The 111,490-nt window shown below is 60.6% G+C and carries 107 protein-coding genes, 19 tRNA genes and 5 pseudogenes (2 of these 131 running past the window's edge); 74 read left to right on the top strand and 57 right to left on the bottom strand.

Annotation, left to right across the window (positions count from 1 at the left end):
• The 3 genes and pseudogenes from JQ574_RS10940 to JQ574_RS10950 all read right to left on the bottom strand — a co-directional run.
• Positions 1–1,952 carry the 5' portion of an autotransporter domain-containing protein gene (locus tag JQ574_RS10940; RefSeq protein WP_249119249.1) on the bottom strand. 1,117 nt of this gene lie to the left of the window's left edge, so the window shows 1,952 of its 3,069 coding nt (coding positions 1–1,952); it begins with the start codon at positions 1,950–1,952; its stop codon lies beyond the left edge, outside the window.
• Between the two features lie 206 nt (positions 1,953–2,158).
• Positions 2,159–2,311, bottom strand: a pseudogene (locus JQ574_RS35880) (autotransporter outer membrane beta-barrel domain-containing protein); the annotation flags it as partial.
• 12 nt (positions 2,312–2,323) lie between these two features.
• Positions 2,324–2,497, bottom strand: a complete 174-nt coding sequence (locus JQ574_RS10950; protein ID WP_212293422.1) for a hypothetical protein — start codon at positions 2,495–2,497, stop codon at positions 2,324–2,326.
• A 701-nt stretch (positions 2,498–3,198) separates the two neighbouring features.
• On the opposite strand from JQ574_RS10950, the gene recJ reads away from it, so the two are divergent.
• Both recJ and JQ574_RS10960 read left to right on the top strand, forming a co-directional pair.
• Entirely contained in the window at positions 3,199–5,040 is a 1,842-nt protein-coding gene (recJ, locus tag JQ574_RS10955; RefSeq protein ID WP_212273747.1) for a single-stranded-DNA-specific exonuclease RecJ, read from the top strand.
• A 47-nt stretch (positions 5,041–5,087) separates the two neighbouring features.
• Positions 5,088–5,901, top strand: a pseudogene (locus JQ574_RS10960) (glucose 1-dehydrogenase).
• A gap of 128 nt (positions 5,902–6,029) precedes the next feature.
• Here the strand turns inward: JQ574_RS10960 and JQ574_RS10965 are convergent.
• On the bottom strand, positions 6,030–7,265 hold the full coding sequence (locus JQ574_RS10965; protein ID WP_212209411.1) for a lytic murein transglycosylase: 1,236 nt from the start codon (positions 7,263–7,265) through the stop codon (positions 6,030–6,032).
• 99 nt (positions 7,266–7,364) lie between these two features.
• On the bottom strand, positions 7,365–7,826 hold the full coding sequence (locus JQ574_RS10970) for a MarR family winged helix-turn-helix transcriptional regulator (protein ID WP_212209412.1): 462 nt from the start codon (positions 7,824–7,826) through the stop codon (positions 7,365–7,367).
• 221 nt (positions 7,827–8,047) lie between these two features.
• Here JQ574_RS10970 and JQ574_RS10975 point away from each other — a divergent pair, with 221 nt between their 5' ends.
• The gene (locus tag JQ574_RS10975; RefSeq protein ID WP_212209413.1) at positions 8,048–8,527 is read left to right on the top strand and encodes a carboxymuconolactone decarboxylase family protein; all 480 of its coding nucleotides are present in this window, start codon (positions 8,048–8,050) and stop codon (positions 8,525–8,527) included.
• On the opposite strand, the gene JQ574_RS10980 is transcribed toward JQ574_RS10975, so the two are convergent.
• The 4 genes from JQ574_RS10980 to JQ574_RS34990 form a co-directional block, all read right to left on the bottom strand.
• Entirely contained in the window at positions 8,524–10,101 is a 1,578-nt protein-coding gene (locus JQ574_RS10980; RefSeq protein WP_249119250.1) for a M23 family peptidase, read from the bottom strand. The two genes, JQ574_RS10975 and JQ574_RS10980, sit on opposite strands and share 4 nt — an antisense overlap.
• Positions 10,102–10,165: 64 nt before the next feature.
• Positions 10,166–10,732 (bottom strand): elongation factor P, encoded by a 567-nt coding sequence (efp, locus tag JQ574_RS10985; protein ID WP_192735762.1) that lies wholly within the window; start codon positions 10,730–10,732, stop codon positions 10,166–10,168.
• A 166-nt stretch (positions 10,733–10,898) separates the two neighbouring features.
• Positions 10,899–11,231, bottom strand: a complete 333-nt coding sequence (locus tag JQ574_RS34985) for a hypothetical protein (RefSeq protein ID WP_249119251.1) — start codon at positions 11,229–11,231, stop codon at positions 10,899–10,901.
• Positions 11,228–11,644: a hypothetical protein gene (locus tag JQ574_RS34990; RefSeq protein ID WP_249119252.1), complete on the bottom strand. Its 417-nt coding sequence runs from the start codon at positions 11,642–11,644 to the stop codon at positions 11,228–11,230. The genes JQ574_RS34985 and JQ574_RS34990 overlap by 4 nt, the downstream gene beginning before the upstream one ends.
• Positions 11,645–11,903: 259 nt before the next feature.
• Between JQ574_RS34990 and epmA the strand changes: the two genes are divergently transcribed.
• Genes epmA through JQ574_RS11010 form a run of 4 tightly spaced genes read left to right on the top strand, consistent with a single transcriptional unit; the run spans position 11,904 to position 14,525 of the window.
• Complete coding sequence (gene epmA / locus JQ574_RS10995) at positions 11,904–12,956, top strand: EF-P lysine aminoacylase EpmA (protein WP_212209415.1); 1,053 nt, start codon at positions 11,904–11,906, stop codon at positions 12,954–12,956.
• Positions 12,953–14,044 carry a lysine-2,3-aminomutase-like protein gene (locus tag JQ574_RS11000; RefSeq protein ID WP_212209416.1) on the top strand — a complete coding sequence of 364 codons (1,092 nt, stop codon included), beginning with the start codon at positions 12,953–12,955 and terminating at the stop codon, positions 14,042–14,044. Before epmA ends, JQ574_RS11000 begins: the two co-directional genes overlap by 4 nt.
• A gap of 7 nt (positions 14,045–14,051) precedes the next feature.
• Positions 14,052–14,258, top strand: coding sequence for a hypothetical protein (locus JQ574_RS11005; protein WP_212209535.1), 207 nt, complete (start codon positions 14,052–14,054; stop codon positions 14,256–14,258).
• A 27-nt stretch (positions 14,259–14,285) separates the two neighbouring features.
• Positions 14,286–14,525, top strand: coding sequence for a hypothetical protein (locus tag JQ574_RS11010; protein ID WP_212209417.1), 240 nt, complete (start codon positions 14,286–14,288; stop codon positions 14,523–14,525).
• Between the two features lie 104 nt (positions 14,526–14,629).
• Here the strand turns inward: JQ574_RS11010 and JQ574_RS11015 are convergent, their stop codons facing one another.
• The 3 genes from JQ574_RS11015 to JQ574_RS11025 form a co-directional block, all read right to left on the bottom strand.
• On the bottom strand, positions 14,630–15,715 hold the full coding sequence (locus JQ574_RS11015; RefSeq protein WP_212209418.1) for a 3-deoxy-7-phosphoheptulonate synthase: 1,086 nt from the start codon (positions 15,713–15,715) through the stop codon (positions 14,630–14,632).
• A gap of 248 nt (positions 15,716–15,963) precedes the next feature.
• A complete protein-coding gene (locus JQ574_RS11020; RefSeq protein WP_212209419.1) occupies positions 15,964–16,551 on the bottom strand; it encodes an HdeD family acid-resistance protein in 588 nt (195 codons plus the stop codon).
• 111 nt (positions 16,552–16,662) lie between these two features.
• Positions 16,663–17,700: a PrsW family glutamic-type intramembrane protease gene (locus JQ574_RS11025; protein ID WP_212209420.1), complete on the bottom strand. Its 1,038-nt coding sequence runs from the start codon at positions 17,698–17,700 to the stop codon at positions 16,663–16,665.
• Between the two features lie 279 nt (positions 17,701–17,979).
• Here JQ574_RS11025 and JQ574_RS11030 point away from each other — a divergent pair, with 279 nt between their 5' ends.
• Entirely contained in the window at positions 17,980–18,753 is a 774-nt protein-coding gene (locus tag JQ574_RS11030; protein WP_212209421.1) for an outer membrane protein, read from the top strand.
• A 176-nt stretch (positions 18,754–18,929) separates the two neighbouring features.
• Here JQ574_RS11030 and JQ574_RS11035 read toward each other — a convergent pair whose 3' ends face one another.
• Together JQ574_RS11035 and JQ574_RS11040 are read right to left on the bottom strand one after the other, a co-directional pair.
• Complete coding sequence (locus JQ574_RS11035; RefSeq protein ID WP_212383524.1) at positions 18,930–20,162, bottom strand: Zn-dependent hydrolase; 1,233 nt, start codon at positions 20,160–20,162, stop codon at positions 18,930–18,932.
• Positions 20,163–20,188: 26 nt separating this feature from the next.
• Positions 20,189–20,584 carry a nuclear transport factor 2 family protein gene (locus JQ574_RS11040; protein ID WP_212209423.1) on the bottom strand — a complete coding sequence of 132 codons (396 nt, stop codon included), beginning with the start codon at positions 20,582–20,584 and terminating at the stop codon, positions 20,189–20,191.
• 460 nt (positions 20,585–21,044) lie between these two features.
• Between JQ574_RS11040 and JQ574_RS11045 the strand changes: the two genes are divergently transcribed.
• The 15 genes from JQ574_RS11045 (at position 21,045) to JQ574_RS11115 (ending at position 23,837) form a co-directional block, all read left to right on the top strand.
• Positions 21,045–21,239 carry a hypothetical protein gene (locus JQ574_RS11045; RefSeq protein WP_212209424.1) on the top strand — a complete coding sequence of 65 codons (195 nt, stop codon included), beginning with the start codon at positions 21,045–21,047 and terminating at the stop codon, positions 21,237–21,239.
• A gap of 162 nt (positions 21,240–21,401) precedes the next feature.
• Positions 21,402–21,473: transfer RNA gene (locus JQ574_RS11050), tRNA-Thr, on the top strand.
• Between the two features lie 32 nt (positions 21,474–21,505).
• A tRNA-Leu gene (locus tag JQ574_RS11055) sits at positions 21,506–21,590 on the top strand.
• Between the two features lie 4 nt (positions 21,591–21,594).
• Positions 21,595–21,668: transfer RNA gene (locus tag JQ574_RS11060), tRNA-Val, on the top strand.
• 4 nt (positions 21,669–21,672) lie between these two features.
• Positions 21,673–21,745, top strand: a tRNA-Val gene (locus tag JQ574_RS11065).
• Positions 21,746–21,751: 6 nt separating this feature from the next.
• Positions 21,752–21,825: transfer RNA gene (locus tag JQ574_RS11070), tRNA-Ile, on the top strand.
• 200 nt (positions 21,826–22,025) lie between these two features.
• Positions 22,026–22,110, top strand: a tRNA-Lys gene (locus JQ574_RS11075).
• A gap of 36 nt (positions 22,111–22,146) precedes the next feature.
• Positions 22,147–22,229, top strand: a tRNA-Leu gene (locus JQ574_RS11080).
• A gap of 39 nt (positions 22,230–22,268) precedes the next feature.
• Positions 22,269–22,343: transfer RNA gene (locus JQ574_RS11085), tRNA-Asp, on the top strand.
• 55 nt (positions 22,344–22,398) lie between these two features.
• Positions 22,399–22,935: an HNH endonuclease gene (locus JQ574_RS11090; protein ID WP_212209425.1), complete on the top strand. Its 537-nt coding sequence runs from the start codon at positions 22,399–22,401 to the stop codon at positions 22,933–22,935.
• Positions 22,936–22,989: 54 nt separating this feature from the next.
• A tRNA-Tyr gene (locus JQ574_RS11095) sits at positions 22,990–23,074 on the top strand.
• Positions 23,075–23,371: 297 nt separating this feature from the next.
• Positions 23,372–23,447, top strand: a tRNA-Asn gene (locus tag JQ574_RS11100).
• Positions 23,448–23,475: 28 nt separating this feature from the next.
• Positions 23,476–23,554, top strand: a tRNA-Arg gene (locus tag JQ574_RS11105).
• A 7-nt stretch (positions 23,555–23,561) separates the two neighbouring features.
• Positions 23,562–23,640, top strand: a tRNA-Pro gene (locus tag JQ574_RS11110).
• A gap of 123 nt (positions 23,641–23,763) precedes the next feature.
• Positions 23,764–23,837: transfer RNA gene (locus JQ574_RS11115), tRNA-Gly, on the top strand.
• A 1-nt stretch (position 23,838) separates the two neighbouring features.
• Here the strand turns inward: JQ574_RS11115 and JQ574_RS11120 are convergent.
• Complete coding sequence (locus JQ574_RS11120; protein ID WP_212209426.1) at positions 23,839–24,150, bottom strand: hypothetical protein; 312 nt, start codon at positions 24,148–24,150, stop codon at positions 23,839–23,841.
• Positions 24,151–24,157: 7 nt separating this feature from the next.
• Here JQ574_RS11120 and JQ574_RS11125 point away from each other — a divergent pair.
• The 3 genes from JQ574_RS11125 to JQ574_RS11135 all read left to right on the top strand — a co-directional run bounded on the left by JQ574_RS11125 (position 24,158) and on the right by JQ574_RS11135 (position 24,558).
• Positions 24,158–24,234: transfer RNA gene (locus tag JQ574_RS11125), tRNA-Glu, on the top strand.
• 4 nt (positions 24,235–24,238) lie between these two features.
• Positions 24,239–24,317: transfer RNA gene (locus tag JQ574_RS11130), tRNA-Gln, on the top strand.
• Between the two features lie 165 nt (positions 24,318–24,482).
• Positions 24,483–24,558, top strand: a tRNA-Trp gene (locus JQ574_RS11135).
• Positions 24,559–24,663: 105 nt separating this feature from the next.
• Here the strand turns inward: JQ574_RS11135 and JQ574_RS11140 are convergent.
• Positions 24,664–24,738: transfer RNA gene (locus JQ574_RS11140), tRNA-Glu, on the bottom strand.
• Positions 24,739–24,987: 249 nt separating this feature from the next.
• Between JQ574_RS11140 and JQ574_RS11145 the strand changes: the two genes are divergently transcribed.
• Both JQ574_RS11145 and JQ574_RS11150 read left to right on the top strand, forming a co-directional pair.
• Entirely contained in the window at positions 24,988–25,245 is a 258-nt protein-coding gene (locus JQ574_RS11145; RefSeq protein ID WP_192735778.1) for a PilZ domain-containing protein, read from the top strand.
• 31 nt (positions 25,246–25,276) lie between these two features.
• Entirely contained in the window at positions 25,277–25,531 is a 255-nt protein-coding gene (locus tag JQ574_RS11150) for a porin (protein ID WP_212209427.1), read from the top strand.
• Between the two features lie 3 nt (positions 25,532–25,534).
• On the opposite strand, the gene JQ574_RS11155 is transcribed toward JQ574_RS11150, so the two are convergent.
• Positions 25,535–26,179 (bottom strand): glutathione S-transferase family protein, encoded by a 645-nt coding sequence (locus JQ574_RS11155; RefSeq protein WP_212209428.1) that lies wholly within the window; start codon positions 26,177–26,179, stop codon positions 25,535–25,537.
• A gap of 608 nt (positions 26,180–26,787) precedes the next feature.
• Positions 26,788–27,240 (bottom strand): VOC family protein, encoded by a 453-nt coding sequence (locus JQ574_RS11160; RefSeq protein WP_192735781.1) that lies wholly within the window; start codon positions 27,238–27,240, stop codon positions 26,788–26,790.
• Between the two features lie 146 nt (positions 27,241–27,386).
• On the opposite strand from JQ574_RS11160, the gene JQ574_RS11165 reads away from it, so the two are divergent.
• The 3 genes from JQ574_RS11165 to JQ574_RS11175 all read left to right on the top strand — a co-directional run bounded on the left by JQ574_RS11165 (position 27,387) and on the right by JQ574_RS11175 (position 28,807).
• A complete protein-coding gene (locus JQ574_RS11165) occupies positions 27,387–27,599 on the top strand; it encodes a hypothetical protein (protein ID WP_212209429.1) in 213 nt (70 codons plus the stop codon).
• A 534-nt stretch (positions 27,600–28,133) separates the two neighbouring features.
• Positions 28,134–28,454, top strand: a complete 321-nt coding sequence (locus JQ574_RS11170; protein WP_212209430.1) for an antibiotic biosynthesis monooxygenase — start codon at positions 28,134–28,136, stop codon at positions 28,452–28,454.
• Positions 28,455–28,669: 215 nt separating this feature from the next.
• The gene (locus tag JQ574_RS11175) at positions 28,670–28,807 is read left to right on the top strand and encodes a hypothetical protein (protein ID WP_212209431.1); all 138 of its coding nucleotides are present in this window, start codon (positions 28,670–28,672) and stop codon (positions 28,805–28,807) included.
• A 393-nt stretch (positions 28,808–29,200) separates the two neighbouring features.
• On the opposite strand, the gene JQ574_RS11180 is transcribed toward JQ574_RS11175, so the two are convergent.
• Entirely contained in the window at positions 29,201–29,398 is a 198-nt protein-coding gene (locus JQ574_RS11180) for a hypothetical protein (RefSeq protein WP_192735785.1), read from the bottom strand.
• Positions 29,399–29,536: 138 nt separating this feature from the next.
• Between JQ574_RS11180 and JQ574_RS11185 the strand changes: the two genes are divergently transcribed.
• The gene (locus tag JQ574_RS11185) at positions 29,537–29,833 is read left to right on the top strand and encodes a putative quinol monooxygenase (protein WP_212209432.1); all 297 of its coding nucleotides are present in this window, start codon (positions 29,537–29,539) and stop codon (positions 29,831–29,833) included.
• A 54-nt stretch (positions 29,834–29,887) separates the two neighbouring features.
• On the opposite strand, the gene JQ574_RS11190 is transcribed toward JQ574_RS11185, so the two are convergent.
• Positions 29,888–30,034: a hypothetical protein gene (locus JQ574_RS11190; protein ID WP_212209433.1), complete on the bottom strand. Its 147-nt coding sequence runs from the start codon at positions 30,032–30,034 to the stop codon at positions 29,888–29,890.
• A gap of 596 nt (positions 30,035–30,630) precedes the next feature.
• On the opposite strand from JQ574_RS11190, the gene JQ574_RS11195 reads away from it, so the two are divergent.
• Positions 30,631–30,816 carry a hypothetical protein gene (locus tag JQ574_RS11195; protein ID WP_212209536.1) on the top strand — a complete coding sequence of 62 codons (186 nt, stop codon included), beginning with the start codon at positions 30,631–30,633 and terminating at the stop codon, positions 30,814–30,816.
• A 417-nt stretch (positions 30,817–31,233) separates the two neighbouring features.
• Here JQ574_RS11195 and JQ574_RS11200 read toward each other — a convergent pair whose 3' ends face one another.
• Positions 31,234–31,401: a hypothetical protein gene (locus JQ574_RS11200; RefSeq protein ID WP_212209434.1), complete on the bottom strand. Its 168-nt coding sequence runs from the start codon at positions 31,399–31,401 to the stop codon at positions 31,234–31,236.
• Between the two features lie 193 nt (positions 31,402–31,594).
• Here JQ574_RS11200 and JQ574_RS11205 point away from each other — a divergent pair, with 193 nt between their 5' ends.
• The 5 genes from JQ574_RS11205 to JQ574_RS11225 all read left to right on the top strand — a co-directional run bounded on the left by JQ574_RS11205 (position 31,595) and on the right by JQ574_RS11225 (position 34,552).
• Positions 31,595–31,831, top strand: coding sequence for a hypothetical protein (locus JQ574_RS11205; protein ID WP_212209435.1), 237 nt, complete (start codon positions 31,595–31,597; stop codon positions 31,829–31,831).
• A 163-nt stretch (positions 31,832–31,994) separates the two neighbouring features.
• Positions 31,995–32,756: a Sir2 family NAD-dependent protein deacetylase gene (locus JQ574_RS11210; protein ID WP_212209436.1), complete on the top strand. Its 762-nt coding sequence runs from the start codon at positions 31,995–31,997 to the stop codon at positions 32,754–32,756.
• A 199-nt stretch (positions 32,757–32,955) separates the two neighbouring features.
• Entirely contained in the window at positions 32,956–33,621 is a 666-nt protein-coding gene (locus JQ574_RS11215; RefSeq protein WP_212209437.1) for a cold-shock protein, read from the top strand.
• A gap of 163 nt (positions 33,622–33,784) precedes the next feature.
• On the top strand, positions 33,785–34,279 hold the full coding sequence (locus JQ574_RS11220) for a DUF192 domain-containing protein (protein ID WP_212209438.1): 495 nt from the start codon (positions 33,785–33,787) through the stop codon (positions 34,277–34,279).
• A 196-nt stretch (positions 34,280–34,475) separates the two neighbouring features.
• Positions 34,476–34,552 (top strand) — tRNA-Pro (locus JQ574_RS11225).
• 62 nt (positions 34,553–34,614) lie between these two features.
• Here the strand turns inward: JQ574_RS11225 and JQ574_RS11230 are convergent.
• Genes JQ574_RS11230 through JQ574_RS11250 form a run of 5 tightly spaced genes read right to left on the bottom strand, consistent with a single transcriptional unit; the run spans position 34,615 to position 38,598 of the window.
• On the bottom strand, positions 34,615–35,388 hold the full coding sequence (locus JQ574_RS11230) for an ABC transporter permease (RefSeq protein WP_212209439.1): 774 nt from the start codon (positions 35,386–35,388) through the stop codon (positions 34,615–34,617).
• The gene (locus tag JQ574_RS11235; protein ID WP_212209440.1) at positions 35,385–36,161 is read right to left on the bottom strand and encodes an ABC transporter permease; all 777 of its coding nucleotides are present in this window, start codon (positions 36,159–36,161) and stop codon (positions 35,385–35,387) included. The genes JQ574_RS11230 and JQ574_RS11235 overlap by 4 nt, the downstream gene beginning before the upstream one ends.
• Positions 36,158–36,961 carry an ABC transporter ATP-binding protein gene (locus tag JQ574_RS11240; protein ID WP_212209441.1) on the bottom strand — a complete coding sequence of 268 codons (804 nt, stop codon included), beginning with the start codon at positions 36,959–36,961 and terminating at the stop codon, positions 36,158–36,160. The genes JQ574_RS11235 and JQ574_RS11240 overlap by 4 nt, the downstream gene beginning before the upstream one ends.
• A 4-nt stretch (positions 36,962–36,965) precedes the next feature.
• A complete protein-coding gene (locus tag JQ574_RS11245) occupies positions 36,966–37,664 on the bottom strand; it encodes a GntR family transcriptional regulator (protein ID WP_212209442.1) in 699 nt (232 codons plus the stop codon).
• Positions 37,665–37,674: 10 nt separating this feature from the next.
• Positions 37,675–38,598 (bottom strand): ABC transporter substrate-binding protein, encoded by a 924-nt coding sequence (locus JQ574_RS11250; RefSeq protein WP_212209443.1) that lies wholly within the window; start codon positions 38,596–38,598, stop codon positions 37,675–37,677.
• An 89-nt stretch (positions 38,599–38,687) separates the two neighbouring features.
• Between JQ574_RS11250 and JQ574_RS11255 the strand changes: the two genes are divergently transcribed.
• Together JQ574_RS11255 and JQ574_RS11260 are read left to right on the top strand one after the other, a co-directional pair.
• Positions 38,688–39,671 carry a fumarylacetoacetate hydrolase family protein gene (locus JQ574_RS11255; RefSeq protein WP_212209444.1) on the top strand — a complete coding sequence of 328 codons (984 nt, stop codon included), beginning with the start codon at positions 38,688–38,690 and terminating at the stop codon, positions 39,669–39,671.
• 57 nt (positions 39,672–39,728) lie between these two features.
• Positions 39,729–40,505, top strand: coding sequence for a cyclase family protein (locus tag JQ574_RS11260; protein WP_212383526.1), 777 nt, complete (start codon positions 39,729–39,731; stop codon positions 40,503–40,505).
• 307 nt (positions 40,506–40,812) lie between these two features.
• Here JQ574_RS11260 and JQ574_RS11265 read toward each other — a convergent pair whose 3' ends face one another.
• A complete protein-coding gene (locus JQ574_RS11265; protein WP_212209446.1) occupies positions 40,813–41,124 on the bottom strand; it encodes a hypothetical protein in 312 nt (103 codons plus the stop codon).
• Between the two features lie 393 nt (positions 41,125–41,517).
• Between JQ574_RS11265 and JQ574_RS11270 the strand changes: the two genes are divergently transcribed.
• Entirely contained in the window at positions 41,518–43,326 is a 1,809-nt protein-coding gene (locus tag JQ574_RS11270) for a carbamoyltransferase C-terminal domain-containing protein (protein ID WP_212209447.1), read from the top strand.
• A 46-nt stretch (positions 43,327–43,372) separates the two neighbouring features.
• On the opposite strand, the gene JQ574_RS11275 is transcribed toward JQ574_RS11270, so the two are convergent.
• Positions 43,373–44,521 (bottom strand): OpgC domain-containing protein, encoded by a 1,149-nt coding sequence (locus tag JQ574_RS11275; protein WP_212209448.1) that lies wholly within the window; start codon positions 44,519–44,521, stop codon positions 43,373–43,375.
• Between the two features lie 268 nt (positions 44,522–44,789).
• On the opposite strand from JQ574_RS11275, the gene JQ574_RS11280 reads away from it, so the two are divergent.
• Positions 44,790–45,095, top strand: coding sequence for an ETC complex I subunit (locus JQ574_RS11280; protein ID WP_212209449.1), 306 nt, complete (start codon positions 44,790–44,792; stop codon positions 45,093–45,095).
• A 32-nt stretch (positions 45,096–45,127) separates the two neighbouring features.
• Here the strand turns inward: JQ574_RS11280 and JQ574_RS11285 are convergent, their stop codons facing one another.
• Positions 45,128–45,622 carry an Lrp/AsnC family transcriptional regulator gene (locus JQ574_RS11285; RefSeq protein WP_212209450.1) on the bottom strand — a complete coding sequence of 165 codons (495 nt, stop codon included), beginning with the start codon at positions 45,620–45,622 and terminating at the stop codon, positions 45,128–45,130.
• Between the two features lie 33 nt (positions 45,623–45,655).
• The gene (locus JQ574_RS11290) at positions 45,656–46,303 is read right to left on the bottom strand and encodes a TetR/AcrR family transcriptional regulator (protein ID WP_212209451.1); all 648 of its coding nucleotides are present in this window, start codon (positions 46,301–46,303) and stop codon (positions 45,656–45,658) included.
• A gap of 330 nt (positions 46,304–46,633) precedes the next feature.
• On the opposite strand from JQ574_RS11290, the gene JQ574_RS11295 reads away from it, so the two are divergent.
• Genes JQ574_RS11295 through JQ574_RS11305 form a run of 3 tightly spaced genes read left to right on the top strand, consistent with a single transcriptional unit; the run spans position 46,634 to position 51,172 of the window.
• Positions 46,634–48,238, top strand: coding sequence for a carboxyl transferase domain-containing protein (locus tag JQ574_RS11295; protein ID WP_212209452.1), 1,605 nt, complete (start codon positions 46,634–46,636; stop codon positions 48,236–48,238).
• Between the two features lie 5 nt (positions 48,239–48,243).
• Complete coding sequence (locus JQ574_RS11300) at positions 48,244–50,250, top strand: acetyl/propionyl/methylcrotonyl-CoA carboxylase subunit alpha (protein WP_212209453.1); 2,007 nt, start codon at positions 48,244–48,246, stop codon at positions 50,248–50,250.
• A gap of 7 nt (positions 50,251–50,257) precedes the next feature.
• The gene (locus JQ574_RS11305; RefSeq protein WP_212209454.1) at positions 50,258–51,172 is read left to right on the top strand and encodes a hydroxymethylglutaryl-CoA lyase; all 915 of its coding nucleotides are present in this window, start codon (positions 50,258–50,260) and stop codon (positions 51,170–51,172) included.
• A 52-nt stretch (positions 51,173–51,224) separates the two neighbouring features.
• Here JQ574_RS11305 and dctP read toward each other — a convergent pair whose 3' ends face one another.
• The 5 genes from dctP to JQ574_RS11330 form a co-directional block, all read right to left on the bottom strand.
• Positions 51,225–52,247, bottom strand: coding sequence for a TRAP transporter substrate-binding protein DctP (gene dctP, locus JQ574_RS11310; RefSeq protein ID WP_212209455.1), 1,023 nt, complete (start codon positions 52,245–52,247; stop codon positions 51,225–51,227).
• 520 nt (positions 52,248–52,767) lie between these two features.
• Positions 52,768–53,124 (bottom strand): DUF6481 family protein, encoded by a 357-nt coding sequence (locus JQ574_RS11315; protein WP_212209456.1) that lies wholly within the window; start codon positions 53,122–53,124, stop codon positions 52,768–52,770.
• A gap of 370 nt (positions 53,125–53,494) precedes the next feature.
• Entirely contained in the window at positions 53,495–53,719 is a 225-nt protein-coding gene (locus tag JQ574_RS11320) for a hypothetical protein (protein WP_212209457.1), read from the bottom strand.
• 713 nt (positions 53,720–54,432) lie between these two features.
• Positions 54,433–55,380: a hypothetical protein gene (locus JQ574_RS11325; RefSeq protein WP_249119253.1), complete on the bottom strand. Its 948-nt coding sequence runs from the start codon at positions 55,378–55,380 to the stop codon at positions 54,433–54,435.
• 61 nt (positions 55,381–55,441) lie between these two features.
• Positions 55,442–56,155, bottom strand: coding sequence for a hypothetical protein (locus tag JQ574_RS11330; protein ID WP_212383528.1), 714 nt, complete (start codon positions 56,153–56,155; stop codon positions 55,442–55,444).
• Positions 56,156–57,917: 1,762 nt separating this feature from the next.
• Here JQ574_RS11330 and JQ574_RS11335 point away from each other — a divergent pair.
• Positions 57,918–58,520, top strand: coding sequence for a hypothetical protein (locus JQ574_RS11335; RefSeq protein WP_212383530.1), 603 nt, complete (start codon positions 57,918–57,920; stop codon positions 58,518–58,520).
• A 1,112-nt stretch (positions 58,521–59,632) separates the two neighbouring features.
• Positions 59,633–60,595 carry a site-specific integrase gene (locus JQ574_RS11340; RefSeq protein WP_249119254.1) on the top strand — a complete coding sequence of 321 codons (963 nt, stop codon included), beginning with the start codon at positions 59,633–59,635 and terminating at the stop codon, positions 60,593–60,595.
• 261 nt (positions 60,596–60,856) lie between these two features.
• Here the strand turns inward: JQ574_RS11340 and JQ574_RS11345 are convergent, their stop codons facing one another.
• Both JQ574_RS11345 and JQ574_RS11350 read right to left on the bottom strand, forming a co-directional pair.
• Positions 60,857–61,138, bottom strand: coding sequence for a DUF2934 domain-containing protein (locus JQ574_RS11345; protein WP_212209460.1), 282 nt, complete (start codon positions 61,136–61,138; stop codon positions 60,857–60,859).
• A 235-nt stretch (positions 61,139–61,373) separates the two neighbouring features.
• Positions 61,374–61,559: a hypothetical protein gene (locus JQ574_RS11350; RefSeq protein WP_212209461.1), complete on the bottom strand. Its 186-nt coding sequence runs from the start codon at positions 61,557–61,559 to the stop codon at positions 61,374–61,376.
• 411 nt (positions 61,560–61,970) lie between these two features.
• Here JQ574_RS11350 and JQ574_RS11355 point away from each other — a divergent pair, with 411 nt between their 5' ends.
• Positions 61,971–62,171 (top strand): hypothetical protein, encoded by a 201-nt coding sequence (locus tag JQ574_RS11355; protein ID WP_212209462.1) that lies wholly within the window; start codon positions 61,971–61,973, stop codon positions 62,169–62,171.
• Positions 62,172–62,873: 702 nt separating this feature from the next.
• On the opposite strand, the gene JQ574_RS35495 is transcribed toward JQ574_RS11355, so the two are convergent.
• A complete protein-coding gene (locus tag JQ574_RS35495; RefSeq protein WP_283813711.1) occupies positions 62,874–62,996 on the bottom strand; it encodes a hypothetical protein in 123 nt (40 codons plus the stop codon).
• Between the two features lie 1,060 nt (positions 62,997–64,056).
• Between JQ574_RS35495 and JQ574_RS35675 the strand changes: the two genes are divergently transcribed.
• The 3 genes from JQ574_RS35675 (at position 64,057) to JQ574_RS11370 (ending at position 67,505) form a co-directional block, all read left to right on the top strand.
• On the top strand, positions 64,057–64,290 hold the full coding sequence (locus JQ574_RS35675) for a hypothetical protein (protein WP_212209463.1): 234 nt from the start codon (positions 64,057–64,059) through the stop codon (positions 64,288–64,290).
• 1,494 nt (positions 64,291–65,784) lie between these two features.
• Complete coding sequence (locus JQ574_RS11365) at positions 65,785–65,988, top strand: cold-shock protein (RefSeq protein WP_212209465.1); 204 nt, start codon at positions 65,785–65,787, stop codon at positions 65,986–65,988.
• Positions 65,989–66,815: 827 nt separating this feature from the next.
• On the top strand, positions 66,816–67,505 hold the full coding sequence (locus JQ574_RS11370) for a Crp/Fnr family transcriptional regulator (protein WP_212209466.1): 690 nt from the start codon (positions 66,816–66,818) through the stop codon (positions 67,503–67,505).
• A gap of 57 nt (positions 67,506–67,562) precedes the next feature.
• Here JQ574_RS11370 and JQ574_RS11375 read toward each other — a convergent pair whose 3' ends face one another.
• On the bottom strand, positions 67,563–68,780 hold the full coding sequence (locus JQ574_RS11375; protein WP_212209467.1) for a sensor histidine kinase: 1,218 nt from the start codon (positions 68,778–68,780) through the stop codon (positions 67,563–67,565).
• 222 nt (positions 68,781–69,002) lie between these two features.
• Between JQ574_RS11375 and JQ574_RS11380 the strand changes: the two genes are divergently transcribed.
• From JQ574_RS11380 to JQ574_RS11390, 3 genes are all read left to right on the top strand, one after another.
• Positions 69,003–69,188 (top strand): hypothetical protein, encoded by a 186-nt coding sequence (locus JQ574_RS11380; protein WP_212209468.1) that lies wholly within the window; start codon positions 69,003–69,005, stop codon positions 69,186–69,188.
• A complete protein-coding gene (locus JQ574_RS11385) occupies positions 69,188–69,571 on the top strand; it encodes a response regulator (protein ID WP_212209469.1) in 384 nt (127 codons plus the stop codon). The genes JQ574_RS11380 and JQ574_RS11385 overlap by 1 nt, the downstream gene beginning before the upstream one ends.
• 152 nt (positions 69,572–69,723) lie before the next feature.
• Positions 69,724–70,497, top strand: coding sequence for a Crp/Fnr family transcriptional regulator (locus JQ574_RS11390; protein ID WP_212383540.1), 774 nt, complete (start codon positions 69,724–69,726; stop codon positions 70,495–70,497).
• A 435-nt stretch (positions 70,498–70,932) separates the two neighbouring features.
• On the opposite strand, the gene JQ574_RS11395 is transcribed toward JQ574_RS11390, so the two are convergent.
• From JQ574_RS11395 to JQ574_RS11405, 3 genes are all read right to left on the bottom strand, one after another.
• A complete protein-coding gene (locus tag JQ574_RS11395; RefSeq protein WP_212209470.1) occupies positions 70,933–71,838 on the bottom strand; it encodes a YihY/virulence factor BrkB family protein in 906 nt (301 codons plus the stop codon).
• 60 nt (positions 71,839–71,898) lie between these two features.
• On the bottom strand, positions 71,899–72,138 hold the full coding sequence (locus tag JQ574_RS11400) for a hypothetical protein (RefSeq protein ID WP_212383532.1): 240 nt from the start codon (positions 72,136–72,138) through the stop codon (positions 71,899–71,901).
• 92 nt (positions 72,139–72,230) lie between these two features.
• Positions 72,231–72,674 (bottom strand): hypothetical protein, encoded by a 444-nt coding sequence (locus JQ574_RS11405; RefSeq protein WP_212383534.1) that lies wholly within the window; start codon positions 72,672–72,674, stop codon positions 72,231–72,233.
• Between the two features lie 320 nt (positions 72,675–72,994).
• Here JQ574_RS11405 and JQ574_RS11410 point away from each other — a divergent pair, with 320 nt between their 5' ends.
• The 4 genes from JQ574_RS11410 (at position 72,995) to JQ574_RS11425 (ending at position 75,564) form a co-directional block, all read left to right on the top strand.
• On the top strand, positions 72,995–73,375 hold the full coding sequence (locus JQ574_RS11410; RefSeq protein WP_212209473.1) for a response regulator: 381 nt from the start codon (positions 72,995–72,997) through the stop codon (positions 73,373–73,375).
• 96 nt (positions 73,376–73,471) lie between these two features.
• A complete protein-coding gene (locus tag JQ574_RS11415) occupies positions 73,472–74,197 on the top strand; it encodes a PRC-barrel domain-containing protein (protein WP_212209474.1) in 726 nt (241 codons plus the stop codon).
• Between the two features lie 22 nt (positions 74,198–74,219).
• A complete protein-coding gene (locus JQ574_RS11420) occupies positions 74,220–75,236 on the top strand; it encodes a sensor histidine kinase (protein ID WP_212209475.1) in 1,017 nt (338 codons plus the stop codon).
• Between the two features lie 127 nt (positions 75,237–75,363).
• On the top strand, positions 75,364–75,564 hold the full coding sequence (locus JQ574_RS11425; protein ID WP_212209476.1) for a hypothetical protein: 201 nt from the start codon (positions 75,364–75,366) through the stop codon (positions 75,562–75,564).
• Positions 75,565–75,789: 225 nt separating this feature from the next.
• Here JQ574_RS11425 and JQ574_RS11430 read toward each other — a convergent pair whose 3' ends face one another.
• Positions 75,790–76,098, bottom strand: a complete 309-nt coding sequence (locus JQ574_RS11430) for a hypothetical protein (protein WP_212209477.1) — start codon at positions 76,096–76,098, stop codon at positions 75,790–75,792.
• Positions 76,099–77,834: 1,736 nt separating this feature from the next.
• Here JQ574_RS11430 and JQ574_RS11435 point away from each other — a divergent pair.
• Positions 77,835–78,191, top strand: a complete 357-nt coding sequence (locus JQ574_RS11435; protein WP_249119257.1) for a hypothetical protein — start codon at positions 77,835–77,837, stop codon at positions 78,189–78,191.
• Between the two features lie 7 nt (positions 78,192–78,198).
• The gene (locus JQ574_RS11440) at positions 78,199–78,483 is read left to right on the top strand and encodes a hypothetical protein (RefSeq protein ID WP_212209478.1); all 285 of its coding nucleotides are present in this window, start codon (positions 78,199–78,201) and stop codon (positions 78,481–78,483) included.
• Positions 78,484–78,518: 35 nt separating this feature from the next.
• Here the strand turns inward: JQ574_RS11440 and JQ574_RS11445 are convergent, their stop codons facing one another.
• From JQ574_RS11445 to JQ574_RS11460, 4 genes and pseudogenes are all read right to left on the bottom strand, one after another.
• On the bottom strand, positions 78,519–78,893 hold the full coding sequence (locus JQ574_RS11445) for a hypothetical protein (protein ID WP_212209479.1): 375 nt from the start codon (positions 78,891–78,893) through the stop codon (positions 78,519–78,521).
• A 1,549-nt stretch (positions 78,894–80,442) separates the two neighbouring features.
• A pseudogene (locus tag JQ574_RS11450) lies at positions 80,443–80,642 on the bottom strand (kinase/pyrophosphorylase); the annotation flags it as partial.
• Between the two features lie 59 nt (positions 80,643–80,701).
• Entirely contained in the window at positions 80,702–80,887 is a 186-nt protein-coding gene (locus JQ574_RS11455) for a hypothetical protein (RefSeq protein ID WP_212209480.1), read from the bottom strand.
• A 23-nt stretch (positions 80,888–80,910) separates the two neighbouring features.
• Positions 80,911–81,081, bottom strand: a complete 171-nt coding sequence (locus JQ574_RS11460; RefSeq protein ID WP_212209481.1) for a hypothetical protein — start codon at positions 81,079–81,081, stop codon at positions 80,911–80,913.
• Between the two features lie 383 nt (positions 81,082–81,464).
• Here JQ574_RS11460 and JQ574_RS35885 point away from each other — a divergent pair, with 383 nt between their 5' ends.
• A complete protein-coding gene (locus JQ574_RS35885; RefSeq protein WP_409363410.1) occupies positions 81,465–81,623 on the top strand; it encodes a DUF3606 domain-containing protein in 159 nt (52 codons plus the stop codon).
• A gap of 276 nt (positions 81,624–81,899) precedes the next feature.
• On the opposite strand, the gene JQ574_RS11470 is transcribed toward JQ574_RS35885, so the two are convergent.
• Positions 81,900–82,376: a Phasin protein gene (locus tag JQ574_RS11470; protein ID WP_212209483.1), complete on the bottom strand. Its 477-nt coding sequence runs from the start codon at positions 82,374–82,376 to the stop codon at positions 81,900–81,902.
• A 2,087-nt stretch (positions 82,377–84,463) separates the two neighbouring features.
• Here JQ574_RS11470 and JQ574_RS11475 point away from each other — a divergent pair.
• The 3 genes and pseudogenes from JQ574_RS11475 to JQ574_RS11485 form a co-directional block, all read left to right on the top strand.
• A complete protein-coding gene (locus tag JQ574_RS11475; RefSeq protein ID WP_212209484.1) occupies positions 84,464–84,688 on the top strand; it encodes a hypothetical protein in 225 nt (74 codons plus the stop codon).
• A 1,843-nt stretch (positions 84,689–86,531) separates the two neighbouring features.
• Entirely contained in the window at positions 86,532–86,774 is a 243-nt protein-coding gene (locus tag JQ574_RS11480; protein WP_212035540.1) for a hypothetical protein, read from the top strand.
• A gap of 1,293 nt (positions 86,775–88,067) precedes the next feature.
• Positions 88,068–88,503: pseudogene (locus JQ574_RS11485) on the top strand (hypothetical protein); the annotation flags it as partial.
• A gap of 195 nt (positions 88,504–88,698) precedes the next feature.
• Here JQ574_RS11485 and JQ574_RS35020 read toward each other — a convergent pair.
• The 7 genes and pseudogenes from JQ574_RS35020 to JQ574_RS11515 all read right to left on the bottom strand — a co-directional run.
• A pseudogene (locus JQ574_RS35020) lies at positions 88,699–88,853 on the bottom strand (Ku protein); the annotation flags it as partial.
• A 170-nt stretch (positions 88,854–89,023) separates the two neighbouring features.
• Complete coding sequence (locus JQ574_RS11490; RefSeq protein ID WP_212209486.1) at positions 89,024–89,275, bottom strand: hypothetical protein; 252 nt, start codon at positions 89,273–89,275, stop codon at positions 89,024–89,026.
• A gap of 96 nt (positions 89,276–89,371) precedes the next feature.
• On the bottom strand, positions 89,372–89,566 hold the full coding sequence (locus JQ574_RS11495; protein ID WP_212209487.1) for a hypothetical protein: 195 nt from the start codon (positions 89,564–89,566) through the stop codon (positions 89,372–89,374).
• A complete protein-coding gene (locus tag JQ574_RS11500; RefSeq protein ID WP_212209488.1) occupies positions 89,563–90,159 on the bottom strand; it encodes an RNA ligase family protein in 597 nt (198 codons plus the stop codon). The genes JQ574_RS11495 and JQ574_RS11500 overlap by 4 nt, the downstream gene beginning before the upstream one ends.
• A 959-nt stretch (positions 90,160–91,118) precedes the next feature.
• Positions 91,119–91,505, bottom strand: a complete 387-nt coding sequence (locus JQ574_RS11505; protein WP_212209489.1) for a response regulator — start codon at positions 91,503–91,505, stop codon at positions 91,119–91,121.
• Between the two features lie 1,208 nt (positions 91,506–92,713).
• Positions 92,714–92,908 carry a hypothetical protein gene (locus JQ574_RS11510; protein ID WP_212209491.1) on the bottom strand — a complete coding sequence of 65 codons (195 nt, stop codon included), beginning with the start codon at positions 92,906–92,908 and terminating at the stop codon, positions 92,714–92,716.
• Between the two features lie 952 nt (positions 92,909–93,860).
• Entirely contained in the window at positions 93,861–94,046 is a 186-nt protein-coding gene (locus JQ574_RS11515; protein WP_212209492.1) for a hypothetical protein, read from the bottom strand.
• A gap of 1,594 nt (positions 94,047–95,640) precedes the next feature.
• Here JQ574_RS11515 and JQ574_RS11520 point away from each other — a divergent pair.
• Entirely contained in the window at positions 95,641–95,814 is a 174-nt protein-coding gene (locus tag JQ574_RS11520; protein ID WP_212209493.1) for a hypothetical protein, read from the top strand.
• Positions 95,811–96,875: a tyrosine-type recombinase/integrase gene (locus JQ574_RS35500; protein ID WP_212209494.1), complete on the top strand. Its 1,065-nt coding sequence runs from the start codon at positions 95,811–95,813 to the stop codon at positions 96,873–96,875. The genes JQ574_RS11520 and JQ574_RS35500 overlap by 4 nt, the downstream gene beginning before the upstream one ends.
• Before the next feature lie 28 nt (positions 96,876–96,903).
• Here JQ574_RS35500 and JQ574_RS11530 read toward each other — a convergent pair.
• Positions 96,904–96,980: transfer RNA gene (locus tag JQ574_RS11530), tRNA-Arg, on the bottom strand.
• Positions 96,981–97,267: 287 nt separating this feature from the next.
• On the opposite strand from JQ574_RS11530, the gene JQ574_RS11535 reads away from it, so the two are divergent.
• From JQ574_RS11535 to JQ574_RS11560, 6 genes are all read left to right on the top strand, one after another.
• The gene (locus tag JQ574_RS11535; protein ID WP_212209495.1) at positions 97,268–102,475 is read left to right on the top strand and encodes an alpha-2-macroglobulin; all 5,208 of its coding nucleotides are present in this window, start codon (positions 97,268–97,270) and stop codon (positions 102,473–102,475) included.
• A gap of 92 nt (positions 102,476–102,567) precedes the next feature.
• Positions 102,568–104,592 (top strand): penicillin-binding protein 1C, encoded by a 2,025-nt coding sequence (gene pbpC, locus JQ574_RS11540; protein WP_409363411.1) that lies wholly within the window; start codon positions 102,568–102,570, stop codon positions 104,590–104,592.
• Positions 104,593–104,688: 96 nt separating this feature from the next.
• Positions 104,689–106,431: a glycosyltransferase family 39 protein gene (locus JQ574_RS11545; protein WP_212209497.1), complete on the top strand. Its 1,743-nt coding sequence runs from the start codon at positions 104,689–104,691 to the stop codon at positions 106,429–106,431.
• A 1-nt stretch (position 106,432) separates the two neighbouring features.
• Positions 106,433–107,278 (top strand): phosphatase PAP2 family protein, encoded by an 846-nt coding sequence (locus JQ574_RS11550; protein ID WP_212209498.1) that lies wholly within the window; start codon positions 106,433–106,435, stop codon positions 107,276–107,278.
• Positions 107,279–107,356: 78 nt separating this feature from the next.
• On the top strand, positions 107,357–108,112 hold the full coding sequence (locus JQ574_RS11555) for a glycosyltransferase family 2 protein (protein WP_212209499.1): 756 nt from the start codon (positions 107,357–107,359) through the stop codon (positions 108,110–108,112).
• On the top strand, positions 108,112–108,450 hold the full coding sequence (locus tag JQ574_RS11560; RefSeq protein ID WP_212209500.1) for a lipid-A-disaccharide synthase N-terminal domain-containing protein: 339 nt from the start codon (positions 108,112–108,114) through the stop codon (positions 108,448–108,450). The genes JQ574_RS11555 and JQ574_RS11560 overlap by 1 nt, the downstream gene beginning before the upstream one ends.
• Here JQ574_RS11560 and JQ574_RS11565 read toward each other — a convergent pair.
• Positions 108,447–110,138: a Na/Pi cotransporter family protein gene (locus tag JQ574_RS11565; protein ID WP_212273785.1), complete on the bottom strand. Its 1,692-nt coding sequence runs from the start codon at positions 110,136–110,138 to the stop codon at positions 108,447–108,449. The two genes, JQ574_RS11560 and JQ574_RS11565, sit on opposite strands and share 4 nt — an antisense overlap.
• A gap of 290 nt (positions 110,139–110,428) precedes the next feature.
• Here JQ574_RS11565 and JQ574_RS35680 point away from each other — a divergent pair, with 290 nt between their 5' ends.
• Together JQ574_RS35680 and JQ574_RS11575 are read left to right on the top strand one after the other, a co-directional pair.
• The gene (locus tag JQ574_RS35680; RefSeq protein WP_192735824.1) at positions 110,429–110,677 is read left to right on the top strand and encodes a PilZ domain-containing protein; all 249 of its coding nucleotides are present in this window, start codon (positions 110,429–110,431) and stop codon (positions 110,675–110,677) included.
• A 163-nt stretch (positions 110,678–110,840) separates the two neighbouring features.
• Positions 110,841–111,490, top strand: partial view of a tetratricopeptide repeat protein gene (locus JQ574_RS11575; RefSeq protein ID WP_212209502.1) — the 5' portion only. It continues 181 nt past the right edge of the window; only the first 650 of its 831 coding nucleotides appear in the window; it begins with the start codon at positions 110,841–110,843; its stop codon lies off the right edge, out of view.

Genomic DNA, 111,490 nt, shown 5'->3' on the forward strand with positions numbered 1-111,490 from the left:
CCACCTGTGGTGTTGAAGAAATTGACGATGGCGTTGCCGACGTTCTGCTGATTGACATTGAGCCCCGTGCCCGGCGGCGGCACGAAATTGAGCGCGAGGTTGAGATACGCATTGTTGGCGTCGTAACTCAGGCTCGAGTTGAATCCGCCGGGCAGATTGGTGTTGACCGGACCACTGAACGTACCGTTCACGCCGCCCGCCGCGTTGAGGATGGTGTACTGTTTGGCGACGTAAGTGCCCGCCGCAAAATTCGCGTTCACCGTCGCGCCGCCGAGCGTCGCCGCGCCGGTGACGTTGACGCGATCGGCGTTGGACGGCGAGACCTCGACCAGATAGCTCGATGCCGCCGTAAGCACGAGGCTGCCCTGCACGGTCAAAAGCCCGATCGAATTGCCCGGCGCGAGCGTGCCGCCATTGATCGTCGTGTTGCCGACGGTGCCGTTGCCGCCGAGCGTTGCGCCGGCGTTCACCGTGGTCATCGCCGACGACGAGATCGAACCGTTCACCGCAAGCAGGCCTGCGTTGACGGTCGTGTTGCCGGTGTAGGTGTTGTTGCCGGTAAGGTTGAGCGCGCCGGCCCCGTCCTTCTGCAGCGCGCCGCTACCTGAGACAACGCCGTCGAACTGGACCGCGTCCGAGCGGTTGAAGGCGAGCGTGCCGCTGTTCGCGACGTCGCCGAGGATCGAGCCGGTGGTGCCGCCGGCGCCGAGCTGCAGGGTGGCACCGGTCTGAATCGTCGTGCCGCCGGCATAGGTGTTGGTGCCGGAGAGGACGAGCAGACCCGTGCTGCCGCCGACGGTGTTCGGCGTTGCGACGGTGAGGCCTCCGGCGCCGGTGATCGCCCCGCTCGACTGGCCGCCGCCGGCCAGCAGCGAGGGACCGCTGATGATCACGGTGCCGGCCGACTGAAGATTGGCGACACGCGAGGTACCGAGAATTCCTGGAGACGCGAAATCGATCGTCGCACCGGCGGCGATGTTCGTGGCGGTTGCGTTACCCGCGAAGAAACCGAGCGTGCCGCTGGTACCGCGCAACGTGCCGCCCAGAACATCCACCGTGAAGGCTGGCGCGCCGCCGAATCCGGCGCCAACGTTCGACCAGACCACCGTGCCGGTGCCGCCTGCCTCGCCGAATTGGATCCCGGCCGCGCCGGCGTTCGCGGAAAAGAAGCCCGTGAGGGTCAAGGTCTGGCCATTGGCCGCACTGATGCGTGAAGCTCCGCCGCCGTTCACGGTTATCTGGTTTGTGAGCGAGCCGGTGACAGTCGACCGCAAGGCGCCGGCGTCGAAGCGCACATTGTTCGTCCCGAGCGCAGCGGCGTCCCCGATCTCGACCGTGCCGGACGTGATCGTGGTGCCGCCGGTGAAGGTGTTGGCATTATTCAGAATAACGGTGCCGGGACCCGCGATGGTCAATGCGCCGGCTCCAGCGACCAGGCCGTCGACTGTTAGATGCGCTGCGGAGCTCGCAGTGGTGATCACCGTATTGGAATTCAGTTGCAGCGTTGTGGTGGAAAAAAAGTCCACTGTGATATTGCTGGTCTGAACATTGATCGCCGCCGACCCTGCACTGACCTGCATGATCAACGTCCCGACTTGAAAGCCATAGCCGCTGTTGGCGATGGAACTATCGAGGTTCAGCGTACCGACCGTGAACGGACCGCCGTTCAGACCAACGCCGACGCTGGTGAAAGGACTGACCGCGTTGAACGTCGCAGTTGCGTCGATCGCATCGGGAACGCTGGCGGGCGTCCAGTTGGCCGCGACGCTCCAGTCTCCGGTGCCATTCCAGGTCTGTGCAGCGGCTCGGTCGGTGAGCGCCACATTGGTCAGCACGGCGGCTGCCGCGCTGAACGCCCCCATCGCAATTGGGCGAACGAGCCGTGCCAGCGATCCCGTTAGTGCGGTGTCCGACGTCGCGCGATGGCGCCTGTTGAGCAGTTGCTGCGCCATCGCAATTTCCTAGTAAATATAAGTATAGCGTACGATTCAGGCTCCGACCCTATCGATGCGGGGGATCGGCAGCAACGCGACGGCACCGGTCCGACCGCTTTAAACGGTTGTGCGCTAATTCGGCCACAGCGGCCAATTGAACGAGGAGATAAGCGGGATTTGCAGTGGGCGAACTGGCTTGTAGCGAGCGCCCTCGCCGTCCCGCCTCACCAGGCGTAACGCACCACACCCTTGCCGGCGTAGGAACGAGTGACATTCGAGAACTCGCCCTCGAATGTGCCCGCGATCGACCAGCCGTTGATCCACTTCATTTCGGCCGAACCGGTCACGAGTGCGGCGTCAGCGGCCTGCCGCGCCCCGGTTTGGTCAGATCAAAGCTGCGGGCGACCGTTGGCCATGCGCAGGACCGTGCTGATGGTGGTCAACACGGCCTTCGCAACGTCGAGCACGTTGACGCCGCCTTGCACGCGACCAAGCTCGTCGTCGTTAAGGGATCGGTTGTCGTTCTGCCGCACTCGGCTGTCATTCTGCATATCGATGTTCATTGGCATCCTCCTCATCGGTGCTCGGGCGAATCCCCTCGTTTGCCGCCTCACACTATTTGTTGGGGGGACAGGACTTCCGTGATCCGCCGCACGGACGCTGACTGCGACAAAACAACCCGACGGGCAAATCACTTCTGATTTACAGAAATCGTGTCAAGCCCCGAAATAAAAAATATTTCGCTTTCGCCGTCGGGCAAATCATCTCTACGAGTTTGCGTTATCCCGTCCCACTCAGAGGGCATCGGCCGTCGTCACGACGAGGGGCGGGTTGCGGTGGACGTGACAGTTGCGATGGACGGTCGCGGCTGAAGCGTACGGCGAAAGCGTGTGGTCCTGACGCCCGTAACGGCGTCAAGCCTTGTGGGAGCGAACGCTCTGCAAGGCGACGGTGGCAATAGAGGCCGTCTCACCGGGGAGAGCGCGTTATAAGCCGTAAAGCCATTGCGCAGGGAATGTCGGATGTTCTCCGCTGCCCTGTATGCTCATGTGCAGCATTCTTATGCACAATCGCACATGAGACCGCGGGTGCAGCGCGCATCCGGCATTCCCTGCGCCCTCTGACTTCGAGGGCGGAAAGAGTTCCTGCAAACCTCGGGCGATCAGCGTCGCGAGCTGTTGACGCACGTCGGCTTTGCTTTGACATTGATTTGGGAAGTGCGCAGAGATGGGGCTGACCCCAGGCCCGCCAGACCGAAAGCCCCATGACGCCTCCTGCTACCGCTTTGCCCGTTGAATTGCCGCCGGCGTTTCTCGGCGTGTCGCAATCGGCGACGGGAAAATTGTGGCGCGACCGGCTCGATGCGAGGGGGGCGGCGAGGGCGCTGGCAATCGTGCAGCGCTACCAGCTGCCGGAGATGCTGGCGAGGGTGATCGCCGGCCGCGATGTCGAAATCGACGCCGTCGCGGATTTCCTCGACCCCACCATCCGCAAATTGATGCCGGATCCCCACACCGTCACGCAGATGGAAACCGCGGCCAAGCGTATCGCGGACGCGGCCACGCGCGGCGAGAAGGTTGCGATCTTCGGCGATTATGACGTCGACGGCGCGACCTCCGCGGCACTGCTGACCTGGCATTTGCGCCATTGCGGGCTCGATCCCTTGATCCATATTCCCGACCGCATTTTTGAAGGCTACGGGCCCAATGTGGAGGCCGTGCGCGCGCTTTCGGGCAAGGGCGCGACATTGCTGGTGACGGTCGACTGCGGCACCACCAGCATCGAGCCACTGGCGGAAGCGCGAAAGCTCGGGATGTCCGTCGTCGTCATCGATCACCATCAGACCGGCGACGACTTGCCGGAGGTCGACGCGCTGGTGAACCCGAACCGTGCCGATGATCTCTCGGGCCTCGGTTATCTCGCCGCCGTCGGACTCGTGCTGGTGACGCTGGTTGCTGTTAACAGGGAACTGCGCGGCCGTGGCTTCTGGAACAGCGAACGGCCGGAACCAGATCTGCTGGGCATGCTGCATCACGTGGCGCTCGGCACCGTGGCCGATGTCGCGCCGCTGACCGGGCTCAACCGTGCGTTCGTCGCCAAGGGCCTGATCGCGATGCGCCGCCGCGACCATGTCGGGCATACCGCGCTGATGGACGTGTCGCGGCTCAACGGACCGCCCGAGGCCTGGCATCTCGGCTTCATGCTGGGGCCGCGCATCAATGCCGGCGGCCGCATCGGCCGGGCTGATTTGGGCGTGCGGCTGCTGCTGGAAGGCGATATCTCCGAGGCCGCGCGGATCGCCGCCGAACTGGATCGGCTGAACTCCGAGCGCCGCATCATCGAGCAAGCGGCGGAAGCGCAGGCCGAAGCCGAGGCGCTGGCTTCGCTCGGGCTCGAGGACAAGGGATCGGTCATCGTCACGGCCTCCGAAGGCTGGCATCCCGGCGTCGTCGGCCTCGTCGCCTCGCGGCTGAAGGAAAAATTCGCGCGGCCGGCGTTTGCAATCGCTCTGGAGCCGGGCGGCATCGGCACCGGTTCGGGCCGCTCGATTTCAGGCGTCGACCTCGGCAAGGCGGTGCGGCAGGCGGTGAAGGAAAAACTGCTGATGAAAGGCGGTGGCCACGCCATGGCCGCGGGCGTGACGCTGCGCAAGGAAAAGCTCGCGGAGTTTCGCGCCTATATGGAAAGCGCGCTCGCCGAAGACGTCGCCAGTTCCCGTCACGAAAACGAGCTGTTCATCGACGGCGCGGTCAGCGCCCGCAGCGTGACACCGGAATTCGCGAACACGCTGAACCGCGCCGGGCCGTTCGGCGCCGGCAATCCGGAGCCTGTCATCGCGCTGCCGGCGCATCAACTGGTCTATGCCGATGAAGTGGGGCAGGCGCATCTGCGCGTGCGCTTCAAGTCCGGCGACGGCGTTATCGTCAACGGCATCGCGTTCCGGTCCGTCGGGCAAAAGCTCGGCCACGCCCTGACGCAAAACCGCGGCCAGCCCTTGCATGTCGCAGGATCGCTCACGGTCGATCGCTATCAGGGCACCGAGCGCGTGCAATTGCGCGTGATCGATGTCGCGGTGCCGGACCAGGGACCGGCCGTGATCAGGTAAGTTCATCCACCAGACGACAAAACCAACAACCAAAAATGGGAGCAGACATGGCAGGACAGGTTCAGGGAAAAGTCGCGCTCGTGACCGGCGGCGCATCCGGCATTGGCGCGGCATGCGCCCCAATTGCTGGCGCGTGAAGGGGCGTCGGTAGTGGTCACCGATGTCGATGAACTGAAGGGGCCGGAGGTTGTCGCGGGTATCAAGAAAGCCGGCAACGAGGCTGTCTTCCTGCATCAGGACGTCACCAGCGAAGCGCGCTGGATCGACGTCGTGGCCGAGGTGATGAAGCGCTATGGCCGGCTCGACGTGCTGGTTTCCAACGCCGGCATCGGCATCGCGGTGCCGTCGATTACCGAGATGTCGCTGGAAGACTGGCGGCGGCAGACTGCGATCAATCTCGACGGCGTGTTCCTGTCGGTGAAGCACTGCCTGCCGGCGATGCGCAAGACCGGCGGCGGCTCCGTGATCATGATGTCGTCGCTCGCAGGCATTCGCGGCGCGGCCAGCCTGTCCGGTTATTGCGCGACCAAGGGCGGCGTCCGGCTGTTTGCGAAAGCGATCGCGATGGAATGCGCGACGTTCGGCGACGGCATTCGCGTCAACTCGGTACATCCCGGGATCATCGACACGCCGATCTGGGGCAAGATCCCGACCGAGGCGGCGGGGCGCGGCCAGAACGCGCCGATCGATCCCGAGGAGCGTGCGAAATTCGCAACGCCGCTGGCCCGCGCCGGCCATGCCATGGACATCGCGAAAGGCGTTTTGTATCTCGCCTCCGATGCGTCGAGCTACGTGACCGGGACGGAGCTCGTGATCGACGGTGGCATGAACGCAGGCGGGGTCGCGCGGCCGGGGGCGTGACAAAGTTCGTCATTGCGAGCGAAGCGAAGCAATCCATGCATCCACGTGGACAGAATGGATTGCTTCGTCGCATTGCTCCTTTGCTCAAACGCTTCGCGTTTGTCGCAGGCAATGACGGCGATAGGCCACTACCCGCCTTGCCGCAGCCGCGCCAGCACCTTGAGCCCGCCATAGCCGTCGGCGGGCAGCAGGCCCATCTTGGTCTGGTAATCCCGGACCGCCTTCATGGTGTCATTGCCGACGCGGCCATCGGTGCCGCCGGTGTCGAAGCCGGCTTTTGTCAGCCGCGTCTGCATCTCCTGCACCTCGGCCAGCGTCAGCGCGCGTTCGGAGCCCGGGAAGGGATGAATGAACGGCGGCGCGCCGAGAATGCGGTCGCCGAGATGGCAGATCGCGAGCGCATAATTCATCGACGGATTGTAGCTGCGCACCGCGTAGAAATTCGGCCCCAGCAGGAACGCGGGTCCGCCGGCGACCGGCACCCACAATTGCGCGGACGCATTCGGTTGCGGGAAAGGCTTGCCGTCGGCGCGGGTGACGCCGGCGCTGGCCCACGCCGCATAGGTGCGGTTGCCGCTGCCGGACGCGCCGCCGGCGCGGACCTCGTAACCCCAATGTTCGCCGCGGTGATACTTGCCGCGATTGACCAGATAGCGCGCGCTGGAGCCGAGGGCGTCGTCCGGCTTGCCGAACGGCGAGACGCGGCCGTCCTTGTCGTAGTCCATGCCGACATTGAGCCAGACTTCCGGCATCCACTGGGTATGTCCCATCGCGCCGGCCCACGATCCCCGCATTTCCTCCGGCGTGCCCCAGCCGCGGTTGACGATCTTCAGCGCGTTGATCAGTTCGGTTTCCCAATAGGCGCGGCGGCGCGGCTCGTTCCAGGCCAGCGCTGCGAGCGAGGGAAAGATCGGGCGCATATGGTTCTGCTGCACCAAGGGATCGCCATAGGCGGATTCAACGCCCCACAGCGCCAGCAATGTGCCGCGCTCGACGCCAAAGTCCTGCTCGATTCGCGTGAACAGCGCCTCGTTCTTCCGCAGCGCTTCCTTGCCCGCCGTGATGCGCCAGTCCGAGGCGCGGCGATTGACGTATTGCCAGATCTGCTCGTGGAATTCCGGCTGTTTCTGCATCTGCCGGAACACGGACATGTCGGGCTCGATGCGGTCCATCACGCGGCTCCAGGTCGCGTCCGATATGCCTTTTGCCAGCGCGCGAGCGCGAAAATTATCGCGCCACGCGTCGAAGCCGGGCGGCGCCGCGGCCAACGCGGCAAGCGGATTGGCGAGCACGGCTGCGGTGCCGATACCGGCTTGCAGCAGGGCGCGGCGGGTCGGCAATCTCAGAGAATCGAACGGTTCCATGGCGGTATTGTACGGGGCAGGGCGCGCTCACCAAAGCGCATTTGCGCGGCGCCGTCGTCGCAGCCGGAACGTGGAACTCCCGAAGGTAGAATAGTCGCCCTAGGCCTGCTGAAAGTCCGCAGCGATCCGTGCGAGCCAGCGCCGGACCGTCGCCTGCGCGGTGGCCGAAAGCCCGGCCGCCAGGCGACGTTCCACCGCCTGGACGTGACGGCGGCATTTGTCGAGCAGCACAGTGCCGCGCCGGGTCAGTGTCCATTGCAGCACCCGGCCGTGGATCGGGTGCGGGGTCTTCCGGATCGCGCCGTCGCGTTCCAGATTGCGGATGATGACGCCGACGGTTTGCGGGGTCAGCAGGGCAACCCGCGCCAGATCGGCGCCCGACAGGCCGGGATAGGCCCGCAGCATCGTCAGCGCCACGAATTGCGGTGTGGTGACGCCGAGTTCGCCGAGCGCCCGCTCCAGCGTCAGCCGGGTCGCGGCCTGGGCCTGCCGCAGCAAATAGGCGAGGTGGCCTTGCTCGCCGCGCTTGCCTTCGCCCGGCGGCGGCGGCGGGCGGATCATCGCGAGCACGGGATCGGCGGCGGATTTTTTCGGGCGCTGGTGAGAGTTTTTGCGAGAGGATTTCCGGCGCAAAGGATTTTTTGCCGCGACGGATTTTCTGGATTTTTTTGACACCGTTTTTTGTGGCCGACGCAGTTTGGATTTTACCGAAGGTCTGATCTTGCGCGCCATATAAGGGCTCTTATAATAAATCAGCACACTGATAACAGAAGGCAATGAACATGTCACATGCCCGCAAGGAATATAAAGATTTTATGGCGCTGGCGCCCGAGGCCTATGAGGTCGTGCTGGCGCTCAGCAAGGTCGCGGCCGCGGCGGGCATCGACAAGCAACTGCTCGAACTGATCAAGCTGCGCGCCTCGCAGATCAACGGCTGTGCGTTTTGCGTGCAATATCACATCCTGCAAAGCGAGAGCCTCGGCATCTCCGCCGACAAGCTCAACCTGGTCGTGGTGTGGCGCGAGACGCCGCAATTCTCGCCTCGCGAACGCGCGGCTTTGGCGTGGACGGAAGCGTTGACGTTGCTCAGCGGCGGCGTCAGCGACGAGGTCTATGCGCAGGCGAGCGCCGAATTCTCGGAAAAGGAACTGGCCTATCTCACCTCGGCGATTGCCTCGATCAACGTCTGGAACAGGTTCGGCGCCGCCTTCCGCTGGACCCCGCCGGCGCGGCAGAAGCCGGTCGGCGCTGCCGCGTCCTAGTTGTCGCCCTCGCTACCTTCCTGCGGGTCGGGCCGGATCACGTCTTGCGGCTGGGCGTGGGCGACAGCGGCGGGCGCGACAGGGTCGGTGCCGAGCTCGCGCCCTCGACCGCGCAACAGGCGCTCATAGGCCGAGATCAGCGTGGTGTAGGGATTGACCCAGATCCAGCCGTCCCGCGTGAACACCTGCACGTCGAAATGCAGATGCAGCGAGGTGCCGTTGGGAAAGTCGAGATAGTTCGAGGCGACGCCGATTTTTTCGCCCTCGGCGACCTGGCGGCCATTGAGGATGCCGTCCGCGTCCAGGCTGGACGGATTCATGTGCATGTAGCGGAAGCGGATATGTTCGTTGCGTGTGTTGACCTGCAGCGTTGCCGCCTGCTGCTTCAGCGAACGGATCAGGACGCCGTCGCGAACCGCGACGACCGCCTGCTGCTTCGGATCGCAACTGCCCGGGCTTTCGCTGTTCTGCGCCATGCACGCACCCGGACGGATGTCCTGCCCCTGATGGCCGAAACCGGCGGCGCATTGGCCGACCTCGAAACTGCGCGCCTCGCAGAAATTGTCCTGCCAGGGATATCCGCGTTCGTCGGGTTTGCGTTTGCCGAAGGCTTGCGAGCGGGCGAAGGCGGGCGCCTTTTCCAGCGGAAACCGGATCTGAGAATAGCTGGTGAGATCGGGACGGCCGCCGCGCTTGCGCGCGCCGCTGTTGGCGACGATGTCGCCGCTTGGGCGATAGGTGAAGTCGGGGGAGGGTACGATCGGCCGCTCGGCAATCTCGGACGAAATATCCCGGCGCGGCCGCGACGGCTGGCCGCCGGTGATGCGCAGCGCCTTGAGGAATCGTTCCGCGACCGGATAGGCCTCCCGGCAGGCCAGCCGCCGCGGGCGCGGCGTCGAGTCGAGGCACTGGATCGACACCACATAGGGCACGCCGAAGCGCGTGAAGGCGTAGCGCACATAGCCTTCGCGGATGAAGCGCCGCAGGTCCGGGAATTGCGCCGCCAGCGCCTTGACCGGCTCGCCCTTGCCGGCGAGCGGATCGGCGAGGTCGTAGGTCAGGATCGAGCCCGTGATCTGCACCTCGACGGGCTTGGCGTAAGTCCGCTGCGGCATGCCGTCGCCCGCGCCCGGCTCGAACGAAAACATCGCATCGTAGCCGGCGGCGCCGGCGTGGAACAGATCGGCGGGGCGGAAGTCGGCTTGATAGCGCGATACCGACAGGGTGTCGGGGACGCCGTTCTGGCGGGCATCGAGATAGCTTGCAGTGTCGAACGGCAGCAGCACCGGAACAGGACTGCGTCCGATCCCCGGGAAGACCGGCGAGGTGATCGCGTTCAGTTGCACCAGCGCCGGCATCGAGCGCGGGTCCCAGCGGGGCGCCCGCCGCTGGCTGGCAAAGGTGAAGGCGGACGCAACCGCAGGCTCGGTATTGATCTCGGAACGGAGCTGATCCAGCACCGCGCGCCATTCGACGCGGACGGCCGAGATCGAAGGGGTCCGGAACTCGTCGGCGAAAGCGCCGACGGCGCAGGCGGGAAGCAAACAGAAGGCTGCCAGCCAACGGGACAGCAAGCGGACAGCCTTCGTACCCAATGCATCGCCCCCTGGCGCATGCCCCGTTGTCTAACTCTGGCGCCTAGTCCTTGGCGCGCTCGACGTAGGAGCCGTCCTCGGTCATGACCACGATCCGCGTTCCCGTTCCGACGTGCGGCGGCACGTTGGTGCGTACGCCGTTGGACAGGATAGCAGGTTTGTAGGACGACGACGCGGTCTGGCCCTTGGTGACCGGCTCGGTTTCGACAACTTCCAGCGTCGCGCGCTGCGGCATCTGGATCGCCACCGGAACCATGTCGTGCAGCGAGAGCTTCACCGACATGTTCTCCTGCAGATAGGGCGCCGCCGAGCCGATGATTTCCTTGGACACCTGGACCTGGTCGTAGGTCTCACCGTTCATGAAATGAAAACCGTCGGCGTCTTCATAGAGGTAGTTGAAATTGTGATCCTCGATCGTCGCCTTCTCGACCTGGTCGGTGGTCTTGTAGCGTTCCGAAATCTTCACACCGTCGCCTATCCGGCGCATTTCGATCTGACTGACCGGAGTTCCCTTGCCGGGATGGATGTTTTCGGCGGTCAGAACCACATAAAGCTTGCCGTCTTGCTCGATGACGTTGCCCTTGCGAATTGAACTGGCGATGACTTTCAAAGCGGTTTTCCTGAATTTCTGGCCTCCGACCCGTCAGGACAATTGTGTCCCGCGGCCAATGAGGCGGTTTCGGGCTGCAACATACTGATTTGCCCTCCAGATACCAGCCTTTTGCGGCCCGTTCCGGCAGGTTGCCGTGGGTCCCGATCGCGGGCCTGCTTCCTGGTTATTTCCGCTTGGGGCGAGGGGACGTGAAGGCCTGGGCGTTGTGTGCGGCAAAGGCGGCGGGCACCGTAAACGTCCCGGTTTTCAGGTCATAGGCGCACCACCAGTCCTCGATATAGGGCCGCGGCTTGTCTTCGCCCTGGGCGTCGAAGGAAAGGCTGATCACGACGTAGCGGCTATCAGGCCAGTGCTGGCCGAGCCACGCGTAATTGTCGTCCAAGCCTTTGACCAGGGCGGCAAAGACGTGACTGAGCGAATCGCGCTCCTTGGGGTCGCGACGCAGTTTTTTGGATGCCGGCAAGCCCCAGAAATAGTCCCAGGCCATCTCGCTCAACGGCTTCGGCGTGGCGGAAGTGAATTCAAATCCGTTCCGCCGGTACAGGAACAGCGTCTGGAAACCGGCACCGGTTTTCTGCATGCGCACCAGCCACCGGCTGTTCGGAGTAAAGCGAAAGCCTGCGGGATAGCCTGCGGATCGATGCCTTCGCCGGCATTCAGCAGCGAGGGGTGTCGACGCCCCTCGTCGAAGGTCCAGAACTGGAACAGAAAACCTTCATCGCCCTTGTCCGCGGCATATTGCTCAACCCGAATTTGCCCGTCGGGTGCGGTGAAAATGTCATCCGCCTCCGTCTTCAGTTTGAACTCAGGCCTGGGGCCGGTCGCGCTGGCGGGCGCTGGCGTGGCGAGGACGAACAACAGCATACCTGCCAGCAGAAGCCCTGTTCGTCGTAACCAGCCGCCAAACATCGTACGTTCCGTTCCATTTTGCTGCCCATTGGACTCGCCAATGGCCGCGAGGTTCAGGGCGCAACTTGAAGTTCGCGGCGCCGATCGCGCGAATGGACAAGACGTGCGTCTTTCGACATGACAGACGGACCGGAAGTGGGGTATCCGCGGTGTTCCCGGCACGGCTGCTTTGCCGCAGAGAAAGTTAAATAATGTCAACGGTATACGGCGATATTCTGAACGTTTTCATCGGTTCGCGCGCCGCTCCGGCTGGTTGCTGATGTCCGGGATAGACCAGCCATCGCCATGGTGGTCGCCGGCGCGGCACGCCGACCGGAAGCCGTTCCTGATGGCGCGGGCCGCGATCACGAAGGGCTTGCGAGCCTGGTTCGACGAGCAGGGGTTCGCCGAGGCCGAGACGGGCATCCTGCAGGTCTCGCCGGGCAATGAGACACACCTGCATGCGCCCCGGACCGAACTGACCGGTGGAGACGGAACCCGCGCGCCGCGCTATTTGCGGACTTCACCGGAGTTCGCGGCCAAGAAACTGCTCGCGGCGGGCGAAGACAAGATATTCGAGTTTGCACGCGTGTTCCGTGACCGCGAGCGCGGCGATCTTCATTTGCCTGAATTCACCATGCTGGAATGGTACCGCGCCAACGCGGCCTATGACGCCATTATGGCCGACACGATTGTGGTCATCGCCCATGCAGCGCAGGCGACGGGCATCGGGCAATTCTCGTTTCGCGGCCGCATCTCCGATCCCTTCGCCGAGCCTGAATTGCTGACGGTCGCGACCGCGTTCGAGCGGTTCGCCGGGATCGACTTACTGGCGACGGTCGCGGATGGCGAAGGGGATCGCAGGGCGCTCGCCGAGGCTTCAAAATCGCGGGTGCGGGTTGCGGACGACGACACCTGGTCCGATATCTTCAGCAAGGTCCTGGTCGAGCATATCGAACCAAATCTCGGGCAGGGGTGTTTGACGGTATTATTTGAGTATCCAGTGCCGGAGGCAGCGCTGGCGCGCGTGAAAGCGTCCGATCCGCGTGTGGCCGAGCGGTTTGAGATCTACGCTTGCGGCGTCGAGCTCGCCAACGGGTTTGGCGAATTGACCGATGCCGCCGAACAGCGTCGTCGTTTCATGCAGGCGATGGACGAGAAGGCGCGGCGTTACGGTGAGCGCTATCCGCTCGACGAGGATTTTCTGCAGGCGGTCGCCGTGATGCCGCAAGCCAGCGGTGTCGCGCTCGGTTTTGACCGGCTGGTGATGCTGGCAAGCGGTGCGCTCAGGGTGGATCAGGTGGTATGGACACCACCGGCGGGAGAAGCATGAACAGGATCGATCCGAAATTGGCGGCGACGTTGCGACAACCGGCGGAACTCGTCGATTGCGATCTTGCGCCTGCGGCGGAACTGGCCGATCTCGAACGGGTTGCGGCGCGCTACGCGATTGCGGTGACGCCCGATATCGCTGCGCTGATCGACACCGACGATCCAAACGACCCGATCGCACGGCAGTTCATCCCAAGCACGCTGGAACTGGTGCAGGAGCCCGGCGAGCGCGCCGATCCGATCGGCGATGACGCCCATTCACCGGTCGCCGGCATCGTTCATCGCTATCCGGATCGCGTGCTGTTCAAGCTGGTTCATGTCTGCGCAGTGTATTGCCGCTTCTGTTTTCGCCGCGAGATGGTGGGACCCGGCAAGGCAACGGCGCTGTCGGACAACGCCTATCGCGACGCGCTCGACTATATCCGGATGCATCCCGAGATCTGGGAAGTCATCCTGACCGGCGGCGATCCCCTGATGCTGTCGCCGCGACGGATGGCCGAGATCATGGCCGACATCGCCGCCATCGATCACGTCAAGATCGTCCGCCTCCACACCCGCGTGCCGGTCGTGGCTCCCGCGCGCATCAGTGACGAGATGGTTGCGGCATTGAGGGTTGGCGGTGCCACCACCTGGGTCGCGGTTCACGCCAACCATCCGCGTGAGTTGACGGCGGAGGCCCGCGCCGCTTGCGCCCGGCTCGTCGATGCCGGCATTCCCCTGGTGAGCCAGTCGGTGCTGCTCCGCGGCGTCAATGACGATGCGGCGACGCTGGAAGCCCTGATGCGGACTTTCGTCGAATGCCGGATCAAGCCCTATTACCTGCACCATGGCGATCTCGCGCCGGGAACCTCGCATCTGCGCACCACGATCGAGCGCGGACAGGAACTGATGCGCGGCTTGCGCGGACGCGTTTCCGGGCTATGTCAGCCCGATTACGTGCTCGATATTCCCGGCGGCCACGGCAAGGCGCCGATCGGCCCGCATTATTTGTCGCATCCAAATTCCCGGGAGCGTGAACTATCCTCGGAAACGCGTTACCGTGTCGTCGATTATTGCGGTGACGTTCACCTCTATCCGCCGAAGCCGTGAACCGGCGATGACGGACGGGGATGAGAGAGGCCAGAAGCAGGCGGAAGACGAGAGCAGCCGCGCGATCGAAAACGCGGTAATGCTGGCTTTCTTCGCGGTGCTGGTGGCAGCCGGTATATGGTTGCTCAGCACGATGGCCGAAGTACGAAAGGCGCAGGATTGCGCGGCCCAGGGGCGTCGCAATTGTGGAACGATCGATGTTCCGGCGCGATAAATCAGAAATGAGAACGGGAGAACCGAAATGCGAAAAATAATCCTGTCAGTGGCGCTTCTGGTTCTGACCGGTAGTCCGGACGTATTCGCGCAAGGCTCAACGGTGCCGAAAAATTCAGACAAAGTGATCCAGGCGCCGATCGGTCATCGCCAGCCACGCGCCGCCGACGTTCCCGAACCAAAGAACATGAACGATCCGAACGATCCCCTGAGCAAGGAAAATGCTTTGCTGGATCGCAAGATCAAGAGCATCTGCCGCGGCTGCTAAGGCAGCGCCCTCGCCCATCACGGTACATCGACTTGACGGGCCAGAATCTGCTTCAACTGTTTTGAGCAGACTCTGGCCGTAACGTTTTGTTCGAGCGCAATGTCTTAGGCGGACCGTTCGTTGAATGGCCGGCGCGCCAAGCTTCGTCTTGCCTCGACGGCGTCGGCCAGCACGTTGAGCGCCTGCACGGTGGTTTCCCAGTCGATGCAGCCGTCCGTGATGCTCTGACCATAGGTGAGCGGCTTGCCCGGCACGACATCCTGGCGGCCCGCGACGAGATTGCTCTCCATCATCACGCCGGTGATGCGTGCTTCGCCAGCGGATATCTGCCTGGCGATATCGGCCGCGACCAGCGGCTGGTTCTCGGGCTTCTTGCTGCTGTTGGCGTGGCTGGTGTCGATCATGATCCGCGGTGTCACGCCGGAACGGGTGAGTTCGGCTGAAGCGGCATCGACGCTGTCAGCGTCATAGTTCGGCTTGCTGCCGCCGCGCAGGATGATGTGGCAGTCATCGTTGCCAGTCGTAGCGGCGATCGCCGAGCGTCCGCCCTTGGTGACCGCCATGAAATGGTGGGGATGCGACGCCGACTTCACGGCCTCGGCCGCGATGCGCACATTGCCGTCGGTTCCGTTCTTGAAGCCAACCGCGCAGGAAAGTCCGGACGCGAGCTCGCGATGGATCTGGCTTTCCGTGGTTCGCGCGCCGATCGCCGCCCACGCCACCAGGTCGGCGATGTATTGCGGCGTCGTCATGTCGAGGAATTCGGTGCCGGCCGGCAGACCAAGATTGTTCACCGCCGAAAGCACGTTGCGCGCGAGACGCAGGCCCCTGTTGATGTCGAAGCTGCCGTCGAGGCCGGGATCGTTGATCAATCCTTTCCAGCCGACCGTCGTGCGCGGCTTCTCGAAATAGACGCGCATCACGATCTCGAGGCGGTCGGCCAGCCGCTCGCGCAGGGCGACGAGGCGTTCGGCGTATTCCACGGCCGCAGCGGGATCGTGCACCGAGCAGGGGCCGACGACAACCAGAAGCCGGTCATCGGTTCCGTTCAGGATCGCGTGGATGGCGTTGCGCGCCGCCATCACGATGCGCGTGGCGGTCAAAGTGCGCGGTATCTCGCGCATGACCTCTTGCGGCGTCGTCAGCTCTTTCAGTTCGCTTATTCGAAGATCGTCGGTGGTGCTCAACACGGCTCTGGCTCCTGTTTTGAAGAACCTGCCGGCCAATAAAAAAGCCGCCAGGATTTGGCGGCTGTTCGGACTTTTTGCTGCAATTATTTAGATTGCGCGTGATCCTCCCACCGCCAGCGAGCTGTCGAAGCTAAAATACCAATAGTTGCTGGCGGCGATCATGATCATGGTCGGCTCTATAGCTCACGCATCGGGACTTGTCATCCCCTATTCGGCGGGGGAGTTGGCTCGCGCAGCGCCAGCCCGTGTCAGGCCTTGCGCGCGGCAAGCGCCATGCCGACCAGCGACGCGCCGCCGAGCACCAGGTTGATCCCGACCAGGAGACCGATCGCCCATTCCGCTGAACCCGGCAGGCCGGCAATGATCAGGAACGAGATCAGGAGGTCCATCACTCCGGAGACCAGCAGCCAGGACCAGCGCCCGGACAATTCGCGGCGGTGCTCCAGCGCGTACATGATGGTGGTGACGCCTTCGATCAGAAAGTAGGCGCCGAGGACGATGGTCAGCGTCAGCACGCCCTGCATCGGCCGCGCCAACAGCACGAGGCCGGCGAGCACGGCAAGTGCCGCCGAAAACAGCGACCACCAGAAGCCCGGCATCTGCCGCGCCCAGTAGGTGACGACCAGCCCGGCGATGCCGCTGATCAGGAACATCCAGCCCAAGAAGATTGCAACCGCCAGGCTTGCCAGCGGCGGCACGATCATCGCGGCCAGGCCGAGCACCGCCAGCAGAATGCCTTCGAACAGGAAGGCTTTCCAATGCGTCTTCACGGCAGCGTTCATCTCGGACTGCAATTTGGCGATGTCTTTGGGCAGCCTATCTTGGGGAAGGGTCATCACAGCTCTCCCGCTACGCGCGGGCTGATACTAGAGCGTTTTGCAGCGAACAGGAATGGTTGGCGCGAGGAATTGGACGGGAGGAGAACGCGTCCAATTTTAGCTGACGCGCTAACCAGCCTCGTTCGCCGACGAAAAGCCCTCCGACGTCGTGCGCATCCGGTTGCGGCCAAAAACGTAGACAGCCGTGGTTGCGACCAGCAGGGCGAGGCCGAGCAGGATCGATGTGAAACCGATCGGGATCAGCACCAGCGAGGCGTTGCGTTCCGGGTTGATGAACCAGTGGTGCAGCGAGGTCAGCAGGAACGACACGCCCGCAAAGCCGGCACCGCCGCCCACGACCAGCAGCGCCCACATCCGCCGCAGCTGGCTCAGCCGCTCGCGCGCAACTTCCGTGCGCGGCGCGTGATGGCGGCCGACGCGCCGCACCAGCCGCGCCGCAAATCCGATCGAGCTGAAGCCGATGATCAGGCTGGCTGTTCCCAGCATCATCCGCGTGGTGGAGCCGAGATCGGGATGCTTTTGCAGAATCAGCAGCGGAAAATCGAACGCCGCATGCAGCGCGACCGGCGCAAGCAGGGCCAGCGTCCAGCTCGAGATGCGGGCGAGATCGCGATTGTGCCGGTTGGCACCGAGTGCGGTGCCGGCACGTGCGATGGCGATATAGGCGCCGGCGATAATGCCGAGCGCACCGTGGAACGGCACGGTGAGGACGCTGCGCAATGCCGCCAGCGATCGCCACATGTCGGCGTGCTGCACCAGGTAAGCGAGATTTTCGTAGGCTGCGAATCCGAGGCCCGCGGCCGCGCCGTAGACGACGGTGTCCATCGGATCGGCAAAGGTGCGGCGCTTCCACGACACTCCGATGATCACGAGCACCTTGACGATCTCCTCGGGCGCGGCAACGCCGAACACCGAGCGGAGCCCCTGGGTCATCCAGGGATTTCCGGGGACCGCGAGAATCGCTGCGAACGGCGCCCGAGCGATTCCCAGTAGCGAAATGCTGGCCGCGCCCAGCACGAACGCGATCCACACCTGCGCCGGCGGGCCGGGGCGCTCGTCAGCGGCGATGACCAGCCACAGCAAAAGCAACGCGGGCGCGATCGCGGCGACGCCGATGACAGTCGGGAGGGATTGCAGCAGGAGCATTTGGGGGACTTTGTTCGGATGGATCGAAAATGGCCGTAAATTCAGCGCTTTGCAAGGAAAGCGAACGCGACTTGTTGTCGCCAAAAGGTGAGGGGTACGAACCGGCTAACCCGAGCGTTTGGAGGTGGATTTCCCAGCAATTCGGGAGCGGGCAAGGCCGTTGAGCAGGGGAGTTTCGAGCTTGACTCTTTCCTCCTGACTGTGACCGCCGCGCCACAGCATTAACTGCCTAATTCGTCTACAACCATTGGCAGCAATTGTCGCCCAAGGGGAATCAACATGAAGAAATTTGCACTGGGAATGCTTGCAGCTGTCGCGATGACCGGGTCGGCTGTCGCGGCTGACATGGCCCCTCGTTACACCAAGGCGCCGCCTCCGGCTCCGGTCGTGGTGTACAACTGGACCGGCTGCTACATCGGCGGCAACATCGGTGGCGGCTGGGCACGAACCTCGCAGCAGCGCACCGACGTCCTCGCTGTTCCACCATTCGCGGCCCCGGCCAATTTCGGTTCAAGCGATGGTAGTGACTTTGTCGTCGGCGCTCAGATCGGCTGCGACTACCAGTTTGCTGGCAATTGGGTGCTCGGCATCCAGGGCATGTACAACTACGCGCGCATCGACAGCTCGCATTTCCTGACGGACTTCCCGGCCTTCCGGTCGGATATCGAAAACAAGGACATTTTCACGGTCACGGGCCGGCTGGGTTATCTGTTCACGCCCCAGCTGCTCGGCTACGTCAAGGGCGGTGGCGCCTGGACCCGGTCTGACTATGTGATCTTCCAGCCGGGTGGCGTGCTGGTGTCCGAAAACGCGTTTGGCGTCAACCGCAGCGGCTGGACCGTCGGCGGCGGCCTCGAATGGATGTTCGCTCCGGGTTGGTCGGTGTTCGGCGAATACAACTACATGGACTTCGGTCACAAGGACGTCGCGTTTACGACGCCCGTCATCGGGGCATTCCCGGACCGTGTCCGCACGAAGCTGGAAGTCTCCACGGCTCTGGTTGGCGTGAACTACAAGTTCAACTGGGGTGGTCCGGTCGTCGCCCGGTACTGAGCTTTCAAGGAGAGCTGGTACCAGGTACTGAGTTCTTCCCGAGACTAATTAAAAGCCCCGGCATCGTCCGGGGCTTTTTTTGTTCGGGCAAACGCTCGGAGATGACCGTCGTGGAGTCGGCTTGGCGCGCAGCGAGGCTGATTTCGACCTGCGGGGCGCAATGGGAGCGTACCCGCTTAGCCCGCCAGCAGGCGCCGGCAGGCGTCGACAAACACTGCGGCGCCGGTGACGATGTCGGCGTCCGCCGTGTTCTCGGTCCAGTGATGGCTGATGCCGCCGATCGAGGGTACGAACAGCATGCCTGACGGCATGATGGTCGAGAGAATCTGGGCGTCGTGACCGGCGGCGCTGGGCATGCGGATCGACCTGCCACCGGCAAATGCCTTGCTCGCAGCTTCGATCGCTTGCTGAAACGAGGCGTCCATCATCGCGGGCGCGCCGGTGCGAATGCGCTCTACCGCAACCGTGCAGGGGCCGCGCGCGCTGACGTCGACGGCCATGCTTCGCAGCAAAGCCTCCAGGCGATCGATCACAGCGGGATCGTCGTCGCGAATCTGGAACAGCATTTCCGCAGATCCCGGGATGATGCTCGGCGCACCCGGATCGAGCGTGATCGAGCCGGTGGTCCAAACCGTGCGCGACCCGCAGGCTTTCGGAAACCGTTCGTCGATATCGACGCAGAATTTCGCCAGCGCGAGGCCAGCGTCCTTGCGCACGGCCATCCGCGTCGTGCCGGCGTGGTTTTGCTCGCCGGTGAAGGTGATCCGGTATTGCCAGATACCGACGATGGAGGTGACGACGCCGATATTGAGCGCACCGCCCTCGAGGGTCTGACCCTGTTCGATATGCGCCTCGAGATATCCGATGTGACGCCCGCGTTCGGCCGTGGCGCGCGGACGGCCGGCGAGGCCGACCCCGCGCAAGGCGTCGCGCATGCTGCGATCGCTGTTGCGGTCGCGCGCGGCGTCGACGTCAGCCTCGGTGAGCGCGCCGACATAGGAACGGCTGCCGAGGAAACTGCCGAAATGGCCTTCCTCATCGCACCAGGATGCGACCTCGACGGCGCCCTTGATGTTCGGGTCGGAATTGATGACGCGGGCGGCTTCAAGCGCATAGATGACGCCCAGCGGACCATCGAGCCAGCCCGCGTAATTCTGGCTTTCGAGATGCGAGCCCGCCAACAGCTTCGGCCCCGGTTTCGTGCTGGTGCCCAGCACGTTGCCGATGCCGTCGATCTCGGCGGCAAGGCCCGCCTCGGGAAGCCGCTGCACCAGCCATTCCAGCGAGCGCATATGCGGCTCCGAGAAGGTCGGCTTGTGGACACCGGTCTTGTAGGTGCCGATGCCACGCAGCGCATGAAGGTCTGCGAGGACGCGGGCGCCGTCGAAGGGCAGGGTCTTGTCGGGCATGGCTGGTGCCTCTCCTTGATTGGCCGTCAGGGGCCGGTCGGCTTGCGATAGACATCCTTGGTCGCGAGCCGTCCATCGCGAAACGTATAACACTCGACGCCGCGTTGTTCGCGCTGCTCGCCGGTGGCGCGCACGGTTTCGCTGACACGGAACGTCATGAAGGTCATATCACCGGCGTGATGATAGGCCACGTCATGGAAGCGTTGCGCCGAGAACAGGGCCTTTTGCTCGGCGAGATGTTCGGCAATGGCGGCGGCGCCGGCGAGGGATTTGGTCACCGCCAGACCGTCGTGAAAGGTCCAGAGAAAGTCAGGCGTCACTACGGAATAGAGCGCAACCATGTCGCCCTTGAACAGGGCGCGCGCGAAGCCTTTGAACAGCTCATCGCGTTCGGTGGAGGAGGGCGCCATGATTTTATTCACGCTCCAACAATCCCTGGCTGAGAATGTGTACCGGCTGACAAACTTTTTTCGATCGCGTGCGGCAGCAGAGCGAACCGGTGCGCACGAGTCAAATCTCTAATATGTTGAGGCGGTTGTAACGCACCTGACGCGACGGATTGGTCCCACACGCGAGACATCGTTCAGAAGAATGTTTGCGTCGATCTCTTGACGGATTTTAAATCTTCTGCGCATACCAACGCCCCTTCGCCGGAATCCGCCGGCGCTCTAAAGGACCGAAGCCATGTTGAGCCTGCGCTCACATATCGTCGCGAAAGCCGCCGCCGCGCTGCCGTTTATTCGGCCGTGCGATTGGTCGCGCATGTGCGTGGCGAAGCAAGGTCCGAGCTATCTGGCGCCCGAAAATCTCGGGACCACCAGGACGCCAAGAGCGTAAACCGGCAGCGGGAATCTACCCTCTGCCTCAAGGCAGAGAGCGAAGATGACCCGCGACAGCACCACAGGACTCGAGGACCGTGACCGCCAGAGGATTTTGTCCTCGCCGGTGGCGCATGCCTTCGTGCGCATAGTGACGCAGCGCCGGGGCATTTCCGAGGCCGAGGCCGAGCAAGTCTATCTCGATTACATCAACCGAGCGCAGCCGGCGGACAACTGCCGGGGTCGTGAGGACGCTTGATCATTTGAAGCGATTTCGAATTCAGGATGGCCGTCCCTGCAAGGACATAAGACGGCCCGCTGATCCGGTACTGGTCCCCTTTGGTGGGGCGGCAAACGGTGGTTTCAGGCAGCGAAACAATTTCCATTGGCCGGGATCGTCCGGCCGTTTGTAAGTTTTCAGGCTGGCGTAGCTCAGATGGAGAGCAGCGGTTTTGTAAACCGAAGCGCGGAGACTCGAGCCCTCCCGTCAGCATCAATTGTCGAGTGTGATCTTCAATACGTAAAGCGAGCGTGGCGAAACTGGTAGACGCACCGCACTCAGACTGCGACGGGCTTGCCCGTGGGGGTTCAATTCCCTCCGCTCGCACCATCACGCTCCCGTAGCCAAGCGGTAAGGCATCGGTTTTACGCACCGACATACGCTCGTTCGATCCGAGCGGGGGCACCAACATGCGCTTTTAGCTCAGTGGCAGAGTACCGCCGCGACATGGCTTGTCCGCGGTTCGATTCCGTGAAGGCGCACCAATTCACGCTCTTGTAGCACAATGGCAGTGCGACCGCTCGATAAGCGGTTGATGCAGGTTCGATTCCTGACTGGAGCACCACCAAGGGAGACCGACATGACCGTCGCTTTCACGACCTTGATGGAACGCAGCGATGCCATCAAGGCACTTGCGAAACCGGGCGCGACTCGCCGCCACAAGCCATCGAGGCGATGGATCCGGAGCGTTAAACCTGACTGGAGATGGAGCGGCCTTTTAAGCCGTGCGCAAGTGGTTCGAAACCACCCGGATCCTCCAATCAAGGACCAGTGCCCCAGCGGCCAAGGGAGCGGATTCTTAATCCGTCGACGCAAGTCACCGTCGGTTCGAGTCCGACCTGGTCCTCCATTTCGAAACAGACTCTGGCCGAGCTCAGATAACTTTGCGGCCGTGGTGGAACGGTAGACACCCGCGCTTGAGGGGCGCGCGCCATGTGCATCCGAGTTCGAGTCTCGGCGGCCGCACCATGTTGCAGACCTAGATTGCGCTCAATTTGCGCTCAAACTGCTCCTGGACCCAGCTGGTGAGGGGCTCGACTGTCGATCGAGTTGCGGCGAGTTCGATTCTCGTCAGGGGCGCCACTGCGAATTCACATTGAAAGAATTCCGCCATCAGCATCAACGCGAGGAGGTTTTCATGTTCCAGAATTGCTCCGCGCTCGTGCTCAACGCGGATTTCCAGCCGCTCAGCTATTTCCCACTCAGCCTGTTCGGCTGGGAAGACGCCATCAAGGCGGTCGTCAAGGGATCTCACGTCGTCGTCGCTGAATACGACGAGGTCGCCCGTAGCCCGTCGATCCAGATGAAGTTGCCATCGGTGATCGCGCTGCGCTGTTATGTGCGGCCGCCGAACCGGGTCGCCTTCACCCGGTTCAACGTGTTCCTTCGGGATCACTTCGTGTGCCAGTATTGCAGCGTTCCGCACCGCCCGAACGATCTTACCTTCGACCATGTCCTGCCGCGCGCCGCCGGAGGCATGACGTCCTGGGAGAACATCGCAACGGCATGCAGCCCCTGCAATATGCGGAAAGACACACGGCTGGAGAAGCCCCGCCGGAAGCCGTTCGAGCCCACGGTGCATCAGCTGATGGCGGCGCAGCGCCATTTCCCGCCGAACTTCCTGCACGAGACCTGGCGCGACTTCCTGTACTGGGATGTCGAACTCGAGAAGTAAGCCGCCGGCCACGGCCGGCGGTTTCGGTTCTGCGGCAGGCTTTCAAAACATTTCGGGTAACGCCAAGTCTGGTGACTGAGCGGGCCTGTAAAGCCTGCGCCTTTGCGCACGCGCGGTTCAATTCCGCGGTTACCCACCATCGTTCGGCAGATGCCCAACAGCCGTCCAAACCCGCGGACCTGGTATATTGGGAGTGCCATGCGCTGCCCGCGCATTGATAGCGGTTCGATCCCGCTGGTCCGCGCCATCTTGCGAAACTGCGCGCGTCGCGCAATTCGCCGTCCAGAAAGCTAATCCAGTGAAAGCATCGGCTTGAAACGCCGGGGAGGTCAGGGCGGCACTGACTCTGGACACCATCACGGGGGTGCACAAGGTGCATTTGATCCTTGCAAGATCGAAGCGGCCGGGGCGGTACCGGCACTCTCCACCATCTCATTCCCGTCGAGCCATCTCGGTGAGGGCACCCGGCTGTTAACCGGGGTAGCGCGGTTCGAAACCGTGGTCGGGAGCCAATGCCGCTTGTCAGCCGATTACCATCAACGACCTGTAGCTCAGTTGGATTCAGAGCGCCGTGCTACGAACGCGGAGGGCGGGGGTTCGAGTCCCTCCAGGTCGGCCAAAATTGACAGTCTGTAGGGGAGCCTGGTCGTCCCTACCTGCCTTGGAAGCAGGGGATCGCTGGTTCGAATCCAGCCAGACTGACCACAATCGATTCAAAGACAAAGCGGGACGCTCGCGCCTCGCCAGCCTTTGCCTCTTGGCTCGGTCGGTAGAGCGCCCGGTTCTGATTCGGGATATCAGCGGTTCAATCCGCGAGGGGCTGCCAATGCGGGCTTAGGTCATAGGCTGATCACCTGGTTTCCAGCCAGGCAAAGTCGGTTCGAGTCCGGCAGCCCGCGCCAATCACAAGTCAGCTACCTTCCTGGCTGCCGCGAGGCTGTCCTTGATACTATTCGAGTTGAGGATCCCATCTTCGAATGCGATTCGCGCTGCGGTGAGCCTTCGGTTCAGTTGCAGCTTGGGTCCGGCTCCAAATAGCCGGTCGATCTCCGAGTTTATCTCGAGCATTTGCGCGGCGGCTTCATGGGCGACACCAAGCTCATCAAGCCGTGCAGCGACCGACATTTCCCGTTGCGTTAGCGGCCGTTTCTTTGCCGATTTCGGTTTCCACTTTTTCGCGATCGCCCTTTTGGTCTTCTTCGCTTTCTTTATCACCGTAGCCGCTCCCTTCGTCTGGCGGTCCAGGATAACACCCTTTCACGGTGAAGATCACCGGTTCGAATCCGGTAGGGAGCGCCATTGCGGGCGCGTCGCCAAGTTGGCCTAAGGCGCCGGATTTTGATTTCCGGTGACCGCTGGTTCGAATCCAGCCCCGCTCACCAAATCCATCGCTCGGCCTCTCGGGAGGGTTTGCTGCTCATAACGGCGAACAGGACGGTTCGAAACCGTTACGAGCGACCACCTGCTTCCGACCTCGTCTATCAGCTAGGACGCTTGCTTGTGGAGCAGGAAAACACGCGGCGGCACCGTGGGTCGGGACCACTTCAGGGAGTGAAGCTCAAGTGGACGAGCGCTGGTCTCCAAAACCAGAGGTTCCAGGTTCGAGGCCTGGTTCTCCCGCCATTTTCTCCGCGGCAGTGAGGAATGATTGCCGTGCCCGGAAATGAATTAGTTTGCGCGCGGTGGGCGCCCACGGCTTCCTGTGATTTCAATGGCCGAAAAACGGGATGGCGCTCCCTAGCGGAATCGAACCGCTCTCTCCACCGTGAAAGGGTGGCGTCCTAACCGATAGACGAAGGGAGCAAAAACAACCGGAAAATCAGTGCTTTACAGCATGATGCGCCGTGTTGGTCGCCGATAATCGGGTTGGATCAGGCCGGCGACCGGCGAACGTATAGTGGCGTTTTGCCGGGCGGGCAAGCGGCCTGAAACCGCCTTTTTCCGGGCGCTTGCGGCCCGCGCCGGCAAGGGAGCACCGGCCAAAAAACCCGATGTTTTGCAACGGATTTTAAAGCCGCCTGGAGTAGGGCTGGTGGCAGGGGAACTTCTGACATGGCCTTGGGCACCAAAAAGCGCGAGTCGCGCAAATCGTTGCATCAATCCGGGTGGATCACGCTGGACGGCGGTTTTGCGGCACGGCCCTGCGTGGTGCAGGATATGTCCACGACGGGTGCCAAGGTTACGATCGACGATCCCAACACGCTGCCCGCCAAATTGAAGCTGGCGTTTTCGCGCGACGCCCGCACGGGCCGAAACTGCGAAGTGGTCTGGCGCCGCGGCAAGTCGGTCGGCATCAAGTTCGTCCGCTAGCGCCCCGCGGCGCGAGACGATAAAAGGCGGGATGCGAAACTTCCTTCTTGCGATCCCGGTTCTGGTACTGACTGGCGTGGCGGCGTTGGCCGCCGAACCATCGGGACATCAGAAGTCCGACAGGACGGCTCCTTCGGGCAAGCTGCTTCCGCTGAAGGGAGCGACATCAGGCAATCCATGCGCGGCATACGGGGCGGGATTCGTCAGGGTCGAGGGCACCGAGACCTGCGCGAAGATCGGCGGTGCCGTCAGTATCGAGGCCGGCACATCGGCCCGGTCGCGCTGAGCGTCACGTCATCGGCGGCGCGATGAACTGGATAAATCCGGGGCGCTCCGAGATCTGCGCGAACCAGCGCTCGAGGTTCGGAAGTTTCGGCTTGGTGACGCCCTCGACGCCGAACCAGCGCCGCGCGAAAGCGCCGAGCGCGATGTCGGCGATCGTGAACTGATCGCCTTCGATATAGCGGCGCGTTGCCACTTGTGCGTCGACGATCCGCCATTGCACGGCTTCCGCGTCGGCGTCCTTCTGGACCTGGACCATGTCGCGTTTTTCCGGCGCCGTGCGCACCAGCGCCCAGAACACCGGCCGGTCCACCGGTTGCAGGGTCGACAGCGTCCAGTCCAGCCAGCGGTCGACGGCCGCGCGTGCCTGCGGACTGTGCGGATAGATCGGCGAATTCTGGCCGTAGGCGAGACAGAGGTAGCGCATCACCGAATTGGATTCCCACAGCACGAAATCGCCGTCGATCAGCGTCGGCACGCGGCCATTGGGATTCATCGCAAGGTAGGGCGCTTCATTATTCTTGCCGAACTGCATGCCGGCATCGATGCGGTCATAGCCGAGATCGAGCTCGCGCAGGCACCACAGGACTTTCTGAACGTTGACCGAATTGGCCCGGCCCCAGATGGTGAGTTGTTGTTTGTTGTCAGCCACGTGTTTTGCTCCCGGCGGTTTTCTTGCGGTGATCTTCTTGCAACCGGTTCATAGCGGAAGATCAGCAAAAAAGCGCGGGCCGCCTTGGCTTGGACCAAACAAAACCTGGACCAAACAAAAACAGGCTCCGCCGCGGCGCGACGGAGCCTGTTTTTACGTACGCTTGCCGTCAGCGGCCGAAGAACAACCACAACAGAAGGATTATCGGTATCGGCACGCCCAACAGCCACAACAAAATTCCTCGTCCCATCCTCGTATCCTCCAAAATATCAATCAAGGAGAGAACGTGCGGCCGCGTGTCTTGTTCCTTCGCGCGGACCGAAACTGCGCACGCGATGCCGTGTTATGATGGTGGAATATCGGAGAGCGACAGTCCGATTCGAAACAGCGAATAGCCGTCTCGATCGACGGGTGCGCGTCAACGTCCATTCGTCTTCCGAGGTTTCTGAGGGAAACGGCACGTCCGCTTTCGTCACCAGCCGGTAGCTGGGATGGCGGACGTGCACGAAGAAGTTGTACCGTAACGTTTCAAGCGAAGTGGATTCCGGTTCGCGTCAAGAGAGCCAGAGCCCGTTTTGATTCATTAAAGAACCGAACAGGCTCAACGCCTACCAGTGGCCGGTGTTCGGCATCGAGGTCCACGGCTCGGCCGGCGGCTTCGGGTCACCCTTCTGCAAGAGCTCGATCGAATGCAGATCCGGCGAGCGGACGAACGCCATATTGCCGTCGCGCGGCGGGCGATTGATGGTGATGCCCATCTTCATCAGCCGGTCGCAGGTGGCGTAGATGTCGTCGACCTCATAGGCGAGGTGACCGAAATAGCGGTCTTCGCCGTATTTCTCTTCGTCCCAATTGTAGGTCAGTTCGACCAGCGGCGCGCCGCGGGTGGCCGGCGAGGCCTTGAGCAGGCCTTCGTCTTCGGCGGCGCACAGGAACACCAGCGTGAAGCGGCCCTTGTCGTTGTCGATCCGGCGCACTTCCTTCAGCCCCAGCGCATCAGAATAGAATTTCATCGCGGCATCGAGATTGCGGACGCGCAGCATGGTATGGAGAAAACGCATGTTTCTTGGCTCCCTTTGCGAGGCTTGGTTTTTGGTTCGGGGCTTGAATAGCAGCAAAATCCCCCACGGGGCAGGGGGCAAGATGCCATTCAGGCGCCACCCCGGGGCCCTTTACATAGCGGTGTGGCTGGGAAAGTGATGGCAGTATGAAATACCTGCTTGGCGCTCTTCTCATCTCCGGCACGGCTCATGCAGCCGACCAACTTCCCAACAGCATGCTCGGGAAGTGGGCCTCTGACGCTGCTGCGTGCGGACAGCAGTCCAGCGAACTCGGGATGACGGTCGAACCCCGGACAGTGCTGTTTTACGAGCATGGCTTTCAGATCAAGCGCATTACCCGGCTAAGGATGGCTCACTAAAGGGAACAGGGTATGGTTTTGCAGACGATGGTCGGTCCAACGGTTCAATCACGCTTAAGCTGATTGATCCCAACAAGCTTCAGACCAAGGGAGATATCTATCATCGGTGCGAAAAGCGAAATGGAGGCGCACGATGAGTGAAGCCGAAGTGAGCGGCCTTGCTGCGACCTTCCTCAACTATCACCGTTGCGGGAAAGATAAGCGCGCCGGGCGGGCCAAGCACGAGTCCCGGCGCGTCTGAACTGTGGGTAATTCGACCGTGGGCTGGACAGGCAAGCCCGTCCGCACATTATGCGTCGCGAGACGGAATCTCTGGAGGGCCTAGGGGGACAGTCTCGCTGAAGGCCACGCGGCGTAACGCCCGCGTGGCCTTTTGTTTTCCAATTATTTACGATTGCTCGTCCGCAAAATTGCGGACGCTGTTCGTTCTCCGAGAACAAAAGCGGAGCCGGCAGGCTAGCCATTGATCGCCTGGCGGGTGACGGCCGGAACGAACTTTTTCCCGCCGGGTTCTTTCCACAAAGGAGAGGAGCCATGACGGAGATCATCAAAGGCGTCAGCCCCATTACCCTTATCAACGTCCTCACCGTTGCCCCGGAAAAGGCCGACGAACTCGTCAAATTGCTCGACGAGGCGACTGACAAGGTCATGAAGCATCAGCCGGGATTCGTCTCTGCCAACATTCACCGCAGCCTTAGCGGCAAGCACGTCGCGAATTACGCTCAATGGCGATCGAACGAGGATTTCGAGGCCATGCAGCGCAATCCCGAGTGCAAAGAGCACATGATGGCGGCAGGCAAGCTCGCGGAAAAATTCGAGCCCGAACTCTATGCGGTGGCCAGCGTCCACGAATAGCAAGACGCGCGCGCGGGCTTACGGCTACACAAGCGAAAGCCCCGCTCGGGGGAAGCGGGGCTTTCTGATGGGGATGAGTGTCTGGGGGACTACTCATCCATAAGTCACCGCACCGCGCAATTGGTTCAAACCGATTTTCGCGCGCTGCTGATCCGGAGTACTTGCCAAATTGTTCTTGTTATGTTCTATTCAAGCCATTCCCTGGAGGTTGATTCATGGACATCGAGAAACAACGCGAAATCATCAGGCTCTGGAACCGCATGCGCCGGGTCGAAGGCCCGATCGCCGAGGAAATCCGCATTCAGATCCTCGAATATTTTGCACAGCAGGACCGTCCGAAACGCGCGGCCTGATGAGGTTTGCTCGCGCGCGTCGCCACGGCGACGGCGTTGAAACGCCAAAGCGTCGAGGGCAGACACACACACACACACACACACGCGCATTAGAGCGGCTGCGCCCTTTCTGCGCATGCCCTCAACTTAACGTGCGTCAGGTCGCAGTTACGCTTCTTCCCGGTGCCCGTCAGAGCCGCGGTTGAACACGCCGTAATGGCTCGACTTCTGGCCGTCGCCATTCGTCGGTGCGACCGTCAGTCCCAATCGCAACAGCTCGCACAGAGCGCAGGTCGGCAATCGCCGTCGCGCCGCATCAATCGCAGAAAATGAAATCGTCGGTCGCACGGGCCCTGTCCCTCGGCGGCAGGCAAGTCGCCGGCAGCGCGAGGGACCCGGCTCACTTCCGATGGGCTAGACCTTGACGTCGACCAATGGGGTTGGCTCGGCCTGGGCGTGTTGTTCGATCTGCGCTTGCTGGGCCTGCGCCTTGGCGTCGTAGACGGCCTTCAGATCTTCGTTAATCGTATTGGGCGGCGCCTTGGCGGTTTGGTCGACAAGGAGCTGGATTCTGGCCTGCGTCACTTCAACAGGTACGGGATAAACAAGCATGAGATTATCCTCCTGACCAAAAGCTGTCAGGCGCCCGTTTACACTTTGTAAAGAGATTGGGTTAACGGCGAATTGGGTTAATTGCCGAGCGGACCAAGGGACGGGTACGTCCAAGCGAGCAAGGGCAGGGAAGCCGAGATGATTTTGGTGACAGGAAGTATTCTGGCGCGTGAGGACAGCTTTGATGAGGTGCTGGCCGCCTGCCTTGATCATGGCGAGCGCTCGCGGACGGAGCCGGGCTGCATCTCGCATGACGTGCATGTCGACTGCCAAAATCCAATGCGCCTGTTTTTCTTCGAGCAATGGGCGGACGAGGCGGCTCTGCGCACCCACTTCGCCGTTGAAGGTTCGAAAGCGTTTGTCAGATCACTCAAGGGCCGGATCGCCGAAACCACCGGGACCAGGATCTATCGCGCAGAATCAATTCCGCGATAGCCGCGCTGCAAGCCATGACGCGCAACGCGCCACGCTATTGGTCGCCTGTGGGCCTTAGAGGATCTTTTCCAGCCGTTCGGCATAGAGCCGGAATTCCTCGGCCATCTCGATGAGCTTCTTCGAGGCCTCGGGATCCCTGACAGCGTGCGCCAAACGCTTGGCTCGGATCGACTGGTCGCGGTAGTGATCTGCCTGGGTCATGTCAGCACCTTTTCGGATAGGTGCAAATCGCCTCAAAAAGGTTCGATCACGACGATGCGAACAGCAATCGTGCCCGTGGCGCTCCGATCAGGCAAGCCTGGCGGGGGCGGCGAGGGGCCACGATGCGGTTTGCTGTCGGCGAGCGCTCGCGAAGTAACCCGATCTTAAGGGGCGGCCGATCCGGAAAACGCGCCCCCTGTTCGTTCTTTGAAGAACAAAAGGAGTCTTGCTTCGATATTTCGGATTCGCTGGCGCAGCGCTTCACGTGTCTCCCCAACTCCTGGGCAGATCCATTTGGCTGTGGCGATGCGTATTCCTCTTGAAGGGAAAGCTCGATGCGGTCCCTCCGCCGGGGGTGTGGACGGGTGCGCAGCAAGCATTGGGCGCAACGCCGGAAAACCCATTTTGCGCCCTGTGATTTACCTGTGGATTTGCTGCGGACAAGTGCGTGCGTACAGGATCGGGTGGGGTGCGCGCCAACCGGCGAGGTCAACGATCCCTTTCCGAACCGCCAATAACCCTATTCAGTTAGGTTAAGACCGGGATTGCGTTGTGCTTATCAGAGGTTGCGCTAGGGATGGCTGGAGGAAACAGCCATGGTCCCTTCGTTTCATAACGCCGACAAGCCGACGCACCGACGCGTGATGGTGGTCGGGCTGCTGTTTTGCCTGGCCTTCGTCGGCATCAGTTTTTCACTGCGGTCGCAACCGGAAACCGGACATGTGCTGGTCAAAGCTGACAGGCTGGTCCGGACGGCGGGCGAGCCGCACAAGGCGAACTAGCGGTCCGGCAATTTTTCGCCGCGCGGCTTGTGATATTTGGCGATGCCGATAAAGCCGGCAAACGCGATCACGTTCAGCAGAACTTCCAGCCATGGGGGCATCGTTGCACCTCTTTCGGGAACAAATTCCCGGGGCGGCAATCGGTTCCTTCGTGCCTGGATGGGCGTGGATATTTTGCGGGCAGGGCCCTCCGCGAAATGAAAAACCCCGCCAGCCTCCGAAGACGCTGACGGGGTCTTTCATGCTTTCACCTCTGGCAAGGTTGCTGCACTTGGCCTGAGAACGCGCATCCGCAGGGTTCGTTCCCGGCGCTCCGAAAATTTTTTGGAAGAAATGGCGGGCCGATTCCGCCTGGTGGCGCACTTACAAAAAAGCCCGGAGCATCACCCCAGGGCTTTTGCTGATCGGACTTTGGCGCTAGCGCCAGAACGATGGGCGGTTAAATCCGCTCCAGGCTTTGCCAAGCGTAGTGGCGTAATATTCCTCGCGCTCGCGTTCGAATTTTTCCTGGGTGGCCTTGAAGCTCGCGACCCGTGCTGCGATTTCTTCGCGCGCACGCGCGAGCCTGTCGTCCTGTTCGTTCATTGCCCATCCTTTTTGGAGTCGTGTTTTTGAGTCGTCCCGGTTGCCATTGACGGTTGCGATTGGGGCGTGAATTGGGAAGCCACGTTGCGAGATTGTGGTCGTCTGTTTGCGAAGCGAAGGCGGTGGATAAGGCCCGCGCGCCGCTTGTTGCGTGCGCACCTTCCCGGTAGCGACGAGCAAATCGGAGGTTCCCATGGCAAAGATCGATCTGGATTCACTGAGCATCGAAGAACTCGCAGCACTGCGCGAGCACGCCACCGACAAGCTGTTCGAGAAGGTCGCCGCACGCCGCGCCGAGCTCGATGCGGAACTGGAAAAACTCGCGCAATACGGCAAGCCTGCGAAGAAAACGGAGAGCGCGCCCGTCGCCAAGGTCAAGAAGACCGAAGAAGTGCGGGAACCCAAGGAACCCGTCGCCAAAGCCGCTTGATGATGCCTGCTTGATGGCGCGGCTGATGTTCGGTTGTGCGGGGGCTGACCGAACAGCCGATCCGATTGGCCGCGCTACCGTCGGCGCGGCCAATTTTGTTTGACGTGTTTTCCGTTGCGGGGCAGGCTTCCGCCTGGAAACGCTTTGAAAATCGGATGTTGACGTGATCGCACCAGACCTTCGCAGCGGCGTCGAACAGCTCGGCAACATGATCGCCGAGGCATCGTCCATCGTTCCCTTTACCGGCGCCGGCATCTCGACCGAATGCGGCATTCCCGATTTCCGCTCGCCTGGCGGATTGTGGACTCGCAATCGTCCGATTCCGTTCGACGAGTTCGTCGCCAGTTCCGAGGCCCGTGACGAGGCCTGGCGGCGGCGCTTTGCGATGGAGCCGACCTTTGCCGCGGCGAAGCCCGGCCGTGGACACCGGGCGCTGGCCTCGCTCTACAAGGCCGGCAAAATCCCCGCGATCATCACCCAGAACATCGACAATCTGCACCAGACGTCCGGTTTCAAGGCCGACGACGTGGTCGAACTGCACGGCAACACCACCTACGCCCGCTGCATCGGCTGCGGGCAGGCCTACGATCTGCCCTGGGTCAAGGCGCGCTTTGACGAGACCGGCAGCGCGCCCGATTGCACGGTTTGCGACGAACCGGTCAAGACCGCGACCATTTCGTTTGGACAGGCAATGCCGGAAGACGCGATGCGCCGCGCCACGGAACTGGCCCAGCATTGCGACCTGTTCCTCGCCATCGGATCCTCGCTAGTCGTTTGGCCGGCCGCAGGTTTTCCGCTGATGGCCAAGAACTGCGGCGCCAAGCTCGTCATCATCAATAACGAGCCGACGGAACAGGACGATGTCGCCGATCTCGTGATCCGGCACGACATCGGAGAGACGCTTGGACCGTTTGTAGGCAATTGAACTGCAATTGATTCGAGGCTTGCAAGCCTGTTCATAGTTCCCGCCTGAATTGTTTTTTTAGCTATGCGCCGCATGCGGGAGTGTTATCTTTTGATTCGAGAGATTCGCGCGGCGTTATCATGAGTGGTCATGGATGGGCGCGTGTTCCGGTCCGCTACGGCGATAGCGGACCGCATTTGAATGTGTGAGGTCCGGGGTCATGGGGTCGGACGGATTTGAGTCCAAGAAGCTCGGGGGGCCGCCGTCAGGCGGGACAGGGCAGAACAGGCTTGGACCAGGTGAATATTCTGCCGGCGCCGAGCGCGATCCGGGGATGGATGCTCTTTCTGGTCTCGGCGAAACTGCTGCGAACCTGGTCGAAATATCCGGCGTCATCAAATGGTTCGATGCCTCGAAAGGCTACGGCTTCATCGTTCCCGACAATGGCTGGCCCGACGTGCTGCTGCACGTCACGGTGCTGCGCCGCGATGGCTATCAGACCGCGTATGAAGGTGCGCGGCTTGTGGTCGAATGTGTGCAACGCGCCAAGGGCTATCAGGCCTTCCGCATCGTCTCGATGGACGAGTCCACTGCGATCCATCCGGCGCAGATGCTGCCGCCGCGAACCCATGTCAGCGTTACGCCGACCTCAGGTCTGGAGCGCGCACAGGTCAAATGGTTCAACCGGCTGCGCGGTTTCGGCTTCCTGACCTGCGGCGAAGGGACGCCCGACATCTTCGTGCATATGGAAACGCTGCGCCGCTTCGGCATGACCGAGCTGCGGCCTGGCCAGTACGTGCTGGTGCGGTTCGGGCCCGGCTCCAAGGGCATGATGGCCGCGGAGATCCACCCCGAGACCGGGCCGTCGGCACTGTCGTCGCACTAACTGCCCGTATCCGCTGTCCGGCCTGTCACCTGACGGAATCGTGAGCCGGTCGGTGGCTGCGCGTGCGCCGGCCTCTGGCCTTTGCCGCAATCATCGGGTTAGGATTTCCTGGCAATAGCCTAAATCCCCCTGGATCATCCTGGTGTCCGGCGTGAGTGTTGTGATGAATTTGGTTTCGATGGTTGCGCCCGTCTTGCGCGGGCGGCTGACGGCGTCGCTGCTCGCAGCGCTGGGCCTGCTCGTTAGCCTCGGCGCAAGCCCAGCCGCGCAGGCCGCCAGCATTCAGCCGCTCGAGATCGTCACCAAATCCGGCGTGCAGGTGTTCTCGGTCGAGATGGCGACGACCGAAGAGGAGAAGACCACGGGGCTGATGCACCGCAAGGAATTGCCCGACGGCAAAGGCATGCTGTTCGATTTCTCGCCCGAACAGCAGATATCGATGTGGATGAAGAACACCTACATCTCGCTCGACATGATCTTCATCCGCGCCGACGGCCGCATCCTGCGGATCGCGGAGAATACCGAGCCTATGTCGACCAAGATCATCTCGTCGGGCGGGCTCGCCAAGGGCGTGCTGGAGGTGATCGCCGGCACGGCGCAAAAATACGGCATCAGGCCCGGTGACCGGGTGGCCCATCCCCTGTTCAACGGCCGATAGGGCATAGGGCCGCCAGCGCGTTGCTGCGCCCGTTCGGCGCGCCATGGGCGGTCCGCTGCAGGGCCTGGACACAAAATATCAAAAACAACCCCATGCAAAGTTAGCACGGCCCCCGGCCAGAGCCGACGCCAGGCCGCCCAGCGCCTTGCTGGCGGGCCCCCAAGCGTGTATCGACGTGTCCATTCCCAGCACCAATCGGGGTATAGCGCAGCCTGGTAGCGCGGCAGTTTTGGGTACTGCAGGTCGTTGGTTCGAATCCAGCTGCCCCGACCAATAACCGTTTGAATTTACTGGTTATTTTTGATTGCAAGCGCCCGCGTTCCTTTAGACGGATATCAGCGCTGCGCGGCCTGCCACGCCAGCAGGCGGTGTTCGGCCATCGACATCGCCACCGACGTTACGTAGCCGGTCAGGCCGAGCAGGATGACGCCGGCGAACAGATCAGCCGAGCGGAAGGCTCTGGCCGAGAGCAGCACCCAATGGCCGAGACCGTCGAGGCCGGCGAGGATTTCGCAGACCACGGAGAGGATCAGCGCCACCGTCAGGCTAAGGCGCATGCCGGCCAGAATGTCGGGACTGGCCGACGGCAGCGCGACCTTGAATATCACAGCCAGTCTGGACATCTGCAGTGACCGCGCCACCTCGTAGAGCCGCGGCTCGACTGCGGCAAAACCATGAATGGTCGCCAGCATGATCGGCCAGATCGCGCCGAACGCGATCACGAACAGCGCCATGGCCTGGGTCAGCCCCAGCATCGCAATCGCGACCGGGATGATGGCCGATACCGGCAACGGCCGCAGAAACTCCAGCGACGGCGCCACATAGGTCCGCATTATCCGCGACGAGCCGATGATCGCGCCGATCGCGATGCCGGCGATCGATGCGGCGAGCCAGCCATAAGCCATGTGCTCGAGCGTACCTGCGAGCTTGTTCCCGAGATCGCCGTTGGAAAATCCACGCACCAGCGAGGTCCAGGCCCGGTCCGGGCCCGGCAGGAACACCGGCGAGACCAGTTTCAAATTGGCAATCAATTGCCACAGCGCAATGAAGGAGGCGGCGACCGCAAAGCTTGCGGCGCGCCATAGCCAGACAGTCGCGTTGCGGTTCATGCGCTGTCTCCGCTCAACGCGGCGCGGCCGAACAGGCGGTGCTGCGCCACCACCAGCAGGATATTCAGCGCGTAACCGATGGCGCCGATCCAGACCAGATAGGCCAGCATCAGGTCGGGCCGCAGCGCCTGCTGCGCCAGCATGATCCCGGCGCCCAGCCCCAGCGGATTGATCGCGATTTCGACTGTGACGGCGACGATCAGCGCGATACCGGCCGACAGCCGGAACGCCACGAAGATCCGCGGCAGCGCGGCGGGGATGATGATCTTCCAGACCCGCTGCGCAGCGGGTAGCCGCAGCGCCCGCGACACTTCCATCAGCCGCGGTTCGATACTGCGTACCGCCGCCCGGCTCAGGATCAGAATCGGCCAGACGCAGGCGAACGCCACGATCACGATTTCCATGCGATAGCCGAACCCGAGCGCAATCAGCGCGATCGGCAGCAAGGCGATCGACGGGATCGGCCTGACAGCCTCGACCGTCACCTCCATCAGGCGGTTGAGCGTGTCTGAAATCCCGAAGGCAATGCCGAGCGCCAGCCCGATGACGGTGCCGATCGCGAGGCCCGCAAAGGCCGAGAACAGCGTGTCACGCGTTGCTGTGAGGATGGAGAAGTCTGCAAAGGCGCCGGCGAGCGCCATGATGATTTCGCTTGGTGGCGCCAGGCTGTCGCTTTGCAGATGGGTCGCGCGCGCCCAGGCCTCGAAGGCAAGCAGTACCGCTAGCGGCAGCAGCAGCGCCTTGGCTTTTTCCTTGGCCCTATCCGTCGTCACTGTTCGGCCGCCTTGATGAAGTCGAACAGCTGCCGCCGCAGCCGCAGAAATTCCGGGTGTTCGCGGGTCGAAAGCTGATCGCGCGGCCGCGGCAGATTGACCGCAAGCTCAATGCCGATCCTTCCGGGATGCGGCAACAGGCCGATGACGCGGTCGCCGAGATAGATGGCTTCGTCCAGATCATGCGTCACGAAGATCACGGTTGCGCCGCTTGCAGCCACCAGTGCCAGCACCTCGTCCTGCAAGCCCTGCCGTGTCATCGCATCAAGCGCGCCGAATGGTTCGTCCATCAGCAGCGTCTTCGGCTCCTGCGCGAGGCAGCGCGCGATCTGCAGCCGCTGCTGCATGCCGCCGGACATTTCGGCGGGATATTTTCCGGCATGGCCGGGCAGGCCCACCGTGCGCAGCAATTCCTCGATGCGGGCAGGGCGCTCGGCGGCGGGCATCCCGCCCGCTTCGAGCGCCAGCGACACATTGCCGGCCGCGGTGCGCCACGGCAGCAGCGCCTTGCCGTAATCCTGGAAGACGATGGCGATCTCGCGCCGCGGATGCAGCATCAGCTGGCCGTCGAAATCCACCCTGCCGCTGGTCGGCTGGTAGAGCCCCGCCGCCAGCCGCAGCGCGGTGGTCTTGCCGCAACCGGACGCACCGACGACGCAGAGGAATTCGCCGGGCCGGACGCCAAGGCTCAAATTCTCGATGATGGTCTTGCCGCCGAGCTGGAGCGTAACGTCCGTGAACGCGATCTGCGGTCTCGGTTGGCCGGGAATGACTTCGAAGCGTTTTGCGGCGTTTGCCATGGCGTCAGCTCTCGCTTCCATTGGGGTAGACGATGTCGATCGTCGAACGCAGATGCGCCTCCAGCATCGCCTGCGCGCCGGCGATATCGCGGGAAAGAACGCGGTCGGCAAGCAATTGGTGGACGCGTACGAACTTCTTGCCGCTGTCGAGGGAGCGCATCATCACGCGGCGGTAGCGGTAGGCTTGGTCGTAGAGATCGGAATGCGCGGCCAGCAGCCGCCTGGAGCCGCAGCCGGTCAGAAGCGCGGTGTGGAAACCCTTGTGCAGCCGGTCGAAGTCCTCGGCGCCTTCGCGGAATTCATCGCCGGTCCGCTCGATGTGCCGGCGCATTTGGTGCAGCGTGCTGACAATGCCGGCCTCCCAGGCATCGTCGCCATGGGTGATCGCCAGCTTGATCGCCTCGATCTCGACCGCGGTCCGCATCACGGTGATATCGTGCAGGTCTTCGCGGCTGACGTCGGCAACACGAAAGCCGCGCTGTCCGGTTCCGACGATCAGCCCGCGCGACATCAGCCGCGACAAACCTTCGCGCAGCGGCGTCGCGCCGATCTCATAGCGCTGAACCAGATCGACGATCCCAAGCCGCGATCCCGGCGCGAGATGCCCGGCCAGTATGTCGTGCTCGACCAGCGTGGCTGCGCGCTCGCTTAAAGTTGCGGCCTCAGTCGCGGGTTGGCTCGAATTGCGCTCGGTAGTCGACATTGCAACAGCCTCACTTCAGAACCAGTTTGGCGGTATCGAGCCTGGATTGCAGCATTTTCTGCGACGACATTACCTCGATCCACCAGCTCAACTGCTCGGGCTTGAGCACCGGCTCGGATTGGTTCGGGGGCGTCGCCTTGACCAATTCGATCGGCTGCTTGGTGAATTTGGCAATCGACGCGGAGGCCTTTTCGCGATCGCCATTGACGATCAGCGCGGATTCAGCGATCGCATCGCGAAATTTCTTGATCGCGACGGCGTTCTTGTCGGCCCATTCGCGGGATGCCGCGTAGAAAATGATCGGCTCGGTGCGCGCGAGTTCGACCGCATAACGCGCGCCGACCGAGCCCAATCCTGCGTTGAGCATACGCGTCACGAACGGCTCGGCGGTCAGCACGGCATCGACGCCGCCTGATTTGATGATGTCGGACATGGTCGGGAAGGTGACCTCGACGAAATTGACGCGTCTGGGATCGACACCTTTGTCCACCAGCCACTTTACGAACAGCACATGCAGGAAGGCGTTGAGGCCGGGCGCGCCGACTTTCTTGCCGACGAAATCCTTTGGCTCCTTGATGGTGATGCCGTTGCGGACGAAGGCGGCGATGCTGTCCTGGTTCACCGGGCTCATCACGCTCGCGCCGGCAATGGCGACGAGGTCGAGGCCGCCGTCAACGGCCTGCAGGAACACGGTCGAGGTTGGTCCACCGATCTGAATCGAGTTGGAAAGGATCGCGGCGGGGATGTTCGAATTGATGCCGATCGGCGTCATCTCGACATCGAGCCCATGCTTTTTGAAGATGCTTTCGTCGATCGCCACCATGGCGGAGGCGCAATCCGACGTCGCCGTGCAGCCGACCTGAATCTTGGCCTGTGCGACGGCAGCTCCCGTCAGCGCCAGGCTGACCGCAAGGGTTGCTAGGATCGTTTTCATCACCATCTCCCCGGATTACATTTTTGGTGCTTGATTATCGATATTTTTTTCGATCATATATTTCATCCAAAAGCAAGAGGGCGGCAAAAATGAAACTCGCAACATTCAAATTCGGCGGTCAGGAAAAGGTCGGGATCGTGCATTCCGGCGACGGCAAACTGTTCGATCTGGCCGCGGCCGCCGGCCGGAACGGCGCCGCCAATCCGGCCTTCGTTTCCATGCTTGCCCTGATTGATGCCGGCGAAGGCGCGCTCGAACAGGCGTCGGCCGTGTTCGACAAGCACGGCAAGGACGAAACCCTGTCGGTATCCGCAGCAACGGCCGATATCCTCGCCCCGATCCCGGAGCCGCGGCAGATGCGGGACGGCATGTCGTTTCCGCTGCACATTCTCCAGGCCCCGCGCGGCCAGCTCAAGCTCGCCGCACGCGCCAGGAACGACATGGCGGAACTGGCGCGGATCGAGGCCGAGCCGCTCGGCGAATTGCCGGAGGTCTATCGCAAGCAGCCGATCTATTACATTACCAACCGCTTCAGCGTCCGCGGCACCAACACCACCGTAAAGTGGCCGCGCTACAGTCAGGTGATGGATTATGAATGCGAATTCGGCATCATCACCAAGAACAAGGGTGCCAACATTTCCGCCGCGAAAGCCAAGGATCACATCTTCGGTTTTACGATCTTCAACGATTTTTCTGCGCGCGACGCCCAGCGTATCGAAATGGAGGGGCGGCTCGGCCCCGCAAAAGGCAAGAGTTTCGATGGCGGCAATGTAATGGGACCGTGGATCATCACGCCCGACGAGCTCGGTGATCCCTACAAATTGAAGATGGAAGTGCGCGTCAACGGCAAGATGCGCTCGCAAGGGGTTTCCGATGGAATGCTGTTTTCATTCGAGGAGATTATCGCCCATGTCACCAGGGACGAGACGCTGATGCCCGGCGAATTCATCGGCTCCGGAACGGTCGGCAATGGCTGCGGACTGGAACTCGGCTGGTATCTCGAACACGGCGACAGCATCGAGCTTGAAGTCGAAAAGATCGGTATCCTGAAGAACCGGGTCGAACGGCAATAGGCCGCCGCGACCACGCCACCACAACAAGAACCAAAAACATTCAGCGAGGAAACGCCAATGGCGCGCAAGTTGATCGATATCTCCGTTCCCCTGCAAAACGATGTACCCGCCGATCCGCCGGGCGGTCATCCGACCATCCAGTACATCGACCACCAGCAGGGCCTGCCGCGCATGCTGCAGTTCTTTGACGGGCTGAAGGCCGTAGATCTGCCGGACGGGCAGGGCTGGGCGGTCGAGCAGGTGCAGCTCTCGACCCACAACGGCACGCACCTGGATGCGCCCTGGCACTTCCATCCCACCATGAACCGGGGTGAGCGATCCTGGACCATCGACGAGGTGCCGCTGGAATGGTGCCTACAGCCGGGGGTGAAGCTCGACTTCCGGCATTTTGCCGACGGCTATGTGGCGACCGCCAAGGACGTGGAGAACGAGCTCAAGCGTATCGGTCATACCCTGTCGCCGCTGGAAATCGTGGTGGTCAACACCAGCGCCGGCGTCAAATACGGCCGGCAGGATTACGTCACCTCGGGCTGCGGCATGGGCTATGAGGCGACCATGTATCTTCTGGAGCGCGGCGTGCGGCTGACCGGCATCGACGGCTGGAGCTGGGATGCGCCGTTCGTCTACACCGCAAAGAAATATGCCGAGACCAAGGACGCCAGCCTGATCTGGGAAGGCCACAAGGCCGGCCGTCACATCGGCTATTGCCACATCGAGAAGTTGCACAACCTCGAGCAACTGCCATCAACCGGGTTCACGGTGTCCTGCTTCCCGGTGAAGATCGAACGCGCTTCGGCGGGCTGGACCCGGGCCGTCGCTATTCTCGACGGATAGATCCGTCGCTAGCGAGAAACGCCGAGAGGAATTTCAGGATGGAATTGCGCCGAGCTTGTTGGCAGATGCTTCTGCGGGAGTGAGTCCGTTTCGTCGATCAGCCCGATGCCGCCGCGGCTTCATCCTGACGGCGCGCTGACACTGACAACAGCGATCGCGCGCCGCAACGCGACAGCGCGCATGTCGATTGAGCGCAGCCCGCTCAGTGGAAGTGTCAAATTAGCGGCAAAGAAAAAGGCGCGCCGGTTGTCCGGCACACCTGATTATTGTTTAGACCGTGCGTAAATTTTCGCCGATCAATCCGATATCAGTAATACCTGCAGACGCGAACGCCGTACGCATTCCACCAGCAGCGGGGTCCGCCGCGAACCACGGGAACACCGTAGAAGCCATAGCCCCGGCCCCGGCCATAATAACCACGGCCGCGACCCCAGCCGCCGCCGCGATAGAAACCACGACCGCCACCGCGACCCCACCCGCCGCCACGGCCTCGTCCACCGCGGGCTTCCGCCGGCGACGTCGTTGCACCTACCAGAATGGCAGACGTGCTGGCGACGTAGACGAACAACAAGGCGAGCGCTGCAAGACAACGCGTCAGGATATTGTAGCGTTTAGCCATTCTAGAATCTCCCGGTCACTTTCTAAACCACCTGGACTTCCGCATTATCAAACTTAGACGCTCGAAAATGCCTTTGGTTCAGATGAGCTAAGATAATATCTTTACTAAGGTTCTTTCGGCAATTCGGGACTTTATTAAGACGGAAAGATAAGGTCAAGTTACACTCCGGCTTGCGACGAATTCTCGCGTTGCGCCGTTCATCTTCGTTCATCTTCGTTCATCTTTCTGTCCGACGATTGTGCACTGCAGAATTACCGAAACGAAAATTCGGCAAGACAAACCAGCCGAACACCAGGCAAAAAAACAGGCAAGAAAAATCAGGCAAGCCCAAGCCAGCAACTTGACGTCGACACGATCTCGCGCACGACGGTCCCCCCGCCTTAAAGAGTATCCATGCCCAAACAGCACACCTACGTTCTCGGCCTGAACACCTACGACCATGACGTGAGCGCCTGCCTGCTACGCGACGGCGCCATCGCATTCGCGATCGCCAAGGAGCGGATCACGCGGGTCAAGCACGCGTCCGGCTTCTACAAGGAGGTGATCGATTATTGCCTCGAGGCAGAAGGCATCACGCTGGATGACATCGATCTGATCGTTCGCAATTGCTACATCATGCCGGTAGGGGAAATGGAAGAACGGCTGGTCTATTTTGACGCGCCGGGCTTCCTTCCCGAATTTGAACGGGACGACGCGGCCAAGCACCCGTTGTATTTGTCGCACTCGGAGAAGGTGGTAACGATCTCCCACCATCTGGCGCACGCCTACAGCGCGTTCGCGGTATCGCCGTTCGAGGAAGGCGTGGTGATGATCGTCGATGGCGTCGGCAGCTATCAGTCCGACGTCATGGAGTCCTATCCCTCGGGCGACACCGCAACGCCGCTCGCGCGCGAATCCGAGAGCTATTACAAGTTCAAGGGATCGACGATCGAATGCCTGAAGAAGGTTTTCATGGAGCCGGACCGCGGCTTCCTGAGCGATGAATTCTACAACATGCCGGGGATGGGCGCGCTCTACAGCCGGGCGTCGACCTACATTTTCGGCGACTGGAATAAATGCGGCGAGCTGATGGGGCTCGCACCCTATGGCCGCCACAACGCGGTCGCGAGCCTGATGGGGCTGAAAGACGGCACGCTGCAGGTGCCGCACTGGACCACCGATCTCAAGCAGCCCTACATCCAGGACGGCAGCAACTGGGAAAAGAGCCCGGCGATGCGGCACTGGGAGGATCTGGCCTGGCGGGTGCAGGACGACACCGAGAACGTGCTGCTCGCCCGCGCGCGCTGGCTGCGCGAAACCACCGGGGCCAAGAACCTGACGATGGCCGGTGGTGTCGCCCTGAACTGTGTGGCCAATGGCCGGCTCGCCCGTGAAGCCGGTTTCGACAATATCTGGATCCAGCCGGCGACCGGCGATGACGGCATTGCGATCGGCTGCGCCTATTACGGCTGGCTCGAGATCCTGAAGCAGCGCCGCAACTTTGTCATGGAGCATTCCTATATCGGCAAGCCCTATAGCGATGCGGATGTCGCGGCTGCGCTGCAGCGGTTTCTGGTGCGTATCCAGATCGACGCGAGACGCAGCGACAATGTTTGCCGCGATACCGCGAAGCTGCTCGCCGATCAGCGCGTGATCGGCTGGTTTCAGGGCGGCTCGGAGTTCGGACCGCGGGCGCTCGGCAACCGCAGCCTGCTCGGCGATCCCCGCAAGCCCGAGATGAAGGACATCCTGAACAGCCGCGTCAAGCACCGGCAGGCGTTCCGCCCGTTCGCGCCGATCGTATTGGCCGAGCGGATGAAGGATATTTTCGAGGGCGACGCGGATTCGCCGTTCATGCTGCTTGCGAAGCCGGTGCGCCCTGAGTGGCGCGACAAGATACCGGCGATCGTGCATGTCGACGGTACGGCGCGCGTCCAGACCGTGCGCGAAGCGACCAATCCGAAGCTGTACCAGTTGTTGAAGGAGTTCGATGCGTTGACCGGCGTTCCCGTGCTGATCAACACGTCATACAACATCAAGGGCGAGCCGATCGTCGAGACGCCGCGCGATGCCGTGGCCTGCTTCCTGACCACGGGGGTCGACCATCTGATCATGCACGACACGGTGGTATCGAAGACCGCCATGCACAAGATCGTCGGACCGCTGGTCGATACCTACGACGACGTGAGGAACCTGGTGTCAGCGACCGCCCGGTCGGCCTGAAGGTGGCCGTTCTGGAAGTTGAGGGACACCGATCAAGCCGCTTCGATCAAGCGGCCGCTTTCGGCGCCGGCTTGGGCAACGGCTTGTCCTGCCGTTTCGACCAGGAAATATAGTAGGCGACGATCGTCATGATCGCGATGCCGGTCACGCTGACGAAGATCTGCGCGAACAGCGAGCCGGAGCTCAGCGACAGCTGGAAGTGCCCGACGAACGACAGGAACACGCCGACGCAGAATACCGCGAGCGATTGCTGGCCGCAGACCACCAGCGGATCGAATATTCTCCATTCCAGCGCCGGCCAATCCTTCGGGATGAACCGGATCACCATGATCACGATCACCACGAAATGGATGAAGCGGTAGGGCGCCAAATTGGTCTTGTCGTTCGGATTGAACATCGAATAGAGCCAATGCGGGAACATGTTTCCGAAATCCGGAAACCTGCCGGCCATCGTCATGACCAGCGCCAACAGCAGATAGGCGATACAGAAATACAGCGTCAGCGGGTGATTGATCACCGCCGCCGACCGCCGGGCGCCGCCGAGCGCGCACCAGGAGCCGAACACGAACAGCACCTGCCAGGCGAACGGGTTGAAGTACCAGGTTCCGGTCGGGTAGGCCGCCAGGTTCCAGCCGGTTTGCCGCGACACCAGCCACAGCACGATTGCGGCGACCATGGTCCAGTTGGGCTGGCGCAGCATCATCCACAGCACCGGCGGGAACAGTCCCATCAGCACGATGTAGAGCGGCAGCACGTCGAGGTTCACCGGCTTGAACTTCAGGAACAGGCCCTGGCGCAACGTTTCGGTCGCGTTGTCGACCAGGCCGACGACGTTGAACTCGTTGACGAGCTCGGAATCGCCAAACCGCAGCGCGAGGTAGCTGATCGAGGCGATATAGATCACGAACAGGATGATGTGGGCGACGTAGAGCTGCCAGACGCGCTTGGTCAGCCGCGTGGCGCCGACGATGAAGCCGCGGTCGAGCATCATCCGGGCATAGACGAAGGAGGCGGTATATCCGGAAATGAAAACGAACAGGTCGGCCGCGTCGCTGAAGCCGTAGTTGCGGGTCGTGATCCAGTTCACCACGTTGTCCGGGATGTGATCCAGATAGATCGCCCAGTTCGCAACCCCGCGAAACAGGTCGAGCCGGAGGTCGCGTCCTTTTTCGGGCAGGGTGGCGTTGATTTTCATTGGAGCCGCTTCGATGTGATGCTGTCGGGACGATCGCGCCGCCGGACCAAGCCTTGAATCAGGCCTCGAACCATACGCGGGCCGCAGGGCGGACGAAGATTGTCACAGTGCAGCATAATGACTATACCGGTCCGGAATGGTACATCCGGGGTTATGGAATCACCGATCAAATCCCTGAAAGGTGTCTCTATACTATCCCGGCCGTCTGCGCCAAACGTCTCCAAGTCTCGTGTCTTTAAGTCGCACATCTCTGAAGGTTCGACCATCCATGACCGCACGCATTTTTAAGCCCGCCAAAAACGCGATGCAATCGGGCAGGGCCAAGACCCGGGAATGGCAGCTCGACTACGAGCCCGAGCAGCCCCGGGCGATCGAACCGTTGATGGGCTGGACCTCATCCGGCGACATGAAGCAGCAGCTCACGCTCCACTTCGACACCAAGGAAGACGCGGTGGCCTATTGCGAACGCAAGGGCATTCCCTACCAGGTGATCGAGCCCAAGGACTCCGCGCACCGCCAAGTCGCCTATGCCGACAATTTCGCGTTCCGGCGCGGCGAGCCCTGGACCCACTAAGTCCTGAACTAAGCGCTGAACCCATTGAAGCGCTAGGGATCGGTTCGGGGCGTCGGGTCCCCCGGGATCGGCAAAGGCGCATCCTTCGCGACGCCAAGGACCGGCAAGCTTCTGATAGTCCGGACCTCGGGCATGGCGGCGAACTGCCGAAGCTGCTGATGCATCCCCTCGACATCGGGCGCGACGCATTTGAGTAAAAAGTCCGCTTCTCCCGAGATGCGCCAGCTTTGCAGAACCAGCGGCAGGGCCGCGATCGAGGCTTCGAACGCTTCCAGCGTCGCCTTGGCCTGGCTCGCCAGCTGGATCGATACGAACGACACGACCTCGTAGCCGAGCACCTTCTCGTCGATCGTGGCGCGGATCGCCTTGATCACGCCGCGGCTGCGCAGGGATCGTACGCGCCGCAGGCAAGGCGGCAGGGACAGGCCGACACGACTGGCCAGTTCGTTGATCCGGATGCGTCCATCCTTCTGAAGCTCGGACAATATCCTCAGGTCGATGTCGTCGAGCTTGTGATTGGCTGTCATGGCTGCTCGTCCGCGCTCAGGAGTCCGCCGCTGCTAGACAGCTGCAACCCGCCGTGGCTTGCGGATGCTGCGGGCAGGGGCGCTCGCGGCCTGCGGCGACACGCCCGACAGCACCAGCTTCTCATGGGCGGCGATGATCGCGTCCCTGGTCAGGCGTCCGCCCGGCCGGTACCAGGTGCAGAGGCCGGTCAGGAGCGCCAGGATCGCAAACGTCGCCACCTTGACATCGACGACTTCGAAGACGCCTTCGGAAACGCCCTCCGAGAGGATACGCGCCAGCCGCGCCTCATAGGCGCTGCGCAGCGCCACGATCGCCTCATAGTTCTTCGGCTCCAGGCTGCGCAGTTCGGAATTGGCGATGAAGACCTCGCGCTTGCGGCTCATGTGGTAGGTGACGTGGAATGCGACGAAGGCGCGGAGCTTTTCCTCCGGACCTTGCTTACCTTCCAGCGCGAGATCGAGCTGACGAATGAGCTCGTTGACGTGGTCCTGCACCAGTTCGAACAGCAGTTCCTGCTTGGTGCTGATATGATTGTACAGCGATCCCACCTGGATCCCGACCTCGGCGGCGAGGTCGCGCAGGCTCATCGCCGAATAGCCCTGTTCGAAGATCAGGCGTAGCCCGGCCTTGCGGATCGCTTCCAGCGTCTTCGGGCCATAGGAGCCGATCGTACGTGCCATCTGGTCCTCGGGGTAGTAGATTGAGACGCTTATAAAGATACAAACGACCGTATGTTTATTGCATGAGATGTGAGGAATTTCAACGGCATAACATGCCATTTTGGCAAAACTCAAAAATCATGACCATCCTCTTGCAGCTCTATTAAAAAAACGTATGATCGTTTTTAATTCGGAGGAGGCGTGATCGTGCAAGCGGGCCCGCAATCCCGGCTGCCGGGACACTTCGCCGCAAAGATGGTACAGCCTGTCGCGCCGTTTCGCGAGAGGTCTTGTCCCGTCAGTCCTAGAGGCCACGCACCAACCGCCCGTCACCCAAAGAAACGATAGGCCATGTCGCTTCATTCAACGATCGATCCCACATCCGCCGATTTTGCCCGCAACGCCGAAGTGATGCGCGGCCTCGTCGCCGACCTCAGAGAAAAACTCAAGGTGGTTGCCGGCGGCGGCGGTAAAACCTCACGCGCACGGCATACCTCGCGCGGCAAAATGCTGGCGCGCCAGCGCGTCGACCTGCTGATCGATCCCGGCACCGCATTCCTCGAATTGTCGCCGCTGGCTGCCCACGGTCTCTATGGCGGCGACGTCCATTCCGCCAGCGTCATTACCGGGGTAGGGCGCATCTCGGGCCGCGAATGCGTCATCGTCGCCAACGACGCCACCATCAAGGGCGGCACCTACTATCCGATGACCGTGAAGAAGCATCTGCGCGCGCAGGACATCGCGCGGCAGAACAATCTGCCTTGCGTCTACATGGTCGATTCCGGCGGCGCGTTCCTGCCGCTGCAGGACGAGATCTTTCCCGACGAGCGGCATTTCGGCCGCATCTTCTACAACCAGGCGCAGATGTCGGCAGCTGGCATTCCGCAGATCGCCATTGTGATGGGCTCCTGCACGGCGGGCGGCGCCTATGTGCCCGCGATGTCGGACGAGAGCATCATCGTGCGCAACCAGGGCACGATCTTTCTAGGCGGACCGCCGCTGGTGAAGGCCGCGACCGGCGAGGTGGTCACGGCCGAAGAACTCGGCGGCGCCGACGTGCACTCGCGGCAGTCCGGCGTCACCGACCATTACGCGCAGAACGACGCCCATGCGATCGGGATCGCGCGGCGCATCGTGGCTACGCTGAAGCCGCCGACGCGCGCCGCGCTCAACATGCGCGAGCCGCGCGAGCCGCTGTTCCCGGCGGAAGAAATATACGGCGTGGTTTCCGCCGACGGCCGCAAGCCGTTCGACGTTCATGACATCATCGCGCGGATCGTCGACGGTTCCGAATTCGACGAGTTCAAGAAGCTTTACGGTACGACCTTGATCTGCGGCTTTGCCCATATCTGGGGCTATCCGGTCGGCATCATCGCCAATAACGGCATCCTGTTCAGCGAGAGCTCGCTGAAGGGCGCGCACTTCATCGAATTGTGCTGCCAGCGCAATATCCCGCTGGTGTTCCTGCAGAACATCACCGGCTTCATGGTCGGCAAGAAATACGAGGCCGGCGGCATCGCGCGCGACGGCGCCAAGCTGGTGACGGCGGTGGCGACCGCCGGGGTGCCGAAATTCACCGTCGTGATCGGCGGCTCCTATGGCGCCGGCAATTACGGCATGTCGGGCCGCGCCTACAGCCCGCGCTTCCTCTGGATGTGGCCGAACGCCCGCATCTCGGTGATGGGCGGCGAACAGGCGTCGATGGTTCTGGCCCAGGTGCGGCGCGACGGTATCGAGGCCAAGGGCGACACCTGGTCGGCCGAAGAGGACGAGAAGTTTCGTGCGCCTATTCGTGCCCAGTATGAGAGCCAGGGCAGTCCCTATTATGCCACCGCGCGGCTATGGGATGATGGGGTGATTGATCCCGCCGATACGCGGCTGGTGCTCGGCCTTGGATTGTCCGCGGCTGGCAACGCGCCGATCGAACCGACGAAGTTCGGCCTGTTCAGGATGTGATGCAGATGGACCGCTCGAAACTATACCGGCGTTTCCGCACGCTCTTGATCGCCAACCGCGGCGAGATCGCCTGCCGCGTGATCCGCTCCGCCCGCGCCATGGGCCTGCGCACCGTGGCCGTTTATTCCGAGGCCGACCGCGACGCCATGCATGTCGCCATGGCCGACGAGGCCGTGCTGCTCGGGCCGGCGCGGGCCCGCGACAGCTACCTCAACGTCGAGCGCGTCATTGAAGCGGCGCGCCAGACGGGCGCCGAAGCGGTGCATCCCGGCTACGGGTTTCTGTCGGAGAATGCCGAGTTCGCGCAAGCCTGCCTCGACGCCGGCCTGGTGTTCGTCGGTCCGACCGCCGCGATGATGACGGCGATGGGCTCCAAATCCGGCTCCAAGGCGCTGATGGAAAAGGCCGGCGTGCCGCTGGTGCCAGGCTATCACGGCGAGGCCCAGGACGAGGCTGTTCTGGCGCAGGCCGCCGACAAGATCGGCTTCCCGGTACTGGTCAAGGCCTCCGCCGGTGGCGGCGGGCGCGGTATGCGCGTGGTCAATTCGGCCGGTGAACTGGCGGCTGCCATCGTCAGTGCCAAGCGCGAAGCAAAGGCCGCGTTCGGCGACGATCGCATGCTGATCGAGAAATTCGTCCAGAATCCGCGCCACATCGAGGTGCAGATCATCGGCGACAGCCACGGCAACCTGCTCTCGCTCTGGGAGCGCGAATGCACGCTGCAGCGGCGGCATCAGAAGGTGATCGAGGAAGCGCCGTCGCCGACGCTCGACGCCGCCCAGCGCGAGGCGGTCTGCGCCGCCGCGCGCAAGGCGGCCGCGGCGGTCAATTATGTCGGCGCTGGCACCATCGAATTCGTCTCCGACGGCAAGGAGGTGTTCTTCATCGAGATGAACACCCGCCTGCAGGTCGAGCATCCCGTGACCGAACTGATCACCGGCGTCGATCTCGTGGAATGGCAGTTGCGGGTGGCGTTCGGCGAGAAGCTGCCGCTGGCGCAAAATGAGATCAAACTGAACGGCCATGCCATCGAGGCGCGGGTCTACGCGGAAAATCCGCAGAAGAATTTTATGCCCTCGGTCGGCCGGATCAAGACATGGCGCACGCCTGACGCCGTTGACGGCCTGCGCATCGATGCCGGCTATCGCAGCGGCGATGCGGTGTCGCCCTATTACGACGCCATGCTCGCCAAGGTGATCGCGTGGGCGCCGACCCGACAGGCCGCGATTGAGAGACTGAACCGCGGGCTGGAAGAGACCGACGTCCGCGGCATCGTGACCAACATCCCGTTCCTGTCAGCGCTGGTGACGCATCCGCAAGTTCGGGCGAACACCATCGACACCGGTTTTATTGAACGCGAATTGAAAGGCCTGACCGACCCGAAATACGCTTGCGGCGATCTGGAACTCTGTGCGGCGGTCGCCGCTATCGTAGTCGAGGAGCGCAAGGTCGCAGCCAAGGAGGCCCATTCGCCGTGGCAGGCCTTTGGCTGGCAGCCGGTCGGCCAGCGGCAGCGCGTGTTCGCGCTTCGCCAGGGACAGGGCGCCGAGCAGAAGGTCACGCTGGACTATGGCAACGGGGCGTCGAGGCTGTCGATCGGCGAGCGTCAGTTCGTTTTCACGACGTCGCCTGCCGATGATGGTGGTTTTGATCTGACGCTCGACGGGATGAAATCCCATGTCGTCGCGGTGATCGAGGGTCACGAACTCTATCTGCGCACCCGCAACGGCCGTTTCGACCTGCATTGGGTCGATCCGTTCGGCGGCGAGACCGAGGAGCATGTCGGCGAGGACAAGATCGTGGCGCCGTTGCCGGGCACCGTGGTGGCGCTGCTGGCCGAGGAGGGGGCGACGCTGGAGAAGGGGGCTGCGATCCTGACGCTGGAAGTCATGAAGATGGAGCAGACCCTGCGCGCGCCGTTTGCCGGCGTGTTGAAGAAGATCAAATGCAAGGTCGGCGATATCGTTGGCGAAGGCGTAGAACTTGCCGAAGTCGAACCTGCAGCCTCGTGAGGCCGAAATGAGCGACGCTGTCCGTATCATTGAAGTAGGGCCGCGCGACGGGCTGCAGAACGAGAAGACCCCGATCAGTGTGGCTGATCGGATTGCCTTCATCGAGGCGTTGATCGGTGCAGGATTGCACACCGTCGAGGTCGGTGCCTTCGTGTCACCGAAAGCGATCCCGCAGATGGTTGGCTCGGACCAGGTGTTGCGTGGCGTCAGCCATATCGCAGGCAGCGAGTTCCACGTGCTGGTGCCGAACGAAAAGGGATACGAAGCCTCGCAAGCGGCCGGCGCCAAGGTCATTGCCGTGTTCGCCTCCGCCTCGGAAGGATTTTCCCGCGCCAACATCAATTGCTCGATCGCGGAGTCGATTGAGCGCTTCAAGCCGGTGGTCGCCCGCGCTAAGGCAGACGGCGTCAAGGTGCGTGGTTATATCTCCTGCGTGCTCGGCTGTCCCTTCGACGGCGAGATCAAGCCGCAGGCCGTGGTGGACGTCGCCAAAACGCTGTGGGACCTCGGCTGCTACGAGGTCTCGCTCGGCGACACCATCGGCGTCGGTACGCCGCTGAAGGCACGGCAACTGCTGCGAGCGGTAGCCGGCAGCGTGCCGATGGAAAAACTCGCAATGCATTTCCACGACACGTACGGGCAGGCATTGGCCAACCTCTATGCGGGGATGGAGGAAGGCGCGCGCGTGATCGACTCCGCCGCCGGCGGCCTCGGTGGCTGCCCCTACGCGCCGGGCGCCACCGGCAATGTCGCGACCGAAGATGTGGTCTATATGCTCGAGGGCTTGGGGATCAAAACCGGCGTGGACATGACAAAGCTGCTAGCTGCGACGAACGAGGTCAGCCGCTTGATTGGCAGGCCGCCGGTCAGCCGCGTCGCTTCGGCGTTGAACGCGAAGAGGCGCATGGCGAGTAGCGAATAGCAAATGGAAGTCCCGCTATTCGCCATTCGCTACTCGCCCGCTTCACCGGGCATCAGGCGGCGACGTCGGTTGCGAGCTTCAGCAGATTGGCCGACGTCGCCGTCGCGGCACTGTAGTCTTTCCACGCAGTATCGCGCGCGATGTCGCGCCACTTGGCGACGGTTGCCGCATCGAGCGCGCTGACTTTGGCGCCGGCCTTCTCATAAACCTTCGCGACTTCGATATCGTCGTCCTGCGCACCCTTCTTGCCGAAGGCTTCGAGGTCAGCGCCGACCGCGCGAATGATGTCCTGCTGGTTCTTGGGCAGCTTGTCGAAGCTCGCCTTCGACATCAACAACGGCTCCAGCATGAACCAGTAGGAGGCGCCCGCGCCCGAGGTCAGCGATTTTGCGACCTCCTCCAGACGGAACGAGATCAGGCTGGTGGAGGAGGTAATTCCGGCATCGCAGGCGCCGCTCTGCATCGCCGCATAGAGTTCGTTTGATGGTACCGAGAGCACCGCTGCGCCCGCGGTCAGCAGCACCATGTCCATCTCGCGCGAACCGCCCCGAACCTTGAGGCCCTTGGCGTCTTCCGGATCGACGATCGGCCTGGACCGGCTGGCGACGCCGCCGGCCTGCCAGACCCAGCTCAGCAGGATGATGCCCTTGTCGGCCAGGAAATCGGTCAGCGCCTTGCCGACGGGGTGCGTTTTCCAGCGCAAGCCCTGATCGTAGGTCGAAACCAGTCCGGGCATCAGGCCGATATTGGTTTCCGGCAACTCGCCGCCGGCATAGGGAAGGGGATAGAGGCTTAGATCGAGTTCGCCTTTGCGCATCGCCGAGAATTGCGCGTTGGTCTTGATCAGCGAGGAGTTCGGATAGACCTCGGCCGCAATCTCGCCGCCGCTGCGCTTGGCCACTTCCTGCGCGAACGTACGGCACAGGCGGTCGCGGAAATCACCCTTGTCGATGGTGCCGCCCGGAAACTGATGCGAAATCTTCAGCCTCGTTGCGGCGTGTGCGGTGCCCGTGCCGAAGCGAAGAATGGCAGGCGCGGCGAGCGCGGATCCGAGAACATGGCGGCGTGTGAGCATGGTTCTCCCCTGAATTGCATTCTTGATCGGCGTGTCCAAGCCGGCGTTGAGCACCGTTTAGCCGGCGGCCGTGCGTAGAGTTTCTGTTCTGGTCGTTCGAGGCAGCCTGTCGCTCAAGGCAGCAGTGGCTGATTCCAGAGCCAGACTTCAAGGTCTGCCGCAGCGCACACGCAGGACGGGGAGGGGTTTTGTGGTCTCGTCGACCATGCGTTCGCCTCCGTTTCTCGGGACGCGTGCGCTGGCCTGCTTCAATTATCCGCTATGGCGGCAACGGCGCTCTCCTGCCGCCGTCCAGGACTATAAGCGCAAGGACGACCCACGAAGAACGACTCGCTATTCAACACGCCAGGAGTGTCACGAAGAAGGACAGGACATGATGAAGACGGATGCCATCAAAGGACGGCGGGTTGGCGAAAGACGGTATGAACAATAGCCAAGCCGTCGTTTGCTTTTGCAATCGGGCTCGCCTGCGCGGAGTCTTGCGATTTCCGGCGCGGTTACCCGCGCCCGAACGAGCGCGTTACTTCTTCTTGCCTTTGCCGCTCTTGCGGGCCGCGTAGCGCGCATCGCGCTTGGCCTTTGCTTCGGCCTCGAGGGCTGCCTGTCTGGCGGCCTCTTCTTCCTTTTCGCGGGCAAGCTGGGCGGCAGCCGCGGCCGCAGCCTCTTCCTCGCGCGCCTTGGCTTCGGCCTTGGCGGCTTCGCGGGCTTCCTTGGCCTTGGCGCGGGCGGCCGCCTGCGCTTCGCGCTCGGCCTGACGCTGCTTCACCTCCGGATCGTCAGGGCCGGGCTGGGCCTTGAACTTGTTCAGGATGTTCTGTCTCGCTTGCTGGGCGGCCTTCTGGCGGTCGGCGAAGCTGGGTTCCTTGAATCCACTCATAAAAAGGGGCCTTGTCGTTTTCTTGATTGGTTGTGAAACGCAGGGAATGGCGGTTTGCGCTTCAGTAGGTGAACCGGCGACAAAATGCCAGCACCGAAGGGGGCAAACAGGGAGATTTCCGTGAACGACCCGGTTGGTCGACCGCTGCCGGTGAGCGCGCTAAAGCGTTTTCCAGCGAAGTGGACACCGGTTCGCGTCAAGAAAACGCGTCAAGACAAGAATCTAGAGCCCCGTTCCGATTCCATCGGAACGGAAAGGCTCTAGCGGCGGCCGTGGCCGGATCGCCAATGGCGTTGGCCTCGACACAAGCGACGGCTGAAACCCGGTTCCGAGCCGAGCCAGGCAGTGGCTGTTCCAATCAGTCGCTGTTCTAATCAGTCCTGGATTGGTCGCGGCGGCCGCCCGGACCGAGAATTTTCGCAACCGTCACGGCCGTCATCGCCACGCGATCGGAAGTCCGCTGGGCTTCCAGCCTGTCGCGGGCTCCCTCCTTGATCATGAGATCGATGAGTTCGAGCCGTTTGGCATCGTCGGTCGCTTCAGCCAGGAGTTTTCGATAGCGATCGTAGTCGTAGCCCACTTCCTGCTTGCTCATGGCACGCTCCGCACACGCGCTTTCCCCAAACCAACACTGTTGATCAACCTCTGCACGCGCGCAACGAATTTGCGGGACTTATACCCCTGCCGCGCATCTTGGCGTGCGAGTGTTGCAGAATTGATCCGGCAGATAGCGCACAGGTTGTGGCGCGGTCGGATGTCGGGAGAGGGAACCCGATACGATCGGTAGCGCCGCCCCGCTTGGGCCGGAACGTGCCGGCGCAATCGGTCGCACCTGAAAGCCGAAACACTGTGAATTCGCTCACATAAGGACGGCCGGCGCGAGCCTATGTTGCGGCAGGTCCTGAAAGGAACGACGGCCATGATCCCGAATTGGTGCACCCCTAAAAATGTCGTTCTCGCCGCAGCGATCGTTTTGTTCGCCTGCGTCGCGGGCGGTGTTGCGACCGGACTGGCGTATCCGGAGCCGGTGTCCAGCGCCGCGCTCGGGCCAGATTGGCAGTGCAGCCGGATGGCGTTTGTCTGGACCACTTGCAGGAGACTGACGCACGCCAAATCTGCATCGATTCGTGTAGCGAGGGAACCGGTCTGCACGCGAATCCGGACCTAGGCGCGAGAAGGTCCGGCAACGTTGCGTTGGGTCGTCGCTGGAGCGTTTTCCAGCGAAGACGCTACCGGTTCGTGTCAAGAAAACGCGTCAGATCAAAAATCCAGAGCCCCGTTCCGGTTTCAATCGGAACGGACAGGGCTCTAGACGATGGTCGTGAGCACGTACGAATGCCACGCACTCCAGTCGATTCCATCAAACGCGCGGACATACATGGTCTCGCCGCCGGTCGCAGCGCCACCACGGAGCCAGACATTGGAGAGGTCGGCTGGGCTGACATCGATCACCGTGCTGGCAGCCCAGTGGGAATTCGTGGGCGTCCAGAAGTAGCCGCTGTTAGCGCCGGAGCCTCCGTCCCAGAACTGATATTGGGTTGCCGGATGTCCGTCGGCATCGGAATAGGACACCAGGTTGCCGATCTGGCTCCACTCATTGACGTGCAGGGTCTGGTTGTTGATCGAAGCCACCGGTGCATGATTAGCCAGCGTCGTCAACGCGAACGAGTCCCAATTGCCCCACGCGGTTCCATCGAAAGCCCGTATGTACATGGTATCGGTACCGCCCGCCGTGCCGCCTCGCACCCAGATATTGGCGAGGTCGGATGGTGCGATATCAACGGCCGTACCGGCCGCCACGTGTGAATCGGTGGGTGTCCAGAAATAGGCGCTGGTTGCGGACAAGCCGCCGTCCCAGATCTGGTACTTCGTAATCGCGTCGCCATCGGCGTCGGACGACGTCGTCCAATTGACGAGTTTGGCCCATTGGGCCGCGTTCAGCGTATGGTCGTTGACCGTCGCGGTCGGCGCCGTATTCGTCGACGTCAGGGTGAAACTGTCCCAGTTGCCCCACGCGGTGCCGTCGAACGCGCGCACATACATGGTTTCGGAGCCAGTGGTCGCACCGGTGCGCAGCCAGAAATTGCCGAGATCGGCGGCCGAAACGTCGATCGTGGTGCCCGAGGCCCAATGCGCATTGGTGGAGGACCAGAAGTAACCGCTGTCTGTACCCCGCCGCCGTCCCAGAACTGGTACTTGGTAATTGTATCGCCTTCGGCATCGGACGCGCTGAGCCAGTTCTGCGGCTTGACCCACTGGTTGACGTGCAGCGACTGGTCATTGATGGTCGCGACGGGAACGGTATTTATCGTCGATGTCAGCACGAACGTATCCCAGCCCCCCATTCGGTGCCGTCAAATGCGCGGACCCACAGCGTCTCGGACCCCGTCGCGGTACCGCCCTGGACCCAGACATTGCCGAGATCGGCGGCGGAAACCTCGATGGTGGTGTTGGCGGTCCAATGCGAATTAGTGGGCGTCCAGAAATAGGCGCTGGTTGCGGCCGTGCCACTGTCCCAGAACTGGTACTTCGTGATCGTATCGTTATCCCCGTCGACCACGCTGATCCAACTGTCGATCTTGGCCCATTGACCGACATGCAGCGAATGATCGTTGACGGTGGCGACAGGCGTTGCGTTCGTCGACGTCAGGGTGAAGGTATCCCAAGCGCCCCATTCGAAGCCGTCGAACGCACGAACCCACAGCGTCTCGGAGCCTGTCGCCGAGCCGCCCTTTATCCAGACATTGGCGAGATCGGCGGCTGAAACTTCGATGGTGGTATTGGCGGCCCAATGAGAATTATTGGGTGTCCAGAAATAGGCGCTGGTTGCGGCCGTGCCACTGTCCCAGAACTGGTACTTCGTGATCGTATCGCTATCCCCGTCGACCACGCTGGTCCAATTGTCGATCTTGGCCCATTGACCAACATGCAGCGTATGATCGTTGACGGTCGCGACAGGCGTTGCGTTCGTCGAAGTCACCGTGAAAGTGTCCCAGGCGCCCCAGTCGGAGCCGTCGAAGCGCGTACCCACAACGTCTCGGAGCCGGTCGTCGAGCCGCTCCGGAACCAGACATTGGCAAGCTCGGCAGCTGAAACTTCGATCGTCGTGTTGGCGGCCCAATGCGTGTTGGTGGGAGTCCAGAAATAGGCGCTGGTCGCCGACGTGCCGCTGTCCCAGAACTGGTATTTGGTGGCGGCATCTCCGTTGGGGTCGGAGTAGCTCAGCAGGGTGGATACCTGTTTCCATGTATGTATTGAGGTGCACCGATTGGTCACTGATCGCGGCAATCGGGATTCCATTGGGCGTCGTCGTGAAGGTAAACGAAGCCCAACTGCTCCAGTCTATTCCGTCGAACGCGCGTACCCACATTGTCTCGCTGCCGCTGGCCGAACCGGAACGCAGCCAGACGTCGGAGAGTGCGACGCCGGAACGTCAATCGTGGTGCCGGCGGCCCAATGGGCATTTGTGGGAGTCCAGAAATAGCCGCTGGTCGCGGACGTACCGCTATCGAAGAGCTGGTAGCTTACCGCTGGGTTGCCGTCGGCATCGGAATAGCTGATCCAGGGCTGCAGCCGCTGCCAGTGGTTGGACAGCATGCTTCGATTGCCGATGGATACGACGGGAGCAGTCATGATGTGCGTCCTCGTGATGTGCCGGTCAAAAATACCGGGCTGTTTCCAAGGTACAGCGCGATCGATGTCGCCTTCAAAACAAGGCAGCCAGCTTCAGTCCTGCGTAATCGAAACAAACCGAGCATCTTAGAAAATCATCAAATCGAAACAGTAGGCCGACACGATCGTCTGATCTAATCAGCATCGCAATTCTGGCGCTATCTGTCTGTGATTCAGGTCACGGACGTTGAAAAAATTGACAAAGCAATTCGTTGAAGTGACGCGCTTGTTGCGCGTTCGCCGCCACCACGCGTTCTCCAGTATCGCTCAAAGACGCGCCACACTCAGCGGGGCGGATGCGGTCTTGCAAGCGCGGTCAACGGCAAGTACGATCGCTGTCACGGCGGCGCTGCGCGTCTTGGCTTCGCCTGTTTTCGTGGTGAGATCGTCGAGCGACACAGCCCATCGCCACGAATTTGGCTGATCGCCTTCGAAGATCGAATAATTCTTGCCGTGACACTCCATCAGAAAAATTCACAAACGCCTGATCGGGAGCGTCGAGTATCTAAAGGGTCTTGCTTGCAACGAAATGAGTCGCGAGTTTTTTACTTGCGCCGCGTATCATATTGAAATTATTGGCGATCCCAGCAGAACGGACACATCGACTAACCTCAAGTACTTAACTTGGCAAACTAAGCTATCGCGGCTGGCTGACACTATTGAGCTTTTACCAGCACTGGCAAATTTGCGGTCGCGCCAATCCAAAGTAGAGGGAAGTAGAGAAGGGCGCCCAGCGGTAGCTGATTGAGCGCGGGCTAAAGAACGGGTTGGTTTGACGACTGTCCCCGTTCTCGTCCGCGCACTGGGGCCTTCTCTGCTCGTGGACGTCATCAGCCGTCAGGTTACCGGACCAAAAATCCGGGTTGCACCGCCGGAACTTCAGGTGAAAGCCCTTCCGACGGCCCGACTGCCCGAGCATGGGCTGAGGGATAGCGAGGATCACGAACCCCGGTGTTGTTGCTGTGTTGCGCAACGGGGAGGCGGCTGGCCACCGATAAAGGGCAGTCCTCGGTAAACGGTGCTGAAATGTGCTCCCTCTATACCGCTCCTCTTTTCAGGACAGTTCCTGGGGAGGGGGAGGACGCGGAAGGCGGACTATTGTCCTAATTTAGGAGGAGTGAATGGGTAAAAGCCGTCAGCGGGTTTGCTTACAAGATGGATTGAAGCTCGATTTAAATAGGCTCGCAAAAAAAGGGTTCATTCGCCGGGACGCGAACATCGGCCTTCGGGGCATTACGTGGACGCATTCGTATTGGGGCGACGTTGCGACTGGTCTGATCACGGCGGACATGACAGCGCCGCATGCAGGTTGGTTTCGAATTCAGATCGGGAATCTTGACCAACGGATCACGCTCGTATCGGAGAAACGGCATTTCGGTGGCCGGCAATGGTACTTTATTTGCCCCATCAAAAATCGACGGGCTTCGGTGTTATGGAAGCCAAATGGTGCCCCTCGATTTTGCAGCCGCCAAACCTGGGGCAGGCAAGTTGCCTATCAGTCGCAGTTTAATGACGTCACAAATCGGGCGCACGCGGGCAAAGCCCGGATCAAGTCACGGCTAATCGCGGACCTAGATCCCGATGAGTGGGATTTCCCCCCGAAGCCGAAATGGATGCGTTGGGAAACCTACAAGCGCTACGAAGCGGTGTACGATCACTATGAGGAGATTTTGGACTATGGATGCATCGCTCTCGTTGCAAAGCTTGGGAAAAATCTCTTTTGAAAATCAATGGCTGCGGGCGAGTTAGACAACATATTTCGATTCAAAGAACGCTGCTTCTTTTTGCGTGCTGCGAGACAAGGCATTGGCACACGTCGAGCGGTCGCGAACGCCGGGATAGGGCGCTCTTTAGCAGCCCTTGCAGATACTTTTCACCTTCGCATCGACCTTGGCGTTCTCTTGGTTAATTACCGCGTCAGCGGGAGTCGTTGGGCCACCCGGTGTCACCGTACCATCGATGCGGCCAGTGCTTGTGCCGCCGGCTCTGTTACCTGCCGTCCCCGTTGTAACAGAGCCGCGAGGTGCAGAGTTTCCCCCGCTAGCATTTCCAAGCGAACCACTAGAGTTTGCGGTCCCTACCGTATTCGTTCCCGGTGCATTCGGTGCTGTAGCAGCATTCGCTGCCCCACTGGGGTCATTCAACGAATTGTTGAGACCCGCAGGATTGCCGGGGCCGTTCGGTGCGCCACTGATTGCCGAGCTGCCAGCTCCAGCGGAGCCTGCGCTAGGAGCTGCGGTTCCAGGGCTGGTCCCAACAGACCCTGCCGAAGCGCCGCCGGCAGACGCGCCGCCCCCCGCGGACCCGCCGCCCGAACTTCCACCACCGCCTCCGCCTCCGCCGCCTTGAGCAAATGAGGCAATGGGCGAAAGCACAAGAGCAGCTGTAATGAGCAATTTGACGGGGAGGCGTACCGACATAGCCAATCTCCTTCTCCGCCCGACAATCATTTGAGGGAGGGGTTGTTCCTATCCCCGTAAGGGCGCTCGGCCGCATCCTTTGAGATGGCTAGACGTCATCCCGTAGCGGGTTTTCGATTGCGGGCCGCTTTCCCTTTTTCTTCAACAAATCATTCAACGCCTCGATTGCCTGTGCATGAAGCGCTGTATCCGTCAGCAGAGAGCATCCGCAGCAGCGACCGCCAACCGTCCAGGTTCATCCGGACCGCAAATCCCTTGTAGGATCGGGATCGCGGGATTTCAGTCGGTCGGGTCGTCGGGTGCGTGCCATCCAAGATGGACTCACGCAGCCGCAGTCTCAACCTGACCACGAGCTTGTTTGCTATCACGCAATAATGTTAGCTTCCGATAATCCTTATTCCCGGAAGTGAAATGTCATGGTGATTAAGCTGCCGATCTCACCCCCAATGGTCACCCTGCCGGCCACGCTGAACGAGGACTTTGCCGCGGCCCTAGACCTTGCCAAGGCTGAGAAGGCCCCCAGCACGCGCAGGGCCTATGGGACGGACTTTCGGCTATTCAGAGCCTATTGCGACGGCAAGGGCGTCAGCGCGCTCCCGGCTTCGCCCGAGACCGTGGCGTCCTATTTGGCCGCAGAGGCCTTGACCGCAAAGCCATCAACCATAGGCCGGCGGATCGCGGCCATCAGGTACGCCCACAGACTAGCAGGGCTCGAGACCCCGACCGATGCGGAAGGGGTCAAAGCCACAGTGCGGGGTATCCGCCGGACGTTCGGTGGCGCAACGACCAAAAAAGCCCCGGCTGTCGCGGCGCGGATGAAAAGCATGGCGGCGCTGGCGCCTGCGAACCTGACCGGGTTGCGGGACCGCGCGTTGTTACTGGTCGGCTTTGCCGGCGCGTTTCGTCGATCCGAACTGGTCGCGCTAGACGTGGCAGACGTGTTGGAGACCGACGAGGGGCTGCGGATCAAAATCCGCCGCGGCAAGACGGACCAGGAGGGAGAGGGCCGATCGATTGCCGTCCCCCGGGGGGACGTCATGTGCCCTGTAAAGGCTTTGCGAGCCTGGCTGGTCGCAGCTCGGATTGAGGCTGGGCCAATCTTTCGGCCGATTGATAAGGCCGGGACGGTGCGGGCCTCGCGGCTTACATGCCGTTCGGTCGCTAATTGCGTGAAGGCTTATGCGGAGCGAGCTGGCTTCGATCCTCGAACTTATTCCGGACACTCACTCCGCGCCGGCTTTCTTACATCGGCTGCAGCAAACCGGGCGAACATCTTCAAGATGATGGATCAGTCGGGACACAAATCGGTCGAAACCATGCGCGGTTATGTCCGAGATGCTGAGTTGTTTCAGGATCACGCAGGCACCGGGCTACTTTAAAATTGCAAAAGCGAATTTACTTCGGAGTGGGTTATGAGTTTAGAACAAATTTCTGATGAAAGCGTAGTTCGATACTATGAGAGCATTCGCCAGCAAGCCGAGGCTGATCGAAAGCACAAGAGCCAATTCACGGCTAGCCCTAGCGTACGCGAGCGCGCGGAGAAATTACGCCAGGAGATGATCAAGCGACGGTTGCAGCATTCACCAATCATCTGGCCGTCTCAAGTTTGATCTATGGCGATTTAAGCCGCACTCGGAAACTCACCTTGGCGGTGGGGGATCTTTCAATTCTGATTCCGCCTGCAGCCAGAACTCCAGGTCCCGTCCACTCGGACGACCGTGCTGCACCCACAGCTCGTGGGCGCGCGCCCTGATTTCCTCTTTGGTCCGTCTCGCCGCCTGGCGCTGCCGTAGCTTCTGTCTGAGCTCTTCGACCCAAGCAGTAAGGCGCTGATAGGTCGTCTGGTCCGTGACGCGAGAGACTATGCGGGTCGCCTGCTCGATCTTGCGTTCCAGTTCGCGGGGATCCTCGTTCTGGTCCATGGCCAACCTCCGTCGATATTAAGACGGCCTTGGCCGGAGATTGTTCAATTTGGTCGCGCTCAAGTGCTTCCCTATTGACCACAGCGCCCAAAATCGAACCCAGGGGGCATCCTGATTTAATGGACACGTAGTTTAGACTCGCTCAAAAATCGTCTCACAGACTTGGAGCAGCTCTATGCAAGAGTACAGGGCCTACATTCTTGATCGGAAAGGCCACGTCCAGAGCCGCGTTGACCTAATTTGCACGGATGAAGGCACGGCCATGCAACACGCCAAGCAGTTGGTTGACGGGCACGACGTTGAGCTTTGGCAGGGTGACCGGAAGATTGCCGTGTTTCCCCATCTCAATAGTTAGCCAGAATTTTTCACTCGGCGGCTTAACAATCATTGTAAACGGCCCCGGCGCGGAGAACAACTGCACCGAGGCCGCCAACCCAGTGTGGGGGTTTTCTCCCGGTAGGGGGAAAGGGGCATACCGGGAGCGCAGAATCGATTCCTCCGGCGCCTGATGGTTCCTAACGCTCGAAGTTCCGCTTAGCGGATCACCGACAAAAAGATGAGCAGCCCAATGCCCCCGAGGCCGATGGCAACGGCGCTGATAAGATGTTTGGGCCGCGGCGTTACTTCGAATTTCATGCGCGCTCTCCACTAAGGGATGCACGACAACGGGTCGATGAACGCAATTGTTGCGTGACAAAACGATGAAGTTACGGTGCGAGGGTTCCCTCCGCTGTGGCCGAATGTCATCATTCCGTAATTTTAGGTGGCCGAACCTTTTCCCGGTTCTCGCACTTGGGGTAGAACAGGCGCCGGGCAATCAGTGGGGTGCGTAATGACGGGACACACTCAGTTGGCAATAACACCGCGTGACCGCTTTCTTGAGGCGGCGCAAAAGGAGCTTGCGGCTTTCGAGCAGCGCGAGCGCGAGTTTTCCAAGAAGGAACGGAAAGAACGGGCTGCTGCGATGCAGATGCCCGTCGAGAACATCAGACTAAGCAGTCAGGCGGGGGCGCCTGTAACAAAACGGTCATGAACCGGAAGTAACAGTTGAAGCTCATCCCCGTGGATGGACGTCAAAGGTTAAACTTAAAGCCGCCCTTCGGGCGGCATTTCTCTTGACGAAACACGCCGCCTGCGCACCATCGGCACACAGGCGGTCTTTCAGATGCCAGCTAGACACTTGCCGAGCATGGCAAACACCATGCTGATTTGAAGCAGGCACGGCCTGCGTACAGTCGGATCAGCGCATTGCTTCACCTCTGCCGGGCTGCTGCTTGGCTTCCCTGCCGGCCGCAATGATGACCAGGCGGACATGCTGGGGCTGCTGGGGCAACTGCTGCCTCCTTCAAACCAGGCCCTGTTTTCACCATGACGGAAGAGCACGCCGATCAAATTCACCTTGCTGCTGATGCGGTCCAGGCGGCAAATAATGAAACTCTCGCGGCGTTAGCGCCAGCCGTCCACCATCAGGACTGCTTCGCAGATTTCCCGGCTTCCATCATGGCTCTAGGGACAATCAACTAGAACGACGCTCCGGATATGCTTGGTCTGCCCTAAGTAGTGTTACCGCCGCGGTTACGCCGGAACGTGGGAGCATAATTTAGATCGTATCGGCAACCGATTTTCATGGCCGCGTAAGTCTCGTTGCGATCGATGAGATAGTTTCCTGGCGGTTCGGTCTTGAGAGGGACCTGATTGTCCACCGGGACTTGGCCGTGGTCTGCTCCGAGGTAGATCACGCGGTCTGTTGTCCGACGAACCAATAGACAACGATGGCGCTGACAATCAGGATGACAACGATCCCAAGATTGCGGACATCGATATTGAACTTTGCCGCAGTTAAAAACGATTCGGTCACGAAATTGGTTCGCTTAGGGGCGACGATTGACGTGCTTCATGCAAGCTGCGAATCCATCATATGCGCTTCGTAAATGTGACGCTCGGTTACCGCTACGTCGATCGTGGCGCCACAGAAACAGCGAGCCTGTCCACTGTTCGATTGGGTCGGCAGCGGGAGGCCGGCCTCGTGCATGGCGTACTTCCAAGCTGTCCAAGCGCGTTCCCGCCGATACTCGTTAAAATCATCTTCCGTGCATTTCGGCAGCTAGTCTTTCCAGGCGGCCTCGAAGCATGCCCGCGCCTGCTCGAAGGTTGCAGCGTAACCCGAGCGAGACCGCCCACGGTGCGATAGCGGAAAGAAGCCGCATTGGACTGCGATCGTGCCGACCTGCACGTCACCGTAGTAGACGTGCCAAGTGTCGGAGCGGTCGGGATGAGGGCGGCGGGTGAGGGCGGGCATGGCGCTATTGAAGCGCGGCTGGACCACCTAGCGCAAATTTTTTATCCCTTGGGAATCGGAACGACGAAGGGCTACAGCGCGTCGTGGGTGTGGAAAACGTCATTCATCACTCAGCCTTGCTTCCAGCCACGGAAACGGCGGCACGCGCCACAGTGCAAGGAACGCTCCCAGCAACTCTATGCCTACCGGGACCGCTAACGCCAGATTGAAGCTGCCCGACGGGACAAACCAGACTGCCGCGAGCGCGCCTGGAATTGCGGCTACACCCATACCCAAGATTGCGCGTTCAGGTCGCGTCATGATATTTTGGCCATGTCCTCAGCCAATGATCGTAGAAATCAGAAATGCTATCCCGCCGCAAAGGATGAGCAGGCCGCCAACGATCAAAAAAGCCCGATCGCTCATTTCCCCTTCGCCTTCAGCCGCTCTCCGGCACGATTGCAAAACCTCGCTCTATGGCGGCCTTGAAGACGTCCTTCAGCCCAGGCTCCGCCATGACCTCGTCGGCTGCGCTAAAGGGTATAATTACCCGCCAGCGCGACCGCGGCCTAGCGTCAGGAAGCGCGGTCTCCGACATGGCGTAGGCCAGACGGAGTTCTTGGCATCTGGCATGGTCTCGATGTATTTCGAAGTCGGTTCACTATTTCGCCCTCGATCGCGCAGTACGCGCCTGAGTGTCCAAGGCAATCTGCTTGGCGAGCTTGACTCCAAGTCGAAGAGCGGCGGCGCGAACGAAATTTGGTGGTCGACCGCTGCGCTTCACCACTTCATCGAAGGATTTTGCGGATGCGGCTATCTCCATGAAACGGCGCTGCTCTTTGAACGACCACGGCATTACAGAACCATCATTTAGTTTTTGCCTTCAATCCCAACTCTACAAGCCGGCGGATGGCTTCGGAGCGGGATTCCGCGCCGTGCTTACTGGCCCAAGCGTCGATCTCGACGGTCAAATCAGCGGGTAGTCGTACCGCGGAAACAGGATCTTGCCCAGTAGCAGGCCTGCCGCGTCTTTTTGCGTTTACGGAAATTGACTTCTTCATTATTTACGTTTACACAAAAAGCAGACCCGACGGAAGCGGTAACTTCCGTGCCGGCCCTAACCCAGACGGCCCCTGAAAACGGTGGGACGACAACAGGCGGCGATGGGTTGAAGCGCCTGATCCGACTGTACGCAGGCCGCGCCTGCTTCAAGATCAGCATCGCCTTTGCCATGCTCGGCAATTGTCTGGCTGGCATCTGATGGTGCTCCCACCTGTGCGCTCAGGCGCGCACCGATGAGGTACCCGCTGTTTTTTGACTCGAAACGCTAGCGACACTCGCATTATAGTTGCTTTTTTACGTAAGCACTTTTCATCCGCAATGCCGGCCCAAACTGACCGGCCGGTTATTCACAGCGAGCTAGCAAGGATGGCGAAAACCAAGATTTCGAGCACTGATCTCGCATGGTTATTTCACGAGGAATTGCAGACGTTCGACGACTTTCCTCTCCACGGGATTGCGATTGCGATCGTGCCAACTGCGAAGGGCACGTTGGCGAGCACTGACGCCTCGCAACGTCAAGGCACTCCGTCGGGAAGCCGCGTTGAAGCAATCGAAAAACGACTTCAAAAGACGTACGCATTGACCAGCTAAAGTTCTTTAACCACCGATCGATATGCTGGCAGGCAATCGTGGAACGGACCCCAAAGCCCCCGCGAGAGTAATGCGTAAGGAAACCCGCCGGGGGCAGCTACCGGCGGGTTTTTCTTGGAGCTAGGAACGATCTGGCGCCCCAGGAATCGATTCTGCGCTCCCGGAAAGCCCCTCCGGGAGAGAAAACCCTTCATTGGGTTGGCGGCCTTTGGTGCAGAGTGGCGTTCTCCGCGCCGGGGCCGTTTGTGCCGATGCTGCAACGCGGGTCTAGTTAAGGGGCTTCCGCAGCTTCTTAATAATCTCACGCTGGTCTTCGGCGTATTCCTCGGCAACTTGCCGAGCCTGCTCGGTGCGCGACTTAGGGGTGGATCTCGCCCGAGCTCGGACAATGCACAGACGGCCTTTAATTGCGGATGCCGAGCGTCTCATGGCCATACGATCTGCCGCTGTCTCGTAATTCAAGCAGCCGGCGATCATCTTCCTCCGTCCAAGGCTTGTTCCTACTTCCAGCCATCGCAAGGTTCAGGGCGTCAGGGCGTATGCGACGTGGGGTTAATTCAAGACGCAGGGCGCCGTTCCTAACGGATCGCGGCCTCAGAACTCACAACCGCGATGGCTTTTGGAATAGCCCCGACTCAACCCGGCGGGTTTTTCTTGCGCGCTTAGCTGCGCCCCATTTAGGATCGCGCCGGGGACGATACACCGGAGAACGAACGTGCCGATAGGTACTGTGAAATGGTTCAATCCGTCCAAGGGCTTTGGTTTCATCCAACCCGACAATGGCGGAAAGGACGTGTTCGTACATATTTCGGCGGTGGAGAAGGCTGGCTTAAGCAGCCTCAATGAAGGTGCGAAGGTGAGCTATGAGGTCGTGGCAAACCGCGGCAAGGAGTCGGCTGAAAACCTACGGGTAGGGTAGACCGAGGTCAGCCTGATAAGCTGCCCGGCGGCCTGCAAGCGGGCTTAGCAATGATATCTCCTCGCCCGCCGGAAACGGCGGGTTTTTTTTGGCAGAAGGAACGGCGCCACAGGAAATCGACTCCGCGCTTCCGGTGCCCTTCTGGGCAGGCGGGAGCATGATCGGCACTCAGTCACCGGCGCTACATCCCGCACCTGAGACCAGATGCTAGGCTGCTTGGGACTTCGCGAGGGACGCGACCCGGAAGCATCACGACGAAGCTGCCTATAACTTGGCAATCGACGTGCGCGATGAAGGTGGACCAATAATGCAGGTAAAATTTACATTTGCCCGGGAAATTGAGGCCCTAAATCCGTCTCCAGTTCGGTACTAGATGGATGAAGGCGAGCGCAACGCTGATATTGGGCGCGTCAATCCGTTAGCTTGGGCCAAGGTAATGAGAGCCTTTTTCGCATTTCCACCCAGCTTCCCGTCCGCTGCGCTGGCAAGACAGATGCAAATAGAAGAACTGATGAAGAACTCGTTCGGGCGCCTAGCGCGTGGCCGCCGTCGCCGCTAATTTCGGGTTAGCAAGGAACCCTCCACTGAGACTATTGTTCTCATCGCCGCGACTGTTGGCCGCTGCCGGTCGCAGGGTGGTCGTCTGTCTCACGCCCATTGGGTTTCTACCGGCTTTTCGCGCCGGCCCAGCGTGACCGCGGTTTCTCCTCTGTTCAATGATTGATATACCGGCAACGCAGGTGATTCAGATAGACGGAAGCCGATCCGTTTATCCTTCAGGAAACCTGGCGCGGCTTGGCTGTCCTCATAAACTGACGGAGCACGATATGGCAAGCAAGTCAGGCACAGACTCGTTTGACCCACAGGACTTTCTTGAAAAAGTCGGGGCGGGCAAAACGATATCGAAATTCCAAAAGGATCAGATTATCTTTTCCCAGGGCGATGCGGCAGATGCCGTGTTTTACATCCAAAAAGGCCGGGTCAAGGTCGTCGTCATGTCGGATCAGGGCAAGGAAGCCGTCGTGGGGATCCTGGAAGCCGGCCAGTTCTTTGGCGAGGGCTGTATTAACGGTCATCATTTGCGCATCGCAACAACGACCGCCATGGAGGAATGTCTGCTCACCGCAATAGGGAGGTCGACAATGATTGCGGCGCTGCACGACGAGCCGAAGTTTTCGGAGTTGTTCGTCGCCTACCTATTGAAGCGGAACAGCCGGGTCGAGGAAGACCTAATCGACCAATTGTTCAATTCGAGCGAAAAGCGCCTCGCCCGACTTCTATTGTTGCTGGCGAATTTCGGCAAGGAAGGCAATCCGACGCCGATCAGTCCGAATATCAGTCAAGAGACGTTGGCTGAAATGATTGGCACGACACGCTCGCGGGTGAGCTTTTTCATGAACAAATTCCGGAAGCTCGGCTTCATTAGCTACAACGGAAAAATCGAAGTCCATCGTTCGCTGTTGAATGCAGTTCTCTACGAAAAGCCAAGTTTGGCACGAGATGACACGCGGGTCTAATTGGCTGAGACCGGCCCATTGCCTCCCTTCGAGTTGACCGGAACACATCGTATCGGTTCAAGCCGAACTGGATTCGTGGAGGTGGGATAGGATGGGCAGATCGAGCAAGAAACGAGTCCCTGTTTGATTGTTTGAAAGCGTAAGATGGCCCTGAAGCTGCCTCACCATGCCGGTAACCACCTTGAAGCCCAGGCTTGCTCGCGGCTGATCGATATCGAACCCTTCTGGAAGGCCGGTGCCATGGTCGGAGACTTCGACGTGTAGGTGTCCGTTCATTTCCCGGGCCGAGACTTCAATGTCGCCGCTTCCCTCCGGGTAGGCGTATTTGACCGCGTTGGTGACCAGTTCGTTGATCAAAAGACCCAGGGGAACTGCGTGATCGGCCCCGAGTAACATTCGATCTGCGTGGCAGTGCAGGGTGTGCTTTCCGGTACTGCCTCGTAGCTTCTTGCAGAGCTCGGTCATGAAGTCCGCAAGTTCGACGTAGCCGATGTGTGAACTGCGCCAAAGATGATCGTGTACCTCGGCTATCGTGGACACCCGTAAACTCGCGTCTTGCAGCGCATTCTTCACATCCTCGGACTGGGCACTGCGCGCCTGGACACGGAGCAGGCCCACGACGGAGGTGAGGCTGTTCTTGACGCGGTGGCTCATCTCCCGAGTAAGCAATGCCTGGTGCTTGAGCGCTTCTTCAAGCCTGGCATCGGCCTGTTGACGCTCGATCGCGATCCCGAGCAGGCCGGCAAAGCCGGCTAGAAAATTGGCGTCGTCCCGATCGAACTGGCCGGGATCGGCACTGTCGACTTCGAGCACGCCGAAGAAGGCCTTACCTTCTCCGCCCCTTTCTATCAGCACGTTGATGGCGCGTCTGATGCCGTAAGCAGCCAATAGCCGTGGTGTGCGGAAGCGGGTATCGGCCTCCAGGTGGTTCGAAATGATGGGAACTCCGGTCCGGTAGGCGTATCCGGCCGGCGATCCAATGTCGGCGGCGACTGAGACGGCATCGATGGTGCCCGGCGCCCAGCCAACCCCCGCGCGCACCATCAGACGCTTTCCGGCCGGTTCATATTCCAGAACCTTGGCGAACGCAGCCTGCAATCCGGTGGCGCACAGTTCGGTGGCGCGCTGCAGAATTTCCCGCAAGTCGCGGGTCTGCATGGCGGTGCGCCCGAACTCCCCGAGTAGCGACTGTTGCCGCAGCCGATAGCCGAGTTCGTCCCGCCTTTCCGGAGAAGGAGTTTCAACCGGCTCCAGGACTGCTGCGAACTCATGCATAACAAATGCTCCGAACACGGTTGCGCCCGGCAATAGATCCCGAAACTTGCAATCTGTCCCGCTGAAGTATGTCCGCTTTTCTTGGGAGAGTCTGAGCAAAATAGCTCACCTGCCCAGTTCCACCCAATCCTGCCGATGATGAGGCTCTGTGGTCTGCACCACCGACAGCGACGGTGCCGGCGTGCGACTACTCACCTTGGATTTTAGAGGATTGATGCGGTCATGCCTAGTTCGAAGAACGATAGCAAACTTGAGCTCGAGCGCCTGCGCCTCGCTTCGGACCTTCGGCAGCTCGCCAAGGAAACACTTGACCCCGATTTGAGAGAACATTGCCTGCGGATGGCGGAGCTATGGTCTGGCGAGGCGGACAAGGATGATCCCGGGATCGACAAGGATTTAGGTCCCTGATGAGCACATTAGCCAGCAGATCATGGCCAGTCGTCCTTGTCGTGGAGGATGAACCCCTACTGCGGATGCTTGCCGTCGAGGTCGTCGAGGAAGCGGGATACACGGCGATCGAGGCCCGCGATGCAGATGAAGCGGTCGTCTTGCTGGAATCTCGTGCCGATATTGCTCTGCTTTTCACGGATATCGACATGCCCGGCAGTATGGACGGGCTGAAATTGGCTCATGCGGTGCGCAACCGTTGGCCCCCGATCAAGATCCTAATTGTGTCCGGCAAACAGCAACTTCAGACCTGCGATCTCCCGTCGAACAGTTGTTTTTTTGGAAAGCCTTACCGGACGGCGGCCTTGGTCGAGGAACTTCGATCGATGGTCGGTTCCAAATAGTCAAGCGCGGTAATCAACGCGGGTGATTGAGCGCTTTTGCTCAGACTCACCTGCAGAAAGAGTGCAAAATGACGGTCCGGATCCCACGCGCTCCCATCGCCGTCCCCAATTTCCGGATCACGCAGGAAGCGGAACCGGAACAACGGAAGGCTTTGCTTAAAGTGCAAACGGACCATGATCTGCGAAGCAATCGACTGCTGGGGGCGTTGGAGCCGGTCAGCCGCAAGCGAATAGATCCCCATCTCGAGCCGATCTCGTTCAAACTTGGCGATATGGTCTGCGACGCGGGAGGCCTGCTCAAGCATGCCTACTTTCCCCAGGGTTCGGTGCTGTCGCTGCTAACCGTGCTGGAAAATGGTGCAGCGCTCGAGACTGCGAATATCGGCCGCGAGGGTGCGTTCGGCCTGTTCGCCGCTATGTACAGCCGCGTCACCTTCAACCGGTGCATCGTGCAGCTCGAGGGCCATATGGTCCGCTGTCCTATCCAACTGTTGCAGTATGAATTCAAGAACAGCGAGCACGTGCGCGACCTGTTCGTGAGCTACTCGGAAACGCTGCTGTCTCAGGTCCAGCAAACGGTCGCATGCAACGCGATGCATGCGACAGAAGAGCGGATGTGCCGCTGGCTCCTAATGATGCACGACAGGGCCGAGGGAGAGGCTCTTCCTTACACCCACGAATTTCTGTCTCATATCCTCGGCGCCAACCGGAAATCCGTAACGCTTGCAGCGCAATCGATGCAGACCGCGGGCCTCATCAGCTATCGCCGCGGAGCGATTCAGGTCCTGGATCGTCACGGTTTGGAGAAGGCGTCGTGCGAGTGCTACGCGATCGTAAAAGAACGCTTCGACGCGTTCCTCACGCCCCCGTCCACCGCGGTCGCGGGCCACAACAAAAGCCGAAGCGCCCAGAGCGATAGGGATTAAGTTTTTGGACGGCGTTTCCGATCGGGGGAACACGTCCTCAACATGACGGGACACAAACGCGCCGATTCAACCAATCCTCCATGCAAGCCTGCTGTGGAGGTTTTTTTTACCGGCTGTCAGGGTGAGCGGCATCGTGAAGACAAACAGAGTTTCATCCTCTGTGGACGTCGCGTTGACCTGCCGCCGTGCGCATGCGCAATCTGCGAGGCAATGTGGAGCCCCAGAGCGAGACCCTGACGGCTGTCGCGCACGTCGCTCCGGGTGGGAAGATTTTATCTGCATTTCAAAAGTGGCGATGGCCTATTCTACGACGAGGAGGGCGCATCAAGCTGAACAAGCGACCGAACCATGTGCCTAATTCAACCAGGCGAAGGCTGCTCTTAAGACCGAGAGACTCCACCTCGCATCGCATTAAGCTCAAAGGTTAAGGCACCACTACGATTCTTTCAGCTTCGCCGGTCGGGAGGCCGCTTCAATTGGCTCGCGACTAATCCGCTCATATTCTGCGATCACCTGAGCGCCGATCAACAAGACCAATGCGCCAAGCTCAACACTCAATAGCACAGCGATCGACGTGGTGAGCGAGCCGTAAACAAGTTGAATCTGAGACATGGTTGCGTAGTACCAAGCCAGAATGTGCCTCATCACTTCCCAAAGGAGCGTGGCCGTCACTCCGCCAATCAGCGCATGACGCAGGGACAGTCGCCCCACAGGCATGACAAAATAGATCGCAGTTAGCAGTAAAATCTCACCGGTAACTCCGACGATATAGAGGAGAACAATGGAGAATTGGTTCAGGGAGTGTGGCTGACCTAGAATCACGATACTTCGAGTGCCGACGAACTGCAGCACCCCAGAAAGGACGGTGACGATGAGGAGCCCTACGCCCAAAAACAGGATGAACAAGTATGGCATTATGGCTGAGACCAGGAAATGTCGGCGTTTAATTTTAACTCGGTGAAAGAAAATCACCGACATTGCGTTCTCGAGAATAGTGAACGCCAGGGCACTGAAGAAAAGCATAGTGACGAACAGAATCCCGCCGACGACTTGTTTCTGAGCGAGGAACGTCCGCACTTCCTCCACTAAGGCTGCTGATTGCCCGGGAATTACAAACTCGAGATATTCACTTAGGGTCAAAAGAAGGCGGTCTTCCGGAACGATATGGGAGAGGGCCATTAGAATGAGGATAAGCAGCGGGACTAACGACAATAACGTGTAGTACGCCACCGCCCCAGCAAGCAAAACACCTTGGTTGGCACGAAACTGTGTGACCACGGCCAAAGCGAACGCGCCTGGTTGCTTGAAAACCTTCTTGGCGGCCCGGCCTGCAGTCCACATCGACCAAGTCCGCCTTGTTACAGAGCCACCGTAATGAAAGTTTCTATGTCGGGCTTGGGGCTAGTCCTCGAGAATTGATTTTGTGGCGTCAAATACCTGTTCAGCCGTGCCCTTGATTATACCATTCGCCCATGCCTGAAATACCGTTACGTAGGCGTTCTTGTAGGCCGCATCGTTCGCCGAAAAATAAACTTCGTCGGTAGCGGTATCTAAAATAAGCGCCCCTTTGTCGATGCAAATTTCCTCAATAAGAGCCAGACGCTCTTCTTGTTCCGCTAGGTGACGCTTTACAATGCTCATTTGAAACACCTGTTTGTTCTTAAGAGGACCTTTCGCACTGAAGAACTGACGAACCCATTCTCGGGCTATATCAGGCAGCGCCGTGCCTGGCTTCAGTCGTCAATTACCATCTCAACCAATTTGGCAATCTTGTCCCGTGTCAGATCCCCCGAATTCGAAATATGCGGTTCCACGTCTGGAGCGTAGACATAAGGCGTCCCTTTGGCTGTTCCGCTGTCTCCAACCCGGGTTACGATGATATTCCCGAATGCAGTTGTGATGCTGGTTGGTGCGCCGTTGCCAATGGTGAAGGACACCCCGACGGGCCGATGATCATTAAGCTCGATCTGGGCGGCAAACGAGAACTGGTCGCCCAAATGGTGCTTCAGCTCCGTTAGAAACGGCATAACCTCCCTCTCCATTGCACGTTTGCAATGTCCAGTATCCGCAGTTCTCTTTTCAATATTCTCCGCTGCAAGGCCTGTCTGCCGTTCTTTTTCGACTACGGCAGCGGCGATCTTGTCTCTAAATTTATGAGCCAGTTGCTCGGCGTTCATTTGTTAGTTCCAGTTCAGTTGGCGGCCGCAGCATGACTTTGCGCCATGACTGTGGCTTATCAACGTTCAACACTTTATGAGCAAGTCGCCGCAGCCTGTTCGTGCCGAAAAATGCTTCCGTCAGAAACGAATCCGCTTTTCCTCGACAAATCGTCATTCCACATGGAACGGGCTATCGTTTGAACTGTTGTCAATTGATCACCAGCGAAATAGTTAGTTCCAATGGTCAAAGCGTGCTCTGCCGCGCTGGCGAGATTTAGTTACTCAGCTTCAGCTACAGTTTGTCCGTTCGTCCCTCAGCGGCAACGTGGGGAGACGCAATGAATCACGAGCATCGATCTGCTGTCTTGGTCGTCGAGGACGAGTGGCTCCTGCGGTTGCTTGCAGTTGAACTTGTCGAGGATGCTGGATTTGTTGCTCTACAGGCCGCTAACGCTGACGAGGCCATCGTAATACTGGAACAACGAGTGGACATTGCGGTGATGTTTACGGATGTCGACATGCCCGGAACTATGGATGGTCTAAAACTCGCGCACGCCGTGCGGCGTCGGTGGCCTCCCATCAAGATCATAATCGTCTCTGGTAAAACACGTTTATCCGACGCGGAGTTGCCGTCCGATGCGCGATTTGTTTCGAAGCCGTATTCTGTGCCCGACATGATTAGCGAGATGCGGTCGCTTGTTGCTCCCCCCTCCGTCTAGAGGGTCGCTTAAGGTAGTCGTTCGAGTATCAATCGCCACCAGTTCGGCAATGTTCTGCTTCCACAGCTTGGTTCGGTTCGTACCGAGGAGAGTTCTTTGATCGTCAAACTAGCCTTCGCAGCGCTTTTAAGCGTCGCATTCATCGCAGAGTGCAGTGCTGACTGCCAAATTGCCGATGCGGGTCTTGAAGAGGCCGTGCTGCAAAATCCAAGACTTCGGGGGCCGGCAAACAGCCAATCGGTCCGCGATCTTCGGAGTCTCAGAGATGCTGCGTTTACCCTGCGCTCATACGGTCGTCACGATGATTGCGAACGCCTCCTGGCAAACATCCGCGAGCTAATCGCCGGTCCGCCCATGGGGTCTCTTGGAGATAACGATGAGGACGAAGCAGAGAAACAGACCAACGCTCGTCAACCTAAAGTCCAGCGCGGCGCTGCTCTTGGGACCCGCGGAAAAACGGATGCAAAGCCCTTGATGGACATTAGTGACCTGGCTCCAAGCCTGAGGTCGGATGAAATCGTAGGTGCTGAAGTCCGTAGTTCGGACGATAAAATCGTGGGCGAAGTCAGAAATATTGTATTCGGCGCCAAGGACAGTCGGGATTACGTGATCGTAGCTTCAGGTGGATTTTTCACAACGGGGAAGAAAAGCGTGGTCGTTCCACTTAAGCTGCTTAAGGTCTCGCAGGACCGGTCGAGCTTTTATCTGTTAGTGACAAAGGATGCGTTGAAGGCAATACCCTCTATGCCTGACCAGGACTACAACTGGCTTACGGACGAAAAGTGGAGGGCCCGCAACGACCAACTGTTCAAGCAGCAATGACTCTCAGAACATCGCAAACCAAATGGAAGGTTACTCCTTGCCCGTATCAACATTATTTCTGGAGGGATGGCCTGCAAAGAAGGTCTCGTTGGCGCTAGAAGCCGGCGGCGTTGCGCTCTGGACCTGGAATGTAGACACTGACCGCTTTACCATGGATGAGCGGGCTTTCGGCCTCTGGGCAGTGCCGACCAGTGAGACTGTGACATTCGACGAACTCTCCAGCAAAATACACCCGGCCGACCGGGATAGGGTTAGAGCAGGTTTCAACGCAACGCGAAGCATTCACGGTCCTTACGAAATCGATTTTCGTATCATGATTGATAAGGAGGTTCGCTGGATATCAGCCCGTGGGCAAGGAAGCGATGCCGGCATCGTCGGCCGCATAATGCTAGGCATCTTCCTGGATGTTACCGGCCGGAAGCAGGTCGAGGAAGCAAATGAGCTCCTCGCGGGCGAGATGAGTCATAGGGTGAAAAACCTGCTGGCGATTGCTGCGGGTCTAGCGGCTCTCACATCACGATCTACTGAGACTGCTTCGGACATGGCACGGGAGCTCACGCAGCGGCTGACAGCCCTAGGACGGGCTCACGATCTCGTTCGCCCACTGCCCGGCGAAGAAACCAAAGACGCCCTATTGGGAGATCTAATTTCGGTGTTGTTGGCGCCTTACGATGACATGGGAGCATTTAGCGGGCGAGTGCGGGTATCGGTTCCACGAATGGCGGTTAGCGAAGCGTCGGCAACTACGCTGGCCCTAGTGATTCATGAGCTGGCCACCAACTCTCTGAAATACGGTGCGCTATCGTCTGATGCTGGCACACTTGACGTATCTTGCGCTCCTCACCCAACGGAAGTGATACTCGTATGGACTGAAAGAGGGGGGCCACCGGTCAAAGCCCCCACCGGCCAGGGTGGGTTCGGCAGCAAACTGATAAATCGAGCGGTCGGCACACAGCTTGGTGGGACCATTACCCGAGAATGGCTCGATGAAGGTGTGGTAGTGGCGCTGACGGTGCAAAAAGACCGCTTGTCGCGCTAACCTTACTGGATCGCGATGGATGGCGTTGGACCTCGCGTTTGATGTTCGTGAGAACGAAAGCGCTCAAGCCAGCCCTTCGCAGTGAACCACGGGTCGCAATAGCAGGGGCAATCCTGAGGAGAGTGCCATGGACAAGCCAATACAAGGGTACGTTCGCACCACCGTTCCTTTGCGTATTTTGGATACGGCGGTACAGAAGTCGCCAAGTGATCCCTCGGAGGGCTTTCTGGAAATTTCAACGGACGATGGCGTACTCCGACTCTCCATAAGTAGCGACGCGGCCAGAGATCTGCAGATTGATTTGGACCAATTTATAGGCGAAAAATGAGGTCCGCGCCGGGCTTCTATGGAACGATTGTTACCTAGTTTGCTTGATTCCACACTACCGGATGCAACGTCCGATGAAAGTCGGCTCCAGTCGCTGCCCCGCCACTGGGGCCGTTTTCTCGTCGTGTATTTGACGCTCAAGACACCAACACGGCGCGCGCAATGCCGACCAGGGGTTACTATTCTTGGCGTCCCGTTTTAACTCTTGGCGTCCCGTTTTAACGCCTCACCCGTTTTGCCATTTCAATCTTAGCACTTCCCATTTTTTCTCTATCCACGCCAAGGCAGTAACGAGAGGCTTTTGCAAAAAGGGGATGTCCTGTGCAATCAACAGGAAACCGAGCGGCAGCATCCAGACACCCAACACAGGTAAGAAGCTAAAAATGCCACCGAGAATGAACAGTAAGGCCACCGCTAGCCGAGCCGCGAATGACGACGGTTTGCGCAACCAGCGAATGAACTGAGAGACCCTTGCCGGAACTCGCCGGTTGATCATCTCAAAATACCTGTTCAACTCCGCTTTGGTGGTTGGCATTTTCTGCGCCTTCGCTAGTAGCGTGCTCGGATTTGCTATCCGACGAAAGACCAACGCTGCTGGTGATGAAAGTTTCCTGTTGAGGCAACTTAGGAACGCTCTCCTTTAGCGCACGTTTTCGGCCTGAACATTTGAGCGGGGCCGAAATGGCGAACACGATATAACCCGCGGCTCGATTGCCGTCCGGATCCCTTGATCGGATGCTTCCTCGCTGACTGGGCCGCTACTAGCTCCATCACCGCTTGATGGCTGCTCAACTAATGAGAACGCCCCAATACGTGCAAATCTGCGCCTCGACTTTTCATCATTTTTGGCTCACTGCCTTGCGTCGGTGCGCTTGCTAAAGACCAAGTGAAACCCGGCGCCAAGTGCCAGCAGACGACCCTCGAAGCCGCCCCAGGCCGTTACTTTTGGGGGTTCGCTTGTCTCCGGTTCCATCTGCTAGGGTGGGGGATGGGAATAAGCCGGTTGGGCCGGGCTTCGGTGCCATGCGACTATACCCGTGGCGGCTTCCAGCCAATCGGTCATCCGAAATTGAAGGCCACTTCCGCGACGTCTTGGCGTGATGCGAATTGGACCGCAACCCTCCAACTGTCTACGATACGCAGGCTAGGGAGAGTTGCCACCCCAGCAATTGAAGCGCCGTTGCGAAAGACTGTTACCGTACAGACCGGACGGTTTTGCTGCTTGGACGGACTGCGCAAGGGGGACTACCGGAGTGACCAGCGCTTCTGGGGAGCAACTCTAGCGGGAATCGATTTCCGGACGGTATGGCCGCCGTTCTATGCGCGTGCCATCAGGCACCCCAAAAGAAACGGCCCCAGCACTGGGGAGAGCTGAGGCCGCCATTCCAACGGATGCCATCGAGCGCTGCCATCCGGTAGTTTGCAATGAATTCACCCCGGAAACATTCGTTCCAAATCAGTGGCCTGTTTTTTTGAATCTGCGAGTGGCTTTAAGTCTTCGGCGCGCGCGACCCGCTACGCTCTATCCCGTTGTTGATTTCGTTTATGCAGGCTTCGACGGCCTTCTCTCGGGTCGGGAAAAGGTCGCCGCTGATGACGGGACGCCCGTTGGCCGGAAGGATTATCCAGGCCCATCTGTGCGGCTCGATCTCGCGAACCTGGTATTCAACCGAACGGTACTGCATTCTAAGCATATAATCACAGCGGCCTACTTTGTTCCGGCGAGTGGCCTACTTCGGCCAGTACCGCCAAGGGCCACTGGCCTGTCTCGACCTCTAGTGCCTAATTTGAAACCGGAGTGGCCCGTTTTGGTTTTTGGGACATAATCAGGGTGATGTTTTATCAAGAGAAGATCGATCCTCCGGGGCCATTGCCGCCCGCCACGGGACCTCCCGATGTCCCCACCTTCACCGCACAATCGAATCCCTGAAACGCGAGAACGCTTGGCTTCGAGCGCGGCTAACCCGCTTGGCCCGAGCAAAGTAGGTTAGGGCCAGGGCCTGATGCCAGATCAACACGCGGAACGCTTTCGTCAAGAAGCCGAGGAATGTAGGCATCAAGCGGAGAAGGCCATCAGTCAGCGCGACAAAGAGGAATGGCTCCGGCTTGCCGCTGAGTGGATCAAGCTGGCGCAATCGGCGATGGACGAAAGTCGCTATAAAGGAGGAAGGCGACCCTCAGTGGCGTAGCCGCCAAGATCATCCAGGCGATGCATCGGCGGACAATTGAATCTCGTGACGCACGGTACCCAGAATCTGGCCAATCGCCAGCATGCGCTTCGTCAGGGAGACCGAACCGCAACGCCGGTTTGTGTTTCTGTGCAAGGCCGCGATCTATTCGGCCGGGACCACCTTTATGAGCTTCTTCATGCGCGAGCACCGCTATCTGTCCCGCGGCACTCGGCTGATGATTCACGAGCGCAAACTGGCGAAGCACCTGGTGATCGACGGCGCGCTTACAACCTGCCTCGCGACCGTGCAGGCCACGCTGAACGAAATCGAGTGCTCGAATCGCCAGTCAGAACGAGGGTTTCCAGAAATCTGGTGCTGGGCTCCAGTTTCGGCCTCGATGAAGTGCTCAAGCGCGCGCCGTAGAACTGGTACAGACATAAAGAATATTATCAGCTAGAGCCCGTATGACGTTCTCGAAATGTGGTCATGAGGACGTTTCTGCGCTGGGAATAAATATCAGGGACTGGGTCAAGCAGGTCGGAGCATATCACCGCTTCGACTTTTTCCCGGTCTTCTTGCTCTTAGAAGCTTTCTTCCCACTTTTTTTGGCGGTTTTTGCAGAGCGCTTTTTAGCCGCGGTTTTCTTTTTTTTCTTTGCCATGGCGTTCGTGATCTGGCGCCCCGTCATCGGTACGTTAGAGTCATTGCGTTTGGATTTCTTCGCCATGGTTTCTCTCTCGCCCGGATGATGTGGGGCGTTTCAATGTCTGAGAAGGGCTGAACATTAGCGCTTTGACGTACTTTTCCTCTTAGATGACTTTTTGGCGGATTTCTTAGACGCCTTCTTAGCTGACTTCTTCGGTGCGGACTTCTTCGCGGCCTTTTTCGAAGACTTTCTGGCCGACTTTTTTGCTGACTTCTTCGAAGTCTTCTTGGCCGTCTTCTTAGCCGCTGCAGCCTTGGCCACTTTCTTGGTGGCCTTCTTGACCGACTTCGGCACGCGCTTCGCGACCGCTTTAGTGGCCTTCTTGGCGACAGTCTTGACGGCGGCCTCAGCCAATGTCCCGGCGGCCCCGGCGACCAGGTCGGTCATTTGCTCCATGATGGGCTTCTTGGATTGGTCGGCCTCATTAGCTTGCTCGGGCTTTTCAGTGTCCATGGTGTCCTCCAGAATCAGTATCCTAGCTCAATTTTCCTTCAGGCGGCATTGATAGGGTGGGGTATCTCCCCAAGAAATCATTCAGAGGGACTGATCTTATGGAAATAGTGGCAGCCATCATCACGGGGGTGTTGAGCTTAGGTTATCCCGGCTAAACGCCAATTAGCCATTCGGCCCCTAAGTTGCCACGCAATCGCTTAATGCTAGAAGGGCACCTCACAAAAGAAGTCCCTTGTGGCCACGAAAGCTAAGAAGAAAGCCAAGAAGACGGCGGCACGTCGTGGATATACGAAAGACGATCCAAAACTGCTGAAGACGCATTCGAAGTCTAAGACTCCGTTGGAGCGTATCGCAAAGCTTATGAAGCGATCGGGTGCGACGTCGAACGGCGAGGGCAATGGGTCTGCCGCTGGGCCACCGTCGATAAATTGAAACCGGGCGGCCCGTCTGCATGGTGTCAGGTGAACCGCCCGGCCAGAGGACCGTCTGTGGCTAAACGAGACGGCTGGCCCGAGAATACACAAGCGCGGTTTGAGTTCCTATTTTTTTAAATGGGAGACCAGGCGCAGTAGCGAGGTTTGATTACAGTCGCGCCTAACCCACAGAATGCTTGTTTGCCGGAAGCCCCAGAATAGGAACGGTGAAGTATTTACAAAGTTTCTAACGCAGCAAGAGTGGTGAGGACCCATGTACGCTGCGCACTTTCCCATTACCGAAAACAACCCCGACCTGTGCCAAGCTATGACGATCGCCATGGGCTACGTGCACGCGACCGGGCTCGTTGATAAGTTCCTCAATCCTGAATTGTTGGTTGCCACGGCGATCTCAAATGCCTGGAAGGGTGGGATGAGGCACCCGATACGCCTCGCTAACGAAGGCATCGTTTGTGCGGAGCGAACGGCCCAGCTCGGAACCCTGCCATCTGTGTTTGCGAGACTCATATAAGGCCGGATCCGCACTCCGCACTCTGCCTTGGAGTGCTGCATAAGTCGTGCATTATTCTGCCGCGTGGCAGATGGAATTGCCCTCGCAACCGCTCTTTTCGTTGTTCGCTTTCGTGTGCGGATACAGAAGCGCAGCTATTCATTTGTCCTCATGTTATTGCAGCTGGAGCGCTCGAGCACTCTGCATCCCCCTAGGCCAAATTATTGAAACAGCCAAACGTAAATCGTCGTAATGAGCTTGCTAAGTAAGTAGAGCCAACCTGCCATTGCGAGTCCAACAGGAACAAAGAAGGCGACTCCGACGATCACTTGCTCCCACCTCTGGCCGCTGGGGTACCGGCACTTCGAAGGCCGTTTTTTCGCTGGAACTCATTGCGCTCTCCGCGTCGGGAAAAAGCGGCAACTCTTGCCCGGTTCATAAGTTGCAAGGCGACGTCGCGCTTTCGCCACACCCTTTGGTCCGCCGGTGACCAGCCCAGCGCGCCTAAATGCTGGCTTGAAACGAGCCCAACGACCAGTCTGTTAAATTCTTGCGTGCAATCACGCCGTGAAACACCATACGGACACCTCCCGCCATGAGAACGGATCAACCTGGGACCAATTAGCAGCATGATGCCCGGCGCCTCCTGGATTTCGTCGTGCACACGATCGAGCTTTCTTACTGCGCACCAGGGCATGGACATGTTCGACCGCGGTTACGTTGGCGTATTGCGAGGCCACCGCCGCGCACGGTGATCAGCGTCTCACCGGTCGAATCGGAGACCAGATGTCTTAAAAGGTGCCAACAGGCGACATGGGACCGCATCGACAAATGAAAGAGGCCGCCAACTGAGGCGGCCTCAATCCCGGTTTGCAGAACCGGCATTATCTCATGTGCAGGCTCATCGATGGCTTCGACGTTACCGGCTGGTGCACGGCGTCCATCAAACGGCCGCCTAAACCTTGCAAGTACTTTTCAGCGGCATCGATTGCCATGTTGAGCATACTACCACCGCTGACGACATCGAGTTCGCCGATGCTCAGCTCACGCGCTTCATGGATGTTGGTCATGTCTCGCTCCTGCATTCCGTCCCTTATTTATGAACGGGGTCAGTCGGGCGGTCGGTCGAACGGCGAAGATCGCCGGGCCCTCCAAAGAGGCCACGGAGCCAGCTGATAATGCCCCCAGCGCTGATCGCCTCGAGTTCGGCATCCGTCAACGCGTCGATTTCCGGGTACGAAATTTCGTCTTTTGAATTGATCATTGCAGTTCTCCTGCTTGCTCGGGAGGGCCATCCCTCAATCCGTGGCCGAAGGAGTACCCCGGCTGCGTTCTCCCGGCTGTGCTGCACATCACACAGGCGTCACACTTCTATATAGGCACTGCCATTTTCAACTAGGCCACTAGGGGGCGAAACAGGCCAGTACCCAGTTTTGGCAACGCGGCACTTGCCCGCTTTGTCGTGGTAGCCCACGAAGTGAACTCACCGGCCCTTAGCCGGGCCGCTTGAACATCGTTCCTGAAGAAGCGAGAGATTGCGTAAATTTCATATGGGGCGCCGCAACCTCAGTGTCGTGACTTCCGTTGTACTAACGAAAGCGCCATGACCTTCAAGGAAACCACGCAGTGCAGATTCGTAAGCCCCCTATGTTTCGCAACGCAATCGATTTACGGGACAAAGTCCAAGTAAAGGTTCTGCGAAGGCGTCTTAAGCTCTCTGCCCCGGAGTTGGGTGACATTATCCGCAAGACCGGTAACTCGCTTGCTGCGATCACCAACGAAGCAGCCGCCACCCGGCCTCGTTAGAACGCTTCTTGCATCATCCAGCCCTGCTAGGCATGATCCATGTTCAAACATCAGTGCCAGGTGGAGCTTGAATGATTTAGCGACCTGCAGCGCACCCGCTTCATCGGTTTCAATCGCAATTTTCTGCGCGAGCGTCACGTCGTCGGCGACCAGTGGCCCAATGGGCGCAAAACACTCCGTCTGTCGGATGCCCATACTGGTCAAGTTCATGGATATTTGTTTGTGTGCCATAACTTATGCGGTATCGCTTGCCGCTACGCGATGGCCTTTGGGACTTCATCGCTTAATACTTAGTTGAACCATTTCATTCGAGAACTTGCGGAACGTTGCGATCCGCTCTTTTGTGAGCTCTTCAATCACGCGGATTAACTGAAAGGGCGACCTAATTGACGCAAGCCTCGGTCCGAATTCAAGCGCAAATTGCATGTTGGCTTGTGCCATTTCTAACAGCTTTGCTTGATAAGCCTGCGCTATTGCCGTGGCTGAAGAAAAATCAAAACCTTTCTTTAGTTCCGTTTCGCTCATGATCTGTTTGACGGAGTCCTGCAGTGCCATCGCCGGACTCTCAAGAATGGCAGCCTTTTGTTCCGGGGCATGACCCTTGGGGGACAATCTAATTGGGTCGGCTGCAACGGAGCGCACGCGGCTGGGTTTAGAGCTTCTAATAACGGCCGAATTGGCCCGTTGGGCCTTCGCGGTGACTTTAGAACTGCGGGTGGGCTTTGACGCCGTTGGCGCTTTACGTTTGGTCATTTCAGCACTCCAAACATTATTATTGACCAAAACGGTCATAATTGAAGAGTCAACATGCTGAGCAGTTCAACGTTCCATCGAGTAACAGTGCGACGCGGACTAATGCCCACCACGTTGAGCTGTTTTGACCAGCCGTTCGGATATGCAGATTGTCCAGTGCATCGCGGCAGGTGATCCTTCCACGCTACTTCGAAGCTGGGGACTTAGGATCAGATGGCCCCATGCGTCTCCGGGTGAAGATGCATTAAAGCCAGTTGGCAGGTCGCCATCCTATCAGCCCTGTCAAATCTGCGATGCTTATCGCCGGTGCGTGCCTTCGAGAAGGCGGTCGCCGCGGCGGAGTAGGAAGCGCGGCAGTGCCGGACCGGGACACCGAGGCAGTGACGCGCGGGGGTTGGAAGCCGCCCGCGCCACCGCCACAACACCTTCTCTCATATGCGGGGAAAGTCCGGCCACTGCGTCATCGCGAGAACGGGGTGATAAAATCCCTGTGCAGGCAAGTTGGTCTATTGCCACCATCGAACAGCACGGTGACGCCCGTATTGCGATTGGAAATCTCGACAACGATCCCAGTCTTGCCGGCCAGCGAGCGGCATCGAGTGGCTCCGAGTTCACTCATCTTGAAGCAAGTGCCGACGACCAGTCTATTCAATTCTTGCACGTCACCCACATTTTTACTCCGTGAAAAAACACCACTTAGAAGGACATTTGAACTTCTGCCACGGCCCCAGGGTTCCATGGCTCGACAGGCCCTCACCCAAGCCCGTTGGCTCACACGGCGGGTCTGCCTTCGACCGCGGAGTTACCCCAAACTCGGAACAATCCAACCACGTTGCGTTAATTGTGATCGCCGTTGGCGCGTTTCGTTGCGGTGGTAATGAGCGCTGCCTACCGGCCCCCGCCGGCTTTTTCTGCGGCTCGCAAAAATGAAAGAGGCCGCCAACTGAGGCGGCCTTACTCGCGATTGGAGCCAGAGGATAACAGGAATTCGCTCATATCAAGTGCCGTTTCAATCTGGCGAAGCTTCTGGACTAATTCGTCGCGCTCGCTGCATGGCGCAAGCGTCTCCACATCTGACCGGACCCGTCGAGCCAAATCAATCAAGCGTTCTTCAAGTGTCGTGTTGGGGCTGACAAGGCGGCGCCGCACAGCCTCACTCCGGGGCTTTGAGGCCGCTGGATTGCCAGCCCGACTTATCTGACGTCGGATCTCGGGCGACGGTGCGCGTCATCGTGTGATTGCAATTGGCGCACTCAAAGGTACGGCTGTCATCGCTCTCTGAACTTGGACTGATCATGGTCAGCACCATTCGTTTAAAACATTGGGGGCAGCGGGGCCGCTCAATTGGGATCAGCGACGGTTCTGGACGGGTATGAGGTTGGGGCATGTGATGCATCCATTTTGATCAGGCGGGAGCTCAACACTCTCAGTCACCGATGAAAGCCGAAGGCGGAGCGGTGATCGGGATAATCTGGCATGTCCGGCAGCTGACGTTGTGGTCAAAATTGCTCACACCGCAAAAGTTAATGGAGGAGGAAATATGATCAGTACCGCTGGGTACTGGCCGAATGGCCGAGCTTTTCTGAAGTCGATCGAGGCGCCGGCCCCCGAGCCGGTGCCCACCTGCGACTTTTCCAGGACCCGTCATTTCAGTTCCGCCAGACCTTTCAAATGTGGTCCAGCTGGTCGACCATCAGGGCAAGCGCCGCGGGCGCGCCGCAGCCTAAAACTGCCCGGGTCGCGCAGGCCTTCGCGGGGATCGCGATTTTCTCTGCCGTCTCTTATAGGCTGCACTTATCCCGAATACTTTTGTTGAACCAATGCATCAGGCAATCGTTACCGGTGGCGACTAACCGGAGGAGAATTTATGCGCGCTTTTGTCCTAGCCAGCATTTTCCTAGCCTCATCGGGATTGTCCTCATTCGGCCAAGACGAACGAAAGCCTCTAGTTTCGCCTCCGCAAGGCGTGCCTGCTCAAGCCGCCCCCACGCCTGACCAGAGCCCCAAACCGGGAAGTCAACCAGCCGACCAGAGCCAATCCAAGGGCGAGGAGCGAAAGGTGGGTCGCGACTGGCGGATACGCCCGGATGAAGGCGACCGCATGGACCGCGATGACCGTGACGTGGGTCGCGATGTGCGACGCGGCGACCGCGACGGATATCGTGATCGCGACGAGGATCGGGGTCGTCGATACGGAGATCGAGATGACCGCGCCCATCGAGGTTGGGACCGCCCGGGCGGAGGCCGCGACTATCGAAGCTACGATGATGACCGAAGAAGCTACGACGATGATCGCCCTCGGCGGCGCGTGAAGATCTGCATCGAATACGACAACGGCGACGAGTACTGCCGTCGGCAAGGACACTGAGGCGGTTCGGGCGCACGCGTTCAAGATCCGAGAGGAGGCGGCTGCGCATGTGGAAGAGTGGCTCACCTCGCCTGGTCTCGAGCCCCCAAAGAAAAACGATATCCATGGACCAAACTAGTGAGAGAGACAGCCAGGACGGCCCTGCCGCAAAAAAGGGGCGGATAGCTGGAGCAATATGCCCAGGGCGCTACGCTGAGGCCTAAAGCGGGGGTAGGTCCCCAGGTCATCCGCGACTTCGAGTGTCAGAACTGTAGCATCTAATGTTCGAGACAACGGAAACGGCCAGCTAGCGGCCCGGACGGGGGCCCCTAATTCCCCTCTGCGGGAGTCACCCCCATTTCCTAAACCGGAGGTGGCGTCACATAACTGTGTCACAGCACTGGCTACGCTTGGGGGGCCGGGATTGCGCCCGACCACGGAAATACAGCGCCGTCCAAGCGACCATATTCCGCTTGGACGGCGTTGGCTTACGAGGTGTCTAATTGGCAGCAATGTCCTAATTAGGACAGCACGGGCAAAGCCACCGCCCGGAGGCCAAGCCTGCTGGCGAGCGTCCGCACGGGCGCAGGGCAGGATGAGAGCCTGTCATCCCTGGTCTATTGCCGCCCGGCGTCGCGTGAGTCGATTTCGAGGACCATCGAGCAAGGCTGAGGCGTCCAAGCTGAACGACGAGATGCCCGAGAAGGCGAACTTATGAGGCAGACGTGCCGGACAATTCGGGCGAGTTGCACGCCTGAAGGCGCGCAGCACCTCATCGACGATTTGAAGAAACAATTGGCCGAACGAAAGTAAAAGAACCGCTGGAATTCCAGCGGTTCTCTTGTGTCGGTTATCGAGTGGTCGTGGGGGCAGCCGGGGCCGCGGGTGACGGAGCAGTGGTCGGGGCCGTCGGCGCCGACGGGCGCGTGGTGCTCGATCCGATCGTAGTTCCGGGTGCTGAGTTGTCAGCCGTTCGGTTGTGGTTCCAAGGTGCCCACATAAACAGAACGGCGAGAATGGCGAGACCAGCATGAGGGCGATCATTCCGCGGCCTATTCCGGCCCGGCGGTTCTCGCCCCCGGTCAAATGTCGCGATTTAAATTATTGTCTGTCATTTCACTTCTCCACAACTGCCCACGCTCCCTACCGATGCGATACACAATGGTTCCTCAGGTTAGAATGAAGACTGGCAGCTCTTCCCTTACGTGAGGGGCGTATTCGCTGGCAATCCGTGCGCACATTCTGCCAGCGCGAATTTCACTACGTACCCGCGATGCCGACTGCAAATATTAACAAACTCATCTCCGCAAAGCTCGGCTTCCTTTTGATACGATGGGCAGATAGCGAACGGGTTCCGTGATAACCCCTGCGATCGTTTCATTGACGAGACGACGGCGGCATGAGGAGCAACCTTTAAAGCACCCGCCCGTTGCCCCGCATGACAGACACTACACAAGACAAGCGAGCATCGAGCTCTTCCCCGGAAGCCGGTCATAAGGCCGATACAGGCAAGCCGATAGAAACCACCGAGCAGCTGAGGATCGCAATCGACCAAGGCAACGGAAAGGTCGATGCGACTGACCCCGCTGCCGCTCCGCTTGGAACCGACGACGAAGCGGGCGGAACTCCTAACAGCTATGCACAGGTCCGCTTGGCCGCTGCGCACGAGATCCGGCCCCATAAGAAGCGACAACGGACTTCCGGTCTTGGGGCCGCATGGTGGGTCATCGGGGGAAGCGTATTCATGGCAGTGTCAATCGTCGCTTCCGCTCTTTGGATAATACCGTGATTGTGCAAAGGAGAAAGCAATGACTGATTACGTAGACAAGCGCGGCGGAGCCTACGACCCAGTTACCCCGGCCGGAAATCCGCAGCCGCAGCAGGTGAAAGACAAGCAGACACCAAGCCAGAAGGACCAATGGGGTGCGGACGTTCGGCCCGAACCCCTACCTGGTCCTGACCAAGGAAATTACCCGCTGCCTGAAGGCTTGCGGAAAGAGCGCATGGGTCCACTCAACAAAGATACGGGCCGGCGCCCGAAGCAGACTTAGTACGGAAGCTTCCAGAGCGCGCCGCACGATTTCTGCTTAGCTCTCGGGAGAACGTTGGGCCGTTATGCTGCTTGGGGCAAGGGGCTGACAGAGCTCATGAAATCCGAATTGCCACTTGTTCCCGATGCAAATCGCCCACATTGTGGTGACACCGGAGAGCAAATGACCCCCCGCGAGCGAAAAGACATGCCTTGGCTTATGGCGGCGTTTGCGGTGGTTATCCTGGTAATCGTCGGCGGGGTGTTTTTCCGCTGGCACTAAACAGTCGCTTTTTTGAATCTGCGGGTTGCCTATTCGGAGTGCCAAAGAACGGCCCCAGCGCAGGGGAGACTGAGGCCGTCGTTCCAGCACGCCCCTAGATATCGGGCGAGCTCGAATGGCCTAGTGTGAAAATTGCCGTTTTGCCTTTCATTAACTTTCCTAGTGGTCAAATTGACCAGTATGTCGGCCCACCGGACATGCCAGATTGTCCCGATCACCGCCCGCCCGTGGCTTTCATCGGTGATGAGAACGCCAGTTGCTAGGCGAGGCCTCAGTTCAACCATCGCGGCCGGGCTTCCTTTTCGAACGCTTCCGCCAGCGTCGTCCAGTCGGACGCAAGCTCTAGCCATGCGTCTGTGGCTAGCAAGGTCACAGACGCGGCAGCATTGGTACGGCACTGGTCCGCGGCCTTGCGGCAGTAAGCTGCATCGTCTTCGCGCATGTCCGTCAGCTTCTAAGTTGCGCTAATGGGACGGTCCGGAGATGGTTTGTCTCGAATTAGTTCCGGCGGGATCGCGCCAGCACCTACCAACGGGGCCGATCTAGCTAATAGCCGGTAACACGCGGCGATGTCAGCGAACCGCTTTTGCGTACACTCGTTCGATGATGTTGCCGCAAACGCCTCGAATTCGACTGCCTTCTCGAGGTACTGTTCAACGGAGCGCATAGCCTCACTCGGGCGCTTGCAGGCCGGGCGATGAAAGCCACTCATCAACGTGTGTCGCAGTCTCCGCTTGGCGTGCCTTGCGGAGAATCTGTTCCCGCTCCGGGCCGTGCGGCAATTTTTCCGCTCTGGCGCGTAGCCGCCGGGCTTCCTGTTCGAGACGTTCGGAGAGGGATAGCAATTGCTTGTATCGACGCCGCTGTACCATAGGGCGCTCCTTTCCATTGAGGAAGGCGGGAGCGCTACCAGGCGTTCTCATCACCGATAAAAGCCACTGACCGGGCGGTGATGAACCAGTCTGGCATGGCTGTAGCTGTCTCGCTGGTCAAAATAGCTCACATCACAAAACTTAACACGATATCGCCGCCGCACGGGAACTGGCAAAGATGATGCCGGATCGCGTTCGTTCGGTGATTTCGCTGGGAAGTCCCTTTGGCGCCAGTCCCAAATCCACAAATGCTTGGCGGGTTTATGAGTTCGCCAGCGGCCAATCGGTCGACGACGCGCAGGATGTTGCGGTTGCGCCACCAGTTCCTACGACGGCGATTTATAGCCGTACGGACGGAATTTGCGCGCGGCAGGGTTGTATAGAGAAAACCTCCGCTCAGTCAGAAAGCATTGAGGTGCAAGGAAGCCATTGCGGGCTGGCCGTGAATCCCGCCGCCGTCTATGCGGTTGCCGACAGATTGGCGCAGCCGGAGGGAGCGTGGAAACCCTTACAGTGGCTGGCGAAGCCTCATCTTCCCCGATCCCTCGGGGCGCTCAAATCGAGAAATGCATAAGGATCACCTGAGCGATTGGTAAATCCAGTGGGGGGCGAAGTCGCGGCCGCGCCAGTTCTTAAGGGCATCCTGGAAGCAGCCTTATGAATTGGCGACTATTGTTAGAAGCGTCGCCGTCGCGATTGGCATAACGTTCGTTACAGCGGTCGTCGCCTACCTTGCTCTGAGGTTTTTCGCGTCGCTAACTTTGGCCACGCGTGCTCGCGGCTGGTAAGAACGTAAGAACCACCCGGGCGATCGCGACACGGTCCATTGAGCGAATGGTCTCGCGGATCACCGCGAAAGCGTCATGCCCCACCTTGCCCTGGCAACGATGTAGTAGGGGCGCACCAGGTAAAGGTCATCGATCTCGCTGCGCGGCACGAACTCATTTGGCCTGCGTGAGCGCTGGCCGATTGAACGGAGGCCACGCGCTTAGTCCTCAGTCAAACTGCGTTCCGCTTTATCCGCGAATTTCTGCAGCGCGAGCGAGCGCAACCACACCTTCCCGCTATGGAACCAACCGTCTTTCGCGGGCTTGGTGCATTTTTAACCCGGAGGACTCACATGAAGAAGCTAGTGACGGTGCCGACAATCGCGCTTTTCGTCCTGGGATCGTCTTTGGCCTCGGCCCAGACCGGCGGGCCGATGATGATGGGAAAAGACACCAGCAAAACAGGTGCCACGCCGCCCAACGCAGGCGCCAGTGCGCCCATCACGGTTGATCCAAAAGCCAAAAAACCGGCTCCGCTGCCAGGCGCGGATACCAGCAAGGCAGGCGCTTCGCCGCCCAACGCGGGCGCCAGCGCACCCATCGCGGCCGCGCCCGTAGCCAAAGGCAAGAAGTAAGATGGGAGCAGTTTTTGTGCGTCTGGGAAGGCCCCGTTCCCAGGGGGCCTTCCTAGTTGGCTTTAAGGATGTGTCCGGATTCTGATCCTCATGGACGAATTCCCGGTTTCGCTGTGAACCGGATATTCGAACGCCACGCCTTCGGGATCATTGTCCCGGAACCATTCAACGGCGGCCAACTCGCTGGCAAACACCTTCAGGTGGTCGGGATCACCGACGGCTTTATCGGAGTTGACGTAAATCCACACTGTCGTCATCCGAACGTGTCCATCACGCGGCTGAACGCCGGATGCTTCCGGTTTTTGACCTTGATCCAGTCGCAGGTCCGGGGCCGGTAGCGCCGCTCGCGGTGCTTTGACACGAGGCCCTCGAGGCCCATGCGGCAGGCGGCTTCGAACAGCCCGGGCCCGATCTCGCCGGCCTCATGCGGGGCGACGAAGATGCCCTTCGGACGGCCTTTGAGCAGTTTGCCGAGCCGGGCCTTGCGTTCGAACAGCGGCATGTCGCGCAGGTCGTCGCCATCGAGTGCGACCAGGTCGAACGCGTAAAGCTGCGCTTTCTCATTGTGCCGATTGGAATGCAGGGCGTCGAAATCGGAGATCCCTTGCACATTGAGCACGCAAATCTCGCCGTCGATGATGAAGCGCGTCTGGCGCATCTTCAGCGCCGTCTCGACGATGAACGGGAAGCGCCATGTCCAGTCGAGGCCGCTCTTCGATAGCAGCTTGACGTTACGGCCGTCGCGAGCGACGCGCCCGCGGTAGCCGTCATATTTGACTTCGTGAATCCAGTCGAGGCCGGTGGGAACGGCCTTTGCCGATATCGGCTTGCAATACTCGAACTTGATCATGGCGCGCATTTATGCACGGGCGGACGAAATGCGAGTCCTCTATCGTACCATCGCCGCCGTGATCGACCTGTTCGTGCTGGCGCTCATCCCGTGAAGACGCGATCTTGGCCATCCGGTGCGTCCAATTCGAACTGACGAGTTGCGTAGTTCTCCGGAGTGGTTTTCGCTTTCACGCCGTTGCAACCTTTTCCCGGTCCATTGCGGGACGGGACGGGACGGGCGGCAGATGAACCATGACCGGGAAGCCAGCCGATACTTCGAAGTCGGTCTGTTTGTTGCGGCGCTCGTTGGACTTGGCATGATGGCATATTGGGCTTTGGTGTAAGACCGCGCGCCCTGTGATCCAAGCTAACTCCCCCCAGGAACGTACCGAGGCTCTTTTAACACTAGCTGCAGGCGCAAAAAAAGCGGCCCCAGCGTCTAAGGGACGGCGCGCTGAGGCCATGAAGTCGCACGATATTCTGAATCCCATTAGACGAGGATTGTAACCAGGAGCGGTTACCACTTATTCCCGATCCGAAGAAGATCAAAACGACCCCAGTGCGGGGTGCTCTGGGGTCGCCAACCCTTTTAGAGGGTTTTCTCCCGGCCTGAGGCTGCCGGGAGCTGGATTCGACTCCCATCCGCCATTGATTGTTCTTGGAGGTCCCGATCTGGTAGCGGAATGAAAAAGGGTAACGGCCCGGCAAGAGCGGGCATCCACCCTGTTGTAGGAACCGAGCAAAAAATCGGCGCGGACCTGCGAGGCCGGCGCCGACAGGCCAAGGTTTGGTGAGGGCCTGTGGGCTGGATTAAACGCCCATCGTTGGAGAGCTGCAATTGTTCGATTGAGGTACTTCGAACTAGTTCGCAAAGATCAACCAAGTTGCGGTAACTTGGCTTAAGCCGTTGGCAACCCGTTGCGGCCGATCGCATGGATGGCCCCAGTGAGAAGCCTAGCCTCGCTGGGGCCGCTCCCGTCAAACAAGTGCCTGGCCGCCGGTGTTGAGTAAGCTGGAAATGGCGGTCACCAGCTGAGCGGGTGCGAAAGGCTTAATCAGCAGGATGCTGTTGGGAACGCCTTGGACTGGCCATTGGTTCGCAGCAGCGCCCGTCATATAGATCACGGGGAAGTTGGGATCGATCTCGCGCGCCGCCCGTGCGACCGCCCAGCCATCGATTCTGCCGAGCAAATTGATGTCAGTCACCAACACGCGATACGGTAGTTGGCCGCCCTTTAGCAGGGTCACGGCTTCCTCGCCCGAGGCAGCTAGGGCTGGTTCGTAGCCGCCCTCACAAAGAGATTCGTCGATGATCGCTTGAACCTCGGGTTCATCTTCAATGACCAGGATCAGTACAGTTTCCACGCGAATTTCCCCCTCAGCCGCCGGGGTATCACGCGGCAAGGTCGGATTGGTTCCCTGCCGCTATGTATAAAAGTGAACATTGCATGTTGGCAAATTCGGATTCTCCGTCTGACGCGGCCAATACTGCGTTGAGTAGTTTTACGCAGTACAAAGTCCGGCAGATTTTGGACAATGCCACAGCAATTCACGGGCTGTGTTTGTTCTCAAGAGGTTAAACAGGCCGGTATCCGCGGAGCCCCTTGAACAAACGGGAAACGGCCGTATCTGCCGGAGAACTGCGGAAGCCTACGAACCTGGATCGGGTCGGCGAGGTGCATCAAGCCGACAATTACGGCCAAGGCCGCCAAGCCAAAGAGTGTTGCGACAACCGAGCATCCGCGTAGCGTCTTGGATGAAGCGTTTCTTGCGCCTGTGAGCCGACAAAGCCGCGAGCAAAGAACAGCCCGCACTACTGCGGGCTGTTAGGAATGTCACCAGCCGTGGTGATGGTGGTGACGATGGCCGCCGAAACCAAAGCCTAGGCTTATGGACGGGCCGCCATAACCATACGCGCCGTACGGCCGAGCGTAGTAGGCTGGCGGAGCGTAGTATGCCCGCCGAGGATAATACGCATAGCTCCTGTAGTGGTGGCGATGGCCATAGTGGCGATGGCGACGGTGCGCACTAAAGTCGGTTGACTGGCTTGTTCCGACTATTGCACCTTCCGTCTTCTTCGCTGAGTTGTCAGCGTTTGCTACGTTGCCCCCGAGCAGCGCGGCAGCACCGACGGCAAGTACGATAGCTAGCTTTTTCATTTCTCACTCGCCGTAAAAGACGTGCCAGCAATCAGAGCGTTCGGGGTGAGGGCGTCGGGTGAGGGCGGACATAGCACCATTGAAACGCTGCTCCACACCTGACGCAAATTATCAATCTGTTGGGGATCGGAGCGGCGCGCGTTTTCGTGGCTGTGGAGGTAAACGCTCTAGGGCTTATCTCGGCCGGCGCGGTTGTTTGAAATACACTCCCACCTCACCAGTTGGATGCGGAACGTGTTTCCTTTCGATCTCGCCCGCTGCGGCCATCTTTTTCAAAGTGTGTTTGACGCTAACGGGTGACCACATGCCCAGCTGCTGCCAGAGCACCCGGCCCGAGACCGCGTTCGCTTCGCCCTCAGGCACCAACTTGATGAGTTTAGCAGATATGGACATGGTTGGCTTCAGTCCCTCAACCTAGCGCGGCCTGTTGTTAATTTCCTCGATGGCGACCTGCAGAAAGCGTGCGATGTGTTCCGGTGTGGCGCCCATCGAATAAAACTTCTCAACTGTCTCGACCATGATTGGGATCATTTTAGCCGTCAGGTCCATGCGGGCTGTTTTTTCCTGCTGCGCTATTAGCTTGTCTCCAAGGTTCACGATGTCAGCCAATGAAACCTCCTGACGCTTCGCCTTCAATCCCATCGCTAAGCGGAGTTTTCCGCCCGGTTACTGCGAGATCGGGGTGATAAAATCCCTGTGCAGGGCAGTTGGTCTGCTGGCTCCACCGAACAACACGGTAACGCCCGTGTTGCTGTGGCTCACCTCGACAACGATCCCTGTCTGCCCTGCTAGATCCGGGCATCGAGCGACTCCGAGTTCACTCATCTTAAAACGAGTGCCGACAACCAATCTCTTGGTTTCGTGATTCATTTTAAAATTCTTTCGAAGCGAAAAACGTCTTGGCTAAAAATGCAGTGCTTTACCTGATAAAATGACCAGGCCGGGGTCGTCTGTCCGAGAGTGAAACTTACCTGCAGAGGAGCGAAGCGACAACTACAATCTGTAATCAGAGCGCCGCCCGAGAGGCTTGGTAAACGGATCAGGGTTGGGCTGCGCGCTCCAGCCCCAATTCTACAAGCCGGCGGATGGCGCTGGCGGGAATCTGGCGCGGAGGTACTCCAAAGTAACTCCGAACGATCAACCCGACTTACGGTAATTTGGCTGGCCGTTGGTCGCTTTTCGCGTTGCCCGCGGTTGGAATGAACGGCCCCAGCGCGGCCTCCCGCCCTTGCTGGGGGCCGCTTCTGAAAGGAGCGTGATGACTGACGGGCAACGTTTCAAACCAATCGACCCGCTAGACAAAGACCTCTTGAAGGAGGCCGAGCGTCGCCGGAGAGACGCCCGACGCACCCTGCCTAGAGTGGTGGAACGCGACAGGCTGACTTGCAGAGCGCTTGCAAAACCGGCCTCCCAAATCAACGGGAAGCAAAAGCATAAGGCCGCGCGCGTTTCGCTCGAGCGCACATCCTTTCGGGTATTGCCGAGGTGGCAGTTGGGAGTCGATGAGGCGGCGCGTTAGCCTAATATGGAATCCCCGCCTGCATTCGATTGTGCCAGCCAATTATCCGACGGCTTGCGATGGCGGGCTAGGGGCTCGAAGCCCATACCTTGCCGCGCGATCGGCTGCTAGTTTTCGATAGGCGGCTGCCTGCTCCTCGAACTGCGCTTTGACCTCCGGCCTTTCCTCTTGGGCCGCCAACTGTTCAAACGAGAGCGCGTGGTTCAAATATTCGTTGAGCAGTTTCATCGCAGTTTCCCCAGACCACGCTCATAATAGGGTTGCTCAATCCATCACGAAGAGCAGCGTCGTATGACGAATCGCGACAAAGATGACCAGGCAAGCAAGACTAGCGCCGTGAGCGCTCGACCCCAGGCCGAATAGTGACTGAGCCCGCCGGTTCACACCGGAAGGCTGTGCGATTGAGCCGCCCCGTTAAAGGGAGCGGAACGATTCCTGGCCGGATCGACTTAGTTGTGCACGACCGAATGGATGCAACGTCCCCCCCGCGCTTCATTCGAGGAAATGTCGGCCCCAGTGTTCGCCCACCGCGCACGCTGGGGCCGTTTCTTTGGGACTCCTTAACGCCCTAGCAATTTAACGAGAACATTAAGTTTGTGAGGGGACGCTCTGATTTTACTAGAAATTCAGGGGCTGCTCGTTCCTGAACGTGCCGCACTGCCGTGCGGCCGAGTAGCCGGCGTTACCCCGAAGGGGTGAGTGCTCGGTTATTTCGCGCGAAGTAGTGCGTCCATCAGGAAAACGCATCCTTGGCCCGCAGCATGGGGCGGGAGGCGGGTTTGACCTTCACCCAGTTGGGTGACCGGCCCGGCCGGTAAGGCCGAACGACGAGCTTCGACACCAGGCCCTCAAGCCCCATAATGCAGGCGTGCCGAATAGCTCTGGTCCGATCTCGCCGCGCTCGAAGTTGGAGACGAAGATGCGATCGACGCGCCGCGCAAGCGGGCGAGGTTTGTCTTCCGCATAGTGAGTGGTAGCTTTCGAATAACCTTCCCGACATGCACGATTCTACGCCGACCGATGCGCTTGCAAACGGTAAGAACTACCTGCATCGCTCGATCTTGTCGTACGTCCGCAAGCTCAAGGACACGACGGGTACGTTAAAGTGCAAGCCGGCGGCCTTGGTCTGTTCCAGGCTCTCGACCACGGACTTCGGGCGCCGTCCAGATCGATATTGGGCAGCGCAGGGCGCAAACCTCAGCGGCGGGTTTACAATTCATTCATGTACCTGACAAACCAGTACTTATGCGGGAGACGCATGTTGCAGCTGGGTTACAAAAATAGCGAATTCCATCACTATTTTGCGGGACCGAGTCGAAAAGCATGAGTATTGCATTGCGTGAGGGAGTCACTCGCATCACCATACTCTACGTGTTCGGCGGGGGTTTGATGGGCACGATTTCAAACCGCTAGCGAATCTAAAAAATAAGGAGCATCGGCAAAGGACATGTGTGGTGAATTGCCTGAAAAGCTTTGAACAGCTTTCTGCCTGCCCCGCAGGAGCCATTCGCGCCACCTTGCGCCAGAGTCACGCGCCGTGAGACCATGTCGGCGCGAGTGTTTTGTGTTGCCCAAGTAACGACCAAGTGTCGCTGTGAAGGTTAATTCGGTGAGGGTGTGGGAATTGGGCATAAGCCCATTTAGTCGCACCTGATTCTTCCGCGTAGAATTTAGAGTCGCTAACCAGTTGATCCCCGTTGCCAGCGGGTAATGCGCAAACAGATTCCCGACTTTCATTGGGCCTCCGTTTCGCAAACATTTCGCGAACCACGACGCGCATGTGGCCTGCCGGCCGAGCGCCCAATGGAGTGTATTCAACGCAATGTCCCGCGGCGCGCACAAGTTCAAGCAGGGTGACGTCACCAAGGCCGTCAGGGGCGCGGTGAATGCTGGCTTGGCCGTGCAGCGCGTCGAGATCCAGGAAGGCAAGATCGTCGTATTTACCGGCCGGCCCGATGACCGGGCGCAAGGTAACGACTGGGACGATGTGAAGTGAGGTATCCGAAATACACTCACGGCTTTATCGACCATGACGGGAAACCCCGTTTCTACCTCCGAGCGCCGGGCCGTAAGCGCGTGCCGCTGCCTGGCCTGCCGTGGTCCCCTGAGTTCATGGAAGCGCGCCAGCGGGCACTAGATGGCGACTGGGTAGTGCCGCAGCTCGGTGTCAGCCGCACCAGAGCCGGCACCGTGAATGCGGCTATAGTCAGCTACTACGGATCGACTGCGTTTAAGGAGGGCCTGGCCGAGGGCACGCGAAAGTCCAGGCGGGCGATCCTTGAACGGTTCCGCGAACAGTATGGCGATAAGCGGATCGCGCAGCTGCACAAGGCGGCGCTGCAAACGATACTGAACAAGCGCTCGGCGGCATCGGCGAAGAATTGGCGGAAGGCCATTCGCGGCTTCCTCGATCATTGCCTGTCCCTCGACAAAATCGCGATCGACCCGCTGATCGGCGTCAAGCTGGTCAAGACGAAATCAAAACCGCACCGACCATGGACCGACGGCGACATCAAAAAGTATGAGGCAAGGCACCCGGCCGGCACCAAGGCGAGGCTGGCAATGGAACTGCTGTTGTCGACCGGCCAAGCTCGTTGCGACGTGGTGAGAATGGGTCGCCAGTTTATCCACGGTGAGGTTCTGTCGATGAGCCGGCAGAAGACCGGGGTCGCCTTCGATATTCCGGTGCTGCCACCGTTGCGGAAGGAACTGGAGCTCCAGCCGCAGGCCGACCGGCATTTGGCCTTCTTGGTCACCGAGCAAGGGAAATCGTTCTCTGCCGCCGGCTTTGGAAACTGGTTCGCGGATCGATGCCGTGAAGCTGATGTTCCCGGCCGCGCCCATGGCCTGCGTTCCGCGGCGGCAACTCGTCTCGCCGACTACGGTGCCACAACCCACCAGCTCATGTCGTGGTTCGGATGGCGCACAATCGGGGAGGCCCAGCGCTACACGGAAGCCGCGAACCGAAAGAAGCTCGCGGCGGAAGCCGGGAAGCTCATTACAGGAACAGGAATTGGCAAACCGGAAACCCCGTTTGCCAAAATCGAAACTAAGTAATTGAAAACAAAGGAGACGGACTCTTGCGTGGCGATCCCAGCAGGACTCGAACCTGCAACCCACGGAGTAGAAATCCGTTACTCTATCCAGTTGAGCTATGGGACCGTTGGAGTCTTTCTAGCACTGCCAATATGAAAAATCCGCCTCATAGCCAAGTCCGTTCCGAACCGATTTCCTTCAGGCTGCGACAAAGCCAGACGGCGGACCATTGCCTTCGGTTCGCCCATCAATCAATGCTGCGCCGGTAACCCCGCCGGTGCGGTCCGGGACCGTGGACTGCCTGAGCCATGCATGCGACTTTTTCGCAAGCCTCTTCCATCGCCATCAGTCCGTCACCTTTTCGCGCACTTTTCGTCCGTTACGAGGCGGTCGTCCGCCCAAGGAGCTCCATCATGATCGGTTTGGTTCGCGCCGCAGTCGTTTGCGCCACGATGGCGCTTGGCCTGGTCGCAGCGCAGGCAGCAGATAAAGCCTTCAAACGCGACGATCTCGCCGATTCCGCGGTCAAGCTGGAGGCCCAGATCAAGAGCGAGGCGGGGCCGGTTTCCAAATCCAGCGCGACGCTGCGGACTGATGCGGATACCGCCTTCAAACGTGCCGACTTCCGCACCGGCCTGCAAATCCTTGGACAGATCGCGGCCACCACGCCGGAGGACAGCGCCAACTGGCTCAAACTCGCCAAGACCATCTTCCAGATCCGCTCCGCAAGCTCGAGCGAACAGACCTTCCTGCTCGAGCGCGCCTCGACCGCCGCCTACATCGCCTATCAGCGCGCCGGCAACGCCGCCGAGGAGGCCGATGCGCTGGCGGTGCTGGGCCGGGCGATGTCCGACCGCAAGCTCTGGCGGCCGGCGCTGGATAGCTTACGGCTGTCGCTCGACATGCGCGAGGTCGCCGAGGTGCGCGGCCAATACGAGAAGATGCGCGACCAGCACGGTTTTCGTCTTTTGGATTATACCGTGGACTCGGACGGTGCGTCACCGCGGGCGTGCTTCCAGTTCTCCGAAGATCTGGCCAAGCGAGTCGATTTCTCGCCGTTCCTGGCACTGGCCGGTACCGACAAGCCGGCGCTGTCGGCCGAAGGCAAGCAGCTTTGCGTCGATGGCCTGAAGCACGGCGAGCGCTACAACATCAATCTTCGTGCCGGCCTGCCGTCCACGGTCAAGGAAACCCTGCCGAAATCGGCCGAATTCAACGTCTATGTCCGCGACCGCAAGCCGTTCGTGCGCTTCACCGGCCGCGCCTATGTGCTGCCGCGTACCGGCCAGCGCGGCATCCCGCTGGTCAGCGTCAATACGCCCGCCGTGAACGTCAACGTGTTCCGGATCGGCGACCGTAACCTGATTAATACGGTGATCGACAGCGACTTCCAGAAGACGCTGTCGAGCTACCAACTCGGCGATCTCGGCGACGAAAAGGGCGTCAAGGTCTGGACCGGCGAACTCGCCACCGCCACCACGCTCAACCAGGACGTCATTACCGCGTTCCCGGTCGACCAGGCGCTGGGCGACCTGCAGCCGGGCGTCTATGTGATGACGGCGTCAGCCAAAGGCCCCGGCAGCGATGATGACGGAAGGCTGGCGACGCAGTGGTTCATCGTCTCCGACATGGGCCTGTCGGCGTTTTCAGGTAATGACGGTGTCCACGTCTTCGTCAATTCGCTGGCGTCCACCGAGGCGGTCGGCAAGGCCGAGGTGCGGCTGATCGCCCGTAACAACGAGATCCTGGCGACCCGCAAGACCGACGATTCCGGCCACGTGCTGTTCGAGGCGGGATTGGCGCGCGGCGAGGGCGGGCTGTCGCCGGCCTTGCTCACGGTCATGAGCGAGAAGTCGGACTACGCATTCCTCAGCCTCAAGACCACCGCGTTCGACCTCACCGACCGTGGCGTGTCCGGCCGGGTGGTGCCATCAGGCGCCGACGCCTTCGTCTACGCCGAGCGCGGGGTCTACCGCTCCACCGAGACCGTCTATCTCACCGCGCTGCTGCGCGACGGGCAGGGCAACGCCATGACGGGCGGACCGCTGACCCTCGTCATCGAACGCCCGGATGGCGTCGAATTCCGCCGCGCCGTATTGCCCGATCAGGGCGCGGGCGGCCGCAGCATGGTGGTCCCGCTCAATTCGGCGGTCCCGACGGGGACCTGGCGGGTACGCGCGTTCACCGACCCCAAGGGGTCGGCGGTCGGCGAAACCACCTTCATGGTCGAGGACTACATCCCCGAACGGATCGAATTCAACATCTCCAGCAAGGAGAAAATGATCAAAGCTGAAGTTCCAGTTGAACTTAAGGTCGATGGTCGTTTCCTCTACGGCGCTCCGGCTTCCGGCCTGCAGCTCGAAGGCGACATGCTGGTCACCTCGGCAGCCTCCGGGCGGCCGGGCTATCCCGGCTACCAGTTCGGCGTTGCCGACGAGGAAACCGCCAGCAACGAGCGCACCCCGATTGAGAACCTGCCGGAGGCCGACGCCAATGGCGTGGCGACGTTCCCGGTGTCGCTGGCCAAGGCGTCAACTTCGACCCGCCCGCAGGAGGCGCAAATCTTCATCCGCATGGCGGAGGCCGGTGGCCGCGCCGTCGAGCGCAAGCTGGTGCTCCCCGTGGCGCCTGCCACGCCCTTGATCGGCATCAAGCCGCTGTTTGGGGACAAGAGCGTCGCGGAGGGTGATAAGGCCGAATTCGACGTGGTCTTCGTCGCCCCCGACGGCAAGCAATTGCCGCGTGACGGCCTGCGTTACGAGCTTCTGAAGATGGAATCGCGCTACCAGTGGTACCGGCAGAATTCGTCCTGGGAATACGAGCCGGTCAAATCGACCTCGCGCGTCGCCGATGGCGACCTGACGCTGTCAGCCGACAAGGCGGCGAGGGTGTCGCTGGCGCCGCAGCCCGGCCGCTATCGCCTGGACGTCAAATCGACCGAGGCGGACGGACCGGTCACCTCGGTCCAGTTCGATGTCGGTTGGTATTCGGACGGCAGCGCCGACACCCCCGATCTCCTCGAAACCTCGATCGACAAGCCGGAATACGCCTCCGGCGACACCATGGTGGTGTCGGTCAACGCCCGCACAGCGGGCAAGCTGACCATCAACGTTCTGGGCGACCGTCTGCTGACGACCCAGACCGTGGATGTCAAGGAAGGCACCCAGCAGGTCAAGCTATCAGTCGGCAAGGATTGGGGCACCGGCGCCTATGTGCTGGCGACGCTGCGCCGTCCGCTCGACGCCGCGGCGCTGCGGATGCCCGGACGGGCGATCGGCCTGAAATGGTTCGGCATCGACAAGAAGGCCCGCACCCTGCAGGTGGCGCTCTCGCCGCCGCCGCTGGTCCGCCCCGGAACCGCCCTGAAGATTCCGGTCAAGCTCGGCGGGCTCAACCCCGGCGAAGACGCCAAGATCGTCGTCGCCGCGGTCGATGTCGGCATTCTCAACCTGACCAATTACAAGCCGCCGGCGCCGGATGACTTCTATCTCGGCCAGCGCCGCCTGACGTCCGAGATCCGCGACCTCTACGGGCAATTGATCGACGGCATGCAGGGCACCCGCGGCCAGCTCAAGACCGGCGGCGACGGCGCCGGCGCCGAGCTGCAGGGCTCACCGCCCACCCAGAAACCCCTCGCGCTTTATTCCGGCATCGTCACGGTCGGCCCTGACGGGTCTGCCGAGATCAGCTTCGACATTCCGGAGTTCGCCGGCACCGCGCGTGTCATGGCGGTGGCCTGGAGTGCGACAAGGCTTGGCCGCGCCACGACAGACGTCACCGTGCGCGATCCCGTGGTGCTGACCGCAACATTGCCGCGCTTCCTGCTCAACGGTGACCGCGGCACCATGAGCTTCGATCTCGACAACGTTGAAGGTGCACCCGGCGACTACACCATCAGCGTCAAGACGACGGGCCCGGTGAAGGTGAGCGGCAACCCCAGCATCACGGTCAAGCTCGCCGCCAAGCAGCGGACCTCGATGTCGCTGGCGATCGACGGCGGCGGCGCCGGCACCGCCAATCTCGATGTCGACATCAAGGGTCCGAACGGCCTGGCGCTGGCGCGGCACTATGCGCTCGACGTCAAGGCGGCGACGCAGGTCCTGGCGCGCCGCTCGATCCGTACCCTGGCCAAGGGCGAGAGCCTGACGCTGACCTCGGACATGTTCACCGACCTGGTGTCGGGAACGGGTAGCGTGTCGCTCTCCGTCAGCCTGTCCACCGCACTCGATGCGGCGACCATCCTCAAGGCGCTGGATCGCTATCCGCATGGATGTTCCGAACAGATCACCAGCCGCGCGCTGCCGCTGCTCTACGTCAACGATCTCGCCGCGGGCGCCCATCTGGCGATGGACACCGCGGTCGATCAGCGCATCCGGGACGCGATCGAGCGGCTGCTGGCGCGTCAGGGCTCGAACGGGTCGTTCGGCCTGTGGTCGGCGGGCGGCGATGATGCCTGGCTCGACGCCTACGTGACTGACTTCCTGACCCGCGCCCGTGAGAAGGGCTTTGCAGTGCCGGATGGGCTGTTCAAGAGCGCGCTCGACCGCATCCGCAACTCCGTGGTCAACGCCAACGAGCCCGAAAAGGACGGCGGCCGCGATCTGGCCTACGGCCTTTACGTGCTCGCCCGCAACGGCGCCGCCCCGATCGGCGACCTGCGCTATCTCGCCGACACCAAGCTGAACAATCTGGCGACGCCGATTGCGAAATCGCAACTGGCGGCGGCGCTGGCGTTGGTCGGCGACAAGGCGAGGGCGGAGCGCGTCTACGGCGCAGCGCTCGATGCACTGGTGCCGAAGCCCGTGATCGAGTTCGGCCGGGTCGACTATGGCAGCGCCTTGCGCGATGCCGCAGCTTTGGTCTCGCTCGCCAGCGAAGGCAACGCCCCGCGGGCGACGCTGACGCAGGCGGTGCAGCGGGTCGAAGTGGCGCGGGGCCTTTCGCCCTACACCTCGACGCAGGAAAACGCCTGGCTGGTGTTGGCCTCGCGCGCGCTCTCGAAGGAGACGATGGCGCTCGATATCGATGGTTCGCCGATCAAGACGGCGGCCTATCGCAGCTACAAGGCCGAGCAGATGGTCGGCAAGCCGGTCAAGATCACCAATACCGGCGACGCACCGGTACAGGCCGTGGTCTCGGTCTCGGGTTCGCCGGTCACGCCGGAGCCCGCGGCCTCGAACGGCTTCAAGATCGAGCGCAATTACTTCACGCTCGACGGCAAGCCCGCCGATATCAGCAAGGCCAAGCAGAACGACCGATTTGCGGTCGTGCTGAAGATCACCGAGGCCAAGCCGGAATACGGGCACATCATGGTGGCCGACTACCTCCCGGCCGGCCTCGAGATCGACAATCCGAGGCTGGTGTCTTCCGGCGACAAAGGCACGTTGGACTGGATCGAGGACGGCGAGGAGCCCGAGAATACCGAGTTCCGTGATGACCGCTTCACCGCGGCCATCGATCGCGCCAGCGACGATACGGCGGTGTTCACCGTCGCCTATGTCGTGCGCGCGGTTTCCCCCGGCAAATACGTGCTGCCGCAGGCCTATGTCGAGGACATGTACAATCCCTCGCGCTATGGCCGCACCGGCACCGGCACCGTGGAGGTCCGTCCGGCCAAATGAGCGAGACGGGGCCCATAGCACCGGCAAGCCCTCCGAAGGGCCGCTGGCGACGGATCAGGAAGGCGGCGGCGATATCGGCCGTCGTCAGCCTGATGACGGTCGGCGCGTTCGCCGGCTGGGTCGCCTCGCTCGGCCCGCTGCCGCTGGAGCAGGCGCGCAAGGTCTCGACCTCGATCATCGACCGCAACGGCAAATTGCTGCGCGCCTATGCGATGGCCGACGGCCGCTGGCGGTTGCCAGTCGATGCCAAAACCGGCGTCGATCCCGGCTATCTCAAGCTGCTGCTGGCGTATGAAGACCGCCGCTTCCACTCGCATCGCGGCGTCGATCCGCTGGCGCTCGGCCGCGCGGCGCTTCAGCTGGTGACGCGTGGCCACATCGTGTCCGGCGGTTCGACGATCACGATGCAATTGGCGCGGCTGATGGAGCCGCGGCGCGAGCGTTCGGTGTACGCCAAGCTGCGCCAGATGGTGCGTGCGATCCAGATCGAGCGGCAACTGAACAAGGACCAGATACTCGATCTCTATCTGGCGCTGGCGCCGTTCGGCGGCAATCTGGAGGGCGTCCGCGCCGCGTCAATCGCCTATTTCGGCAAGGAACCGAAGCGGCTGTCGCTGGCGGAGGCGGCGCTTCTGGTGGCGCTGCCGCAATCGCCGGAGACGCGCCGCCTCGACCGTCATCCCGAGGTCGCCCGCGCCGCGCGCGATCGCGTGCTTGAACGCATGGTGAATGAGCAGCGCGTAACCGAAGACGACGCGGTTCAGGCCAAGGCCGTCACCGTGCCCCGGCTGCGCAAACCGATGCCGATCCTGGCGCCGCATTCCGCCGACCAGTCGATGGCGACCGTGAGGGATACGCCGGTCATCAAGCTGACGTTGGATGCAGGCCTGCAGAAGACGCTTGAAGCGCTGGCGCGCGACCGCGCGATTGCGCAGGGGCCGAACATTTCGGTCGCCATGATCGCGGTCGACAATGAAAGCGGCGACGTATTGGCGCGGGTCGGCTCATCGGATTATTTCGACGAGCGGCGGGCCGGGCAGGTCGACATGACCCGCGCCGTGCGCTCGCCGGGATCGACGCTGAAGCCCTTCATCTACGGTCTCGCCTTCGAAGATGGCTTTGTGCATCCGGAGAGCCTGATCGACGATCGTCCGATCCGGTTCGGCTCCTACGCGCCCGAAAATTTCGACATGACGTTTCAGGGCACGGTCCCCGTACGCAAGGCGCTGCAATTGTCCCTCAACGTGCCGGCGATCGCGCTGCTCGACCGCGTCGGGTCCAGCCGGCTGTCGTCGCGGCTGAAGCAGGCCGGCGGCAATCTGGTGCTGCCGAAAGACGAAGCGCCGGGCCTTGCCATGGGCCTCGGCGGCGTCGGCGTTACCCTGCAGGATCTGGCGCAGCTCTATGCCGGGCTGGCTCGGCTCGGCACCACCAAACCGCTGCGCGAGATCATGTTCGCCAAAGACGAGCGCGATCCGATGCGGCTGATGGATCAGGCCGCGGCCTGGCAGGTCGGCAACGTCCTGATCGGCACGCCGCCACCGGAAAACGGCGTGCATAACCGGATCGCCTTCAAGACCGGCACCAGCTACGGCTATCGCGATGCCTGGTCGGTCGGCTTCGACGGCCGCATCACCATCGGCGTATGGGTTGGGCGTCCCGACGGCGCGCCGGTGGCCGGGCTGGCCGGCCGTACCGCTGCCGCACCGATCCTGTTCGACGCCTTCGCCCGCACCGGAAAGATCGTTGCGGCATTGCCGAAGCCGCCGAAGGGCGCGCTGATCGCTGGCAATGCCAAGCTTCCGGTGCCGCTGCGGCGTTTCCGCCCCGACGGCGAGTTGGTCCGCACCGGCAGCGATCAGGCGCCGCGCATCCAGTTTCCGCTGAATGGTTCGCGGATCGACGTCGACCGTTCCAACGACGGGCAGTTCTCGGCGATGCCGGTCAAGGTCGCCGGCGGCGTGCTGCCGCTGACCATGCTGGTGAACGGTATCGCGGTCGGCGAGATCGGCAGCCGGCGTCAGCGCCTGGTCGAGCCGCCCGGGCCCGGCTTTGCACGCCTCACGGTGATCGACGCGACCGGCGCCGCCGACACCGTGGTGATCCGGGTACAATGAACAGGTACAATTTGACCGATCAGGGGGCCGGGGACACCGCCGGATAGCGGGAACTGCGGTGTTGTTTGCAGTGCGGTTTCATCGTATGCGAACAAGATGGTTGAAACCGTGCAACCCCGGCGATTTGGAGCAGGCCAACAGTCTGTGAAACCTGCGAATTCCAGCCGCAGGCTGCTCGCCGCGTTTGACTTCGCCATGGCCAGCCATTTCCGCGCGATCATCTTCCTCACGCTGTGTGCCATCGTGCTTTTCGTGCCCGGTTTCTTCACGATTCCGGCCATCGACCGCGATGAGGCGCGGTTTGCGCAGGCGACCAAGCAAATGGTCGAAAGCGACGAATATGTTGACATCCGCTTTCAGGATGACGTCCGCTACAAGAAGCCGGTCGGCATTTACTGGATGCAGGCCGCGGTGGTCGAAACTGCCTCAAAGCTCGGCCTGCCGCGGGCGGAATTGCGCATCTGGCTCTATCGCGTTCCCTCCTTGATTGGCGCGATCGGCGCGGTCCTGCTGACCTACTGGACGGCGCTCGCCTTTGTGACCCGGAGCGGCGCCGCGCTGGCGGCGTTGATGATGTGCAGCTGTGTCTTGCTCGGCGCCGAAGCGCGGCTCGCCAAGACCGATGCGATGCTGCTGCTGTCAGTCACCGCCGCGATGGGCGCGATGGCGCGGGTCTATCTGTCCTGGCAGCGCGGCGAGGATCCGGCACGTCCGCCGTGGAGTTCGCCCGCGATTTTCTGGACCGCACTGGCCGGCGGCATCCTGCTCAAGGGCCCGTTGATCCTGATGTTCGTGGGATTGACCATCGCGGCGCTGGCGATCCTCGACCGCTCGGCGGTCTGGCTCTGGCGCATGCGCCCGGTCTGGGGCCTGATGTGGACGCTGGTGCTGGTGCTGCCGTGGTTTGTCGCGATTTTCTGGCGCGCGGGCGATGCATTCTTCACCAATTCGCTCGGCGGCGACATGCTGAGCAAGCTCGCCGCGCAGGAGTCTCATGGCGCGCCACCCGGCCTGTATCTGCTGCTGTTCTGGGTCACGTTCTGGCCCGGTGCGCCGCTGGCGGGGATGGCGGCTCCGGCGGTATGGCGGGCCCGGCGCGAACCCGGTGCGCAGTATCTGCTGGCCTGGCTGGTGCCGTCATGGATCGTGTTCGAACTGGTGATGACCAAGCTTCCGCACTACGTGCTGCCGCTGTATCCCGCCATCGCCATCCTGACCGTCGGCGCCCTGGAGCGCCGCGTGTTGTCGCGCTCCTGGCTGAGGCGCGGCGCGGCCTGGTGGTTTGCGATCCCCGCGATTACGGCCGTGATCGCGATTGTTGCGGCGATCAAGCTGACGCATCAGCCGGTCTTTCCGGCCTGGCCGGTGCTGGCGGCGGCGATGATCTTCGGCCTGATCGCGTGGTGGCTGTTTGAGGAAAGCCGCGCCGAGCGCTCGCTGTTGCATGCCGTGATCGCAGCGATGTGCCTGGCGATCGCCGTCTATGGCATCGTGATGCCGTCGCTGACGACGCTGTTTCCGAGCGCAGGCATTGCGCGCGCGCTGCGCAACGTCGTCTGCGTCGGGCCGAAGGCCGCGGCTGCCGGTTTCCACGAGCCCAGCCTCGTCTTCATGACCGGAACCAGTACGCTGTTGACCGACGGATCGGGCGCGGCGGATTTCCTGGGGCAGGGCACTTGCCGCTTTGCGTTGGTGGAATCGCGCTCGGAGCGCGGTTTTGTCCAGCGCGCCGAAGCGATCGGGCTGCGCTATAACGTGGCGACGCGTGTCGAGGGTTATAACATCTCGCAGGGCAAGGCGGTTTCAATCGCAATCTTCCGCTCCGAAGGCACCGAATAAGATGCCAGCGCCGACCGTCATCGCCGAATCCCAAAACTATCTTTCGCGCTTTGTGGTGCTGGGGTGGCGCTCGCTGGCCCAGCTCGTGCGCACGCCGTCGCACTCGCGGCGGGCCGAGGCGGGCCGCCGGGCGGCGCGTCACGCATTGCTGCTGTCGGCCGGCCTTGGCGCCGCCATCATCGCGTTGATGTTCGTGCTCGATGCCTGGGAGATCGGCCAGATGCCGAAGCGGGGCACGCCCTCGCTGTGGTGGATGCGCATCGTCACCGATTTCGGCAAGGACGAATATGTGCTGGCGGCGCTGGGCGCGCTGTTGATCCTGGTTGCGATAGCAGCACCCGCGTTCAGGGGTATTCAGCGCTCCCTGTTGCTCGGTCTCGGCACGCGTTTACAGTTCTTGTTCTGCGCGGTGATGGTGTCCGCGCTGGTTACCGAACTGATCAAATGGGGCGTCGGACGCGGCCGGCCGTTCGTCGGCGGCGAAGGCAACGTGTTCCATTTCTCGCACTTCAACGGAACAGGGGCGTATTCAAGCTTCCCCTCGGGCCATGCGACCTGCGCTTTCGCGCTGGCCTTTGCCGTGTCGGCGTTGTGGCCGCAGGCGCGGATCACGATGTTCGTCTACGCCCTCGTAATCTGCGCAACCCGTCTGGTGCTGTTGGCCCATCATCCCAGCGACGTGGTTGCGGGCGCGCTGGTCGGCATCATCGGCGCGATGTTCGTGCGCTACTGGTTCGCGGCGCGGCGGCTCGGCTTTGCAATCCACCGCGACGGCACAATTCTGCCACTGGTTGGGCCCTCCTCGGGACGCCTCAAAAGGGTTGCCCGGGGCGCATTCGCCCCATAAAAGCGGACGCCGCGAAGGCCTGACGGAACCGGTTCCGGTTTCAGGTCCATGCAAGCCGTTCCAACCCCAGCCCAACCGATGAGTACAGATTTGCCCTCTTCCGACCAAGCCGCGGTCGCCGTTTCCATCGTTGTGCCCGTGCGCAACGAGGCCGACAACGTCGCGCCGCTGATTGCGGAAATCACGGCCGCGCTGGATGGCCGTTGGGCCTATGAGATCATCTATGTCAATGACGGCTCGACCGATTCCACCGCCGAGTGCCTCAAAGCGCTGATGAAGGTGCACGGCAATCTCCGGCAGCTCCGGCATGAAAAATCCTCCGGACAATCGGCGGCGGTGCGCAGCGGCGTTCGTGCGGCGCGCGGCGCCATTGTGGCGACACTCGACGGCGACGGACAGAACAATCCGGCGTTTCTGCCGGATCTGATTTCGGCGGTCGAGAGCGGCGGCGGCCGCATCGGCCTTGCCGCGGGCCAGCGGGTCGGACGCAAGGACACCGGTTTCAAGAAAATGCAGTCGCGGATCGCCAATGCCGTGCGCAACGGGATCTTGCGCGACGGCACCCGCGACACCGGGTGCGGGCTGAAGGCATTTCCGCGCGAGGTATTCCTGTCGATGCCTTATTTCGACGGCCTGCATCGTTTCCTCCCCGCGCTGGTGCGCCGTGAAGGTTTTGGCATTGCTTACGTCGATGTGATCGACCGCCCGCGCCATTCCGGCGTATCAAATTACGGCTTCTTTGACCGGCTATGGATCGGGATCATGGATCTGGCCGGCGTCTGGTGGTTGATCCGCCGCAAGAAGTCGACGCCCGTTGCGACCGAGGTGACCTGATGCTGATTCAATACGGGCAGGCGCTCGGCGACTATCTTTACGACGTCTTCGTCGCGAAGTTCGATTTCTGGCTGGCGTTCGGCCTGGTCGCGCAATTGTTCTTCACCGCGCGCTTCCTGGTGCAGTGGATCTCGAGCGAGCGCGTCGGGCAAAGCGTGGTGCCGATGGCGTTCTGGTTCTTCTCGATGGGCGGCGGGATGATGACGCTGGTCTACGGCATCGCCAAACGCGAACCCGTCATCATCATCGGCCAGTCACTGGCCACCATCATCTACATCCGAAACATCATGCTGATCGTGAAGAACCGCGCCAGCGCGTCGAAGACGCTGGATCGCTAACCGCTGCGTCCCGCGGCCGGTGCGGGCAGCGCCGCCATGTCGCTTTCGGTAGCACGATAGGCCGCCAGTTCACCGGCGGCATCGAGCACGGGGTAGGCGACCGAGCAGATATGGGAGTGAATCCGCCGGAGATCGCGCAGCACATCGAGATGCAGCGAGGTGGTCTCGATGGTCTCGGGCCGGCCCTCGCGCAGCCGGTCGAGATGCCGCTCGGTGGCGGCAAGCTCGGTGTTGCGTAACGCGGCCTTCTCGGCCAGCAGCTTGCGGGCCTCATTGACGTCGCCGGACATGAAGACGCCGAACGCGATCCGCAGCGAATCCATCGTGCGCTTGTGGAAGGCCGAAAGCTCTTCGGCGCCCTCGGCCGAGAACTGGAACCGGCGCTTGATCTTCTTGGTCGCAAGCTCGCTCAAATTCTTGTCGATGATGTCGCCGATATGTTCGAGGTTGATGGCGAAGGACACGATCTCCATCGCGCGCTGTCCCTCGCGCTCGTCGAGGCTGCCGCGGGTGAGCTTGGTGACATAGAGCTTGATCGCCTCGTCGAGGCTGTCGACGCTGTTGTCCATCTGGGAGACCTGGTCGACCAGCGCCCGGTCGTTGGTCATCATCGCCGCCATCACCTTGCGCAGCATGACCTCGACATGGTCGCCCATATGCAGGGTTTCGCGCGCGGCATCCGCGAGCGCCAAAGAAGGGGTCTCCAGCGCGCTCTCGTCGAGATAGCGCGGCCGGAGCGGGTCGGTCTCCCGGACGCGCGTCGGCAGCAGCTTTTTCAACAGCCGCGCCATGCCGTCGAGCAGGCCGATGAAGACGATCGCAGTCACGACGTTGAACGCGATGTGGAATTGGGCCGTGGCCTTGGCGGGGTCCGGCTGCCACGACTGCAACAGCTCCGCGATCGGGTTCAGAAACGGCGCCACCAGGGCGATGCCGATCATCCGGTTGGCAAGATTACCCAGCGGCAGGCGGTAGCTGGCGGGGTTGTCGCGGCGGGCGCCTTCGACAATCGGATTGATCGCGCTGCCAAGGTTGGCACCGAGCACCAGCGCCAACGCCGCTACGGGTGTAATGAAGTGCGCAAATGCCAGCGACATCACCAGCAGCACGCTGGCGACGCTGGAATGCACCACCCAGGTAACGACGGCACCGACGACGATGCAGAGCACGGGATCGCCGGTGATGGCGTTCATGAACACACGCATGCCCGGTGCGTTTTCGGCCGGCGCCAGCGTGTCGAGCAGGATGTGCAGCGCCAGCAGCATCAGCCCAAGTCCGATCGAGACGCGGCCGATATCCTTGATGCGCGAGCGCGGCCCGGTGCGGAAGGCGACCAGACCGATGATGAACAGGACGGGGGCGACGGCGGCGATTTTGAACGACAGGATCTGCACGATCAGCGTGGTGCCGACATTGGCGCCGAGCATGATGGCAAGCGCCGGCACCAGGCTGACCAGGCCTTCCGACGTGAACGAGCTTGTGATCAGCGCCGTCGCGGTGCTGCTCTGGAGCAGCGCCGTCAGACCGAGGCCCGCCGCAAAGGCGGTGAAGCGGTTGTTGAGCCCCTTCGCCAGCAATTGACGCAGGTCAGGGCCGAACGCGCGCAGGATTCCGCTGTGGACCATGTGCAGGCCCCACAGCAGCAGCGCAACGCCACCCATCAGGTCGAGAAGTACGACGGTTCCCATGCGAATAGCTTCCGGCAGCGCGAGTCGAAAGTTCAGGCTATCGCCAAAAGGCCGCGGATCAACCCCTTAATTTGCCGAAAATTGCTTGCGTGGCCGCAGGCATAGCACGTGCCGGCAAGAGCCAAAGGCAGCGATCGATCGCGAGCGTGTCAGCACAAGCGCAGGGTAAGCGGAGCTGGAAAACAACCGCTACATTTCGATTACATTGCGATCGGTTCCGCTAGGCCAATTCCAATAATTCTTCTGTAAACGAGAGACACCAACTTTCTCGATCAGGGCCAGGGGCAAAGATGTTAGCGAATCGCCGCAGAAGCGAACGTCGTGTGTGCAGAAACTTTGCGAAGATACAGTTTGGGACCGGCGGGTTGCCGCGCGACTGCATGATCACGGACGTGTCGGACGGCGGAGTGAAGATTATCGCCGAATATCCGGAGATTCCCCCCGAGTTCACCGTGATTTTCTCGACCGGTCAGCGGCCGCGCCAGTGCAAGCTCGCATGGCGGATCGGCTGCGAACTCGGCGCTCAATTCGTCGACTAGTACGGGAATGCGGCGAGGCCGGGATCAGAGCCCGGCCCGCAGCCGTGTGGCCGATGCTAAACAGGCCATTGCGGCCGCCCATTGCCGTAAAGGCGGCCTGCTTAACCCGAATTTAGGGTTAAGCTGTGAGCATTCTGGACAGTCGCCGACGCGGGTCCAGTAAATGTTCCAGAAATTCTTCCAACCATCTGAATTCGCGCGACTTCTTGCGTGTACATCATCCGCGGCGATTCTCGCGCTGGGGCTTAGCGGCTGCCAGACCGCGGTGACGTCGTCGGATATCACTGGCTCGCTCGGTGAGAAAGCCGAAACCAGCCGCGCCGCCGACCCGCGCCGCGACCTGGAGGTTTTCGAGGCGCGCTATCGCGCCAACACGAAGGATGCCGACGCGGCCCTGCAATACGGCAAGGCGTTGCGCGCCACCGGACAGAAGTCGCAGGCGGTCGCGGTGCTGGAGCAAGCGACCATCGCCCATTCCAGCAACAAGGCGCTGCTCGCCGGCTACGGCCGGGCGCTCGCTGACAATGGCAATTTTCAGCAGGCCTTCGACGTGCTCGGCCGCGCCCACACCCCCGACAACCCGGATTGGCGGATACTCTCCGCGCAAGGTGCGGTGCTCGATCAGCTCGGCCGGTTCGAGGAAGCGCGGCAGTATTATTCGAGCGCGCTGAGGATCACGCCCGACCAACCGTCGGTGCTGTCCAATCTCGGCCTGTCTTACGTGCTTTCAAAAGACCTGCCGAAGGCGGAGGAGACGTTGCGCCGCGCCCATAGTCGTGCGGGCAATGATGCGCGCGTGCGGGCCAATCTGGC

Source organism: Bradyrhizobium sp. AUGA SZCCT0158, from assembly GCF_018130065.1.
GTDB lineage: Bacteria > Pseudomonadota > Alphaproteobacteria > Rhizobiales > Xanthobacteraceae > Bradyrhizobium.

Bases quoted from the DNA above. Each gene is read 5' to 3' on its own strand.
- JQ574_RS10975 (WP_212209413.1), top strand. From the start codon at position 8,048: ATGTCACATGCCCGCAAGGAATATAAAGATTTTATGGCGCTGGCGCCC.
- pbpC (WP_409363411.1), top strand. From the start codon at position 102,568: ATGACGGTCGGCGCGTTCGCCGGCTGGGTCGCCTCGCTCGGCCCGCTG.
- JQ574_RS11545 (WP_212209497.1), top strand. From the start codon at position 104,689: ATGGTTGAAACCGTGCAACCCCGGCGATTTGGAGCAGGCCAACAGTCT.
- JQ574_RS11355 (WP_212209462.1), top strand. From the start codon at position 61,971: ATGACGGGACACACTCAGTTGGCAATAACACCGCGTGACCGCTTTCTT.
- JQ574_RS11475 (WP_212209484.1), top strand. From the start codon at position 84,464: ATGAAGGCGACCGCATGGACCGCGATGACCGTGACGTGGGTCGCGATG.
- JQ574_RS11425 (WP_212209476.1), top strand. From the start codon at position 75,364: ATGGACAAGCCAATACAAGGGTACGTTCGCACCACCGTTCCTTTGCGT.
- JQ574_RS11380 (WP_212209468.1), top strand. From the start codon at position 69,003: ATGCCTAGTTCGAAGAACGATAGCAAACTTGAGCTCGAGCGCCTGCGC.
- JQ574_RS11550 (WP_212209498.1), top strand. From the start codon at position 106,433: ATGCCAGCGCCGACCGTCATCGCCGAATCCCAAAACTATCTTTCGCGC.
- JQ574_RS11370 (WP_212209466.1), top strand. From the start codon at position 66,816: ATGGCAAGCAAGTCAGGCACAGACTCGTTTGACCCACAGGACTTTCTT.
- JQ574_RS11145 (WP_192735778.1), top strand. From the start codon at position 24,988: ATGGCCTTGGGCACCAAAAAGCGCGAGTCGCGCAAATCGTTGCATCAA.
- JQ574_RS11445 (WP_212209479.1), bottom strand. From the start codon at position 78,893: ATGGACACTGAAAAGCCCGAGCAAGCTAATGAGGCCGACCAATCCAAG.
- JQ574_RS11305 (WP_212209454.1), top strand. From the start codon at position 50,258: ATGAGCGACGCTGTCCGTATCATTGAAGTAGGGCCGCGCGACGGGCTG.
- JQ574_RS11300 (WP_212209453.1), top strand. From the start codon at position 48,244: ATGGACCGCTCGAAACTATACCGGCGTTTCCGCACGCTCTTGATCGCC.
- JQ574_RS11160 (WP_192735781.1), bottom strand. From the start codon at position 27,240: ATGCGTTTTCTCCATACCATGCTGCGCGTCCGCAATCTCGATGCCGCG.
- JQ574_RS11565 (WP_212273785.1), bottom strand. From the start codon at position 110,138: ATGGGAACCGTCGTACTTCTCGACCTGATGGGTGGCGTTGCGCTGCTG.
- JQ574_RS35675 (WP_212209463.1), top strand. From the start codon at position 64,057: ATGTATTTCGAAGTCGGTTCACTATTTCGCCCTCGATCGCGCAGTACG.
- dctP (WP_212209455.1), bottom strand. From the start codon at position 52,247: ATGCTCACACGCCGCCATGTTCTCGGATCCGCGCTCGCCGCGCCTGCC.
- JQ574_RS11535 (WP_212209495.1), top strand. From the start codon at position 97,268: ATGATCGGTTTGGTTCGCGCCGCAGTCGTTTGCGCCACGATGGCGCTT.
- JQ574_RS11000 (WP_212209416.1), top strand. From the start codon at position 12,953: ATGAACAGGATCGATCCGAAATTGGCGGCGACGTTGCGACAACCGGCG.
- JQ574_RS11200 (WP_212209434.1), bottom strand. From the start codon at position 31,401: ATGAACGAACAGGACGACAGGCTCGCGCGTGCGCGCGAAGAAATCGCA.
- JQ574_RS11220 (WP_212209438.1), top strand. From the start codon at position 33,785: ATGAATTTGGTTTCGATGGTTGCGCCCGTCTTGCGCGGGCGGCTGACG.
- JQ574_RS11405 (WP_212383534.1), bottom strand. From the start codon at position 72,674: ATGAACGCCGAGCAACTGGCTCATAAATTTAGAGACAAGATCGCCGCT.
- JQ574_RS11385 (WP_212209469.1), top strand. From the start codon at position 69,188: ATGAGCACATTAGCCAGCAGATCATGGCCAGTCGTCCTTGTCGTGGAG.
- JQ574_RS11430 (WP_212209477.1), bottom strand. From the start codon at position 76,098: ATGCCAACCACCAAAGCGGAGTTGAACAGGTATTTTGAGATGATCAAC.
- JQ574_RS11280 (WP_212209449.1), top strand. From the start codon at position 44,790: ATGACCGCACGCATTTTTAAGCCCGCCAAAAACGCGATGCAATCGGGC.
- recJ (WP_212273747.1), top strand. From the start codon at position 3,199: ATGACGCCTCCTGCTACCGCTTTGCCCGTTGAATTGCCGCCGGCGTTT.
- JQ574_RS11395 (WP_212209470.1), bottom strand. From the start codon at position 71,838: ATGTGGACTGCAGGCCGGGCCGCCAAGAAGGTTTTCAAGCAACCAGGC.
- JQ574_RS11245 (WP_212209442.1), bottom strand. From the start codon at position 37,664: ATGTCGACTACCGAGCGCAATTCGAGCCAACCCGCGACTGAGGCCGCA.
- JQ574_RS11315 (WP_212209456.1), bottom strand. From the start codon at position 53,124: ATGAGTGGATTCAAGGAACCCAGCTTCGCCGACCGCCAGAAGGCCGCC.
- JQ574_RS10965 (WP_212209411.1), bottom strand. From the start codon at position 7,265: ATGGAACCGTTCGATTCTCTGAGATTGCCGACCCGCCGCGCCCTGCTG.
- JQ574_RS11295 (WP_212209452.1), top strand. From the start codon at position 46,634: ATGTCGCTTCATTCAACGATCGATCCCACATCCGCCGATTTTGCCCGC.
- JQ574_RS11180 (WP_192735785.1), bottom strand. From the start codon at position 29,398: ATGCTTGTTTATCCCGTACCTGTTGAAGTGACGCAGGCCAGAATCCAG.
- JQ574_RS10950 (WP_212293422.1), bottom strand. From the start codon at position 2,497: ATGAACATCGATATGCAGAATGACAGCCGAGTGCGGCAGAACGACAAC.
- JQ574_RS11270 (WP_212209447.1), top strand. From the start codon at position 41,518: ATGCCCAAACAGCACACCTACGTTCTCGGCCTGAACACCTACGACCAT.
- JQ574_RS11435 (WP_249119257.1), top strand. From the start codon at position 77,835: ATGCGCTTCGTCAGGGAGACCGAACCGCAACGCCGGTTTGTGTTTCTG.
- JQ574_RS11205 (WP_212209435.1), top strand. From the start codon at position 31,595: ATGGCAAAGATCGATCTGGATTCACTGAGCATCGAAGAACTCGCAGCA.
- JQ574_RS11560 (WP_212209500.1), top strand. From the start codon at position 108,112: ATGCTGATTCAATACGGGCAGGCGCTCGGCGACTATCTTTACGACGTC.
- JQ574_RS11470 (WP_212209483.1), bottom strand. From the start codon at position 82,376: ATGACCAAACGTAAAGCGCCAACGGCGTCAAAGCCCACCCGCAGTTCT.
- JQ574_RS11490 (WP_212209486.1), bottom strand. From the start codon at position 89,275: ATGGGTGCGCTGGCGCCCGCGTTGGGCGGCGAAGCGCCTGCCTTGCTG.
- JQ574_RS11460 (WP_212209481.1), bottom strand. From the start codon at position 81,081: ATGATCAATTCAAAAGACGAAATTTCGTACCCGGAAATCGACGCGTTG.
- JQ574_RS11190 (WP_212209433.1), bottom strand. From the start codon at position 30,034: ATGACCCAGGCAGATCACTACCGCGACCAGTCGATCCGAGCCAAGCGT.
- JQ574_RS11285 (WP_212209450.1), bottom strand. From the start codon at position 45,622: ATGACAGCCAATCACAAGCTCGACGACATCGACCTGAGGATATTGTCC.
- JQ574_RS11275 (WP_212209448.1), bottom strand. From the start codon at position 44,521: ATGAAAATCAACGCCACCCTGCCCGAAAAAGGACGCGACCTCCGGCTC.
- JQ574_RS11515 (WP_212209492.1), bottom strand. From the start codon at position 94,046: ATGAAACTGCTCAACGAATATTTGAACCACGCGCTCTCGTTTGAACAG.
- JQ574_RS11440 (WP_212209478.1), top strand. From the start codon at position 78,199: ATGACGTTCTCGAAATGTGGTCATGAGGACGTTTCTGCGCTGGGAATA.
- JQ574_RS35680 (WP_192735824.1), top strand. From the start codon at position 110,429: ATGTTAGCGAATCGCCGCAGAAGCGAACGTCGTGTGTGCAGAAACTTT.
- JQ574_RS11555 (WP_212209499.1), top strand. From the start codon at position 107,357: ATGAGTACAGATTTGCCCTCTTCCGACCAAGCCGCGGTCGCCGTTTCC.
- epmA (WP_212209415.1), top strand. From the start codon at position 11,904: ATGTCCGGGATAGACCAGCCATCGCCATGGTGGTCGCCGGCGCGGCAC.
- JQ574_RS11520 (WP_212209493.1), top strand. From the start codon at position 95,641: ATGTCCCGCGGCGCGCACAAGTTCAAGCAGGGTGACGTCACCAAGGCC.
- JQ574_RS11480 (WP_212035540.1), top strand. From the start codon at position 86,532: ATGACTGATTACGTAGACAAGCGCGGCGGAGCCTACGACCCAGTTACC.
- JQ574_RS11090 (WP_212209425.1), top strand. From the start codon at position 22,399: ATGTTCCAGAATTGCTCCGCGCTCGTGCTCAACGCGGATTTCCAGCCG.
- JQ574_RS11420 (WP_212209475.1), top strand. From the start codon at position 74,220: ATGGAAGGTTACTCCTTGCCCGTATCAACATTATTTCTGGAGGGATGG.
- JQ574_RS11335 (WP_212383530.1), top strand. From the start codon at position 57,918: ATGGGTAAAAGCCGTCAGCGGGTTTGCTTACAAGATGGATTGAAGCTC.
- JQ574_RS11215 (WP_212209437.1), top strand. From the start codon at position 32,956: ATGGGGTCGGACGGATTTGAGTCCAAGAAGCTCGGGGGGCCGCCGTCA.
- JQ574_RS11020 (WP_212209419.1), bottom strand. From the start codon at position 16,551: ATGACCCTTCCCCAAGATAGGCTGCCCAAAGACATCGCCAAATTGCAG.
- JQ574_RS11170 (WP_212209430.1), top strand. From the start codon at position 28,134: ATGACGGAGATCATCAAAGGCGTCAGCCCCATTACCCTTATCAACGTC.
- JQ574_RS11010 (WP_212209417.1), top strand. From the start codon at position 14,286: ATGCGAAAAATAATCCTGTCAGTGGCGCTTCTGGTTCTGACCGGTAGT.
- JQ574_RS11260 (WP_212383526.1), top strand. From the start codon at position 39,729: ATGGCGCGCAAGTTGATCGATATCTCCGTTCCCCTGCAAAACGATGTA.
- JQ574_RS10970 (WP_212209412.1), bottom strand. From the start codon at position 7,826: ATGATCCGCCCGCCGCCGCCGCCGGGCGAAGGCAAGCGCGGCGAGCAA.
- JQ574_RS11255 (WP_212209444.1), top strand. From the start codon at position 38,688: ATGAAACTCGCAACATTCAAATTCGGCGGTCAGGAAAAGGTCGGGATC.
- JQ574_RS11375 (WP_212209467.1), bottom strand. From the start codon at position 68,780: ATGCATGAGTTCGCAGCAGTCCTGGAGCCGGTTGAAACTCCTTCTCCG.
- JQ574_RS11030 (WP_212209421.1), top strand. From the start codon at position 17,980: ATGAAGAAATTTGCACTGGGAATGCTTGCAGCTGTCGCGATGACCGGG.
- JQ574_RS11410 (WP_212209473.1), top strand. From the start codon at position 72,995: ATGAATCACGAGCATCGATCTGCTGTCTTGGTCGTCGAGGACGAGTGG.
- JQ574_RS11340 (WP_249119254.1), top strand. From the start codon at position 59,633: ATGGTGATTAAGCTGCCGATCTCACCCCCAATGGTCACCCTGCCGGCC.
- JQ574_RS11400 (WP_212383532.1), bottom strand. From the start codon at position 72,138: ATGAGCATTGTAAAGCGTCACCTAGCGGAACAAGAAGAGCGTCTGGCT.
- JQ574_RS11005 (WP_212209535.1), top strand. From the start codon at position 14,052: ATGACGGACGGGGATGAGAGAGGCCAGAAGCAGGCGGAAGACGAGAGC.
- JQ574_RS11320 (WP_212209457.1), bottom strand. From the start codon at position 53,719: ATGAGCAAGCAGGAAGTGGGCTACGACTACGATCGCTATCGAAAACTC.
- JQ574_RS11500 (WP_212209488.1), bottom strand. From the start codon at position 90,159: ATGATCAAGTTCGAGTATTGCAAGCCGATATCGGCAAAGGCCGTTCCC.
- JQ574_RS11495 (WP_212209487.1), bottom strand. From the start codon at position 89,566: ATGACGACAGTGTGGATTTACGTCAACTCCGATAAAGCCGTCGGTGAT.
- JQ574_RS11150 (WP_212209427.1), top strand. From the start codon at position 25,277: ATGCGAAACTTCCTTCTTGCGATCCCGGTTCTGGTACTGACTGGCGTG.
- JQ574_RS11455 (WP_212209480.1), bottom strand. From the start codon at position 80,887: ATGACCAACATCCATGAAGCGCGTGAGCTGAGCATCGGCGAACTCGAT.
- JQ574_RS11045 (WP_212209424.1), top strand. From the start codon at position 21,045: ATGACCCGCGACAGCACCACAGGACTCGAGGACCGTGACCGCCAGAGG.
- JQ574_RS11035 (WP_212383524.1), bottom strand. From the start codon at position 20,162: ATGCCCGACAAGACCCTGCCCTTCGACGGCGCCCGCGTCCTCGCAGAC.
- JQ574_RS11240 (WP_212209441.1), bottom strand. From the start codon at position 36,961: ATGGCAAACGCCGCAAAACGCTTCGAAGTCATTCCCGGCCAACCGAGA.
- JQ574_RS11175 (WP_212209431.1), top strand. From the start codon at position 28,670: ATGGACATCGAGAAACAACGCGAAATCATCAGGCTCTGGAACCGCATG.
- JQ574_RS11290 (WP_212209451.1), bottom strand. From the start codon at position 46,303: ATGGCACGTACGATCGGCTCCTATGGCCCGAAGACGCTGGAAGCGATC.
- JQ574_RS11165 (WP_212209429.1), top strand. From the start codon at position 27,387: ATGAAATACCTGCTTGGCGCTCTTCTCATCTCCGGCACGGCTCATGCA.
- JQ574_RS11230 (WP_212209439.1), bottom strand. From the start codon at position 35,388: ATGAACCGCAACGCGACTGTCTGGCTATGGCGCGCCGCAAGCTTTGCG.
- JQ574_RS11265 (WP_212209446.1), bottom strand. From the start codon at position 41,124: ATGGCTAAACGCTACAATATCCTGACGCGTTGTCTTGCAGCGCTCGCC.
- JQ574_RS11025 (WP_212209420.1), bottom strand. From the start codon at position 17,700: ATGCTCCTGCTGCAATCCCTCCCGACTGTCATCGGCGTCGCCGCGATC.
- JQ574_RS11185 (WP_212209432.1), top strand. From the start codon at position 29,537: ATGATTTTGGTGACAGGAAGTATTCTGGCGCGTGAGGACAGCTTTGAT.
- JQ574_RS11195 (WP_212209536.1), top strand. From the start codon at position 30,631: ATGGTCCCTTCGTTTCATAACGCCGACAAGCCGACGCACCGACGCGTG.
- JQ574_RS35885 (WP_409363410.1), top strand. From the start codon at position 81,465: ATGTTTCGCAACGCAATCGATTTACGGGACAAAGTCCAAGTAAAGGTT.
- JQ574_RS11250 (WP_212209443.1), bottom strand. From the start codon at position 38,598: ATGAAAACGATCCTAGCAACCCTTGCGGTCAGCCTGGCGCTGACGGGA.
- JQ574_RS34990 (WP_249119252.1), bottom strand. From the start codon at position 11,644: ATGTTTGGCGGCTGGTTACGACGAACAGGGCTTCTGCTGGCAGGTATG.
- JQ574_RS11345 (WP_212209460.1), bottom strand. From the start codon at position 61,138: ATGGACCAGAACGAGGATCCCCGCGAACTGGAACGCAAGATCGAGCAG.